The organism is Mycobacterium persicum (assembly GCF_002086915.1).
Lineage (GTDB): Bacteria > Actinomycetota > Actinomycetes > Mycobacteriales > Mycobacteriaceae > Mycobacterium > Mycobacterium persicum.
In genome coordinates this window covers 6,056,844-6,142,829 of record NZ_MWQA01000001.1, presented here as the reverse complement: position 1 = coordinate 6,142,829, position 85,986 = coordinate 6,056,844, and the positions used below count along the sequence as shown (strand labels likewise).

The 85,986-nt window shown below is 66.3% G+C and carries 57 protein-coding genes and 6 pseudogenes; 18 read left to right on the top strand and 45 right to left on the bottom strand.

Going from position 1 to position 85,986, the window contains the following annotated elements:
• The 3 genes from B4U45_RS29660 to B4U45_RS27760 all read left to right on the top strand — a co-directional run.
• Positions 1-333: PPE family protein, SVP subgroup (locus B4U45_RS29660; RefSeq protein ID WP_423734692.1), on the top strand; the 333-nt coding region annotated here is incomplete at its 5' end.
• A gap of 52 nt (positions 334-385) precedes the next feature.
• Positions 386-1,558 (top strand): PPE family protein, encoded by a 1,173-nt coding sequence (locus B4U45_RS27765; protein ID WP_075549546.1) that lies wholly within the window; start codon positions 386-388, stop codon positions 1,556-1,558.
• A 51-nt stretch (positions 1,559-1,609) separates the two neighbouring features.
• A complete protein-coding gene (locus tag B4U45_RS27760; RefSeq protein ID WP_075549547.1) occupies positions 1,610-3,010 on the top strand; it encodes an amino acid permease in 1,401 nt (466 codons plus the stop codon).
• On the opposite strand, the gene B4U45_RS27755 is transcribed toward B4U45_RS27760, so the two are convergent.
• The 6 genes from B4U45_RS27755 to B4U45_RS27730 are packed head-to-tail and all read right to left on the bottom strand — an operon-like array spanning position 2,922 to position 9,798.
• Positions 2,922-4,346: an alkaline phosphatase family protein gene (locus tag B4U45_RS27755; RefSeq protein ID WP_082275668.1), complete on the bottom strand. Its 1,425-nt coding sequence runs from the start codon at positions 4,344-4,346 to the stop codon at positions 2,922-2,924. The two genes, B4U45_RS27760 and B4U45_RS27755, sit on opposite strands and share 89 nt — an antisense overlap.
• The gene (eboE, locus tag B4U45_RS27750) at positions 4,343-5,461 is read right to left on the bottom strand and encodes a metabolite traffic protein EboE (RefSeq protein WP_075549550.1); all 1,119 of its coding nucleotides are present in this window, start codon (positions 5,459-5,461) and stop codon (positions 4,343-4,345) included. The genes B4U45_RS27755 and eboE overlap by 4 nt, the downstream gene beginning before the upstream one ends.
• Positions 5,461-6,312 carry a TatD family hydrolase gene (locus B4U45_RS27745; protein ID WP_075549551.1) on the bottom strand — a complete coding sequence of 284 codons (852 nt, stop codon included), beginning with the start codon at positions 6,310-6,312 and terminating at the stop codon, positions 5,461-5,463. Before B4U45_RS27745 ends, eboE begins: the two co-directional genes overlap by 1 nt.
• Entirely contained in the window at positions 6,309-7,730 is a 1,422-nt protein-coding gene (locus tag B4U45_RS27740) for a TIM barrel protein (RefSeq protein WP_075549552.1), read from the bottom strand. Before B4U45_RS27740 ends, B4U45_RS27745 begins: the two co-directional genes overlap by 4 nt.
• Positions 7,730-8,575, bottom strand: a complete 846-nt coding sequence (locus B4U45_RS27735) for an SCO3242 family prenyltransferase (RefSeq protein ID WP_082275669.1) — start codon at positions 8,573-8,575, stop codon at positions 7,730-7,732. Before B4U45_RS27735 ends, B4U45_RS27740 begins: the two co-directional genes overlap by 1 nt.
• A complete protein-coding gene (locus B4U45_RS27730) occupies positions 8,572-9,798 on the bottom strand; it encodes an inositol-3-phosphate synthase (RefSeq protein ID WP_075549583.1) in 1,227 nt (408 codons plus the stop codon). The genes B4U45_RS27735 and B4U45_RS27730 overlap by 4 nt, the downstream gene beginning before the upstream one ends.
• A gap of 133 nt (positions 9,799-9,931) precedes the next feature.
• Between B4U45_RS27730 and B4U45_RS27725 the strand changes: the two genes are divergently transcribed.
• From B4U45_RS27725 to B4U45_RS27715, 3 genes are all read left to right on the top strand, one after another.
• Positions 9,932-10,684 (top strand): O-methyltransferase, encoded by a 753-nt coding sequence (locus B4U45_RS27725; RefSeq protein ID WP_075549553.1) that lies wholly within the window; start codon positions 9,932-9,934, stop codon positions 10,682-10,684.
• Positions 10,685-10,810: 126 nt separating this feature from the next.
• Entirely contained in the window at positions 10,811-14,035 is a 3,225-nt protein-coding gene (locus tag B4U45_RS27720; protein WP_075549584.1) for a DEAD/DEAH box helicase, read from the top strand.
• Positions 14,036-14,621: 586 nt separating this feature from the next.
• Positions 14,622-15,878: an ATP-binding protein gene (locus B4U45_RS27715; protein WP_082275670.1), complete on the top strand. Its 1,257-nt coding sequence runs from the start codon at positions 14,622-14,624 to the stop codon at positions 15,876-15,878.
• A 106-nt stretch (positions 15,879-15,984) separates the two neighbouring features.
• Here B4U45_RS27715 and xerD read toward each other — a convergent pair whose 3' ends face one another.
• The 12 genes from xerD to B4U45_RS27655 all read right to left on the bottom strand — a co-directional run bounded on the left by xerD (position 15,985) and on the right by B4U45_RS27655 (position 27,744).
• A complete protein-coding gene (gene xerD, locus B4U45_RS27710; RefSeq protein WP_075549554.1) occupies positions 15,985-16,926 on the bottom strand; it encodes a site-specific tyrosine recombinase XerD in 942 nt (313 codons plus the stop codon).
• Positions 16,923-17,546 carry an NUDIX domain-containing protein gene (locus B4U45_RS27705; protein WP_075549555.1) on the bottom strand — a complete coding sequence of 208 codons (624 nt, stop codon included), beginning with the start codon at positions 17,544-17,546 and terminating at the stop codon, positions 16,923-16,925. Before B4U45_RS27705 ends, xerD begins: the two co-directional genes overlap by 4 nt.
• Positions 17,539-19,311, bottom strand: a complete 1,773-nt coding sequence (locus B4U45_RS27700; RefSeq protein WP_075549556.1) for a CTP synthase — start codon at positions 19,309-19,311, stop codon at positions 17,539-17,541. Before B4U45_RS27700 ends, B4U45_RS27705 begins: the two co-directional genes overlap by 8 nt.
• A gap of 147 nt (positions 19,312-19,458) precedes the next feature.
• A complete protein-coding gene (locus B4U45_RS27695) occupies positions 19,459-20,412 on the bottom strand; it encodes a copper transporter (RefSeq protein WP_075549557.1) in 954 nt (317 codons plus the stop codon).
• Positions 20,413-20,434: 22 nt separating this feature from the next.
• Positions 20,435-21,616 (bottom strand): putative cytokinetic ring protein SteA, encoded by a 1,182-nt coding sequence (gene steA, locus B4U45_RS27690; RefSeq protein ID WP_075549558.1) that lies wholly within the window; start codon positions 21,614-21,616, stop codon positions 20,435-20,437.
• A gap of 161 nt (positions 21,617-21,777) precedes the next feature.
• Positions 21,778-23,535 (bottom strand): DNA repair protein RecN, encoded by a 1,758-nt coding sequence (gene recN, locus B4U45_RS27685; RefSeq protein ID WP_122526444.1) that lies wholly within the window; start codon positions 23,533-23,535, stop codon positions 21,778-21,780.
• Positions 23,536-23,538: 3 nt separating this feature from the next.
• Positions 23,539-24,474: an NAD kinase gene (locus B4U45_RS27680; RefSeq protein ID WP_075549560.1), complete on the bottom strand. Its 936-nt coding sequence runs from the start codon at positions 24,472-24,474 to the stop codon at positions 23,539-23,541.
• Complete coding sequence (locus B4U45_RS27675; protein WP_083154612.1) at positions 24,471-25,280, bottom strand: TlyA family RNA methyltransferase; 810 nt, start codon at positions 25,278-25,280, stop codon at positions 24,471-24,473. Before B4U45_RS27675 ends, B4U45_RS27680 begins: the two co-directional genes overlap by 4 nt.
• An 8-nt stretch (positions 25,281-25,288) precedes the next feature.
• Positions 25,289-25,465 (bottom strand): hypothetical protein, encoded by a 177-nt coding sequence (locus tag B4U45_RS27670; protein ID WP_089025165.1) that lies wholly within the window; start codon positions 25,463-25,465, stop codon positions 25,289-25,291.
• A 24-nt stretch (positions 25,466-25,489) separates the two neighbouring features.
• Positions 25,490-26,500, bottom strand: coding sequence for an HAD-IIA family hydrolase (locus B4U45_RS27665; RefSeq protein WP_075549562.1), 1,011 nt, complete (start codon positions 26,498-26,500; stop codon positions 25,490-25,492).
• Between the two features lie 7 nt (positions 26,501-26,507).
• On the bottom strand, positions 26,508-27,338 hold the full coding sequence (locus B4U45_RS27660) for a tetratricopeptide repeat protein (RefSeq protein WP_089025166.1): 831 nt from the start codon (positions 27,336-27,338) through the stop codon (positions 26,508-26,510).
• A 55-nt stretch (positions 27,339-27,393) separates the two neighbouring features.
• A complete protein-coding gene (locus B4U45_RS27655; protein WP_089025167.1) occupies positions 27,394-27,744 on the bottom strand; it encodes a DUF732 domain-containing protein in 351 nt (116 codons plus the stop codon).
• 594 nt (positions 27,745-28,338) lie between these two features.
• On the opposite strand from B4U45_RS27655, the gene B4U45_RS27650 reads away from it, so the two are divergent.
• The 5 genes and pseudogenes from B4U45_RS27650 to B4U45_RS29655 form a co-directional block, all read left to right on the top strand.
• On the top strand, positions 28,339-29,595 hold the full coding sequence (locus B4U45_RS27650; RefSeq protein ID WP_075545207.1) for a YcaO-like family protein: 1,257 nt from the start codon (positions 28,339-28,341) through the stop codon (positions 29,593-29,595).
• Entirely contained in the window at positions 29,592-31,058 is a 1,467-nt protein-coding gene (locus B4U45_RS27645; protein ID WP_075545206.1) for a TfuA-like protein, read from the top strand. The genes B4U45_RS27650 and B4U45_RS27645 overlap by 4 nt, the downstream gene beginning before the upstream one ends.
• Before the next feature lie 111 nt (positions 31,059-31,169).
• On the top strand, positions 31,170-31,385 hold the full coding sequence (locus B4U45_RS27640) for a hypothetical protein (RefSeq protein ID WP_131808239.1): 216 nt from the start codon (positions 31,170-31,172) through the stop codon (positions 31,383-31,385).
• 11 nt (positions 31,386-31,396) lie between these two features.
• Complete coding sequence (locus B4U45_RS27635; protein WP_241780124.1) at positions 31,397-31,951, top strand: hypothetical protein; 555 nt, start codon at positions 31,397-31,399, stop codon at positions 31,949-31,951.
• Between the two features lie 99 nt (positions 31,952-32,050).
• A pseudogene (locus B4U45_RS29655) lies at positions 32,051-32,189 on the top strand (LLM class flavin-dependent oxidoreductase); the annotation flags it as partial.
• Between the two features lie 87 nt (positions 32,190-32,276).
• On the opposite strand, the pseudogene B4U45_RS27630 reads toward B4U45_RS29655, so the two are convergent.
• Both B4U45_RS27630 and B4U45_RS27625 read right to left on the bottom strand, forming a co-directional pair.
• Positions 32,277-32,659, bottom strand: a pseudogene (locus B4U45_RS27630) (transposase); the annotation flags it as partial.
• Positions 32,660-33,185: 526 nt separating this feature from the next.
• Positions 33,186-33,920 (bottom strand): annotated as a pseudogene (locus B4U45_RS27625) (IS701 family transposase); the annotation flags it as partial.
• A 327-nt stretch (positions 33,921-34,247) separates the two neighbouring features.
• Here B4U45_RS27625 and B4U45_RS27620 point away from each other — a divergent pair.
• On the top strand, positions 34,248-35,861 hold the full coding sequence (locus B4U45_RS27620) for a hypothetical protein (protein ID WP_083156273.1): 1,614 nt from the start codon (positions 34,248-34,250) through the stop codon (positions 35,859-35,861).
• Positions 35,862-35,928: 67 nt separating this feature from the next.
• On the opposite strand, the gene B4U45_RS27615 is transcribed toward B4U45_RS27620, so the two are convergent.
• Positions 35,929-37,731: a PE family protein gene (locus tag B4U45_RS27615; protein WP_259643923.1), complete on the bottom strand. Its 1,803-nt coding sequence runs from the start codon at positions 37,729-37,731 to the stop codon at positions 35,929-35,931.
• Between the two features lie 639 nt (positions 37,732-38,370).
• The gene (gene tyrS / locus B4U45_RS27610; protein ID WP_075547278.1) at positions 38,371-39,648 is read right to left on the bottom strand and encodes a tyrosine--tRNA ligase; all 1,278 of its coding nucleotides are present in this window, start codon (positions 39,646-39,648) and stop codon (positions 38,371-38,373) included.
• Between the two features lie 159 nt (positions 39,649-39,807).
• Here tyrS and B4U45_RS27605 point away from each other — a divergent pair, with 159 nt between their 5' ends.
• Positions 39,808-41,070, top strand: a complete 1,263-nt coding sequence (locus B4U45_RS27605) for a cytochrome P450 (RefSeq protein ID WP_075547277.1) — start codon at positions 39,808-39,810, stop codon at positions 41,068-41,070.
• Here B4U45_RS27605 and B4U45_RS27600 read toward each other — a convergent pair.
• Positions 41,067-41,678, bottom strand: coding sequence for a DNA-3-methyladenine glycosylase (locus tag B4U45_RS27600; RefSeq protein WP_089025115.1), 612 nt, complete (start codon positions 41,676-41,678; stop codon positions 41,067-41,069). The two genes, B4U45_RS27605 and B4U45_RS27600, sit on opposite strands and share 4 nt — an antisense overlap.
• A 57-nt stretch (positions 41,679-41,735) precedes the next feature.
• On the opposite strand from B4U45_RS27600, the gene B4U45_RS27595 reads away from it, so the two are divergent.
• The 3 genes from B4U45_RS27595 to B4U45_RS27585 are packed head-to-tail and all read left to right on the top strand — an operon-like array spanning position 41,736 to position 43,866.
• Complete coding sequence (locus B4U45_RS27595; RefSeq protein ID WP_075547275.1) at positions 41,736-42,503, top strand: ABC transporter ATP-binding protein; 768 nt, start codon at positions 41,736-41,738, stop codon at positions 42,501-42,503.
• 2 nt (positions 42,504-42,505) lie between these two features.
• Positions 42,506-43,255, top strand: coding sequence for an ABC transporter permease (locus B4U45_RS27590; RefSeq protein WP_240316764.1), 750 nt, complete (start codon positions 42,506-42,508; stop codon positions 43,253-43,255).
• 5 nt (positions 43,256-43,260) lie between these two features.
• Positions 43,261-43,866 carry a TetR/AcrR family transcriptional regulator gene (locus B4U45_RS27585; protein ID WP_075547286.1) on the top strand — a complete coding sequence of 202 codons (606 nt, stop codon included), beginning with the start codon at positions 43,261-43,263 and terminating at the stop codon, positions 43,864-43,866.
• Here the strand turns inward: B4U45_RS27585 and B4U45_RS27580 are convergent.
• The 6 genes from B4U45_RS27580 to B4U45_RS27555 form a co-directional block, all read right to left on the bottom strand.
• Positions 43,832-44,056 (bottom strand): Trm112 family protein, encoded by a 225-nt coding sequence (locus tag B4U45_RS27580; protein WP_075547273.1) that lies wholly within the window; start codon positions 44,054-44,056, stop codon positions 43,832-43,834. The two genes, B4U45_RS27585 and B4U45_RS27580, sit on opposite strands and share 35 nt — an antisense overlap.
• Positions 44,049-47,033, bottom strand: a complete 2,985-nt coding sequence (locus tag B4U45_RS27575; RefSeq protein ID WP_089025113.1) for an acyl-CoA synthetase — start codon at positions 47,031-47,033, stop codon at positions 44,049-44,051. Before B4U45_RS27575 ends, B4U45_RS27580 begins: the two co-directional genes overlap by 8 nt.
• 182 nt (positions 47,034-47,215) lie before the next feature.
• Positions 47,216-47,527, bottom strand: coding sequence for an ESX-1 secretion-associated protein (locus tag B4U45_RS27570; RefSeq protein WP_075547272.1), 312 nt, complete (start codon positions 47,525-47,527; stop codon positions 47,216-47,218).
• A gap of 44 nt (positions 47,528-47,571) precedes the next feature.
• Positions 47,572-48,699, bottom strand: coding sequence for an EspA/EspE family type VII secretion system effector (locus tag B4U45_RS27565; RefSeq protein WP_075547271.1), 1,128 nt, complete (start codon positions 48,697-48,699; stop codon positions 47,572-47,574).
• Positions 48,700-49,353: 654 nt separating this feature from the next.
• Positions 49,354-50,202 (bottom strand): hypothetical protein, encoded by an 849-nt coding sequence (locus B4U45_RS27560; RefSeq protein WP_183154997.1) that lies wholly within the window; start codon positions 50,200-50,202, stop codon positions 49,354-49,356.
• A 316-nt stretch (positions 50,203-50,518) separates the two neighbouring features.
• A complete protein-coding gene (locus B4U45_RS27555; protein WP_131808295.1) occupies positions 50,519-51,025 on the bottom strand; it encodes a hypothetical protein in 507 nt (168 codons plus the stop codon).
• Between the two features lie 298 nt (positions 51,026-51,323).
• On the opposite strand from B4U45_RS27555, the gene B4U45_RS27550 reads away from it, so the two are divergent.
• A complete protein-coding gene (locus B4U45_RS27550; protein ID WP_075547284.1) occupies positions 51,324-53,090 on the top strand; it encodes an ABC-F family ATP-binding cassette domain-containing protein in 1,767 nt (588 codons plus the stop codon).
• A 14-nt stretch (positions 53,091-53,104) separates the two neighbouring features.
• Positions 53,105-54,367 (top strand): cytochrome P450, encoded by a 1,263-nt coding sequence (locus B4U45_RS27545; protein ID WP_089025116.1) that lies wholly within the window; start codon positions 53,105-53,107, stop codon positions 54,365-54,367.
• On the opposite strand, the gene B4U45_RS27540 is transcribed toward B4U45_RS27545, so the two are convergent.
• The 16 genes and pseudogenes from B4U45_RS27540 to B4U45_RS27465 form a co-directional block, all read right to left on the bottom strand.
• Positions 54,350-55,411, bottom strand: a complete 1,062-nt coding sequence (locus B4U45_RS27540; RefSeq protein WP_075547267.1) for a type III polyketide synthase — start codon at positions 55,409-55,411, stop codon at positions 54,350-54,352. The two genes, B4U45_RS27545 and B4U45_RS27540, sit on opposite strands and share 18 nt — an antisense overlap.
• A gap of 161 nt (positions 55,412-55,572) precedes the next feature.
• Positions 55,573-58,617 carry a type I polyketide synthase gene (locus B4U45_RS27535; RefSeq protein ID WP_219859564.1) on the bottom strand — a complete coding sequence of 1,015 codons (3,045 nt, stop codon included), beginning with the start codon at positions 58,615-58,617 and terminating at the stop codon, positions 55,573-55,575.
• On the bottom strand, positions 58,614-64,940 hold the full coding sequence (locus tag B4U45_RS27530) for a type I polyketide synthase (RefSeq protein ID WP_219859563.1): 6,327 nt from the start codon (positions 64,938-64,940) through the stop codon (positions 58,614-58,616). Before B4U45_RS27530 ends, B4U45_RS27535 begins: the two co-directional genes overlap by 4 nt.
• Before the next feature lie 21 nt (positions 64,941-64,961).
• Positions 64,962-71,345: a type I polyketide synthase gene (locus B4U45_RS27525; protein ID WP_083154405.1), complete on the bottom strand. Its 6,384-nt coding sequence runs from the start codon at positions 71,343-71,345 to the stop codon at positions 64,962-64,964.
• 89 nt (positions 71,346-71,434) lie between these two features.
• A complete protein-coding gene (locus B4U45_RS27520) occupies positions 71,435-72,496 on the bottom strand; it encodes a type III polyketide synthase (protein WP_075547264.1) in 1,062 nt (353 codons plus the stop codon).
• Between the two features lie 66 nt (positions 72,497-72,562).
• Positions 72,563-74,011, bottom strand: a complete 1,449-nt coding sequence (gene argH, locus B4U45_RS27515; RefSeq protein WP_075547263.1) for an argininosuccinate lyase — start codon at positions 74,009-74,011, stop codon at positions 72,563-72,565.
• A 79-nt stretch (positions 74,012-74,090) separates the two neighbouring features.
• Positions 74,091-75,287 (bottom strand): argininosuccinate synthase, encoded by a 1,197-nt coding sequence (locus B4U45_RS27510; RefSeq protein WP_075547262.1) that lies wholly within the window; start codon positions 75,285-75,287, stop codon positions 74,091-74,093.
• A 17-nt stretch (positions 75,288-75,304) separates the two neighbouring features.
• Positions 75,305-75,814 carry an arginine repressor gene (locus B4U45_RS27505; protein ID WP_075547261.1) on the bottom strand — a complete coding sequence of 170 codons (510 nt, stop codon included), beginning with the start codon at positions 75,812-75,814 and terminating at the stop codon, positions 75,305-75,307.
• A complete protein-coding gene (gene argF / locus B4U45_RS27500; RefSeq protein WP_075547260.1) occupies positions 75,811-76,737 on the bottom strand; it encodes an ornithine carbamoyltransferase in 927 nt (308 codons plus the stop codon). Before argF ends, B4U45_RS27505 begins: the two co-directional genes overlap by 4 nt.
• Positions 76,734-77,924 carry an acetylornithine transaminase gene (locus B4U45_RS27495; protein ID WP_075547259.1) on the bottom strand — a complete coding sequence of 397 codons (1,191 nt, stop codon included), beginning with the start codon at positions 77,922-77,924 and terminating at the stop codon, positions 76,734-76,736. Before B4U45_RS27495 ends, argF begins: the two co-directional genes overlap by 4 nt.
• Complete coding sequence (gene argB, locus B4U45_RS27490) at positions 77,921-78,802, bottom strand: acetylglutamate kinase (protein WP_075547258.1); 882 nt, start codon at positions 78,800-78,802, stop codon at positions 77,921-77,923. The genes B4U45_RS27495 and argB overlap by 4 nt, the downstream gene beginning before the upstream one ends.
• Positions 78,803-78,828: 26 nt before the next feature.
• A pseudogene (locus B4U45_RS30620) lies at positions 78,829-78,903 on the bottom strand (hypothetical protein); the annotation flags it as partial.
• A complete protein-coding gene (gene argJ / locus B4U45_RS27485; protein ID WP_075547257.1) occupies positions 78,900-80,111 on the bottom strand; it encodes a bifunctional glutamate N-acetyltransferase/amino-acid acetyltransferase ArgJ in 1,212 nt (403 codons plus the stop codon). The gene argJ and the pseudogene B4U45_RS30620, both read right to left, overlap by 4 nt.
• A pseudogene (argC, locus tag B4U45_RS27480) lies at positions 80,108-81,167 on the bottom strand (N-acetyl-gamma-glutamyl-phosphate reductase). Before argC ends, argJ begins: the two are co-directional and overlap by 4 nt.
• Before the next feature lie 93 nt (positions 81,168-81,260).
• Positions 81,261-83,441, bottom strand: coding sequence for a PE domain-containing protein (locus tag B4U45_RS29995; protein WP_158006340.1), 2,181 nt, complete (start codon positions 83,439-83,441; stop codon positions 81,261-81,263).
• 1,189 nt (positions 83,442-84,630) lie between these two features.
• Positions 84,631-85,986 (bottom strand): annotated as a pseudogene (locus tag B4U45_RS27465) (PE family protein); the annotation flags it as partial.

The window sequence follows — 85,986 nt, the reverse complement described above, 5'->3', positions numbered from 1 at the left end:
GCCGCAGCGGCGGCCGGCGTGCCCGGCGCCGCCGCGGCGTGGAGCTTGTCGCAAGTGGGCGCCGGACCGGCGGCGATCAGTGCCGGTCTGGCCGTCAAGATCGGACCGATGTCGGTGCCACCGGGGTGGGACCCCGTGCCCTCGGCCGCAGGCGCCAAGGTGACGACGGTGTCGCCCCGTGGCGTCCGCGCCGCCGTCCGGGCCGGTGAAATGTCGGGCCTGCTGCCGGGCGTATCACCGTCACGGTCGCGAGCGGCTGAGGCCGGCGGCAACTTCGGCCGCCGGTATGGATCACGAATCCGGGTGACATGTCGCCCGCCGAACGCCGGATAACCGGTTCAGTGATCGACATGGCGAGCCGCCATTACGTAAGGAGCTCATAGCGATGGATTTCGGGGCGCTGCCACCGGAGGTCAACTCCGGACGCTTGTACGCCGGACCGGGATCAGCCCCGCTGGTCGCGGCGGCGTCGGCCTGGAGCGGGCTGGCTTCCGAGCTGAGTTTGGCCGCCGACGGCTACGAGCGGGTGGTGATGACGCTACACGCCGAAGAATGGCTGGGGCCGGCGTCGACGCTGATGATGGAGGCGGTCCTACCGTACCTGGGGTGGATGCGAGCCGCCGCCGCGCAGGCCGAGCAGGCCGCAACTCAGGCACGGGCGGCGGCGGCGGCATTCGAGACGGCGTTTGCCGCCGTCGTGCCCCCACCGCTCATCGCGGCCAATCGCGCTCAGCTGGCATCGCTGATCGCGAAAAACGTGTACGGACAATACGGCGCCGCGATCGCGGCCCTGGAAGCTCAATATGCCGAGATGTGGGCGCAGGACTCCAGGGCGATGTACAGCTATGCGGGTTCCTCGGCGAGCGCGGCGCAGCTGACCCCGTACACCCCGCCGCCGCACATCACCAGCCCCGCCGCGGCCGCAACCCAGTCCGCCGCGGTCACCCAAGCCGTCGCAACCTCGGCCGGGGCGGCGCAGAACACGTTGGCGGGGCTGATTTCTGAGCTGCCGAGCATGCTGCTGGGACTCGCATCACCCGTCTCATCGGTCCTGACCGCTGGGGGTTTGACCTCGAATCCGGGATGGCTGCAGTGGCTCATCGACTGGTATATGCCGATATCGCAACTCCTCTACAACACCGTGGGTCTGCCATATTTCGCCATCGGTATCGGCAACAGCCTGATCACGTCGTGGCGGGCGCTCGGTTGGATCGGACCGCAGGCCGCCGATGCCGCCGCCGGAGCGGCGTCAGCAGCGGCAACCGCCGCGCCAGCGGCTCTCGGCGGCGCCGGACCGGTAACCGCCGGTTTGGGCAACGCATCCGCCCTCGGCAAGTTGTCGGTGCCGCCCACCTGGTCCGCCAATCCGGGCCCGGGCCCGGCGGTCGCGGACGCCGCGCCATTGGCCAGCGACATCGTCAACCCGCCGGAGGCCGGTGCGCCGGGAAGTCTGCTGGGCGGATTGCCACTGGCCGGCCCGGGCGCTGCCGCCGCCGGCGCGGGACCCAAGTACGGGTTTCGAGTCACCGTGATGTCCCGGCCGCCATTTGCGGGATGACCGCCGCTGCGGTGGTGCACAATTCAATCCACCACGTGATGAGGACCCCACATGCCGCACCTGCAGCGCAGGCTTTCCAACCGTCACATCCAGCTGATCGCCATCGGGGGTGCGATCGGCACCGGCCTGTTCATGGGCTCCGGACGCACCATTTCCCTTGCCGGACCCGCCGTCCTGGTGGTGTACGCAATCATCGGGTTCTTCGTGTTTTTCGTGCTGCGGGCGATGGGTGAATTGCTGCTGTCGAACCTGAGCTACAAGTCGTTCGTCGATTTCACTGCCGACCTGTTGGGGCCTGCCGCGGCGTTTTATCTGGGGTGGTCGTACTGGTTCGCCTGGGTCGTCACCGGCATCGCAGACCTGGTCGCGATCACCGGCTACGCCAGGTTCTGGTGGCCCGCCTCGCCGATGTGGTTACCGGCGCTGCTCACCGTTGGCCTCATCCTGACGGTCAACTTGTTCAGCGTCGGCCATTTCGGCGAGATGGAATTTTGGCTGGCGTTGATCAAGGTCGTGGCGATACTGAGCCTGATCCTCTTGGGCGCATTCCTGGTGGTGACCAACTTCGTTTCCCCGCAAGGGGATCGGGCGACGATCGAAAACCTGTGGAACGACGGCGGATTGTTCCCTCAGGGCTTCATGGGCTTGGCCAGTGGCTTCCAAATCGCGTTCTTCGCCTACATCGGTGTCGAACTCGTCGGCACCGCCGCCGGCGAAACGGCCAACCCGCCCCGCACCATTCCCCGGGCGATCAATGCCGTTCCGGTGCGGGTGGCGATCTTCTACGTCGGCGCGCTGGTGGCAATCCTGGCCGTGGTGCCCTGGCGGCGCTTCGCCAGCGGCCAATCCCCGTTCGTGACAATGTTCTCGCTGGCGGGTCTTGCGGCAGCAGCATCAGTGGTCAACTTCGTGGTGACCACCGCGGCCGCCTCGTCAGCGAACTCCGGGGTGTTTTCCACCGGCCGGATGCTGTTCGGTCTGGCCGACGAGGGCAGCGCGCCGGCAGTGTTCCAACGGCTCAACCGCGGGGGGGTGCCCGCGTCGGCCATCGTGTTCACGGCTCCGCTGCTGCTGACCTCCATACCGCTGCTCTACGCGGGCGGTTCGGTGATCGGCGCCTTCACCCTGATCACCACCGTCGCCTCGCTGCTCTTCATGTTCGTGTGGACGACGATCGTCGTCAGCTACCTCGTATACCGTCGCCGGCACCCACAGCGGCACGCCGGCTCCCTCTACAAGATGCCCGGCGGCGTCAGCATGTGTTGGGCGGTCCTGGCTTTCTTTGTATTCGTGATCTGGACCCTCACCACCAAGACCGAAACCGCGGTCGCGTTGGCGTTGGTCCCGCTCTGGTTCATGACCCTCACCGGGGGTTGGCTGATGGTCCGGCGGCGCGCCCCGAGCGTGCCCGCCTGCCGTGAGCCTTCAGCACCACATCACGCACCGCGGTGACCGGCAGGGGCGCGGCCTGATCCGGCAGCAGATCTGGTGACGAGGTGATGATCAGCGGCGTGTCCTCGTCGCCATCCGGCAGCCTGCCGTGCGTGCCGCCGACATGCCTGCCGTTCAGAGCGATCACACCCATGGTGTATCGAAGGCCCAACGCCTTCTTGGCCAGTGCCGCGGCGGCTTTGGCTTTGACGGTCCGATCGTCGGGGTTCATCAGCAACTCGGCGGGGTCGTATCCCGGCTTGCGATGGATGTCCACGCACGGCGCGAACTCCGGAGCCCGGGCGTCGTCGAGCCAGTAGTAGTAGGTGAACCAGGCGCCCGGTTCGGCGACCGCCACCAGCTCACCTGCCCGCGGATGATCAATTGCCAAGCGCTGCTGCGCGTTTCGGTCCATGACCTGGTCCACCCCGTCAAGCGCTGCGACCAGGCCCGCTACCCGGGCGATATCGGACGGGTCGCGCACATAGACATGGGCGGCCTGATGGTCGGCGACGGCGAACGCCCGCGATGTCCACGGGTCCAGGTATTCCCGGCCCTGCTGGGTGTAGACATTCAGATACCCTTCCCGCCGGAGTTGACGGTTGATATCCACCGGGCGCTCAGCCGGTGCGATCCCGTACTCGGAGACGACGATGGTCGTCATGTCGTGCTCGGCGACCGCCGCCAGCAAGGGCGCCAGCGCCGCGTCGACGTCGGCGGCGGCGGTGATTGCCTGCGGTGACCGGGGACCGTAGCGCTGAAAGTCGTAGTCCAGGTGCGGGATATACGCGGTGAGCAGGGTGGGCGAATACCGTTGCAGGATTTCCAGAGAGGCGTCCACCAGCCAGCGCGACGACGTGATGTCGGCCGTCGGGCCCCAGTACTGAAAGAGCGGGAACACGCCCAGCTTGTCGGTCAGGATGTCGTGCAGATCCGACGGCACGACGTAGCAGTCCGGCGATTTGCGTCCGTCTTGGTGATACACCGGCCGCGGCGTGACGATCACGTCGTTGCTCGCGTTCATCGCATACCACCAGCCGACGTTCGCCGAGGTGTATCCGTCGAAGCGCCCGGCGGCGGTCTCCCAAACCTTCTCCCCCGCAACCAGCTTGTTGCTCTGGCGCCACAGCAGCACCTCGCCCAGGTCACGGAAATACCAGCCGTTGCCGACGATTCCGTGCTGGTTGGGCATCAGGCCGGTGACCATCGACGACTGCACCGAGCAGGTGACCGCCGGGAACACCGGTGCCAGTTGTCGCATCGCTCCCTGGGCGGCGAGCGCGGCGAGATTCGGCATCTGCCGCAGCAGCGGTTGGGTAAGCCCGACCACGTTGACCAGCAGAACTCGTCGGGTCATGCCGCGTCCCGTTCGCGCAACAGGTCTTTCAGCCAACGGATTTCGGCCGCGATATCCTCGGCCAGGCTGCCCTTCCGCAGCGACGACGGAAGAACTTCCCAGGTGTAGGTTTCGATTTCGACGTCGATGGGTTGAGGTAACGCCCCTTCGCCCAGCATTGCCATCACGTCGGCCAGTACGTGCGACGTGTTGCCCAATGGTGCGGGCGGAGCGAGGTGCAGCGGGACGTGGTAGTGCACCCGGGCGCTGCCGGTTCGCGGTGTCGACGGGTCCGCAAAGGACAGGTCGTCGCGGAACCACTGGCGCCCGTCGGCGTCGATGCCGTTGACCTGATGCAGATACGGGGAGCCCGCGAACTCGGCGAAGGCTTCGGCAACCCCGTCGGCGGCCAGGTCGTCGATCGCAATTGCGTTGGAGGCCTGGATCTTCACCACGTCGATGCCGATGTCGGCCAGGCCGGCCACCACCTCGGCCGGGTTCTCATCCATCACGGCCAGGTGGCAGGTGTCCAGGCACAGCCCGATGTAGCGGGTATCGACGCTGCCGCGGCCGAACCAACCGATGGCGTCACGGCATGATCCGATCACGCAGCCGGGCTCGGGTTCGATGGCCATCCTGATTCGATGCCCGGACTCTTCTTCGATGCGCCGCAGATCGTCACTGAGCGCCGCCAGCGTCTGCCGGGCCCGGGCATCGGCCGAGTCGTCCCATGGGGTGCTCCAGCCCAGCGGCAGTGTCGAGATGGTGCCGTGTTCGGCGCCGGCCAGCAGGTCACTGAGCACCTCGGCGCAGTGGCGGGTATATTCCAGCCGGGCCGGCGACGTCCAATCGGGTTGGTATACTTTATGTTTCACCGAGTCGCCGTGAAAGACCCCGTAGGGGAAAGCGTTCATGGTCACCACGGCAAGCCCGTTGTCGGCCAGCATCGCGGCCAGCCGGCTGCGCGCTGCTCGATCAGCGGCCAACCGGGCCATGGTGGCGGCCGGCAACCACAGGCCGACGCCGAGGCGTTCCAGACCCGCGCGTTGCCGAGCCGGCGCGAACACCGACAGCAGTCGGTGCTCCAGCGCCTGCACACTGTCGGCAGCGACGACGTTGCTGCAGTAGGACAGCATCAGCGCTTTTCGCCGCGGTTGATGGTGTTGCCGGCAAAGGCCGCCTGCTGCTCTTCGCTCAACAGGCGAAGTTGCCCGCTTTGGCCGTAGAACTCGACCGGGTTGCGCCACATTACCCGGTCGACGTCGTCGTCGCTGAACGAGGCCGCCAGCATCACCTTGGCGGTCTTGACCGTCTTGAGCGGATCGGATCGTCCCCAATCGGCGGCCGAGTTGACGATGATGCGTTCGAGGCCGAAACGCTGCATCAAGACGACCATTCGCGCTTCGTCCATCTTGGTGTCCGGATAGATGGAGAAGCCCATCCAGCATCCGCTGTCTCGGGCGGGCTCAATGGTCACCTCGTTGAGGTGGTCGAGCAGCACCATTCCCGGATCGATTCCGACCCGCTTCACCAGCTCGATACTGGCCAGTGTGCCCCCGAGCTTGTCCCGGTGCGGGGTGTGCACCAACGCGGGCAGGCCGTGCTCGGCGGCCATCTCCAATTGCGTGTGGAACACCGAGGTTTCCTCCGGTGTCATGGAGTCGTAGCCGATCTCACCGACGGCGACCACACCGCTCTTCGACAGATACCGCGGGATCTGCTCGAGCACGGCCCGGCAGCGGCTGTCGTTGGCCTCCTTAGGATTCAGCGCGATCGTGCAGTTGTGGGCGATACCGAACTGGGACGCGCGGTAACGCTCCCAGCCGATGAGACTGTCGAAGTAGTCGACGAACGATCCCGCGCAGGTGCGGGGCTGGCCCATCCAGAAGGCCGGCTCCACGACGGCACGCACGCCCGCGGCATACATCGCCTGGTAATCGTCGGTGGTCCGTGACGTCATGTGAATGTGCGGGTCGAAGATCCTCACTCCGGCACCTCCGTCATCGTGGCGGCCAGCTGCTGCAGCATCCGCACGTCGGCCGACACCGGCCGTCCGGCGGCAGTCCGTTCGCTGATGTAATCGGTTGCCATCCGGCTTAATTCCGCATCGGCCCGGATGCGCAGGCCGGGTACGGCACGCAACGGCACCTCCATGAAGATCAGCTTCATCACGCCATGACGCCAGGTGGGCTGGGCCAGGAACCGGGTTCCGAATCCGCCGAGCGCCGCGCCGACCAGCCGTGGATCGTTGCACCGCAACGCATCCTCGGCCAGCGTCACGCCGGCCGCTGTGGTAACCGGTCCGAAGTTGCCGTCCAGCGCCGCCGTCTCCAGGCCGCGCAGCACCGCCAGGCGTTCGTCGCTATCCCCCCACTGGTACAGCCTTTCGACGAGCGGACCCGCTGTCTCGTCGGGAATTTCGGCCACCAGCGTGGTCAGCAGTTGCACCCGGGCCATCAGGGTCGCGTCACCGGAAATCTGCGACATCCAGCGCTGCGCCTTGGGGAAGATTTCCAGGATCTTGTCCGGGCCGCTGCGGATCACGGCCGCGGCGTTGTAGATCCAGGAGCGTGCCGCGTTCGGCAGCCTGGCGCGATTGATGGCGGACATGCTGCGCCGCAGCACATTCGGTGCGTCGTGGGAATGACGTGGCAATTCGACCGAGGCGACACCGGCGAAGCCGCTGGTCTGCAGGGCATCCATCACCGCCCCGAGATCGAGGGCGCCATGGCCGAACTCGAGGTGTTCATGTTTGAGCGGTGTCATGTCGTCGAGGTGGACATTGACGAGCTTGTCGCCCAGGTCGGCGATGGCCGCGTGCGCACCGCCCGGCTCGGTCATCACGCAGTGACCGACGTCGAGCGTGATCCCCAGTCGCGGCGGATCGCCCAGTGCCCGGCACACCTCGAGGGCGTGTTCTACCGTCTCGACGAACATGCCGGGTTCGGGCTCGAATCCGAGCGTGACCGACTTGCGGTCCGCATAGTCGACCACCTGCGCCAGCCTGCCGACCAGCAGCTCCCGGGTGGTGTCGGGGTCGCTGTAGTCAACGGCATAGCCCGACCACAGCGACACGCAGGTGGCCCCGAGGTCCGCGGCAATATCGATTGCCCGCCGCAGGAATTCGACGCGGGGTTCGGCGGCGATATCGACCAGCGCAGGTTTGTGCTTGAGCCGCGGATCCAGCAGATAGCGTGCCCCCGTTTCGATCGCCACCTGCAATCCGTGAGTGTCCAGCAGCGCGCGCAACGCGCCCAGCTGCGCACCGAGATCGGAGTCGAACGGTCGGACATGCGGGTAGCCGATGGTCAGCGCGACGGCGGTATACCCGTGATCGGCGATCAGCGCGAGCGCGTCGGCAAGCGGGTGATCGGTCAAGCCATTCGTGTTGTAGCCAACGTGCATCAGGTCACCTCAGTGGGTCGGGGCGCAGAAACTTTGAACCGCAATCCAATTGCCAGCCCACACAACGCCAGCATGGTGCGCGGCGCCCGGGCGGCCAACATCGCCTGTACCGCGATCGTCGACGCGATGCCACTGCGCACCGCGCTGCGAAGAACCTCGGCGGTCGGTTGCTGCCACGCCTTCCACAAACCGGGGCCAAACGACCACGCGTACACCGCCGCGGCCGGTGCGGCGCGAAACCCCGGCGTGCTCACCATCGCCGCGGCGGCCACCGCCGTCGCCATACCACCGACGATCGCCGGCAATCTCGGTTCCGAACCCGTGACCTCACTGCGGGACAGCACCGTGATCGCCGTGGTGTGCCCGCCGATCACCGACGCCGGCACTAGCGCGCGCCGATAATTCGGGCCGGCGCCGAGCATCACATCGAGGAACCGGCAGCCCGCCATCACCAAGGGCCCCGCGGCGGTGTCCTTGGCAACCAGGTCATAAGCGGCGACGCACAACGTGATTCGGCCCGCGGCGGCCAGGCCGTGGCGGCCGCCGACCGCCGTTGCGGTCGCCAGCCCAGCCCCGGCCAGGCCGGCTGCGACCGACAGCGCCGTAGCGGCCGACACTTCACCCGACGGAATCGGCCGCTCCGGGCGTTCGACGACGTCGCGCTCCCGGTCGGCCCAGTCGTTGAGCACCATGCCGCTCCAATACAGCAGCGCCGACGCCAGCGGTAGCGCGAGCCGGCGTCCGGTCAGCGGATACCCCGCCCAGATGGCGCCCACCGCAGTGTCACCCAGCACGGTGAGCGCAGCAGGCGCCCGCATCAGGTCCAGGTATGCCTTGATCTTCACTGCCCGGCCGAAACCGGGTTCGCAAAGGACTTGGCCCAATGCACCAGTGCCTCGTATTGCGCCGCAAGTGAATGCGTCGACGAGCCCCATGGTTCCTTGAAGAAGAAGCCGAGTTGCCCGACGACACCGTGCGCACCGCGCATCCGGGCCATCGCGAGCAGCCGCGCCACGTCGAGAACCAACGGCGCGGCCAAAGCGGAATCCGGCGCGGACCAGATGGTTTGCAGGGTGATCTGACCGCCCAGAAATCCGGTGGCGTGGATGTGGTCCCACGCAACCTTCGTTTCCCCGAGATCGGGCACGTAGTCGATATGCAGCGGAGCATTGACGGCGCCGCCGAGCATTTGCTGGATGCCACGCTGCTTGCTGGCGAGCTTGGACTGCACGGCGACCGGGTCGGCGAGCGTGGCTCCGTCGCCGCCGCCGAGCAGATTCGTTCCCGCCCAGGAGTGCACCGTCATCGCCCGGCTGGCGAACATCGGCGCCAGCACGGTGCGCAGCAAGGTCTGGCCGGTCTTGGCGTCCTGGCCGGCGTAGAGAATGTCGGCCTCATCGGCCAAGCTGCGCAATGCGGGAACGCCCATGCTGGGCGACGGGGTGAAGCAGGAGTAGGCGGCGCCATTGCGGATCGCCGCCAGGGCGGTCAGCGCGCTCGCCGGCAGCACCATGCGGTCCTTTTCACACAGCGCGGCCCGCAAGAGGTCAGGGTCGTGGTACTCGGGGCGGTCCGGCACCGGCGGCTGCGTCGATGCCACGTCGATAACCACGAAGACGTCAAGTGCGTTGCGCGAGATGAACGAGCCCATCGCGTCGCTGAGCCGGTCGATCAGCTCGGCTTGGGTGCTGGCACCGACGGTGGACGGATCCGGCGTGGCCACGCAGGACGGACCGACGATCTCGTCTTCGGTGGCCGCCAGGCGATCTGACACCGCCGCGACCACTCGGTGCGGCAGCAGTCCCGCCTCGACCAGAGCCTCGGCGCGTTTGGCCAACGGAGCGGTCGAAAGGTCACGTCCGGCGACCACGAAGTCGGCATATTTCGGCAATGGGACGCCGGCGAAGTCGGCAGTCGCCGTCACGCAGCCGGTTTCGGGGATCAGACCGGCGCTGAGCGCATACAGACCCACGATCGACGTGGTCGCCACTGACCCCCGCGCGCCACTGAGCCACAGGCCGCAGCGGGGCTGCGCGGTCACCCGGGATGTGGTGTCGTCGTGGTCCATCGCGCCGTCCTCGATCGCCGAACGCTGCAAAAATCTGATGTCTCGCGCGTGACAAATTGGTTTTTCTAAGCAAAGGATGCTAACACCGCGCATTGGTCTCGGCTGATCAATGACTGTACGTAAGCTGGCAACGATGAGCTTCAGAGCACGCATGGCCCCGTTGCGGTGGTCGGTCTGGCGCATGGCACCCGGGATCCGCAACCTCACCAGGACGGGTCAGATCGGTGACGGTCGCGAAGCGGCCGCTGTCGACTACGTACTCCGGCACGCCCGTGCCGGCGACATCGACGACGTGCTGGCCACCATCGACAAGTTCGCCTATGAAAAGTCGATGCTGATCAATATCGGCGACGAAAAGGGGCCGATGCTCGACGCGGCGGTGCGGCGGGCCAACCCGGCGCTGGCGCTGGAGCTGGGCACCTACTGCGGCTACGGCGCACTGCGGATCGCCCGGGCGGCGCCGACGGCCCGGGTGTACTCCGTCGAACTGGCCGAAGCCAACGCCGCCAATGCCCGGCAGATCTGGGCTCATGCCGGCGTCGCCGACCGGGTGACCTGTGTGGTCGGCACCATCGGCGACGGCGGACGCACCCTGGACGTGCTGGCGCACGAACACGGATTCTCTTCTGGCACTTTAGATTTCGTGTTCATCGACCATGACAAGAAGGTCTACCTGGACGACCTGCAGGCCATCCTGGACCGCGACTGGCTGCATCCGGGTGCGATCGTGGTAGCCGACAACGTCCTGGTGCCCGGCGCGCCGAAGTACCGCGCCTACATGCGGCGCGAGCAGGGCAGGCTGTGGAACACCGTGGAACACAAGGCTCACCTGGAATACCAGACCCTGGTGCCCGACCTGGTGCTGGAATCGGAGTACCTGAGTTAGTCGCCCGGCGAGCAGTGTCGCCACACCCGAAACCTGAGCCTCATCCGCACCACTTTGCCTAGTGGGCGGGCGTGGCTATCGGTTTTTGTCGGACCGGGTCGTTACGGTGCGGGCGTGCAGTCACTGATGTATCCCTCGATCGACCTCGACGACGCCGAATCGCATCTGGGCGCCGACACCTACCGTCGCGGCCTGGCCTACGCCCGCGAAGGACGAGTGGTGCGTTGTCTGTGGAACCCCGGCGACGACAATCTCACGGGGAGCGTTCGTGGTAATCGGGGCCGCACCTATACCACCACCGCGCAACTGTCGATCGATTACGCCGACTCCTGGTGTCTCGAGATCGGGTTGTGCACCTGCCCCATGCAGGTGGATTGCAAGCATGTGGCCGCGATCCTCATCGCGGCCAGCGGGACGACGAAGACACGATCGCAACGCCCATCGGCCTTGCCCCCGGCTCCATCGCCGTGGCGCACGTCGCTGGACGCATTGTTCCCGACATCGTCGCCGGGCAGCGTCGTCGGCACGCCGCTGGCTATCGAGCTGAACCTGTCGGCGAGCGGCTTGGACGCGCGGGTGGTGCGCCCGGGTAAGCGCGGTGGCTGGGTCGCCGCCGACCTGAGCTGGGGCCGCTTGGCCGCGCTGCGGCACTACGGTTATCCCGACGCGCACATCCAGGTGCTACAAGAGTTCTATGCCGCCTACCGGACGTCAGCCCCGAATTCGACTGGCTACCACAGCTATTCGTATACCTCGTACGGGGACGTGAAGACAATCTCGCTGCTGAAGTTCGAATCGCCCCAGTTGTGGCCGCTACTGGACGAGGTGCGCCGAGTCGGCGTGCGGTTAGTGCAGGCGCAGGACCACCACGACGTGCTGCCGTATGCTTCGGCACGCCTGTCCTTGGATGTCACCGCCGACCCATCGGGCAACCTCACGGTCATGCCGTTGCTTGAAGTCGACGGAGCGGCCGCGCAAGCGGTGGCTTTCATCGGGTCGTCGGGCCATGGCGTGGTCTGCTCCGACGGCGGGCTGCGGCTGGCACGGATGGACCAGCCGGTCTCGGTGACGTTGCAGCGGATGACCCTTGGCGATCAGATCCTGACCATCCCCGCAGCTGAGGCGGCGCAGTTCACCGCCGAGTACTACCCGAAGCTGCGGCACATCGCGGCCATCACATCGTCGGACAGCTCGTTCACGCCGCCGACAATCACCGGGCCGACGCTGGTGCTACGTGCCGACTATCGCGGCGAGCACGAGGTCGAGCTGACGCTGCAGTGGGCGTACCGGGTGGGCGACAGCGAGTTTCGCGTCGGTGTGGACGCGTCTGGTGATCGAGGCTACCGCGACCCGGACACGGAGAATGGGCTTGCGCGCGGCATCGACGCCCCGCTGGAGCGGTTCGGGCTCCGCGCCCCCGACGGCAGGCTGATTGCCCGAGCCCAATTGTGCGGCTTGGAGACGATGCGGTTCACCACCGAACTCCAACCGCTGCTCACCGGGCTGTCCGACGTCATGCTGGAGGTGACCGGCGACCCCGTCGACTATCGGGAGGCCGGCGAGTCCCTGGTCATCGGCGTGGCCACGAATGCGGTGCCTGGACAGACGGACTGGTTCGACCTGAACATCACAATCAGCCTTGAAGGCAAGCAGATTCCGTTCGTCAGCGTGTTCACCGCGCTGGCCTCCGGCCAGTCACATGTGCTACTGGCCGACGGCGCCTACTTTGCGGTGGACAAGCCGGAGCTGGTGAAGCTGCGCCGGCTGATCGAGGAGGCTCGCGCGCTCACCGATGCCGACGAGGGTCCACCCCGGATCAGCCGGTTCCAGGCCGGGCTGTTCGACGAACTCGCCGCACTGGGAGTGGTCACCCAACAGGCCGACGAGTGGCGTCGGCAGGTTCGCGGACTGCGCGCACTACAGGGAGTTGAACCGGTGCCGATGCCCAGCGGCTTGCGCGCCGAGCTGCGGCCCTACCAGGCCGACGGCTTCTCGTGGCTTGCCACGCTCCACGCGCACGGGCTGGGCGGGATCCTCGCCGACGACATGGGCCTGGGCAAGACGCTCCAGTCGCTTGCATTGATCTGCCATGTCCGGCAAGAGGATCCGAGTCCGGCCCCGTTCTTGGTGGTGGCGCCCTCGAGTGTGGTTTCAAACTGGGCCGCGGAGGCCGCGCGGTTCGCACCGGAACTGTCGGTGGCTGCGATCAGCGATACCCTGCGCCGTGGCGGCATCGACCTTGACGAGTTGGTCGCCGGCGCCGACGTCGTCGTTACCTCCTATACCTTGTTTCGCCTCGACTTCGACGCCTACGCCGCCCAAATCTGGTCCGGCCTCATTCTGGACGAAGCCCAGTACGTAAAGAATCGGCACGCCAAGACCTACCAGTGCGCGCGCCGGCTACCCGCCCCCATCAAGGTGGCAATCACGGGTACGCCGATGGAAAACAACGTGATGGAACTGTGGTCGCTGCTATCGATCACCGCCCCGGGACTGTTTCCCAGCCCGACGAAGTTCGCCGACTACTACGCCAAACCCATCGAGAAGACCGGCGATCCGGAACTGCTCGCACTGTTTCGCCGCCGCATCAAGCCCCTGGTGAAGCGCCGCACCAAGGGACTGGTGGCGGCCGAATTGCCAGCCAAGCAAGAGCAATCGCTCGATATCGAGCTGCCGCCCAGACACCGCTCGCTCTATGACAAGCGACTGCACCGCGAACGCCAGAAGGTGCTCGGCTTGCTCGACGACATGCAGCGCAACCGATTCACGATCCTGAAATCTCTGACCGTGCTGCGCCAGATGGCGCTGCACCCTGGCCTTGTCGACGCTACGCATGACGCGATGACCTGCGCGAAAATCGATGTCTTGGTGGAGCAACTGCGCGACGTCGCCGACGGCGGCCACCGCGCGCTGGTGTTCAGCCAGTTCACTCGCTTCCTTGGCCGGGTGCGTGATCGCCTCGGCGCCGAGGGCATCGATTACTGCTACCTGGATGGGCGAACCCGCAACCGCCCCAAGGTGATTCAGCAGTTCAAGGAAGGGACTGCGCCGGTTTTCCTGATCAGTCTCAAGGCCGGCGGTTTCGGGTTGAACCTTACCGAGGCCGACTACTGCTTCCTGCTCGACCCGTGGTGGAATCCGGCCACCGAAACCCAGGCTGTCGATCGCACCCACCGCATCGGGCAGAAGCGCAATGTCATGGTGTATCGCCTTATCGCCCGCGACACTATCGAGGACAAGGTCGTCGCGCTCAATGCGCGCAAAGCCAAGCTCTTCGCCAGCGTGATCGATGACGGCAACGCCTTCGCCTCCGCGCTGACCGCCGACGACATCCGCGGACTGCTGAGCTGAGGTCCGGGCGTTGTCTTGCCGTACCCGCGCGCCATGACCGAATGCATGCGGCGCTCCAGGGTTTTCGTGCTGTTCAGGGCGGTTTGATTGGCTAATGCGTGTCAGCGCTTTATCGGTGAAGTGAGGGACGCGCACGCGGTGCGGCTCTAGGTTTCGGGGTTACCACACCAACCTCAATCCCGAGGACGCCCGCCCGGTACGCGTCAACACCGCATTTGACCGTCTGCCGCAGTTCTCGGGGCATGCGGCACTGGCTGATCGGCGGGATCCTCCAGATGGACTGTCCCGACTGCTGGATCCGCACCGAGTAACTGCCCTGGGCGCCCGCCCGGCGCGCGGCACACCCGCGACTTCGACATGCCTGACGTCAACCGGCTGCTGAACATGAGATCACGTGCTGCCGCGCAATGGTCCAAGCTGTCGTGCGACCGCCGCCGGTCCGCCCCGACATCCCTGGCTCCGAGAGACCACCGGTCCCGTCAGATATCGCGAATCGGCGAGCACGTATCCGCGAATCAGCGAAAGTACAGGCGCATATCGGCGACAATATGCTCGCAAATCGGCGAAAATCGGATACACGGTTGAGGTGAATCCGCCGTCTCGCATTGCCCGGAACCTGCTTCCGCGGGTTGACGAGGCACTCAGCGACACACGGATCGTCGTCGTTCAGGGCGCCCGTCAGGTTGGCAAGTCAACCCTTGCGGCCGAGATCACGCGCCGGCTCGACGGACGATTGGTCACACTTGACGATGACGTGACCCGAACAACAGCGGCCACAGATCCCTACAGTTTCGTTCGCCAATTCCCAGACGGACTACTCACGATCGACGAAGTGCAGCGGGTTCCGGAACTGGTTCTTGCGCTCAAGACCAGCGTTGACGCCAACGATCGGCCGGGTCAATATCTGCTCACCGGGTCCGCCAATCTCTTACAGCTCCTGGCGACCGAGGACAGCCTCGCCGGCAGGGCTGAGAGCCTTGAACCCTTCGGATTCAGCCAAGGCGAACTCGAAGGAGTCACTGAAACCTTCATCGACCGGCTATTAGCCGGCGACCTCTTCCTCGGTCACGAGAGTAACCTGGCACGTCACGACTATCTCGCCCGCGCTTGTACCGGCAGCTACCCCGAGGCTGTCAGCCGAAAGTCAACCAAACGCCGAAATGCGTGGCTGGATAATTACATCGACCGCATCGTCAAGCGCGACGCGATGGACGTCTCCAATCTGCAGCGCATCGCCGACCTGCCGCGCCTCATCCGACTCTTAGCCGCACGCAGTGCATCCGAACTCAACCTGAGCTCCCTAGCTGCCGACGCCGAGATCCCCGTGCGTACCCTGCCACCATATCTCGACCTTCTCGAGATCCTGTATCTCATCGACCGCATACCCTCATGGTCGACTAACCTTTCGAAGCGTGTCGTCGATCGACCGAAAGTCCTCCTCCTCGACTCTGGACTGGCCGCTCGCCTTGTCAACGTCTCACCTGCCGGAGTCGGACCAAATGCCAACCCAGACGCGGCAGGAGCCATCGTCGAAACTTTCGTAATCTCAGAACTCCGGCGACAACTCGGATGGTCGCAACAGTCGCCTCGAATGTTCCACTACCGCGATCGAGACGGCGCAGAAGTAGACCTCATACTGGAAACCGCAGATGGCCTCATTGCCGCGATCGAGATCAAGTCGGCAGCAACCCTCCGTGGCCGAGACACCCGCTGGATCACAAAACTCCGCGACAAACTCGGCAAACGCTTCGCCGCCGGCCTCATCCTCCACACCGGCCCACAAGCCCAGCCATTCGGCGATCGCTTCGCCGCCGTCCCTATCGACGTCCTCTGGTCCGCTTGAGGGTGGACATATGACTTGCAACAAATTTCAAGTGTTATTGCCGCAGCCAGCATCGCGCCAACGCTTTTGGGCGCCGGCGCGCACAGCAGTTGCCCGACGGCACCCGTCACGTCGCGCGGGGATGCGCCCCGGCCCACACCTCCCGCAATGCATGAACGGTGACCAGCGTGTAGATCTGTGTCGTCGTCACCGAGGCATGGCCCAACAATTCCTGCACCACCCGGACGTCGGCGCCGCCCTCGAGCAGGTGGGTGGCAAACGAATGCCGCAGCATGTGCGGCGACACACCCGCGGTGATGCCGGCACGCTCGGCCGCATCCTGCAGCACTTGCCAGGCGCTTTGCCGTGACAACCGGCCGCCGCGGGCATTGAGAAAAATGGCCGCGGTGCCGCGGCCCCGCCGGGCCAGGTCGGGGCGCCCGCGCACCAGGTAGGCGTCCAGCGCGTGCACGGCCGGGCGCCCCACTGGCACCAGCCGTTGTTTACCGCCCTTGCCGCGCAACAACACCGACCTGGCGTGCGTGTCCACGTCATCGACGTCGAGACCCACGGCTTCGGAGATTCGCGACCCGGTGGAATACAACAGCTCCAGCAGAGCCCGGTTGCGCAAGGTCAACGGTCCGTCGGCCGGGTTGTCGCCGCCGGCACCTTCCAGCAGAGCCAGCACCTGGTCGACCGTCAGACTCTTGGGCAGCCGCCGGCCCGGTGTCGGCGGCCGGACCGCGCGCGCCACATCCAGCTCGGCCAGGCCTTCGGCGGCGGCGAACCGATGCAGGCCGCGCACCGCGATCAGCGCGCGGGCCGCTGACACCGCGGACAGCGCCGTCGCCCCCGATTCAGGATCACCGCGCCGCAGTGCCACCAGAAACTCGCTGACGTCGTCCTCGCCGACGGCGGCCAGGTCGGTGATTCCCCGGTCTTCGAGGTGCTTGGTGTAGCGGCGCAGGTCGCGCCGGTAAGAACTCAGGGTGTTGGCCGCCACGCCCCGTTCGATCGCCAGATGGTCAAGGTAGCCCTGCAGTTGTGTGCCCAGGGGCAGCGTCGTCAACGCGCGTTCTTTCGCGCCATGAAGGCCGTCGGCTTGTCGATCCAGGGGCTGTCCACCGGACGCGGTTGAGCCAGCCCACCGGTCACGGCCTGCGCGGCCAAAATCCCGGCCACCGCAATGGCATTGACAATCTCGCCGCTGAACACCTTCCGCGCCGCCTCCGCGAGGGGAAACCACTGCACCGTCATGTCGGCTTCTTCGTGGTGCGCCTCGGGTTGCTCCGCCTCGCTGAGCCCGGTGGCCAGATAGACCCGCACCGATTCGTCGCTGAAGCCCGGCGTGGAGTCCAGGTCGACGAGCACCTGCCAGATAGCGGCCCGCAAACCCGCCTCCTCCCGCAATTCACGGGCGGCGGTGAGATGCGCCGGCTCCCCCGACGCATCCAGCAATCCGGCCGGCAGCTCCCACAGCCGCCGACCGAACGGGTGGCGGTACTGATAGACCAACGGGATGTTGCCGCCATCGTCGACCGCGACGACACCGACGGCACCGTAATGCTCGACGACCTCTCGCACGGCGATGGTGTCACCCGGCATTCGCACCCGGTCCCGGCGCAGCGCGAAAATCGCTCCGGTATGCAAGATTTCGGACGATATCGTCTCGAAGTCGTGCTCAGCCACGAGTCGCGGGCTCAGGTAGCGGCGGCGCGACGCCGTCTCGATGCTCGTTCCGCCGCTCGTTTCCGTTTGACACGGGCTCGGCCATCTCGGGGATGTCGACGGGCAGCAGCTCGCCTCCCTTATAGTCGATGGCCGCTCGGACGAATGCGACAAACAGCGGATGCGGGCGGGTGGGCCGGCTCTTCAACTCGGGGTGAGCCTGGGTGCCGACCAGGAACGGATGCTGGTCACGCGGGTACTCGACGAACTCGACCAACCGGCCGTCGGGTGAGGTCCCGGAAAACCGCAGGCCGCTTCGGGCGATCTGATCCCGGTAGGCATTGTTGACCTCGTAGCGGTGCCGGTGCCGCTCCGACACCTTCGTCGATTGATACGCTTGCGCCACAATGGAATCCGGCTCCAGCACCGCGGGGTAGGCACCCAGGCGCATGGTGCCGCCCAGATCCGCCTCGCCGGCCACGATGCGCTGCTGGTCGGCCATCGTGGAAATGACCGGATCAGGGGTGTCGGGTTCGAATTCCGCCGAATTGGCCTGGCTCAGACCGACCGAACGGGCGGCCTCGATCACGATGCACTGCAGACCCAGGCATAGTCCCAGCACCGGCAGGCCCCGAGCCCGGGCGTATGAGATGGCAGCGATCTTGCCCTCGATGCCGCGGATGCCGAACCCTCCTGGAATCAGCACCCCATGGACATCGCCCAGCGCCGCCGCGACACCGCCGTCAGTCTGGCAATCGTCGGAACCCACCCAGAGGATCTCGACTTTGGCCCGATGCTTAAACCCGCCGGCCCGCAACGCCTCGATCACCGACAGGTAAGCGTCGGATAACTCAACGTACTTACCCACCAAGGCGATTCGGACCGATTCGTGCGGTTCGTGCACCCTGCGCAACAAGTCGTCCCATTCGGTCCAGTCGACGTCGCGGAACGGCAGGTTGAGCCGGCGGACCACGAACGCGTCCAGTTCCTCGCGGTGCAACACCTTGGGGATGTCGTAGATCGAGGGCGCGTCGGGAGTGGAGATCACGCCGTCGATGTCGACGTCACACATCAGGGCGATCTTGTTCTTCAGCGCTTCGGGGACGTTGCGGTCGCTGCGCAGGATCAGCGCGTCCGGGGTGATACCGATGCTGCGCAGTGCGGCCACCGAGTGCTGGGTCGGCTTGGTCTTGAGCTCGCCCGACGGGGCCAGGTAGGGCACCAGCGACACGTGCAGAAAGAAGACGTTCTCCCGGCCGAGGTCGTGGCGCACCTGGCGCGCCGCCTCCAGAAAGGGCTGTGACTCGATATCGCCCACGGTGCCGCCGATTTCGGTGATGACGACGTCGGGGCGGTGTCCGTCCGGGTTGGGTTGGGCCATCGCCATGATGCGACGCTTGATCTCGTCGGTGATATGCGGGATCACCTGGACGGTGTCACCGAGGTATTCGCCTCGGCGCTCTTTGGCGATCACCGTCGAATACACTTGTCCGGTCGTTACATTCGCGGAGCCGGACAGGTCGCGATCGAGAAAGCGTTCGTAGTGGCCGACGTCGAGATCGGTCTCGGCGCCATCCTCGGTGACAAAAACCTCGCCATGCTGGAACGGGTTCATGGTGCCCGGGTCGACGTTGAGGTACGGATCGAGTTTCTGCATCGTGACCTGCAACCCGCGGGCGGTCAACAGCTGGCCGAGGCTACTCGCGGTCAATCCCTTGCCGAGCGAGGATGCGACCCCGCCGCTGACGAAGAGGTGCTTGGTGACAGTTTGCGGATGCTTGCGCACCTGGGCGACCTCCGTGAAGACGGGCAGGGCTTGCCTTTCTAGCCTGACCTAGCTGGGCCTGCCGACCCACGGAATCCCACCCTAACACCCGCGACGCCCGCTCGCGGCGAACACGCCCGACCGGTCGTAGCCGGTGACTATCGGGGACTACTGGGGAACCGTCACCGAGGTGGCCCCGTGGCCCGTGCCGTAGTTGGCCGGGTGACCCCCATTGATCAGGTCGTGTAGGGCCAGGATCGCCGTGATGCGGCCGGGCGCGGCGTCGACGTCGTCGACGGTGCTGATGGTGGCGGCCATGCCGGCATCTGCACGGGTGACCGCGACCGCCGCGCTGCCGGTCGACGAACCATCCCGGCCGGCGAGCACGGTGCCGGAACCGTGCGGCGCCAGCGCGGCGGCGAACCGCGCCACGCTGGCCCCCTGGTTGCCGGCGTCCGCGGGCAAGCCCCCGCCGGTGATGACGATCGCGGCGTTTGCCACATCGATGTGATCCGCGGGCTGATAGGTGATGAAGCCGGTCTCGCGCAGCGCCGCCAGCACGGTGCCGCGCTGGGCGTCGTCCACCGGCGGGGCCTGCGGATTGGTGGAGTTGGCGGGGGTCAGCATGGCGATCCCCAGCAGGTCACCGGCCTGTGAACCCTGGTCGACGAGCTTGGTGCTCAGCTGGGTACCGGCGGGCAGGATCGACGAATTCACCACCGACCGCAGCTTTTCCGCCGAGTTGGCTTCAACGAACTCCTGGGTCAGCGACACAGTGCCGACGACCGACCCTCCGGCCTGCCCCACAATTTTCGACACCATGGCGACGTCGTCGTCGTTGGCATCCGGGGTCCGAAAGATCACCACCGACTTGCCCGCCAACGCGTCGTGCACAATCCGCCCAAGCACCTGGTTATCGAAACTATTTGCCGCGCTGAGCTTTTCGTTGAGCGCGTTGCGCTGGTCGTTGAGTCCGGTGATCTGGGCGGCCAGGTCCCGCTTCTCGTTACGCAAGCTGGACAGCAGCGTGTCGGAGAAGAAGCCCGAACCGAGCACCACTCCAATCGCCAACGCCAGGAAGACGGCAGCCAGCGAAATCGCATGTTGACGTAACGAGATCATGAAGGCACCGTCCTCGAAGGGGTCAGGTCACCAGGTTCTGCACCCAGAGGGAGAAGCGGTTCCAGTAGTCAATGATCCAGTGCAGCACCACACCATCGGTGCGTGACACCCACAAGACGACGATGATGGCAATCAGCATCGTCAACGCCAACAGCGCAATGGCTCCAGCCGAAATGTGGTTGCGGTACAACGTCGCGACCGCCTTGGCGTCCACCAGCTTCTCCCCCACCCGCAGCCTGGTGAGGAAGGTCGACGGGTTGCTTTGCGCCCGCGTCCGGTCGAAGAACGTCTCGATGTTGGCGGTGTGGCCGGCGGTGACCAGCAGTGCGGCGCCGTGGTGATCGGCAAGCAGCAACGCCAGGTCGATCGCCGAGCCGGCGGCCGGGAACGTCATCGCCCCGACACCGAGATCCTGAATGCGCTCCAGGCCGGGCGCGTGGCCGTCGGCGTCGGCGGGCAACACCACCTGGGCGCCGCACTTGAGCACCTCGGTGCTGATCTGGTCGGGGTCGCCGACGATCAGCTGCGGACGGTACCCGGCCTTGCGCAACACGTCCGCGCCGGTACCGACGCCGACCAGCACCGGTTGGTACTCCTTGATGAACGGCTTGAGCGCTTTGACGTCGTCGGTGGCCCTAGGCTCTTCCCCGACGATCACCACGTGCCGGCGGCGCATGTCGACGTCGATGTCGGGGATGCCGATTCCGTCGATCAGCAGCGGGCTCTCGCTCTTGATGAACTCGATCGTGTTGCCGGCGAACGCCTCCAGATGGGCGGCCAGCCCGCTCTTGGCCTCCCGCATCAGGTCGGCGATGTCGTGGTCGCTGCGCTCGGTACCGCGGACCAGCCGGCGATCGCCCGAATACAGGCCGCCTTCGTACAACCGGATCTTCGAACCGTCTTTGACCTTCTTGAAGACCTCGGGCCCGGTCTCGTCGATCAGGGTGACCCCGTTGTTGACCAATACCTCGGGGCCCAGGTTCGGATAGCGACCCGAAACCGACGACGATGCGTTGACGACGGCGGCGACGTCAGCTTCCACCAGTGCGTCCGCGGTGATCCGGTCCAGATCCAAGATGTCGAGGACCACGATGTCACCGGGACAGACCCGCCGCAGCAGGCGGTCGATGTTCCGGTCGACGCGGGCGGTGCCGACCAGACCTGGCCGGGCGGTGTTACGAGACAGAAGTGCGGACATCTTCATGGGGGCGATTCTGTCGGGGATGCACGGCCGGAGCCGGGAGGCGCGCCGTAACATCAGCCCCATAAGTTATATAGAGTCACAACTGTCACACACGACGCCGCGCGGCGCCGAGTTGTTGGCCGATCGCGACCAGATGGCAACACGACGTCGACGTTGGGAGGCTAGATCTGGTCGTTCTGCGCGGCGTCGAGCAGCTCACGAGCGTGGGCGCGGCCGCTGTCCGACTCACCCAGTCCGGCCAGCATCCTGGCCAGCTCGGCGACGCGCTCCTGGTCGTTCAGCCGGCGTACCCCGCTGGCGCCGCCGCGTCCGGTGCTGTGCACCGTCAAATGCACGTCGGCATACGCAGCCACCTGGGGCAGATGCGTGACCACGATGACCTGATGGGTGCGCGCCAGCTTCGCCAGGCGTCGCCCGATCTGGACGGCCGCTCTGCCGCCGACCCCGGCGTCGACCTCGTCGAACACCATCGTGGTGCCGACTGTTTGTTTCCGCGAGGTCGCCAGCACCACTTCCAGCGCCAGCATCACCCGGGACAACTCACCGCCGGATGCGCTTTTGGCCAGCGGCAGCACGGTCATACCGCGGTGTGCGGCGAAGCCGAACTCGACGTTGTCGATGCCATCGGCACCGGCGCGGGCCGGCTCGCCCGAAGGCAACGTCAACGCGACGGGATCGTCGTGCTCGGCCAGGTCGGTGTTCACGCCGATGGTGAATTCGGCGTCTGCCATCGCCAGGGCGGACAGCTCTGCCGTGACCTCGGTGGCCAACTTCTTGGCCGCTTTGCGCCGAATCTTGCTCAGATCGACTGCCGCTTGGGCTAATTCGCGCTCCAGCTGCTCGGCGCGGCGTTCCAGCGCCGCCAAGCCCTCTTCGGAGACGTCGAGTTGGCCCAGCCGGTCCCGGGACTCCCGAGCCCACCGCAGCACCCCGTCGATATCGGCGGCATACTTGCGTGTCAGAGTACGCAATTGGGCTTGGCGGGCCAGTTTGGCGTCCAGGGTGCTGGCATCGGCCGGCAGCTCGTCGACATAGTTGCCAAGCTCCCCGGCCGCATCGACAATCACCGTCAGCGCCTCGCCGATTTGCTCGGCCAGCGCCCGCAGCATGGCATCGTCGGTCGATTCCAGAGCCGCCCGGGCACGCCCGAGGCATTCGGTGGCACCGACGCCGTACGTGTCGTCGGGCCCGCCGGCCAACGCCGCGCGCGCCCCCGACGCGGCTTCGCGCAGCGTATCCAGCTCGGAGAGCCGCACGATGTCGGCGACCAGCGCCTCGTCCTCGCCCGGCTGCGGGTCCACCGCGTCGATCTCGTTGAGGGCGAACTGCAAACGGTCCGCCTCCTGGGCCAGCTCGCGCGCCCGGTTACGCCGGTCAGACAGGTCCCGCCGCGCCGACAGCCACGCGTCGCGCAGCTTGCGGTAGCGCTCGCACGCGTGGCCGCTGGCCGCGAAGCGGTCCAGCGCGCCGCGTTGTTCCTCCGGTCGCAGCAACCGCAACTGGTCGTTTTGGCCATGCAGCGCCAGAAGTTGGTTGGTGAAACCGCTGAGCGACTTGGCGGGCACGCTGCGACCGCCGAGGTAAGCACGCGACGGGCCGTTACCGCTGACCGAGCGCAATGCGATCACGCTGTCGTCCTCGTCGCGCTGCGCCCCGGAGGCGTCCAGGATCTCGTCGAGCTTGGCGACCGTGGCATCGTCGAGATCGGTTGTGACGAAACGGCCTTCGACAACGGCGCGATCAGCCCCGGACCGCACCCGGGTCGGGTCGGCCCGCGCACCGCCCAGCAACTGCAACCCGGTGACCACCATGGTCTTACCGGCACCGGTCTCGCCGGTGAGCACGGTCAGCCCGCGATCGAACTCGGCGGTGGCGGTGCTGATGGCGCCCAGCGACTCGATTCGGATCTCAGTGAGCACCGGTTACTTCCCGCGCCAACCGGTCACCGGCAACTGGAACTTGGTCACCAGACGGTCGGTGAACGGCGCGCTGTCTAATCGTGCCCATCTGACCGGCGTGTCACAACGGGTCACCTCGAGCCGCCCGCCGGCGGGTATCAGCATTTCGCGGCGGCCATCGCAGAACACCAGGGCGTCGTGACCGTCAGCCTCGATCTCGATCGCGATCCGGGCATCCGGACTGGTGACCATCGGCCGGCCGAACAACGCGTGAGCGTTGTTGGGCACCACCAAGATCGCCTCGAGATCCGGCCACAACACCGGGCCGCCCGCCGAGAACGCATAGGCGGTGGACCCGGTCGGCGTCGACACCAGCACCCCGTCGCAGCCGAAAGCCGACACCGGACGGCCGTCGATTTCGACGACCACCCCCAGCACGCCCAGCCGGGGGCCCTTTTCCAGGCTCGCTTCGTTGAGCGCCCAGCCCTGGTCGATGACGCGGCCGCCGTGGCGCACCGCGACATCGAGGGTCAGCCGATCTTCCACCCGGTAGTCCCGTGCCACCACATGTTCGAGCACCAGGTCGATAGCCTCAGCCTCGGCTTCGGCCAGGAATCCGATCCGGCCCAGGTTGACACCCAACACCGGAATGCTGGCGTTGCGGGCCAGCTCGGCTGCCCGCAGGAAGGTGCCGTCACCGCCGAGCACCAGCACCAACTCGCAGCCATCGGCAGCGTGCGGGTCGGCGTTGACCACCTCGATCTGCACGCCCCGGGCTCGCATGTCGTCGGGAGCCAGCCGCAGCGATCCGCGGTTGACCGCCTCGGCGGACAGCACTCGAAGCCCAATATTGTTGTCGCCCAATACTTTCTCGACGCGACGCGCGGTTTCGGTCGCCTCGTCGCGTCCGGTGTGGACCACCAGTAGGACGGTGCGTTCGGTGCTCGTCTGTGAAGTCACTGCGGCCCCATGCTCATCGTCCGGCGCACCGCGGCCACCAGTTCGTCGCCGGCCAACCATCGATCGGTCTGTGCGCGCAACCACAGGAAGTATTCGACGTTGCCCGCCGGACCCCGAAGCGGGCTGGCCGCGACATCGACGGTGTGCCAACCCAGCTCGTCCGCACGCCGCGAGACAGCCAGCACCGCGTCCGCGCGCAACTGCGGGTCCGAAACCACCCCGCCCGGACCGACCTGCCCCTTGCCCACCTCGAACTGTGGCTTCACCATGGGAACAATATCTGCGCCCGGCGACGCACAGTCGATCAGCGCGGGCAACACCGTGCCCAGCGAGATGAACGAGAGGTCGGCCACGATGAGGTCGACGCAGCCGCCGACCGCCCCGGGCGACACGTCGCGCACATTGGTCCGCTCGACGACCACCACTCGCGGATCGCTACGCAGCGACCAGGCCAGCTGGCCGTAGCCGACATCGACGGCAACCACTTCGGCGGCACCCCGGTCCAGCAGCACCTCGGTGAACCCGCCGGTCGACGCGCCCGCATCGAGGCAGCGCCGGCCTTGAACGGGAACCGCGAAGGCATCCAGCGCGCCGATGAGTTTGTGGGCACCCCGCGAAACCCAGCCGCGGGCGCCATCCGCCGCGACGGTCAACGCCGCGCTGACGGCCACGGCGGTCGCCGGCTTGACCACCGGCAGGCCGTCGATGCGCACCTTGCCGGCTTCGATCAATTCCGCAGCCTGGTGACGAGATCGCGCCAGGCCGCGCCGCACCAGCTCGACGTCAACGCGGGCACGCCGGGCCACCGTTGCCCTCAGCCCTTCTCCGCCGACTCCAGGGCCCGCAACAGCACGTCGTGAGCCTCCGACAGACGGCGCGCGATGACCTCGAGCTCGGCAAGAGACGGCCCGTTTTCGGCGTCGTCGACATCGGGCAGCTGGGCTACCAGGGCTTCGATTTCCGAGCGAATCTGATCAGGGTCAATAGTCATTGCGCTCCCTACGCTAGTTGCCGCCTAGTCACCGCGCTCCAGGGACCAGCGGCGCAATGCGTCGCGGGCCACCTCGTCGCCGGCCCCGATACTGACGGGCCGTCCGTCCGGATGCGCGTCCCAGATCGCGCTCGCGACCGCACGTACCACCGAGAGATCATCCCCGTCCTGGTCACCGGTGGCGCTGACCGTTACCGTCGCGTCGGCGACGTCGACCCGCCAGCCCGGCTGTGACCCTATCGCCAGCAGCTCGCCATCATGGTGCAGGCAGCGCAGATCGTGGCCAAGATACGTGGGACGCTGCCGCGGTGGCGCGAACACCGCGTCCCGCGCGCTGTTGACCCCACTGAGCACCATCAGGCTCGGCAGCCCCGCGGCGTGGGCACCTTCGATGTCGGTGTCGAGCCGATCGCCGATCACCAACGGCGCACGGCAATCGCCGCGGGCCACGGCGTCGGCCATCAATTGCGGACCCGGCTTGCCGGCCACTTGCGGCTCGGCGCCGGTGGCCGTGCGCAGCGCCGCGACCAGTGACCCGTTGCCCGGCAGCAGGCCGCGTTCGGTGGGCAAGGTGGGGTCGACGTTGGCCGCCACCCACAGGGCGCCGGCCCGGATGGCCAGCGCGGCCTCGGCAAGCTCAGGCCAGCCGGTGGTCATCGAGAGACCCTGAACCACGGCAACCGGTCCGTCGTCCCAGCGACGCACCGGACGCAGCCCCACCGCGGCGACCTCGGCCCCCAGCGCGTCTGTGCCCACGATCAGCACGGGTGAACCTGCAGGGAGCTGATCGGCCAGCACCCGGGCGGCGCTCTGCGCGCTGGTGACCACGTCACTGCCGGCGGCGTCGAAGCCGAGCTCGCGCAGATGCGCCGCGACCTCGTCGGCGCTGCGCGACGCGTTGTTGGTGATGAACAGTTTGCGGCTGCTCACCTCCGCCAGCGATTGGACCGCGCCCTCGGTGGCCCGCCGACCGCGAAATACCGTCCCATCCAGGTCGATCAGCAGGCAATCATACTGCTGCGCAAGACTTTTCACCTGATGCTCAACCCAGCTCGGCGACCCGGTCTTCGGCGTCGGTGACGCCTTCCAGGTCAGCGTCGGCGGCGCGCAAGAACCATCGCATCGCCTCGTCGCGACGCCCGAGCGCCAACAGCGTCTCGGCATAGGCGTAAAACAGTCGCGCCGCCGTCGAGCCGGTGCGGGCCGGGTCGAGCTGGGGCGTCGACAACACGGTCAGCGCCTGCTCCAGCTGCCCGAGATCGGCACGCGCGCCGGCGGCGACAATCCGCAACTCGTCGGCGTCATCGCCGCTCAGCTGGGCCGCCTCGGGGCCGCGCGCAAGTTCGATAGCTCGCAGCGGGCGGCCGAGACCGCGTTCGCAATCGGCGATCAGCGCCAGCAGCGGGGATCTGCTGCCCATTCGCCGCGCCGCGCGCAACTCGGCCAGCGCCTGAGCCCACTCGCCGCAGCGGTAGGCGGCGATCCCGACAGCCTCGCGAACGACGGCGATCCTGCCCGAGCGGGCCCGGGCCGCACGCGCGTGGCTCAGGGCGGCTTCGGGATCCTCGTCGAGTAGCTCCCCGGCGGCCACCAGGTGCCGCGCCACCGCATCGGCGGTGGCCCGGTCCAGGGTGCTCAGCTCGCGCCGGATCTCCGGCGCCAGTTGCTTGGCATCCACTCCCGGCGGGATCGCCGGCCCGTCCCGAGACTCGCGGGTTACCTCGGAAGGTGCCGATCGCGGGTGAGCCGGGCGAGCCCGGCCCGGACCCGACCAGGGAACGTCACGCTTTCGCTGTGGACCACGCCGCGGTACACCACCCGATGCCGGTCGCGGCCTGCGTTCGCCGCTGCGGTCATGCCTGTCGTCGACCACCCGCTAGAGGTTACGGGCACATCCGATCAGCTCACAATCGGTCCTCACAATCGGTCTATGCCTGTAGCCGATTGGGCAACAGCGGGTAGATCACCGCCGGGCAATACGTCGCGATGGCGACAATGGTGAATGCGGCTGCCACATCGTGCGACATCCCGTTGTCTTCGGCCATTTTCGCGACGACGGATTCGAACGTCCCGTCCGGTTGGACTGCCATCGGGCATACCGACCGGCCGATCGCCATCGCCGCCGCCGGCTGCCCATATGAAATGCCGGCGTTGTTCAAGGCCGTCAGGAAGGCATTACCCATCATGTCGGCGTGCGTGGGTGCCGCCATGGTCGCGGACATGCCAAGCACCCCGGCAGCCGAGGCCAAGAGTCGAAGGGCCATCATCGATGCCGTCATCTCCGCCTTCTCATCTGTCGGTTCTTGGACACGTGCCACATAAATCGCTGAATACACTGCTGGGCGGCGGTCACATTCACAACACGGTGCGGTAAAGGTTTGCCCACTAACCCGTTTCGCAATCGATCTGCGTAGCCGCGAACGTCTAGAGACGGCGATTTCATGCGCACGTTCGCGCCGAGCACCCTGTCCCCCAATCGGGGGACACGCGGACCCCGCTACTGGGGGACCCAAATTTTCCCCCGGCTATTAGCCAGTTGTGGGATAGCAGCGGAGTGCCAAGCCTCGGAAGATTGGTCTCGGAGCGGGAACTGAAGCATCACGAACCCGCTCCGGAGGCCAAGGAAGCGAGGAGTTCTCCCAGATGTCCCAAGAACTCCTGCACCGCGCGACCGAGGCCGCCAACCACTAGAACTTCGGCGGGGGTCCCATCGCCTCCCACCCCCCAAGTCTGGGATCCCCGCCGAATCACCCGCCCAGCGGGGTCTCATCGCCGCCCCCCTCCCCCTCCGCGATGAGATCCCGCTGGGATTTTCTCTTGCACCCGTCGCAATGTCCCGCCGCAAACCCGGCAACTAAGTAGCGTGAAAAGCCATGTCGGAACTGTCCGGGCTCGGCACCCAGCCACTGATGAAAGCTGGACCCGACTGGTCACATTGGCCGCCACGAGTGTTGGGTCACGCCGACCCCACCACAATCGGATATCGGGCGGGCACTCACCGGGTCATCTCGCCCGATCAAACTTGGCAAGCCGTTCAGCCTGCGCTGGAGCGGGCCGGGATCACCCGCGTCGCCGACCTGACCTGGCTGGACGATCTCGGAATTCCCACCGTCCAGGCCGTGCGGCCCGCCTCGCTGACCTTGTCGGTCAGTCAGGGGAAGGCCACCACGTACCGCGCCGCCCAGGTCTCGGCCGTCATGGAATCGCTGGAGAACTGGCACGTGGAGAGCATCACTGCCGACCTTTTATCCAGGAGCACAACAGATCTCGCCCGTGAACTGACCTATGACCCGGCCGACCTCCACCGGCCCGCCGGAAGCTTCTACCATCCCGGCGCCAAGCTCGACTGGATGATCGCGACGACATTGCTGACCGGCCGCCGAACCTTTGTGCCGTGGCTGGCCACCGTCGTCAACGTGGCGATCAGCGACTCCTGGGGACCGCCGATGTTCGGGATGGACACCACGGGATTGGCTTCCGGCAACAGTTACCACGAGGCCACCCTGCACGGGCTCTACGAGATCATGGAGCGCCATGGCATGGCCACGGCCGCGCCGGGATCGACCTTGTTCGAGGTACCTCTGGACGACGTCGCCCGCTCGGAGTGCGCCCAACTGGTCGAGATGATTCAGCGGGCCGGAAGCGAACTGCGCGTTGCCCGGATCGGCAGCTGGGACGGGTTCTACTGCTTCGCCGCCGAGATCACCTCGCCCATGGCCGAGATTCCGTTCAGTGGCAGCGGGCTTCACCACGACCCCAACGTGGCGCTGTCCCGGGCGATCACCGAGGCCGCGCAATCGCGCCTGACGGCCATCAGCGGGGCTCGCGAGGATCTCCCTTCGGCGATCTACCACAGGTTCGCCCGGGTGCACACGTATGCCCCGGCTCGTCGATCGATGCAGTCGATGCCCGCCGCGCCCGCCACGCCCTGGCACATCGACCACAGCAACTCGCTGACCGAGCTGCTCGCCACGGCGGCGACCGCCGTGACCGTCCGGTCGGGCGTCGAGCCCCTCGCCGTCGTCTGCGACTTCGACGACGCCTGCGTCCCCGTGGTCAAGGTCGTCGCCCCCGGACTGTCGGCTTCCATACATTCGCCGATGCGAACCCCCCTACAGGAGCACGGATGACAACCAACGGCCGGGTCGTCGTCACCGCGGGACCAACGATCGGCGCCGACGATATCCATGCCGTGTTGCCCACTGCCGAAGTGGTGGCGCCGATCGCGTTCGGTCAGGCGCTCGGATACGGGTTGCGGCCGGGCGACACCCTGCTGATCGTCGACGGACTCTTCTTCCAGCAGGCGTCGGTCCGGCACAAGGAATTGCTGACCCTCATCGACGATGGGGTGCGGGTGGTCGGTTCATCGAGCATGGGAGCGTTGCGCGCCGCAGAGCTGCACCCGTTCGGCATGGAAGGCTACGGCTGGGTCTTCGAGGGCTATCGCGACGGGCTGCTCGAAGCCGATGACGAAGTGGGGATGGTGCACGGCGACCCCGAAGACGGTTATCCGGTGTTTGTGGACGCCCTGGTCAACATTCGCCATACCGTCGCGCGGGCCGTCGAATCCGGGCTGATATCAGCAATTTTGGCTGACCAGTTGATCGAAACCGCACGCAGCACCCCGTTTACCCAGCGTACCTGGAATCGATTGCTGGAGGCTGTCGGCGCTCCGGAAAGCCGCATTTTGGCAACACAATTGAGGTCACTGCGGGTCGACATCAAACACGCCGACGCACTCTTGGCGCTGCGCGAGGTGGTCCGCGGCAAAGGCGGCCGTTCCGTGCGGCCGGGCCCACCTCCGACGATATGGTCGGAGCGCTGGCGGCAGCGGTGGGCGCCTGCGACACCCGTTCCCGTCACCACCGACAGCGGAGCCCAGTCGGCCGTCGATGTCGGTGACCTTGACGTCCTTTCGCTGCTGAGCGTGTGCGCGATCGATCGATGGGCATATGTCCCGGCGCTGGAGCAGGTCGCCGCCTGGTACTGGAATCTGACGCACCCCGACGATGGCGGCGCGGTGTGCGAGCGGGCCGCCCGGGCCGTCGCCGAAGTAGCGGCCGACAGCTATTTGCGCTCGCTGGAGACCGTCGCCCACCGCTATGCGCAAGCCACCGGCATCATCGACGAGTCCGGCTTTCCCGAGCACGTCAGGGCACACTGGCTCACCGCCGAGGAGAACGATAGCCTGCGCGACGATCCGATTGCGGTCTCGGCGCGACTGACCACCCGCACCCTTTTTTTCGCCCGGTCGCTCCCGGCGATCCAGCACTTCCTCGAACTGCTGCGGGCAGACCCTCGGCTGCCCGAATGGCGCGCCATGGCCGCCCGCGCCCTCGCGCAGCGGGACGAATTAGCCCGTCAGAAGCCACATTTGAACGTGCGCCGCCCGGATCCTGGACAACTCAAGCGTCTATTCGGCAACCGATGGCGCACCGAGGTGAACCGAATCGAGCTGGCGCAGCGAGGATTGATGACCGAGGACGCGTTCTATACCGCCGCTACCCCCTTCGCGGTGGCGGCCGCCGACGACGAGTTGCCGTCCCTCGAGGTCGGCAGGCTCGGTTCTGGCCGCAGTATGGGAACCGGGTAACGCTTCGCCGTATAGAAGGCGGCCGAACCTCTTGGTAGGCAGCGACATCGATGCCCCGCGGCACTGCCCAAGGTCACCCCGGCAGCTACGCTGGCGCACGAGGTGACCAGCTTGCACCTGGATCAGCAACAAGCTGTGGAGGCAACCGATATTGCTGCAAAAGCAGCTTTTGGTGATACCGGCGGAATCGCCAACCTCCCCGATGGAACAAAGGTTGTACTGCCGGTGGCCCTACCTCAGCGAGTGGCAATGATGGTACATCCTGACGGATCGGTCACAGTCTTCAAAGGTGACCTTACCCAATTTATGCCCTACCTAGGTAAGTGAACGGATAAGTGGTGAATACAGCCTCGGTTGTCGCAATCTTCGAGTTCGAAGTGTACCTGCTCATGACGATGAAGATAAGAATGGTCAACAAAAAAGCTACAGTACTAGAAGCCAAACTAGCTGAATACGGGTTCTCGGTGAGCGACGCGGAGCGCATACATGCCCAGATGACCGAAACTCTTGGCGACAAGACGTCGCGATTTGAAACCTTGAAGAAGCTCCTGGGGGCGGGTCAGGACTCCACGTCACTGACATATAGCAGCGTATTGTGGCCTGAATTCGACTTCAACGCCACTGGCGAAGGCGGACTGCTTGCCTCGGCGCGGTATTGGCACGTTAGAGGTCATTCGCCAACAGTCCATTTGCCAACTGAGCTTCCCGCATGGAGCATCGACATAACAGAGTTCACGCAATATTTTGGCCCCATGACAGACGGCGATCAATGGTCCCTGTTCGATAAACTTCTCCCCGGATATGAGGAGTACCAATTCGAATGGCAGGGAACACGTTACGGTGCCGCATTTAGTTGGGGCTTATTCTTATTTGCGGCAGAGTTCTGGGAGTAAGCTAGGCAGTTGCGAGCTTCTCATGAAACCGTAAAGTATCGTAACTCTCGAGGTCCCATCGCATACGGTGCTGCGGCTGCCCATGTCGCTTGAGCGGTTCCGCGGTTGGAGTTGGAGAAGGCGATGGCGACCATTCGGGCGTTGTGGAACTCCGACGGCGAACCGGATTCATGGCATTTCCCGCTGCGCGATGCCGTGTTTGACCTTCCGCGCCTACAGGGGCACATGGCCGGAGATCTGAGTCGCCGCTCACCGCCCGCGCATTTTGTCGATAGCGTCCCGCGGAATGATGGACTTCGGATCTGACGTGGCTCACGCATGGTGATCAACGAGTCATGTTGAACACCAAGTGATTTGGTGTTGTTTGGCAAGTGCTGCAGCGGCGTGTTTGTTTAGCAATGACGGCGCGTAGTTCGTCCATGGAGACATCGGAGAGGTAGCGGCGGGTGACTTGCCATTCATCGTGGCCTTCGATGACCACCGCGGTGGACAGGCGCAAAAACGCTGCGGGGTTCGGGAAGATCTCCACGACATCGGCACGGCGCTCGATTTCCTTGTTGAGTCGTTCGATATGCGGTTGTTCGACCAGATCTTCTGCCGATGCGCTTTCGGGAACGCGGTGCACGCCAACACATCGGTCTTGGCCTGGCTCATCATGTCGGCCGCCTTCGGGAAGCTGCCCGCCAGGGTGTCGGTGACCCGGTCCCATAGCCAACCACTCCGGGGTGGTCAACGCGTCACAGTCCAGATCCGCCACCACATCTAGCGCCGCATCCAACCCGTCGAAGGCTGCCGTGATCGCTTCGCGCTCCGCCATAATGCCCAACCTATCGGCGGGCACCGACAAACCCCTGACAGAAAATGACTGCCCAACAACCGATTTCACGTTTCGCCCAGAGCGAACAGCAGCGCTTTCCGACGCGCGGCCACCCAGCTACCTATGCACGACGAAGCAGGGCACATCCAGCAGATCTCTCGCGCACGCGCAGCGATAGGCACTTGGCACATGTTGGCGTCACAGCGAGTAACTGACGGAAAGATCTTCTGCCAAAATGCAGGCTAGTACTGCAGCCGTAGATCGAGATCATTGGTGTTCGCGTTGTCGGTACTGGGATTGTCGGGCTCGGTATTGGTGTCGTCTTCGCCATCGTGACCAGGCCAGCAGGCTTGCCAGGGTGCGGTGGGTGACGAGCAGCAGTGCGTCGAAGAGGCGTCGAAACTCGTTGACGGTCAAGGCGCCGGCGCCGGCGGAGTGTGTCTGCCAGGCATGTGCCGGGATCAGCGCGGGCAGCGCATCGACGCGGATCGGGCCGGCATGGGTGGGCACGCGCCGGTTGGCCGCAACCGCCATCACGTAGCCCAGCCCGTGGCCTCGAATAGCGGCGCGCAGTCGTGGGTCGGCTCCATAGACTTCGTCGCCGGCCACCCACCCCGCGGGTACTCGGGCGGCCACAGCGCGGTCGATCAGTGTTACCGCCAACGTTGGTTTGGTCGCGAAACCCCGCTTGTCGGCAGGGATTCCGGCGTCGGCGCAGCGGTCATGGTCGTCGGCCCAGCTGCGCGGAAGGTACAGAGCCCGGTCGATCAGCGCGTGCCCACGCGGGGCCGCATACGTCAGATACACCGCCATCTGGGAGTTCTCGACACGGCCCGCGGTACCGCTGTACTGGCGCTGCACCCCGACGCTGTGCACACCCTTCTTGACGTCACCGGTCTCGTCGACCACCAAGATCGCACCCGGGTCACCGAACGCATCGACGATGTAATCACGCGGATCGTCACGGACCGCGTCGGCGTCCCAGCTCGCCCGTGCCAACAGATGCTGCAACCCATCGGGGGTGGTATCACCGCGGTGCTCGGCGATAGTCCAGCAATTCTTGCGGTCCAAGCCCGAGACCATCCCGGCCATGAGTTCACCGGCATGCCGCAACGGCTCGTAACGGGCAAAACGCGGCGCGATCCGATCCAGCACCGCCGAGTACTCCGCCTGCCACCGATCAGGGTCTGCGCTATGAGCCGCGGCGACCGCGGCATATTGAGAAGTTGTCACAAACTGAAACAATGCCGCGGTCACCGCTCTGACCAGCGCAGACACGCCAGCATCAGCAATCCCTATCTACGGCTGCAGTACTAACGGGGCTTCGCCCCAGCCCGACGAGGCATGTCGTGATCAGCTTGGGGTGTGGGGCTCCGGTCGGACGGGGTTGAGACCGTGACCGGCGGACCGATCCGGTGTATGAACCGCATAGCGCGGTTGGTTGGCCTGACTGGCCGCCCGTCCGATCGGAGCCTTGTGATGACCGTAGCGCGCGCGGTTGATGATGTCTTGTCCGAACATGTGGTTTTCGACGTCGAGTGCATCGACCGCATGTTCTGCAATGTCTATGTGCCGGGATTGCAATACCCAGCTGGCCTGGTGGGCTATGTGCATCGACGACTGGGGTTGCCCATCGCCTCGACCGCGCCACTGGTCAAGATCACCGACGCGTTCTGCACAGCGGTGCACCGGTTTGCTCGCGACAACGCCATCCCGTGGGTGAATTTCGCCAAGGGACAACGCAAAGACGACATCGCCCACGAGCACCTGGCCCGGTTCACCGGCACCGAAGGGGTGCTGTTCGTGGGTCGCGCGCAGGAAAAGACCAAGCTGTTTCGCACCGAGAAACGCCGCGACACCAACGGCGATTCCTACCCGTGGATCGTGCCAGCCAGCGGGCTGATCAACCACTTCTACTTTTATTGCTACGACGAGGACTTCGGCCCGTTTTTTATCAAGTTCTGCTCCTATTTCCCCTACAACGCGAAGTTGTGCCTCAACGGAAACCATTGGGCCCAGCGCCAAGCCGCCAAGGCCGGCATCGGGTTCACCCCGCTCGATAACGGGTTCGCCGCGGTCGAGGACCCCGCCGCGCTGCAAGCCATCTGCGACAGTCTGGGGCCCGAACACATCGAAGCGCTGCTGGACAAGTGGCTGGCGGTCCTGCCGCACCCATTTTCCGCAGCCGACCACGCCGCGGGCTACCGCTACGAGCTGTCGATCCTGCAGGCCGAATTCTCGCTGACCCAGATGCTCGACAAACCCGTGGCGGGCCGGATGTTCTTCGAACAGGTCATCCGCGACAACCTCGACATCGGCCGCCCCGACCAGGTCGCGTTGATCTTCGACCGCCGCCTGATGCGCCGCGGACCGCGCTGCACACCCGGGTCATTTCGCACCCGGGTGATCACCGCCGGTGTCACCCCCAGCCTGCACGTGGATTACAAGCACACCCGAATCAAGCAGTACCACAAGGAAGGAAAAGCCCTGCGCACCGAAACCACGATCAATGACACCACCGACTTTTCGATCGGCAAACGACTGACTAATCTGCCCGCCCTGCGGGAGATCGGCTTCTCGGCCAACCGACGTCTGCTGCACGTCCAACGACTCAGCCACGACCCGATCACCGGCGCCGAAGCGCTTGACACCATCACCGCCGCGGTCACTACCGCCACAGGCACTCGTATCCCCGGACTACGGCTGGCCCAGCGGCGCAGCCACGCCCTGCTGCAGGCATTGCTGACGTTCGGCTGCCAAACCAACGGCTTCACCAACCGCGATCTGCGCATCCTCACCGCCGAATTACGCGGACTGCCACCCGATGAGGTCACCGCCGGACAAACAACCTACGACCTGCGCCGACTCAAATCCCGGGGCATGATCACCCGCATCCCGCACAGCAACCGCTACACCGTCACCGACCGTGGCCTGCACACCGCCCACTTCTTGACCTGCGTGCATGACCGCTTCCTACTCACCGGCCTGGCCCACCTCTCCGACCACACCACGGCCCCTCCGCTACAGCAAGCTTCTCGCGCCTACAACGCAGCTCTCCAAACCCTCAGCCACACAACACTACTCGCCGCCTAGCACCAAACGCGCAGCGTTATGACGTCAAACTTGACTCGAAATTCCGGCTGCGCCGGATCCAGCCAAACTAGGTCAATTGAGCATATTCAAATACATTCAATTGACCTGATCCGAGGTTTGTATCCAACCCATCTGATCCCGAGTTGCCGTATAAGAGGCCGCCGATACCGCCTTTACCACCTGTCCCGCCACCTTGCCCACCGGCCCCGCCGGCACCACCATCGCCGACCCACCCTGCGGCGCCGCCGTTACCGCCGCTCCCGCCAACTATAGAAGTGCCACCAGCCCCGCCATCGCCGCCATTACCGCCGTTGCCGAACGTTCCAGCTTGCCCACCGTTACCGCCACTCCCACTGTCGCCTCCGCTACCGCCACTGCCCGTCACCGTTCCGCCTTCCCCGCCGTTACCGCCGTTGCCATACAACACTCCACCCTTACCGCCGTTACCGCCGTGACCACCGAAACCGGTTCCATTTTCGATTCCGCCGGCTCCGCCGTTACCGCCGTTTCCAAAAAGTCCGGCCGAGCCGCCGTTACCACCGGAACCGCTTCCGCCGTCTTCGCCACACCCGGTTCCGCCGGCTCCGCCGTCGCCGCCGTTTCCGAAAAGCCCGCCCTCGCCGCCGTTGCCGCCATGGCCGCCCGCTCCGTCATTACCTCCATCGCCACCTGCTCCGCCATGGCCGCCGTTGCCAAACAACCCTCGACTGTTACCACCGGAACCGCCACTGCCGCTGAAACCGGTTACGGAGTTTCCGCCTCGTCCACCGTCGCCGCCGTCACCGATAAGTCCGGCAGCTCCGCCATTGCCGCCGTTGCCACCTGTCGCGCCGCCGGCGGTGTTGCCGCCCGCTGCGCCGTTGCCGCCGTTGCCAATCAACAATCCGCCAACTCCGCCATTGCCACCGGCCCCACCGCCTCCGCCGGTTAGGGAATTTCCGCCCAGTCCACCGTTACCGCCGTCACCGATAAGTCCGGCAGCTCCGCCGTTACCTCCGGCGCCGCCGCCGTCTGGGCCAGCTCCGCCGTTGCCGCCTACGCCTCCGTTGCCGATCAGTCCGGCAGCTCCACCATTACCCCCGTAGCCGCCATTGCCCTGGGCGATGGTCGCGGTTCCGCCGGTGCCGCCTGCGCCACCATTACCAATGAGCAGCCCGCCGTGGCCGCCATTACCTCCGCCAGCCGCGGCCCCGCCGGTGCCGCCGGCGCCGCCGGTGCCGAACAGTCCGGCGTTGCCGCCGTTTCCGGCGGTGCCGCCGTTTGCGCCGGTTGTGGGGGCGGTGCCGCCGTTGCCGCCGGTGCCGCCGTTACCGATCAGGAGTCCTCCCTGGCCGCCGGTGCCGCCGTTTGCGCCGGTTCCGCCGGCTCCGCCGTTACCGCCGTGGCCGAACAGTCCGGCTGCCCCGCCGTTGCCGCCGTTTTGGCCTGCTGCGCCTGATCCACCGTTGCCGCCGTTGCCCCACAGCCATCCGCCGGCGCCGCCGTTTTGTCCCGTGCCGTTGAGCCCGTTGGCGCCGTTGCCGATCATCTGGCGCCCGACCAGCCATTCGCTGTCGGCGTTGGCTGTGTTGATCGCGTTGCGGGCGGCGTTGTCGATCTCGGTGGCCCAGTATTTCTCGGTGGTGCCGTTGAGCAGGTCAACAAACTGCTGATGCAGCCACTGGTAGTCACGGCTTAATGCCTGCCAGGTTTGGCCGTGAGCGCTCAGCAGGGCCGTCATTGCCATCGAGACTTGATCGCTGCCAGCGGCCAGTAGCCCAGTGGTGGAGATTGCCGCAGCAGCAGTTGCTTCGTTAAACACCGATCCGATAGCCGCTAAATCGGTTGCCGCGCATTCCAACGCGTTCGGCATGAGAGTCACATATGACACAGCGGGTCCTCCTATGATCTACCAATATCGTTGCTTGACAAGCGTTATGGGATTGACGCGGTGTCAACCGCTCCTACCGTGGGCGATCACGCTGGGTGGGGTGGCCAATGGCGGACTCAAACGACAGCAAAGTCTCCTGCAAATTCCGGGCCAATCGCTGCCACGCCAATCCCACCCCGGCCAACCCCCCAAGCCCGCACCAGAGTAAATCAGCGCCGAATTAACTTCCGGCGACATGCTCAAGAATTCCAATATTTCGCTCCTCAAAGCACCACTCAAGCGCCAGGCGTATAATCACAAAGCAGTCATCAAGAACATATGCAAGTCGAAAAGACGAGTCGTCGATCGGGCCTGATCCGAGCGACGACCATTGCACTGCTAATGGCCTTTCCTCGCGCCATCGATGATTACGGCAAAGTTGCTCATTTCAATTGCGCACTGAACTTATATCGAAACAATTATCCATGAAGAAATTACAAAGATTCAAATCCAAGTGTTTATCTAGCATTAAACAAAGTTTATCAACATCAGGACAAGAGCGCGGGTGAGCAACCAGCGCACTGCCTTGTGGATCAAGGCCCTAGCCGCGCTGACCCTGCTGCACTTCGGCGCTCACCCGCAGCTCGGCTGCCAGCGAATCTAAGACCCGACCCGTTCGACACCTGCGACATTGCGCTTGCCACGGCGCAGGACCAGCCAGCGGCCGTGCAGGAAATCCGTGCCCTGCGGCGTCCATTCGTCGGTTTCGACGCGAATGTTGTTGACCGAGACCCCGCCCTCGTTGACGGTGCGCCGCGCCGCCTTCCTGCTGTCGGCAAGGCCGGTGGCCACCAACAGGTCCACGATCCCGTCGGGAGTACCCGGTTTGAGTTCGGCGACCGTGGTTTCGCGCAGTGCGGCGGCCAGCGTCGGCTCGTCGAGCCGGCCCAGTTCGCCCTGCCCGAAAAGCGCCCGGCTGGCGTGCTCGACGGCCGCGGTCGCTGCTTCGCCGTGCACCAAGGAGGTGAGTTCGGTGGCCAGCCGTCGTTGGGCCGCACGTTGTTGCGGGCGCTCAACGGTCGCCTGCTCCAGTTCGGCCAGTTCGTCGGCCGACAGGAAGGTGAACCACCGCAGGTAGCGGATCACGTCAGCGTCGGCGGTGTTGACGAAGTACTGGTACCAGGCGTAGGGGCTGGTCAGCTGCGGGTCCAGCCACAAGCTGCCGCCGCCGGTGGATTTGCCGAACTTGGTGCCGTCGGCGGCGGTCACCAACGGAACGGTGAGCGCATGCACTGCGGCACCGAGCTTTTGGCGCACCAGCCGGACCCCGGCAATGATGTTGCCCCACTGATCGGAACCGCCGATCTGCAGAGCACAGCCGTGGCGCCGGTGCAATTCGACGTAGTCGTTGGCCTGCAGCAGCATGTAACTGAACTCGGTGTAGGAGATGCCCTCACCTTCCAGACGGCGCCGGATCGTGTCGCGGTCCAGCATCACGTTAACCGAGAAGTGCTTGCCGACATCACGCAGGAATTCGATGGTCGACATCGCGGCAGTCCAGTCGATGTTGTTCTCGACGATGGCGCCCGTCGGCGAACCCCCAGAATCCGAGAAATCGACGAAACGTTCCAGCTGCCCGCGGATCCGGTCGGTCCATTCGGCGACGGTGTCGGCGTCGTTGAGGGTGCGCTCGCCGACGTCGCGCGGGTCGCCGATCATGCCGGTGGCCCCGCCCGCCAGCACGATGGGCCGATGCCCGGCGCGCTGGAAGCGGCGCAACGTCAGCAGCGGCACCAGATGTCCGGCATGCAGGCTCGCGGCGGTGGGGTCGAAGCCGGCGTACAGCGTCGTCGGGCCACGTTGCAACTCGGCGGCCAGCGCGTCGAGGTCGGTGGACTGCGCGATCAGCCCCCGCCACCTCAGCTCGTCGAGGATCATGGTGCAAGAGTCTTCCAGGGTAAGGCGCTGCCGACCCAGCCGGGCTCCGGCCTGACGGGCCCTGATATTTCGGCGAAGATGTGGATCCTCGGCGTTGAGGTTGCGCCACAGAATGGGTAGCGGCGTACCAGGCTGCGGCGAGGCAAAACGGAGACGGGAATGCTCAACTCCGACGACGACCACTCGGCATTCGGTTACGATGGCGAAACCCTGATGCCCGAACGCGAAGTGAATGCCGGCTATGCGGTGGCGGCGCGCCCGTTACGGCAATGCGTAGACAATAGAGCCGACAGCACCGAAATTCGCTCTTCGGAAAGGACCGCAGCGACCGAGTTCGATGCCGTCGATCAAAATTTCCAGGTCGACCCTTATCCGGTGTACGCCCAATTGAGGGAGCATACGCCGATTTTTTACAACGAGGAGACCAGAAGTCGGGTGGTGACCCGGTACCACGACATCGTGGAGTGCTTGAAGAGGTCCGATTTGATCAGCCATGACCAGTTCTGGGACGAACCGGTCAGCCGCCATGATCGATCGGATCGCCGGCAAGCCTACGTCGTCAATGCCTTTTCCCACATGATGATGTACAAGGACGGCCGGCCACACGCGCGTATGCGCAAGCAAAGCAACCGGACATTTACCCCACCGCAGGTGAAAGCGCGCCAGCCGGAAATAGAGCGAATTTGTCGCACATTATTGGAGGAATGCCGCGAACGCGGAAGGTTCGACGACGCACACGACTTCGCTCAACCGCTGCCGAGCATTGTGATCGCAGACTATCTTGGGCTACCACAACAAGACCGGCAATGGATCCGCGCACTCGCCGATCGGTTTGCGGTCGTGTTCGAGCCGCTGCTGTCCGACCCGGAGCGAACCGAGATCCTGACCAGCACCGTGCCATTGGTCGACTATCTCTTCGAGCTCATTGACACGCGACGACGTCAGCCGGGAGACGACTTTGTGTCGTTACTGGTGGCAATCCGCCAGGAGGATGGCGGTATGACGGACGTCGAACTATGCGCAAACCTCATGCACCTGTTGGTGGCCGGCAATGAGACAACCACAAATCTGTTGGAGCACATGATCGTACAGCTGACACGGTTCCCCGAGATGCGCGCTGACATCGAAAGTGACCCCGAAAAGATCAGGGCGTTCATGGAAGAGACGCTTCGCTACGAGGCACCGATCCAGATAATCGCCCGCAAGACCACCGACGAGGTCACGCTCTATGACCAGCAGATCTTGCCGGGATCGTTGGTCGCCTTCGTGCTGGGATCGGGCAACCGCGATGAAGCCAGGTTCCCGGATCCGGACACCTTTGACCCGACCCGAGCCGACAAGGCGCATCTGTCGTTCGCCAGCGGGGCGCATTTTTGCCTCGGCGCCCCACTGGCGCGACTTCAGGGGAACCTTAGCGTCTAGTCGCTGGCGCCCGGGACCGGCGCTCGGGGGCTGCGCCGATAGGCCGACACCTCCGGTCGCCCCGCAAGCCACAATCGCCATGGCCGGTCGGCGGCCTGGCTGACGCCGACCCGGGGACCGGACAGCCCACGGTGCGTTTCGTTGAGGCTCAACGTCACCGGACTGTCCGGGTCGAACAGGTCAATCCCATTGTCCGCCATGGTGATTCCCAATGCTGAGCAGAGATTTCCCGGGCCACGCGCCAGCGCGGCGGTACGAACCAGTTCGCCGCGACGGGACCGGGCGACATCGATGCCGTCCTCGACGACGCAAGCTCGCAGCAAGACGGCGGCAGCCGTGCCGTCGGGGCCGCACGAGACGTTGGCGCAGACATGGATTCCGTGGCTGCGGTAGGTGTAGAGGTGGCCGGGCGGCCCGAACATCACCGCGTTTCGGCCACTGAGCCCGCGGTAGGAATGCGCCGCGGCGTCCGGCCACGGGCCGTGGGGCACCCCGCCGTAGGCCTCGACCTCGACGACGATGCCGCGCACCCCTCGTCCCGCGAGAGTGGCGCCCAGTAATCGATGCGCGGCAGCGACCGGGTCCACCAGGAGTTGCTCAGCGCTCACCGGAGAGATTGTGCCGTGCCTCTTGACAAGCACCGGCGACAGGTCGATATTCATCGTATGATGAGTTCATCGAGTGATGAATTACCTCGAGGCGGCGCCGAACCCGCGGTCGTCATCGAAAGCTTGACCGTCATCCGTGGCAAACACACAGCGGTTCAAGATGTTTCACTAGGAGTCGGGTGCGGAACCATCACCGGGCTGCTGGGCCCGTCCGGCTCGGGCAAGACCACGTTGATGCGCTGCATCGTCGGCTCCCAGATCATCACCTCCGGATCGGTGCGGGTTCTGGGGCTGCCGGCCGGATCGCTCCCCTTACGCCACCGCGTCGGATACATGCCTCAGGACCCGACCATCTACAACGACCTGCGGGTGATCGACAACGTGCGCTACTTCGCCGAACTCTGCGGAATCGACGGTCAAGCCGCCGACGAGGTGATCGACGCGGTGGACCTGAACAGCCACCGGACGGCGCGCTGCGCCAACCTCTCCGGCGGCCAGCGGGCCCGCGTTTCGCTGGCCTGTGCCCTGGTCGGCCGGCCGGATCTGCTGGTGCTCGACGAGCCGACGATCGGCCTGGACCCGGTGCTGCGGGTCGAACTGTGGGATCAGTTCACCGCACTGGCGCGGCGTGGCACCACGCTGGTGGTGTCCAGCCACGTGATGGACGAGGCCGACCGCTGCGGCGATCTGCTGCTGATGCGCGAGGGACGGCTGCTGGCCCACACCACGCCGGACGAACTACGGAAGGAAACGGGATGCACATCACTGGAGGACGCGTTTCTGTCCATCATCCGACGCACCACCACCGCGCCCGTAGCCGGCTGAGCCTGCAGAACTATACGGCCACTACCGCGAGGATTCTGCGCCAGCTGACTGCCGACCACCGCAGCATCGCGATGATCCTGCTGGTGCCGGTTCTGGTCCTCACGCTGATGTATTTCATGTTCGACAAGGTTCCGACCCGCCCCGGCGCTCCTTCCGGATTCGACACGGCGTGCATGGTCTTGTTGGGCCTTTTCCCGCTTTTCGTGATGTTCGTCATCACCGCGATCACCATGCAACGCGAACGGGCTTCGGGAACGCTGGAGCGCATCTTGACCACACCGCTGCGCAGAATTGATCTGCTCGCCGGCTACGGGACGGCGTTTTCGATCGCCGCGGCCGCCCAGGCCACGCTGGCCTGCATGGTGGCGTTCTGGTTCCTCGGCTTCGACACCGCGGGCAGTCCCGCGTGGGTTTTCGTGATCGCGATCGTCAACGCCATCTTGGGTGTCGGGCTGGGGCTGCTCTGTAGTGCCTTCGCCCGCACCGAATTTCAGGCCGTGCAGTTCATCCCGCTGGTGATGGTGCCGCAACTGCTGCTGGCGGGCATCATCGTCCCGCGGGCGCTGATGCCGACCTGGCTGCAGTGGCTCAGCAATGCCATGCCGGCCAGCTACGCCCTGGAGGCCCTGCAACAGGTGGGGGCACATTCCGAGTTGACGTACACCACGGTGCGCGACATCGTCGTCGTGCTGGCTTTCGCGGTCGCGTCCATGGCTCTGGCCGCGGCGACACTGCGACGCCGGACGCCATAGTGACGATGCGTCGACGCCCCGGCCGGCCGGCCGGCAACTCCGACACCCGCGAGCGCATCCTCGCGTGTGCGCGGGAACTGTTTGCGCACAATGGTATTGACCGAACCTCGATCCGTGCCGTGGCCGCGGCCGCCGGAGTGGATGCCGCCCTGGTGCATCACTACTTCGGCACCAAACAACAGCTCTTCGCCGCCGCCATTCACGTCCCGGTGGATCCACTGGACATCATCGCCCCGATGCGGCAAACCCCGGTCGAGGAGCTCGGCGTGAAACTGCCGACCGCACTGCTTGCGCTGTGGGATTCCGAACTAGGCCCACGGTTGATCGCGGCGGTGCGCTCGCTGCTGTCGGGCGACGGGGTCACCTTTGTGCGCTCCTTCTTCGAGGACATGGTGACCGCGGAGCTGGGTTCACGCGTCGACAGTCCCCCCGGGACGGGACGGATCCGCGCTCAATTCGTCGCCTCCCAGTTGATCGGTGTGGCCATGGCGCGCTACATCATCAAGGTGGAGCCTTTCGCGTCGCTGCCGGCCGAACAGATCGTGCGGACGATCGCACCGAACCTGCAGCGCTACCTCACCGGGGATCTGCCGGAGGGCCTGGCGCCGTGAAGCGGGCGTGCTCGTCGTCGCCGACGTCGCGGGCCTGCTCGACCAGCAGGACGGGGATGCCATCCTCGATGCGATAGGCGCGCCGCAGCCGCGGGTTGTAGAGCAACGGGCCGTCCGGGCTGGAGGCGAGCAGCAGCGGACCCTGGTCGGCCGGGCATACCAGGATGTCGAGCAGCTTGTCGTCAATCATCGGCGGATTGCTGGCCGCCCAACTCGGTGCGCGCCGCCGGGGTCAGCCGGCGAAACTCGCTGGCGGCAGGATCGAAATACCATGCCTGACGTCCCGGTTTGGGAATTCCGGCGGCCCGCAGCGCGCTGACGGTGGGCCGATAGGTGGCGCTGAGCGACAGCTTCGGCACCACGTGGACGATGTCGGGTCCCAGGCCGACCGGCATACCGGCGACGGCATCGGTCAGGTCGGCCGCGGTGATGGTCGCTCCCGGTCGCAATGTCACCGCGGCGACCGCGAGCTGACGACCGTTGGCCGAGACGTCGTAGGTGACCGCGAGATCGACGCCGTTGATGCAGCCCAGCGCATCGGTGACCGGCTCGGCATACACCATTCCCCGCGCGGTGCGCACCACCGAACCGCGCCGGCCCGCCAGCCAGTAGTCCCCGTCCGGGTCGCGGAAGAACAGGTATTCGGTGGAGATCCAGGTGTCGGCGGGGGCGAAAACGCCCCGCTTGATCGACGCGCTCGGGTCGATGGGTCCGCTGGCGTGCGCCAGCAGCACTCCGACCTGGTTGGCCGCGGCGACCTGGACGAACCCGCGGTCGTCTTCCAGGATCAGGTCCTGTTCGGCGTCGTAGGCGCCGAGTTCGACGCGTCCGGCGCCCGGCAACGGGCGGCCCTTGCTGCCGATCTTGGCGCCGGACACGTTGGCCAGCACCGCCTGTCCGTCGGTGGTGGCGAAGAACTCGACGACATGTGCCGGCGCGAACGTGTCGACGACTCGCCCCCACAATCCGGTCGGCATCCCCGAGCCGATGAACAGCCGCACGGGGTGGTTGCCGTACAGGGCAAAAGCCGGATCGTCGACCACGTCACGCAGCATCGCCCAGGTGTAGGACACGACGGTGACGCCGTAGCGGCGTACCTCGGCGACGAACCGGTCGGCACACAGTCCGCGCGACAGTGCGATGCGCGCGCCGCCGACGACCGCACCGCCCAAGCTCACCAGCAGCGCGGATTCGTGGTGCAGCGGCGTCAGGCAGTAGACGGTGTCCCGGCGGTCTAGGGCGGCCGTCGATGCGGTGCCGAAGGCCGACACCGCCCAGCGGTAGTTGGTGATCTGCTTGGCGACCAGCTCGCCGCCGACCGCGCTGAATGCAATGAACGCCAAATCCCTTGCCAAGCCCGGGTTTTGCCGATACCAGGCGGGCAACTGGACGGCATCGGGGTCGATCTTCTCCATGTCGATCACATCGGCGTCTTCGGGCAGATGCAGATCTCGTGACTCGCCGCCGCCCAGCACCAGCACCTGTCCGGGCAATTGGCGTGCCGCGGCGAGGTTGGTGGGATCGGTGATGATCTCGGTCGCTCCCCCGAGCCGGACCTGTGCGGCCAGGTCGACGTCTTGGCGCATCAGCACCACGATCGCCCCCAACCGGGACAGCGCCGCGATCGCGACCAGGGCGCTGGGCCGCGTCTCCATCAGCACGCCCACCCGGTCACCCTGGCGCACCCCGACGTCGATCAGGCCACGGACCACGTTGTTGATGCGCCGATTCACGGCCTCATAGGTGTGCACCCGATCGTCGAACAGCAGGAATTCGCCCTGCGGCGCGTCGTGGGCCTGTTCGTCGATGATCCGGCCCAGCGAAATCCGGGTGTGATCGTTGAGCTGCCCCAGCCGGGCCAGTCGCGGCAGCGTGCGGACGGTTTCGACAGCCAGGGTGCGCATGGACTTGTTGGCGGCGACCACCGCCTCGGCCGCACCGCGAGCCATCGCCAGGGCCGCCTCGGACATCTCTCCGATACCGTGCGCGACCCGGGAGCTGAATGCGACTCCGCTGTCGGTGTGTTCGGCCGGCTGCTCGACCATCAAGCTGATGTTGGCCGGCTTGTCACCGTCGCTGGAAATCCAGCGCACCCATTCGGCGACGGTGGGCCAGCTCTGGTGCGCCGCCCTGGATCCGACGACGAGACCGAAATGGCCGGTGCGGATGAGGCATTCGTAGACGTCGGTGTTGGGCGCGGCGCGCCGGATGCCGCGCACCGAAGCCGGCTGGCCGATGTCGTCGACCTCGCCGACGAAAGCCAGTATCGGACAGGTGATGTCGGTGAGTGTCACCATTTGGCCGCTGATGGCGAAGCCGCCGGTCATCATTCGGTTGTGGGCGATGAACTGCTTGAGCAGTTCTGAGATCGCCGGACCGGACCAGGCGATCCAGCCTTCGGATTCGAGGAATCGGCGCTGTTGCTCCCGCGGCAGCAGGGCCTCGCGGTCGTGGAGCTGCCGCAGGAAGTCGATGCGGGCCTTGGCCGTCTTGAGCGGATCCATCATCTGGAAACCGGTGCGTGCCATCCAGCTGGGGATGGCCAGCCGATTGAACACGTGATCTGCCATAAAGCTGGCGGCGGCCGCACCGAAGTTCGCCGGAATACCCATCGGCAAGGCTGCCAGGGTATCCACCGGCGAGCCGAACGCGACGACGCTGGCGACGTTCTTGGAACGCCGGTATGCCGCGGCCTGATAGCAGAACATGCCGCCCTGCGAATAGCCGACGATGTGCACGTCCTGGCCGGTGGTGTCATGCACCGTGTCGATGGCCTGACTGAGCGCGACGATGTGGTCGGCCAGATTGCGGCGCATACCGCCCTCGACCTTGTCGGGCGAGCCGAAGTCGATGACCCATGGATCCAGCCCGCGGGCGTGCAGGATGCCCACCGCGCCGTCCTCACGAGTGACGTCCCACATGTCGGCCGACATCATCATCGGGTGCACCATCAACACCGGCGGACCCACGGGCGCGTGTCCGGGCCGGGTGTCCGGCGGGAAGTAGCGTCGCAGCTTGTACATCGGTACGCTCTCGACGATCTGGGACGGAGACGGCACGCTACCGGTTTCGAGACCGCCCAGCCGCAGGACTTCAAGCCCATTCTGGGCCGTGGCCACCAGACGCTCGACCGGGCGTGTGACCATCGACAAATTGAGATCCACCACTGCTCCTGGGTGCCTGAGTGCTCCTGAATGCTGCTGAGTTGGCCTTGACCAGCGTGGACATCATTCCACATCGGAGCGGGGCGCAGGTCACGCCGTCGCAGACGACGCCGCCGGCGCCGCCGGGGTGCTGCGGCCCGGATGACGTTGCCCGGGCCGCAGGCCACCCCTATCCCGGGCGGCGATCAGCGAAAGAACTTGCCCAGCACGCTGGCCGCCCCCTCGTCGGCGTCGAGATAAGCACCGGCGGCTTTACGAAGACTGTCTGCTAGCTGTCCGTCGACCTGTTGAACGCACGCGCCGGTGGCACTGCGGATGGTCTCGAACCCTGCCAGGGTCTGATTGAACAGCGAGCAGAACGAACCGTGAGTGGTAGAGACCGACTGACTGATTCCGCTGACCATGTCGACCGCGGATTTCACATCGGCCGACACGTTGCCTTGAATCCGCTCCAGCACGCCCAGGAACTCCGGCACGACGTACAGAAAATGTCCCATGACTACTCCCCTCTGGTGAAAAATCTGGCTAACAGGTTGGCTCGCTAGGCTTTTGACACCCCGGCATTGACGAATATCGGCAGTTTCCCGGTCTTCTCAGCACTCGTTGGCGGGCCGTCGACGGGAGCCCGCTCGGCATCCGCTCCGCCCGAAGCCCCGCCACTTCCGCCGTCGCTCTGCGGTCGGCGCGAAGGGGCATGCGGTACAGATCCTGGCAACCCCGGCGTACCCGACGAGGATTGCGCGCCGGTGGCCAGCGCCGGGTTGCCGGCCTGACCAATACTGCCGATAGGGCCTACTTCCATTGGGAGCGAACGCATCTGAGTCATCGCTCCGCCGAGTCGACCCATCGCCGGCAAGCCGGCACCGCCGAGAGCGCGTACTGGATCGGACAACTGAGCAAGATCAGCCAAGTGGGTCAAGTCGGGCATGGCGGCCGCGCCGGCTGACGCCGACCTTCCCGACATCCCGGCGACGCCCGACAACGACGACAAGCTGGACAACATGGTTCCCAAGCCCATGTCGGAAAATATGCTGGCGATCTCTGACCATGCCGCGTAGAGAGCGGACTCCAATTTCGAGATGAATTGTCGTATATCGAACTCGATGTCCGACACGACGGCAATCACTTCCTCCTCGATCAGGGCTTCCAGCAGCTCGACCAATTTCCACAGCGCGGCAATCAATTTGGCGGTGTCTTCGGCCGTCTTGTACGCCAGGTATGCGAGCGCACCGGTGACCATACTCATCATCAGCGAGGTGATCGGAAGTTGAAACCCGTCCGAAAGCCATTGCCCGACGAGGGGTATATAGGAAATCACGACGGCGACCGGACGCGCGATCTCGAGAACTCGCTTTGCGAATGCCAGGACATCGCGGGTTTTCCGTACCGCATCCGCTTGATCCGTTACCAGCGTCCCGGTCATGTAGTCAAGGTCCGCCAAGATTTCTTCGCGCAGCTTCTGCAGCTCATTCTTTGCGGAGTATGCGTCCGCCGCGGTACCCATCCAGCGGTCGCCTGGGGCGGCGGAGGCCTGATCCTGGGCAGTTCGGGTGAACCATGACGAACTGGTGTTGAAAGCGTCTCCGGAAACAGGCAATCCGATTCCAAGCAACGCTTCGAAGCCATCGATGGTGCCGATCGCCGAATCGATGATCCATGCTCTGTCCATTGTGATTCGTCCTCTCGCAGGCTAATTCGTTTAGCGGTTGGCTACGGGCGCGCGAAAGGCGCTACCCGGTTATGCATGATCACCGGCTGATTGCCGGGATTTGAATACGGCACGCGCGCTCGCCGCGCCGCTTGGAAATCACTCCGCCAGATACGTGCTAGGCGCCATTCATAGCGCGGGCACGCCAAGTGAAAAGATGAAGCTGATCAGTGTTTTCGTCTAGCTGCCATGGACCGCTCCTAGGGCAAGGAACCAACAATGACGAACTGCCGCAACGTATCGCACCAAACAACACCGCTTTCGGTGCGCAAGTCAGCTGACAAACTGTTTCCCAGCCCGCTGGCCGGGGTTTACTTCCTGTCAACCTTTGCATGCGACACAAAAGCATTGCCATACAGTTGTATTACGCAAGCCACAGTAGGGCCCGACAGCCGTAAGCGCAAGAGCCAATTGAGATTTGCTCGTGACCAGTCTGTGACCAATCGCGCGCGACGGCCACCCACGCGTCGCCGGTGTGGCTTCGGCGGTCGGACTCGAGGAACTGCCGGGTTCAACCGATCGGTCGCGCGCCGGACACGACCGCAACAACCATGCATGCGGTCCGGCACTGAACTGAACCCTTTTGGCGCCCGGGCTTTTAGCCCGTCGCGTGCATCAGATGGCGCGCAGCTCCGAGAACACGCCTCTCATCGACTGAAGCATGTTGGTTTCGGCGCATCGGGCCGACTCCAGGATCGCGGGGACGTCCTCGAGTTTGGCGTGTATTCGCGCCAGCTGCTCAAGCACACCGAGCCTTCGTTGATTGACGTCGTCCAACATCCGCCGCGCCTCGGCCATGCGCTGCTCGACCTGCTCGTCGGCGAGGCGGACGCGCCGTTCGGCCTCGGCCTTGGCTTCGCTGAGCCGTTTGTCGCACTCCTGCTGCGTGGTTCGCAGCTGATCATCGATCTGGAATTGGGCGTCGGAGCGGAGCCTGATCAGTTCAGCATCGAGTTGCTGTTCCGCCTTCTCGCGGCGCCGGGCATCGGCAATGCGCATCTGGTCGATCTCTCGAACAGCTTGTGCCCTAAGCTCTTCGGCTTCTTCTCGCCCACGACGGAGCATCTCGGCATGCTCGAGATCGAGTGCACGTTGCCGCGCCTCCATCTGGGCCAGCATGTCTCTCTTAGTCGCGCGAGCCGCTTCGGCGTCATTCTTGGCCGCGGTGATCAACGCCGACGCCTCGGCACGCGCCTCGGACTGCATCTGAAATACCTCGTCGACAGCGAACCGAAGCATTTTCGCCAACCGGTCGGTGACCGCCGGCGCCGACGGCGAGGTGTCGCGCAGGACCGCGTTTTCGTCCCGCAGGGCGGCAATCTCCACCCTGAGTCTCTCGGTCTCGTAGTGTTGCGCCTGCCGCTGAACCATCAGTTCCGCGAGGTACTGGTTGACGGCAGCCGGATCGTATCCATTGCGCGTGCGTTCGAATTTCGGAGCGGGATCGTTAACGAAGGTTGTCACCTGGTACCCCTCGGACACGCCTCGCGATGGGCTGACGGCGGTTGGCCACGGCCCGCTTTCCGGTCGCTGACTGACGTGCGGATCCCCCGGGATGGCCGGACAACGATGCCAACACAGCCGCCGGTGCAAGGACAGACGTGACTGCGTGACTCACCGAAACTCCTTTACATCAGCGTGCGACTCGCCAGTTTGGTAAGCGAGGCAGACTATAGTGCACGTCGGCAATAATTGTTATCAGCAGTATTTTTTGGGGCTGGACGACGACGTCTCCAAGCCGCGTCCCACGGCTGGCGGAGCCATGCCATCGCGATGGCTGTCACCCAATCCGCTGCTCAAGAGGTAGCTGGCGTGGCAGCAGCAGCAGCCAGACGGCCACAGCGGCGGCTAGCGGCACCAGCGCCATCAACAGGCTGGTGGTACGCAACGCGGAAACGACGACTTCCTGAGTGGTCGCCATGACACGACGGGCTGACTCCGGATCAAGGACGCCGACGCCGCCCAGCTTGCCCCCGCCGTAGGAACGCGTCGCCTCCAACGCTTTGGCGGCCTGAGTGGGAGAGACGCCGCTGCCTGCGAACCGCTCCTGAGCTCGCGCCGTGTAGAAAGTCATGGCCAGCAGGGTGACCATGGTGGGCCCGAGTGAGTAAGCGGACTGGCCGACGCCGGGTTTGGCCGCGGCCACCGAGCCCTCCAAACCCGGTGGGGCAAAGCTCATCATGACGCTGGCCTGCGGTGGCTCGATGAAGCCCAGGCCCGCGGGCAGGATGGTTGGTCGGCACCGGTGACGGCGAATCCCAGTCCCATGGCAAGCACCGTCATCCATTGAGCGAGCGTCAGCTTGTCGTCGCCGGGTTGCGTTTCGATGCTGAGCGCGTCCATACCGGTGTGCCTCTGGTGGTGATGCGCGGTCGAGTCTAGGGATTGACGTTGGGTAGATGTTGTCCCGGAATGGTCCTGAACGGCCGAAAGTATTGGGTCCGCCGCCGCCCGAATCTCACCTTTGCCGCGGGCCAACGACAGCGCCCTCCCGCGCCGGTGCCACCGGTCGAGGACCGCGGCGCCGGGCGGCACCGCCGGCGCCGTTGACGCCAAAGGGTGTGGGTGCCGGTAGCCTCGGCCCGGTGGCACACCTGCTCGGAGCCGAGGCCGTGCACCTTGCGTACCCGGCCCAGGTGGTATTCGAATCGGTCACGCTCGGCGTCAACGACGGCGCACGCATCGGCATCGTCGGGCGAAACGGGGACGGCAAATCCAGCCTGCTGGGCCTGCTCACCGGCCAGATACCGCCGGACTCCGGACGGGTCACCCAGCGCAGCGGTTTGCGCGTCGGGGCGCTGAGCCAGGCCGACACCCTGGACCCCGCTCACACCGTCGGCTGGACGCTGGTCGGCGACCAACCCGAACACCATTGGGCCGGCGACCCGCGCGTGCGCGACGTGGTGGCCGGACTGGTATCCGACATCGCCTGGCGTGCAAAGGTTTCCGCCCTCAGCGGCGGCCAGCGGCGCCGCGTCCAGTTGGCTCGGTTGCTGGTCGGCGACTGGGACGTGATCGCTCTCGACGAGCCCACCAACCATCTCGACATCGAAGGCATCACCTGGCTGGCCGGCCACCTCCAGCAACGCTGGGCCCGCAACAGCGGCGGGCTGCTGCTGGTCACCCACGACCGGTGGTTTCTCGACGAGATCGCCACCACCACCTGGGAAGTCCACGACGGCGTCGTCGAGCCCTTCGAAGGCGGATACGCGGCCTACGTGCTGCAACGCGTCGAACGTGATCGGCTCGCCGCTGCAGCCGAGGCCAAGCGACAGAACCTGATGCGCAAGGAGCTGGCCTGGCTGCGCCGGGGTCCCCCGGCGCGAACCTCCAAACCCAAGTTCCGCATCGAGGCCGCCAATCAGCTGATCGCCGACGTGCCGCCGTTGCGCAACACCGTCGAGCTGGCCAAGCTGGCCACCGCCCGGCTGGGCAAGGACGTCATCGACCTGCTCGACGTGTCGGTCTGCTTTGACGGACGCCCGGTGCTTCGCGACATCGAATGGCGGATCGGCCCGGGCGAACGCACCGGAATCGTCGGAGCCAATGGCGCCGGGAAATCCACCCTGCTGGGGCTGATCGCCGGCACCATCGAGCCCGACTTCGGTCGGGTCAAGCGCGGCAAGACCGTCCGGCTGGCGGTGCTCGACCAGCAAGGTGATGCGCTGAACCCGTTCACGCAGGACCGGATCGCCGATGTGCTGACCAGGCTGCGCGGCGGCTACGAGGTCGACGGGCGCGAGGTGACCCCGGCCCAGCTGCTGGAACGTCTCGGCTTCGGTCGGGGCCAGCTGTCGGCGCGGGTCGGCGAGCTTTCCGGCGGTCAGCGGCGCCGGCTGCAGCTCATGCTGACGCTGTTATCCGAACCCAATGTGCTGCTGCTCGACGAGCCCACCAACGACGTGGATACCGACATGCTGACGGCCACCGAGGACCTGCTGGACTCGTGGGCGGGCACCTTGATCGTCGTCTCCCACGATCGCTATCTGCTGGAACGGGTCACCGATCAGCAGTACGCGATTCTGGACGGACGACTGCGGCATCTGCCCGGCGGCATCGAGGAATATCTGCGGCTGGCCACCAAACCGTCACCAGCACCGCCCGCCAAACCGGCTGAGCCCCAGGAGATCTCGGGCGCACAGCGCCGTGCCGCGGAGAAGGAGCTGGCCGCCGCCGAGCGTCGGCTTGCCCGGCTGGCCGACCGGATTGCCGCCAAGCACACCGAACTCGCCGAGCATGACCAGGCCGACCACGTCGGCCTGGCCCGGTTGACCCGGGAACTGCACGCCCTCGAAGACGAGGTTGGCGCGACGGAGGAGCTCTGGCTGCAGACTTCGGAGATGCTGGAATGAACGCCTACCGGACGGTGCCGTACCTGCCCGGGGAAGCGCTGCTGGCGCTCTATCGGCACCGCGGTGCGGTGGTCGACGCCGGCGTCGGGCGGCATGGCTTCGTGTATCTGTTGGGCGCCGAGGCCAACAAGTTCGTGTTCGCCAACGCCGACGCGTTTAGCTGGCGTGAGACGTTCGAGAGCCTGGTTCCCGTCGACGGGCCGACCGCGCTGATCGTCAGCGACGGCGAAGACCACCGGCGCCGCCGCAGCGTGGTGGCGCCGGGGCTGCGCCACCGGCAGGTTCAGGACTACGTGCAGACCATGGTGTGCACCATCGACGCCGTCATCGACACCTGGCGTCCGGGACAGCGGCTCGACCTCTACCAGGAGTTCCGTTCGGCAGTACGGCGCAGCACCGCCGAGAGTCTCTTCGGCCCGCGGCTGGCCGCCCATTCGGACTTCCTCGGTGCGCAATTGCAGCCGCTGCTGGACCTGACCCACCGGCCGCCGCAGCTGATGCGGCTGCAGCGACGGTTGAACTCCGCGGCCTGGCGACGCGCGATGGCGGCCCGCCGCCGTATCGACGACCTGGTCGACGCGGTGATCGCCGACGCGCGCGCCCGGCCCGGGCCCGACGACCATATGTTGACCACGCTGATCGACACGTTGAGCGACAACGAGATTCGCGATGCGATCGTCTCGCTCATCACCGCCGGCTACGAAACCACCAGCGGGGCGCTGGCCTGGGCGGCCCATGCGTTGCTCACGTTGCCGGGCGCCTGGGAGACCGTCGCCCGAGAGGTTGATCGCGAGCTCGGCGGCAACCCGCCCGCCGCCGACGACATCGGCTCACTGACCTACCTCAACGGCCTTGTGCAGGAAACACTTCGGCTGTACTCCCCCGGTGTGATCTCGGCTCGCAGGGTGATGCGCGACCTGGTGTTCGACGGCCACCGGATCAGGTCCGGACGGCTGCTGATCTTCAGTGCGTACGTCACCCATCGGTTGCCCGAAATATGGCCGGCGCCAAGGGAATTCCGTCCACAGCGGTGGGACCCCGACTCACCGGACTACCGCAAGCCCGCGCCACACGAGTTCATCCCGTTCAGCGGCGGGCTGCACCGATGCATCGGGGCGGTCATGGCTACCACCGAGATGACGGTGATGCTGGCTCGACTGGTCGCCCGAACGACGCTGCGCCTACCTGCCCAGCGGATCCGCGCGGCCAACTTCGCCGCGCTGTCCCCAAAACCCGGACTGACCGTCGAGGTCGCCGGCTCAGTGCCAGCGCAGTAATACCAGCTCGGCACAGAACCCCGGCCCCATGGCCAGCATCAGTCCGGGACTTCCGCTCGGCGGCCGTTTGGCGATGGTGTCGCGCAGGATGTGCAGCACCGACGCCGATGAGAGGTTGCCGATTTCGCCGAGCGAACGCCAGGTCAGCTCGAGCGCGTCGGAGGCCAGTTCGAGGCTGTTGGTGATGGCGTCGATCACCTTAGGACCGCCCGGATGGCTCACCCATGCGCCGACGTCATCCTTGGCCAGTCCATGCGTGGCGAGGAATCCAGTCACGTCGCCGGGCAGGTAGTGCTCGATCAGGTTGGGGAGGTCGGGAGAAAGCCGCAGCTGCAGGCCGTCAGAACCGACGTCCCAGCCCATGATGTGCAGCGATTCGGGGTACAGCCGGCTGCGGGAGTCGACGATGGTGGGCCCGCTGGTGCGCAGCTGCTCGGCGCGGCGGTCGCCGACGGCGACCACAGCGGCGGCGCCGTCGCCGAACAGCGCGGTCCCGATAAGTCCGGACACCGTCGGCTTGACCGCGGGGTAGGTGAGCGAACAGAGCTCGACCGCGATCAGCACGGCGACGTCGTCGGGTGCACCGCGCAGGTAGTCGTGTAGCCGGGCCACTCCAGCCGCGCCGGCCACACACCCCAGACCGAACAGCGGCACCCTGCGCACGTCGGGGCGCAGGCCCAGGCGGCCGGCGACCCGGGCATCCAGTGCCGGCACCGAGATACCGGTCACCGTCGTGGTGAGGATCATGTCGATGTCCTGCGGTTCCAGCCCCGCCTCGTGGAGCGCACCCATGAGCGCTTCGACGGCCAGATCGACGGCCTTGTCGATAAAGATCTCGTTCGCCTCGCCGAAGTCGGTCAGCCCCGGATATTGGTCCAGCGGAAGGACGAATTGGCGACTGTCGACGCGGGCGGCGGCGTGCAAGCGCCGGACGACATCTTCGTGTTCCTTCAGACCGGGAAATTCGACGAACGAGTCGGTGATCTGACTCTGGCTATAGCGATGCGGCGGCAATGCACCGCACACGCCAGCAACAACGCTCATGGCCCCCTGCCCTTGCTTGCTCACCTGCCGGCCAGCCCACCCGAAGGGAACTCAAATTTTAGGCGGCTTGGCGCGGTCTCGCAAAGTCCTGCGTATTCAACACATGTCGTATGTGGACATGGTCGGTGTTGCGGTAATTCGGCGTGCCCGGCAGGATTTCGTCATTGCAGGCTGTTGTCGTCGGACGGCTCGAGCGCCATCGCGACCAGGGCATCGGGGCTCAGCGAGTCGATGACGTCCTCGGTGACGGTCGATTCAGGCGCCGCGTCTTCGGCCCGGCCGGCCAACACCAGGAGTTTGCCCAGTAATCCGGTTCGCCGAAGCTCGCGCACTGGAATGCTTCTCAACAGCGGCCAAACCTGCTCATCGCCGGATTCGTCCAGATCGCTCGACGACAGTCGTTGACCCAGGTGACGGGCGACCGCTGTGGGAGTGGGATAGTCGAATATCAGCGTGCGCGACAACGTCAAATCGGTGGCTGCGGCCAGGCGGTTACGCAGCTCGATCCCCGTCACCGACTCGAACCCGAGATCTTCAAAAGGACGGCCCGCGTCGATGTCGCGGCTGCTCGAGTCACCCAACACCGCGGCCGCGTTTCGGCACACCAAATCGACTAGCTGACGGTGCTGTTCCGCCGGATCGAGCTCGTTCCAGCGGTGCCAGAGCATGGACCCGTCGGCGTGTTCGATGCCGTGACGGGCGCCCTCGCCAAGCCAAAAACGCTGCCGCGCAAAGCCGTAGGTGGGAAGCTCGACCGGCTGGGCACCCAGGCCGGCAAATGCCTTGGGCCAGTCTATGCTCACGCCTTCGGTGAACAGCTGACCCATTGCGGTGAGCAGGGATTCGGCTTCAGGATGGTCCTTGGCCAACAACGCCGGCGAGGTTGTCAAGCCGGCGCTGGGGCCGATCTCGAGAAACGTTGTGGCGCCTGATGACTCGGCCAACGAGATACCTTCGGCCAACCGCACCGGTTTACGCACATGCTCAACCCAATACGCCGCCGAGCCATAGTCGGCACCAGCCAATTGGCCGGTGACATTGGACACCAACGCGATCCGCGGCCGACTCACCGGTAGCCCCGCCAAGGCCGCGGCGAACTCCGCAAGCATCGGCTCCATCAATGCCGAATGAAACGCGTGCGACACCGGCAACCGGTGCATCCGCCGTCCCGTACCCGCCAGCCGGTCCGCGACCGCGTTCACCGCAGGCTCGGGGCCGGAAATCACCACCGAATCAGGCGCATTGACCGCCGCGATCTCAACTCCGGACGCCAGCAGCGGCGCCACCTCGTCTTCGCAAGCAGCCACCGCCACCATCGCGCCGCCCGCCGGCAATCCCGCCATCAGCCCGGCGCGGACCGCAACCACCCGCGCGGCGTCGGATAGCGACAACACCCCGGCCACCTGCGCAGCCGCGATCTCGCCCACCGAGTGACCCAGCACGATGTCGGGTACCGCACCCATCTCAGCCAGCAGCGCCGTCAACGCCACCTCCACGGCGAACAACGCCGGTTGGGCAAACTCGGTATTTTGCAACGCCGCCGCATCCGTACCCCACAGCACCCGTCGCAGCGGCAGCCTCAGGTATTCATCCAACGCCTCGGCGGCCGCATCGAAAGCCTTGCGGAAAACCGGGAACCGCTCGCACAGTCCGCGGCCCATGCCCAGGTATTGCACCCCTTGGCCGGGGAACACGAATGCGGTCTTGCCGACCGGCTGGGCCCGGCCGACCGCGACGCCGGTGCCCGGCTCGCCGGCGGCAAGTCCGGCAAGCCCGCTCAGCAGCTGCGCCCGACCGGTGCCCACCATTACGGCCCGGTGCTCGAACACCGACCGGGTGGACACCAGCGACCAGCCCACATCCGCCGCGCCCAGATCGGGGCGCTCGTCCATCCGGGCCAGCAGTCGCTGCACCTGGTTGGCGAGCGCCGGCGCCGTCCGGGCCGACAGCACCCACGGTATGCCGGCGGTCTGGTTGACACGTGGCATTGCCGCGCTGTCGGCGGCCGGGGCCTGCTGGAGCAACAGGTGAGCGTTGGTGCCGCCCATTCCGAACGACGACCCCCCGGCCCGCCGTGGCCGCCCCCGGTCCGGCCACCCCGTCGGCGTGATGTTGACTTGCAGCCCAAGGCTTTCCACATCGATAGCGGAGCTGGCGCTGACATAGTTGAGGCTCGGCGGAATCGACGCGTTTTCGATGGCCAACACCGTCTTGATCAGGCCGGCGATTCCCGCGGCGGCGCCGGCGTGGCCGATGTTCGTCTTCACCGAGCCAACCCTGACCGGATCATGCCGGCGCTGCGCGAATATCTGACCCAGCGCCGCGGCCTCGGCCGGGTCACCGATTCTGGTGCCGGTACCGTGCGCCTCGACGTAGTCCACCCCGGTGCAGTCCACGCCGGCCTGGGCCAGCGCGCACCGGATCACGTCGGCTTGCGCCGACGTCGAGGGCGCGGTCAGGCCGGCGGAGCTGTGCCCGGCGTTGCCCACGGCGCTACCCACAATGACTGCTCGAATTCGGTTTCCGTCAGCCAGGGCCGCGCGCAGCGGCTTCAGCAGAACCAGGCCACCGCCCTCCCCGCGAACGTAGCCGTCGGCGCGGGCGTCGAACGCGTAGGTGTGTCCGGAGGTCGACACGGCACCAAACTCGTGCTCCAGCAGGGCGGTTTCGCTTGCCACGTTGAGATGTACGCCGCCGGCGATCGCCTGCTCGGAGGTCCCGGCACGCAGGCTCTCACAGGCGAGCTGAACCGCCACCAGCGACGACGATTGACCGGAATCGACAGTAATGCTCGGACCGTGCAGGGCCAAGGCATATGAGATCCGGTTGGCGATCATCGCCCTACTCACGCCGGCAAAGGAGTAGTGATCGACGTTTTCGGAGCCGTCGCGCAGCGTCAAGAACGAATAGTCGTCGTTCATTGCTCCGAGGTACACCGAGACCTGCCGTGCCCGAACCGTTTCGGGAACGATGAAGGCGTCTTCGAAAAGCTCCCAGGTCAATTCCAGCGCCAGTCGTTGCCGCGGGTCCATCGCGGCGGCCTCGCGGGGCGAGATATCGAAGAACTCCGCGTCGAAATCGGCGCTACCGACCATGGGTCCGGCGGCTTCGCGGCCTTCGGAGAGCACTCGCCAGAATTCGCCGGGGCCGGCAGCAGCGGGAAACCGGCAGGCCAGTCCGATAATTGCGATGTCGCCCGGGTTCACGGGCCCAGTTCCTCGTCGAGAATGGCGAACAGTTCGCTTTCGCTGGCGGTGCTGATGTCGGCGTCGTGGCTGACGATCGCGGCGCTGGGCGTGGCGAGGCCGGCCAGCATGGCGCGCAGCCGGTCGGACACCTGGTCCCGCTCTTCTGAGGTCCAGTCGGGCCGGTTGACCAGGGAATCGAGTTCGCGCGCAACGGCGTCGAAGCGCGCCAACCGGTCAGGTTGCTCGTCGGCGAACACGGGGACGGTGGAATCGAGTTGCTGGGCAAGGTGTTCGGCCAGCGCGGCCGGGGTCGGGTAATCGAAGATCAGCGTGGGCGACAGGGTCATCCCGGTTGCGGCCTTGATGCGGTTGCGCAGTTCCACGGCGGTCAGCGAGTCGAACCCGAGATCCTGGAAGGGCTTATGGGCATCGATGTCGACGGCGCTGGAATGTCCGAGAACGGTCGCGGCGTTGGTGATGATCACGTCGACGAGTTCGCGGTGGCGTTGCTCGGGGCTCAGCGATTGCAGACGCGAAATCAGGTCTGGCATCGACGCGGCGGTGCCGGTGCTGTCGATGACGCGCCGCGACGGGCGGCTGACCAATTCCCGCCAGAGCGGCAGCACCTCGGCATTGGCGGTCATCACCGCGGTGTTGAGCTGGGCGGCGACGACGACCGGCCGGTCGCTGAGCAGCGCGGTGTCCAGCAGTTGCAGCGCGTGCTCGGTGGTCAGCCGATCCAGTCCGGCCTGCCTCATCCGGGCGAAATCTCGTTCCCCCAAGTGCCGTGTCATGGTGCTGGGCTGTTCCCACAATCCCCAGGCAACCGACAGCCCGGCCAACCCGTGCTCGCGCCGATGGGCGGCCAACCCGTCCAGGAACGCGTTGGCTGCCGCGTAGCTGCCCTGCCCCGGGGCTCCCGCGATCCCGGCCATCGACGAAAACATCACGAACGCCGCCAGATCCACATCCTGAGTCAGCTGGTGCAGGTTCCAGGCCCCGTCAACCTTGGCCTTCAGCACCGCCTCGACCCGGCTCGGCGTCAGCGACGCGATCACCGCGTCGTCGAGCACCCCGGCGGCATGGAACACTCCCTTGAGCGGAAACGTGTCCGGTAACCCGGTCAGCACTGCTTCGAGCGCATCTCGATCGGCGACATCGCAGGCGGCCACCGAAACCTGAGCTCCACCCTGCCGCAATTGGGCCACCAACTCCGCAACGCCCGGGGCGTGCTCACCGGTGCGGCTGACCAACACCACATACCCGACCCCGTAACGGTCCACCAGATGCCGCGCCACCGCCGCCCCGGCCATTCCGGTGCCGCCGGTGATCACCACGCTGCCCCCATGGAGAACCGACCGCGCCGCCCGCCCTTGGGGGATGGTCAGCACCACCTTGCCGACGTGGCGGGCCTGGCTGACATACCGGTACGCCTGCCGAGCGCAGCGCACGTCAAAAGCCCTGACCGGCAACGGTTCCAAGGTTCGGGTGGACAGTAACTCGAGGACCTCGGAAAGCATCTGCGCAATGAGATCAGGGCCGGCCTCCATCAAGTCGAATGCCCGATAGCCCACTCCTCGATGCTGTTCGGTCACGGCCCGCGGGTCACGCAGGTCGGTCTTGCCCATCTCGATGAAACACCCACCCGGCACCAACAGCCGTAACGACGCGTCGACGAACTCCCCCGCCAGCGAGTTGAGCACCACGTCGACCCCGCCGCCGCCGGTGGCCTTGCGGAACTTCTCCTCGAAGTCGAGCGTCCGCGAATCGGCGATATGCTCGTCGTCAAAGCCCATGGCCCGCAAGGTATCCCATTTGCCGACACTTGCGGTGGCGAAGACTTCCGCACCCCAATACCGCGCCAATGCCACCGCCGCCATGCCGACGCCGCCAGTGGCGGCATGCACCAGGACCTTCTGGCCGGCTCGCACACCACCCAACACCGACAACCCGTACCACGCGGTCAGGAACGCCACCGGCATGCCCGCGGCCGCAACCAGCGACCAACCCGCCGGAACCGCCGTGACCAACCGCTCGTCCACCACCGCTTCGGGGCTCACCACCCCCAGCAAGCCCATCACCGGGTCACCGACGGACAGCCCCGTGACCCCCGGGCCGACCTCGACCACCACCCCGGCGCCCTCGGCGCCCAGCTCGCCACCGCCCGGGTACATCCCCAAGGCCACCAACACATCCCGGAAGTTCACCCCGACCGCGCCCACGGCAACCCGCACCTGGCGGGCCGCCAGGTCTACCCGCGGACACGGCCGCGCCGCCACCTCCTCGAATGTTCCGCCGCCGCCAACACCCAACCGCCACAACCGATCCGGCAACGTCAAGCCCGAATTCACCACCGCCAGCCGGGCGCCGTACACCACGCCGGAGCGCACCACCAACTGCGGCTCACCGGCACCGACGACCGCGTCGGCGGCCACGGATCCGTCCGAATCCAGCAGGACCACCCGGCCCGGGTACTCCGCCTGGGCAGACCGCACCAGCCCCCACACCGCCGCACCCGCCAGGTCGCGGACGCCTTCACCGCCCAACCCCACCGCGCCGCAGGTCAACACCACCAGGACTTCGCGACGATCATCGGCCAACCAGCGCTGCAGCGTCTGCAGCGCCGCAATCACGCGTTCGGCGACACCACCGGCACTCGCGTCGGACGCCCACACGACCACCCCGGAGTCGGCGCCGCCGGGCGCCAACGTCATCGGCGACCATGCCAGTTCGAGCAACCGGTCACCGGCCACCCCACCGGCAGCCAATGCCGCCGCTGACAACGCGTCACCCGATACCGGACGAATCGCCAACTCGCGCACCGACAACACCGGCAGGCCCGCCGAATCGGCCAGCGCCACCGACACCGAACCGGCGTCTGCCGGTGTGATCCGCACCCGGACCCGGGACGCACCGGCTGCCTGCAACGACACCCCCTGCCAGGAGAACGGCAGCGTCAACTGGTCGGCAGCCGCGGCGAATCCCCACGCATGCAGCGCGGCATCCAGCACCGCCGGGTGGATGCCAAACCCCGCCACCTTGACGTCCTCGGAAGCCGCCACCTCCGCATAGATTTCGCGCCCGCGCCGCCACACTGCCCGCAAGCCGCGAAATGCCGGCCCGTAACCGTAGCCACGTTGCGCCAACCGCTCGTAGACACCGGTCATATCCACGACGGACGCACCCACCGGCGGCCACACCGACAAGTCCACTCCGTGACCGGGACCGCCGGCCCGTAGTACCCCGTCGGCATGTAGCACCCACGAATCGCCGCCTGCCCGTGTCGAATACACCGAGAGCGTCCGGCTCCCCGCCCCGTCGGCGTCACCGACCACGACCTGTATCCGCGTCGCTTCGCCCACCGGCAATGCCAGCGGTGACAGTAAGGTCAGCTCCTGCACCACCGGACAGCCGACCTCGTCACCGGCGCGCAGCGCCAACTCCACGAATCCGGCTCCCGGGAACAGGGTTACGCCGCCCACGACGTGATCGCCCAACCATCCCTGCAGTTCGGGCGACAGCACTCCGGTCAACACCACGCCACCGGCGTCGGGGCGTTCCACCACCGCCCCCAGCAACGGATGGCCGAGTCCCCGCAAGCCGACACCGCTCAGTGTGGTCTGGTCGACTCCCAGGTCCTTCAACCAATACCCGCGCCGCATGAAGGCATAGGTGGGCAACTCGACTCGCTGGGCGCCCAGGCCGGTGAATACCGTGCGCCAGTCCATGGACATGCCCTGGGCGAACAATTCGCCAAGCCCGGTGAGCAGGGATCGGGCCTCGGGCCGGTCCTTGACCAACAGCGGCGGCGACGCCGTCAGCCCGGCCCGCGGGCCCACCTCCACGAATGTCACCGCGCCCAAGGACTCGATCACGGCCACACTGTCGGCGAACCGCACCGGCTTGCGCACATGCTCTACCCAATACGACGCCGAGCCGTACCCCGAGCCGGCCAATTGCCCGGTGACGTTGGACATCAACCCGATCTGCGGCGGATCCGCTGTCAGATCGGCCAGGACCGTGCCGAAGTCCGGCAGCATCGGCTCCATCAATACCGAATGAAACGCGTGCGATACCGCCAACCGGTGCACTCGGCGCCCCAGCGGCACCAACCGATCGACGACGACGTCCACGGCGGCCGCGGGACCCGAAACCACCACCGAATCAGCCGCATTGACCGCCGCGATCTCGACGCCGGGTGCCAGCAGCGGTGCCACCTCGTCTTCGGAAGCCGCCACCGCCACCATCGCCCCACCGGCCGGCAACCCGGCCATCAACCGACCGCGCGCTACCACCACGCGCACGGCATCGGTCAGCGACAACACCCCGGCCAGATGGGCCGCCGTGATCTCGCCCACCGAATGACCCAGCACCACGTCCGGCACCACGCCCATGTCCGCTAACAGCGCCGCCAATGCCACCTCCACGGCGAACAACGCCGGCTGGGCGAATTCGGTGCTTTCCAGCAGCGCCGCATCGGTGCCCCACAGCACCTGCCGCAACGGCAATCTCAGGTGCCGATCGAGCTCGTCGGCGACGGCGTCAAATGCTGTGGCGTATAACGGGAACCGCTCATACAGTCCTCGGCCCATGCCCAGGTATTGCGCCCCTTGCCCGGGGAAGACGAACACGGTTTGGCCGGTCGGCCGGGCGCGGCCGGCCACCACCGCAGCACCGGGCTCACCGGCGGCCAGACCGGCCAAACCCGACAGCAACTGCGCCCGCTCGGCGCCCACCACCACCGCCCGATGCTCGAACACCGACCGGGTGGACACCAACGACCACCCCACATCCGCCGGTGCCAAATCCCGACGCTGCTCCACCCACGCCAACAACCGCCGCGCCTGATTGGCCAACGCCGGCCCCGAACGCGCCGACACCACCCACGGCACCACCCCGGCAACCGGCTCGGCCAGCTCACTGGCCGCGGCACCATCCAACGAGGGCGCCTGCTCGAGAATCACATGCGCATTAGTGCCACTGATCCCAAACGACGACACCGCGGCCCGACGCGGCCGGCCCTGCCCCCGACCCGCCGCCGGCTCAGCCGGCTCAGCCGGCCAGGGCCGCGACTCGGTCAACAACGACACCGCCCCCGCCGACCAATCCACATGCGGCGTCGGCACATCCACATGCAACGTCTTGGGCAACACCCCATGCTGCATCGCCAACACCATCTTCATCACCCCGGCCACCCCCGCCGCCGCCGACGTGTGGCCCATGTTGGATTTGATCGACCCCAACCACAGCGGCTCGCTGCGCCCCTGCCCGTAAGTGGCCACAATCGCCTGCGCCTCAATCGGATCCCCCAGCATGGTCCCGGTCCCATGCCCCTCCACCACATCCACCTCGGCCACCCCAAGACGCGCGCTGGCCAACGCCGCCCGAATCACCCGCTGCTGCGCCGGCCCATTCGGTGTCGCCAGCCCGTTGGAGGCGCCATCCTGATTGACCGCCGAACCCCGCACCAACGCCAACACCGGATGCCCCCACCGCCGCGCATCGGCGAGCCGCTCCACCACCAACACCCCGGCACCCTCCGACCATGCGGTGCCGTCCGCGGCCCCCGCATACGCCTTGCACCGACCGTCGGGCGCCAGCGCCCGTTGCCGACTGAACTCCACGAACGCCGCCGGGGTGGCCATCACCGTCACCCCACCCACCAACGCCAGATCACACTCGCGCGAGCGCAACGACTGCACCGCCAGATGCAACGCCACCAACGACGACGAACACGCCGTATCCACCGACACCGCCGGGCCCTCCAACCCCAGCACATACGCCACCCGACCCGACGCCACACTCAACGTCGAACCCGTCAGGCCGTACCCCTCCAGCTCACCCTTGACCTCGCCGCCGTAACCGGCATGAATGACGCCGACGAACACGCCGGTCGCCGAGCCGCGCAGCGTGGTCGGGTCAATCCCGGTGCGTTCCAATGCTTCCCACGACACCTCCAGCATCAACCGCTGCTGCGGATCCATCGCCAACGCCTCGTTCGGCCCGATACCGAAGAACCCGGCGTCGAAGTCGCCCGCGTCGGCGAGGAATCCACCCCGCCGCGTGTAGGTCTTCCCGGGCGCATCCGGATCCGGATCGAACATCCCCTCGATGTCCCAGCCGCGATCGGAAGGGAATTCCGAGATGACGTCGCGTCCGTCGATCAGCATCTGCCACAACGACTCCGGCGAGTCGGCGCCACCCGGATAGCGGCAGCCCATCCCCACGATCGCCACCGGCTCCGACAGCCGGTCCTCCAATTCGGCAAGCCGGCGCCGGGCGCGCCGCAGATCTGCGGTCAACCGTTTGAGGTAATCAACATGCTTTGCAGTGCCCGTCAAAGTCGCTCCTTGGTGGCTGGCTCAGGAGCCGAGTTCTTCATCGAGCATGGCGAAGAGCTGGCTTTCGCTGGCGGTGGCGATGTCGTCGTCGGCGGTGAGATGGGCCAGGATTGCGTGCAGCCGGTCGGCCAGCCGTGCCTTGTCCTGCGGTGCCCAGTCGCCGCGGTCGATCAGCCTGTCGAGCTCGCCGGCCATGTCGTTGCAGCGGGCCAGGAGATCGGGTTGGTCCGGGGTGGCGGCGGCCAGACGGCTGTCGAGATGTTCGGCGAGGGCGGCGGGGGTGGGGTAATCGAAGATCAGCGTGGGCGAAAGTGCCAGGCCGGTCGCCGTTTTCAGCCGGTTGCGCAGTTCGACGGCCGTCAGCGAGTCGAAGCCCAGATCCTGGAACGCGAGGCGGGCGTTGATGTCAGCGGTGCTGGAACGTCCCAGCACGGTGGCGGCGTTGCTACAGACCACGTCGACGAGTTCGCGGTGTCGCTGCTCGGGACCGAGTGAACGCAGCCTGGATACCAATCCCGTTGCCGAGACGGCGGTGTCGGTGTCGTCGACGACGCGTCGGGTCGGGCGGGCGGCTAACTCGCTGAGCAACGGTGATGGCGCGGTGCCGTCGGCGCCGAGCACCCGGGTGTCGAGCCGGGTGGCCACCACGACGGCGCGGTCCGCGACCATTGCGGCATCGAGCAACTCCAGCGCCTGCGCGGTTGACAGGGTTGCCAGCCCCGCCCGACTCATCCGGGCCTTGTCGCGGTCCCCCAGATGCCGGGTCATCGCACTGGCCTGTTCCCACAACCCCCAGGCCACCGACAATCCCGGCAACCCATGCGCGCGCCGATACGCCGCCAGCCCGTCGAGGAAGCTGTTGGCCGCCGCGTAATTGCCTTGGCCCGGGGTACCCATCACGCCGGCCATCGACGAAAAGAGCACGAACGCCGAGACATCCAGATCTCGGGTCAACTCGTGCAAATTCCACGCCCCGTCGACCTTGGCGCGCAGCACGGCATCCATCCGGTCGGGCGTCAGCGAGGCGATCAGCCCGTCGTCGAGGACCCCGGCGGCATGAAACACCCCCCGAAGCGGATACCGCGGCGGCACCTGCGCGAGCAGCGCCGCAACCGCGTCACGGTCAGCCACGTCACACGCCGCTACCCAAACCTGGGCACCGGCATCCCGCACCTCGGCGGCCAGCTCCGAAATCCCTTGCGCCCGGGTCCCGGATCGACTGACGAGCATCACGTGGGCCACCCGGTGGCGCGACACGACGTGGCGAGCCAGCGCCGCACCAGCCATCCCGGTCCCGCCGGTGATCACGACCGTGCCCCCGGCAAGCCCGGCGGCGCTGTCGGAAACCGTCAACACCACCTTGCCGATATGGCGGGCCTGGCTGACGAAGCGATACGCCCGCCGGGCCAGCATCATGTCGAAGGCCTTGGTCGGCAACGGCTTCAACTCTCCGGCGGCGAACATCTCCATCAGTTCGGCCAACATCTGCGCGATCCGGTCCGGCCCGGCTTCGATCAGATCGAACGCACGGTAACCGGCGCCCCGATACCGCCCGGCGATCGTCTCCGGGTCGCGAATATCGGTCTTGCCCATTTCGATGAAGCGTCCGCCCGGGCTCAGCAGCCGCAGCGACGCGTCGACAAACTCGCCGGCCAGCGAGTTGAGCACCACGTCGACTCCGGCGCCGCCGGTGGTGTGGCGGAACTTCTCCTCGAATTCCAGGGTGCGGGAGTCGCCGATATGGTCGTCGTCAAAACCAAGCTCCCGCAAGGTATCCCACTTGCCGCGACCGGCGGTGGCGAAAACCTCCAGGCCCCAGCGCCGGGCCAGCTGCACCGCGGCCATACCCACCCCGCCGGCAGCCGCGTGCACCAACACCTTCTGCCCGGCCCGCACCCCCGCCAAGTCCGACAGACCGTAGAACGCCGTCAGGAACACCACCGGGACACCGGCAGCCGTATCCAGCGGCCAGCCCGCCGGAACCGTGGTCACCAGCCGCTGATCCACCACCGCCTCGGGTCCCGCCACGCCGAGCAGCCCCATCACCGCGTCGCCGACGGCCACCCCGGAAACACCCGGCCCTATCTCGACGACCACCCCGGCGCCCTCGATGCCGAGCTCGCCCCCGCCCGGATACATGCCCAGCGCCACCAGCACGTCGCGGAAGTTCACCCCGACCGCGCCCACCGCTACTCGTACCTGCCCGGCGGTGAGCTCGCTTCGCTCACACGGGCCCACCTGCACGTCGTCGAGTGTGCCCGCGCCTCCGGGGACCAAGCGCCACCCCGACGGGACCGCGGGCGGCCGAAGCGTCGGGTCGGCCGGCCGCAGCCGAGCCTGATAGGCCACACCGCCGCGCGCCACCAGTTGCGGCTCACCAGAACGGGTTACCGCGCTGACATCCACCGACCCGTCCGAATCCAGCAGCACCACCCGGCCGGGATGCTCCGCCTGCGCCGAACGCACCAGCCCCCACACCGCCGCACCGGCCAAGTCCGTGACGTCCTCGTCCGCCAGACCCACCGCGCCATGGGTCAGCACCACCAGAACGCCGTCCTCGTCGCCGGACAACCACGACTGCAACACCGCCAGCACCGCATGGCTGGCCGCGCGCACCGATTCCACCACGTCCGCCTGCCGTGGCACCTGGGCAGCCAACTCCCACACCGTCGTGGGTGCCTCGGCAATACGGTTGTGCGCCAGCGTTATCGGCGACCAACCGACCTGGAACAAGCCGCCGTCACCACGCGCGACCGCGGACAGCGCCCGGTCGGGCAACGGACGAAACGCCACGGTCCGTACGGTCAAGACGGGCAAGCCCGCCGTATCAGCCAATTCCAGCGACACCGCGTCGGCACCCGCAGGAGCCAGGCGGACCCGCACCTGGGATGCCCCCGCGGCATGCAGCGACACGCCCTGCCACGAGAACGGCAGCACCGTTTTGTCCTGCGCGCCGGCGACGCCCACCGCATGCAGTGCCGCATCAAGCACTACCGGATGGATGCCGAATCCGCCGACGTCCAGGCCGGCGTGCTCGGGCAGCGACACCTCGGCGAAGATCGCCTCCCCCAGCTGCCACATCGCCCGTAGACCGCGAAACGCCGGACCATACGTGTAGCCCCGTACGGCCAGCCGCTCGTAGGCGTCGGCCACATCCAACCGGGCTGCGCCCGCCGGTGGCCATACCGATAGGTCTGTTCCCGGAGCGAGGACCCCGGGCGCCAACACCGCCTCAGCGTGTAACGTCCAGGCCGAATCCGGTTGGGCAGCACGCGAATACATCGATGCGCTGCGGCGGCCCGACGCATCTTCGTCACTGACCACGAGCTGCACCTGCGCCGCGCCGGCCGTCGGCAACAGCAGCGGGGCGATCACCGTCAGCTCCGCCACGGTGGCGCAGCCGACCTCGTCGCCGGCCCGGATAGCCAGCTCCGCGAATCCCGCACCCGGGAACAACGCCACCCCCGCCACCGCGTGGTCGGCCAACCATGGCTGGCTGGCCACCGATAGCTGGCCTGTCAGCACGACTCCGCCGGAGTCGGGCCGCTCGACTACCGCACCCAGCAAGCCGTGCGCGGCGCCGGTCAACCCCAGACGCCCCGCATCCAATCGCCCGGCATCGGTTTGGGGTAGCCAGAATCGGCGATGGACGAAGCCGTACGTCGGCAGCTCCACCCGGCGAGCGTGCAGACCGGCGAACGCCGCGGCCCAATCCAGCCCGACGCCCGCCACGTGGGCCTGTGCTGCCGACAGCCAGAATCTGTCCAGTCCGCCGTCATCGCGGCCCAGTGACGGGATGACGATCGGTTGGTCGGCGCCGGCGGAGTCGTGGTCGGTCAACGTCTCTTCAATGGCGGCGGTCAGGACGGGGTGCGGGCTCGACTCGATGAAGACCTGGTATCCGGCGTCGAAGGCGGTGCGGATGGCCCGGTCGAATTGCACCGTCTGGCGGATGTTTTGATACCAATAGTCGGCGTTGAGGCCGGCGGTATCCGTGAATTGACCTGTCACGGTGGAGAGGAAGGCGATGGACGCCGATCGGGGCTCGATGCCGGCCAGGGCGGCGGTGAGTTCGGTCCGGATCTCGTCGACGTGGGCGGAGTGCGACGCGTAGTCGACGTCGACCCGGCGGGCCCGGATGTCGGCCGCGTCGCAACGCCGGATCAGTTCCTCGACGGCGGGCACTTCTCCGGAGACCACGATCGTCGAAACACCGTTGACCGCAGCGATATTCAGACGGCTGCCGCAGTGAGACAGCAGCTCCCGGGCGCGGCTCAGTGGACAGGAGATCGACGCCATACCGCCGGCACCAGCCAACCGCACCAACAGCCGGCTGCGCAGCGCCACCACCCGAGCCGCGTCGTTCACCGACAGTGCTCCGGCCACACAGGCCGCCGCGATCTCGCCCTGCGAATGCCCGATCACCGCGTCGGGCACCACCCCGACCGATCGCCACAATTCGGCCAGCGACACCATGATCGCCCACAGCGCCGGCTGGACGACATCCACCCGGTCCAGCCCGGGCGCTCCCGGGGCGCCGCGCACCACGTCGAGCAACGACCAGGGTAGGTACTCACCAAGGGCTTTGTCGCAGCGACGCAGGTGCTCGGCGAAAACCGGTGCGGCGTCGAGTAACTGGGCCCCCATGCCGACCCACTGCGACCCCTGGCCGGGGAAGACGAACACGGTTTGGCCGGTCGGCCGGGCGCGGCCGGCCACCACCGCAGCACCGGGCTCACCGGCGGCCAGACCGGCCAAACCCGACAGCAACTGCGCCCGCTCGGCGCCCACCACCACCGCCCGATGCTCGAACACCGACCGGGTGGACACCAACGACCACCCCACATCCGCCGGTGCCAAATCCCGACGCTGCTCCACCCACGCCAACAACCGCCGCGCCTGATTGGCCAACGCCGGCCCCGAACGCGCCGACACCACCCACGGCACCACCCCGGCAACCGGCTCGGCCAGCTCACTGGCCGCGGCACCATCCAACGAGGGCGCCTGCTCGAGAATCACATGCGCATTAGTGCCACTGATCCCAAACGACGACACCGCGGCCCGACGCGGCCGGCCCTGCCCCCGACCCGCCGCCGGCTCAGCCGGCTCAGCCGGCCAGGGCCGCGACTCGGTCAACAACGACACCGCCCCCGCCGACCAATCCACATGCGGCGTCGGCACATCCACATGCAACGTCTTGGGCAACACCCCATGCTGCATCGCCAACACCATCTTCATCACCCCGGCCACCCCCGCCGCCGCCGACGTGTGGCCCATGTTGGATTTGATCGACCCCAACCACAGCGGCTCGCTGCGCCCCTGCCCGTAAGTGGCCACAATCGCCTGCGCCTCAATCGGATCCCCCAGCATGGTCCCGGTCCCATGCCCCTCCACCACATCCACCTCGGCCACCCCAAGACGCGCGCTGGCCAACGCCGCCCGAATCACCCGCTGCTGCGCCGGCCCATTCGGTGTCGCCAGCCCGTTGGAGGCGCCATCCTGATTGACCGCCGAACCCCGCACCAACGCCAACACCGGATGCCCCCACCGCCGCGCATCGGCGAGCCGCTCCACCACCAACACCCCGGCGCCCTCGGAAAAGCCGGTGCCGTCGGCAGCCCCCGCATACGCCTTGCACCGACCGTCGGGCGCCAGCGCCCGTTGCCGACTGAACTCCACGAACATCGCCGGGGTGGCCATCACCGTCACCCCACCCACCAACGCCAGATCACACTCGCGCGAGCGCAACGACTGCACCGCCAGATGCAACGCCACCAACGACGACGAACACGCCGTATCCACCGACACCGCCGGGCCCTCCAACCCCAGCACATACGCCACCCGACCCGACGCCACACTCAACGTCGAACCGCGCAGGCCGTACCTCTCGAGGTCGCCGGGCACCCGGCCCTGCCCGCCGTAGGAGCCGTGGAACACGCCGACGAACACGCCGGTCGCCGAGCCGCGCAGCGTGGTCGGGTCAATCCCGGTGCGTTCCAAGGCTTCCCAGGACACCTCCAGCAGCAACCGCTGCTGCGGATCCATCGCCAACGCCTCGCTGGGCGCTATCCCGAAGAACTCGGCGTCGAAACCGGCGACGTCGCTGAGGAATCCGCCGCTGCGGGTGTACGAGGTGCCCACCGCGTCGGGGTCGGGGTCAAACAGATTCGTCAGGTCCCAGCCACGATCACCCGGAAAGTCCGACACCACGTCCCGGCCGGCGGCCACCATCTCCCACAGGCTTTCGGGGCTGTCGATACCGCCCGGATACCGGCAGCCGATCCCCACCACGGCCACCGGCTCCGTCGTCTGGGCCAGAAAGTCGCGGTTGTCCCGCTTCAGCCGCTCGTTTTCCTTGAGTGTTTTGCGCAGGGCCGTGATGAGCTGTTCTCGGGTGCTGTCCATACCACGCGGTCTTTCGTACTACTCCAGGAATCGGCGCGACCGGCACGCCGCCTCCGTAACCCCCAGACCGAGCAGACAGTCCACGTCGACTAGTGCCAGCGCAGCAGTACTAGTTCGGAGCAGAATCCGGGGCCCATCGCCATCATCAGACCCGGACTTCCACTGGGCGGCGGTTTGGCGATGGTGTCGCGCAGCACGTGCAGCACCGACGCCGAGGAGAGGTTGCCGATCTCGCCCAACGAGCGCCAGGTCAGCTCCAACGCCTCCGGGGGCAGGTTGAGACTCTCGGTGATCGCATTGATGATCTTGGGGCCACCGGGGTGGGTCACCCAGGCGCCGATGTCGGTAGTGCTCAAGTCGTGCGCGGCCAGGAAAGTGCTGACGTCCTCGGCCATGTACTCCTCGACAACGGCCGCCAGATCCTTGGACAGGACGAGCTCGAATCCGGCGGAGCCGACGTCGTATCCCATGGTGCGCAGTGAGTCGGGGTAGAGATGGCTGCGCGAGTCGAGGATGTCCGGTCCGTCGGCACCGACGTGGTCGGCGCGACGGTCCCCCACCGCCACCACTGCGGCGGCGCCGTCAGCAAACAATGCACTGCCCACCAGACCGGCCAGCGAGGGTTTGTATCCGGGATAGGTGAGCGAGCACAACTCGACCGAAACCAGGGCCGCGATGCCGTCCGGCGCTCCGCGCAGGTAGTCGTGCAGCCGCGCGACACCCGCCGCTCCGGCCACGCAGCCCAGGCCGAACAGCGGCAACCGCCGCACATCCGGGCGCAACCCGACCCGGCCGGCGATGCGCGCGTCCAGCGACGGCACCGCCACACCGGTGACCGTGGTGGTGATGATGAGATCGAGGTCCTCGGGCTGCAGCCCGGCCACATCGAGCGCCCCCATCAGGGCTTCGACGCCAAGGTCTACGGCTTTGTCGATGAAAATTTCGTTGGCCTCGCCGAAGTCGTTCAGCTTCGGGTACATCTCCAACGGCAGGACCAGGTGACGGCTGTCGACCTTCGAATTGGCATGCAACTGCCGGACGACGTCTTCGTAGCCCCGGAAATCCGGGATGTTGACGAATGTTTCGGTGAGTTCCTGCTGGCTATAGCGATATGGCGGCAGAGCACCGAACACACCGGCGATGACGCTCACTGGTCCCACCCCTTTAACACGAACATCAACGCCGAAACGTTCGATTGGCTACCTAGGAGTCAAAGTCTAGTCTGCCGGGAACGGACCGGCGCGCGATTTCGCCAAGGGCGTCAATTTCTGGCGCAGCCGGTCGACGGCGTTGTTCACGGCGTTGAGCTGATCGGCAACCCGGCGCGGGGCGGTACCGCCCCGCGCGTCGCGCGAGGCCACCGAACCCTCCACGGTCAAGACGTCACGAACCCGCGGCGTCAGATCGGGGCTGATGGCGGCCAGCTCGTCGTCGGTGAGCTCCGGCAGCCCGACGCCACGCGCTTCTGCGGCGCGCACCGCCGCGCCGGCGGTCTCGTGCGCGGTGCGAAACGGAATTCCTTGGCGCACAAGCCATTCAGCAATATCGGTGGCCAGGGTGTAGCCGGCGGGCGCCAGTGCCGCCATCCGCTCGACGTGAAAGGTCAGGGTGCCCACCAGGCCGGCCATCGCCGGCAGCAGCAGCTCCAGCTGAGCGACCGAGTCGAACACCGGCTCCTTGTCTTCCTGCAGGTCGCGGTTGTAGGCCAATGGCTGGGCCTTCAGCGTCGCCAGCAGACCGGTGAGGTTGCCGATCAACCGCCCGGACTTGCCGCGGGCCAGTTCGGCAATGTCCGGGTTCTTCTTCTGCGGCATGATCGAGCTACCGGTGGACCAGGAGTCGTGCAACGTCACATAACCGAACTCCGTCGTGCTCCAGATGATGATGTCCTCGGCCAGCCGCGACAGGTCGACCGCGATCATGGCCAGCACGAACGCCGCCTCGGCGGCGAAATCACGGGCGGCGGTCGCGTCGACCGAATTGTCGGCGGCAGCCGTAAAGCCCAGCTCCGCGGCGATCGCGTCCGGGTCCAGGCCGAGCGACGAGCCGGCCAATGCGCCCGAGCCGTACGGGGACACGGCCGCGCGCTTGTCGAAGTCGACGATTCTTTCCACGTCCCGCAGCAACGGATGAGCGTGTGCCAGCAGGTGGTGGGCCAGCAGGATCGGCTGGGCCGACTGCAGGTGTGTCTTGCCGGGCATGATCGCACTCGGATGCGCGGCGGCCTGAACGGCCAGGGCTTGCACGACGTCGAGCACACCGGCGCCGACCCGGCGCACCGCGTCGCGCAGCCACATCCGGAACAGCGTGGCGATTTGGTCGTTGCGGGAGCGGCCGGCCCGCAGCCGGCCGCCCAGCTCGCGACCCACTCGTTCGATCAGTCCGCGTTCCAGCGCGGCATGCACGTCCTCGTCGGTGAGCAGTGGGCCAAAGCTGCCGTCGGCGACGTCGGCTGCGAGGCGGTCGAGGCCGGCCAGCAAGTCGTCACGCTGCTCTTCGGTGAGCAGGCCCGCTCCGAAGAGCACCTTGGTGTGGGCCTGGGAGGCTTTGATGTCGTAGGGGGCCAGTACCCAGTCGAACTGAGTGGACTTGCTCAGCGCGGCCAGTGCGTCGGAGGGGCCGCCGGCGAACCGCCCGCCCCACAGCGACCCCTCGTTGGTGCTCACTTTTTCTCCGCGAGCAGACACAGAATCGCACGCGGGCGGGCGTATCGGTGCGATTCTGTGTCTGCTCGGCGGGAACCCGTCACTGCAGGTCCCGGCGGGCGGACAGTTTTGACGACAGCCCGTGCACGTAGACGAATCCGCGGGCGGCCGACTGGTCGAAGGTGTCGCCCTCGTCGTAGGTGGCCAGGTTGAAGTCGTAGAGGGATTCGGCGCTGCGCCGCCCGTTGACCGCGATGTGGCCGCCGTGCAACACCATCCGGATCTCGCCGGACACGTGCTCCTGGGTCGTGGCGACGAAGCTTTCCAGCGCGATCTTCAGCGGCGAATACCACAGCCCGTCGTACACCAACTCGGCCCAGCGCTGGTCGGTCTGACGCTTGAACCGGCCCAACTCGCGCTCCAATGTCACATGTTCGAGTTCGGTGTGGGCGGTGATGAGCACCATCGCTCCCGGCGCCTCGTAGATCTCGCGGCTCTTGATGCCGACCAACCGGTCTTCGACCACATCGAGCCGGCCGACACCTTGCGCACCGCCGCGGCGGTTGAGTTCCTCGATGGCCTGCAGCACCGACACCGATCGGCCATCGATCGATACCGGAACGCCCCTCTCGAATCCGACGATCACCTCGTCGGGAGTGTTCCAGTTGACCGTCGGGTCTTCGGTATAGGCGTAGATGTCCTTGGTGGGGGCGTTCCACAGGTGCTCCAGGAAGCCGGTCTCCACCGCACGGCCCCAGACGTTCTGGTCGATGGAAAATGGTGAGCGTTTGGTGACGTTGATCGGGATGGCGTTTTCCTCGGCGAACGCGATCGCCTTCTCCCGGGTCCAGGCGTAGTCACGGACCGGCGCTAGCACCTCCAAATCCGGTGCCAGCGAAGCGAATCCGACTTCAAACCGAACCTGGTCGTTACCCTTGCCGGTGCAGCCGTGCGCCACGATCCCGCCGCCGTGCTCGCGTGCGGCCGCAACCAGGTGCTTGACGATCAACGGTCGGCTGATCGCCGACACCAGCGGGTAGCGGTCCATGTACAGGGCGTTGTTCAGGATGGTGGGCAGGCAGTAGCCCTGGGCGAACTCGTCGCGGGCATCGACCACAACAGCTTCGACGGCGCCGCAATCCAGTGCGCGCTGCCGCACCACCTCCATGTCCTCGCCGCCCTGGCCGAGGTCAATCGCCACCGCCACGACCTCGCGGCCGGTCTCCTTGCCGATCCAGCTGATGGCCACCGAGGTGTCCAGGCCGCCCGAATACGCCAGGATGACGCGTTCTGACATGAACCAACTCCTTTATTTCAGGTTTTCCAAAGCTTTTCCAACGCCGACGCCAGCTCAGCGCCGGTCATCGGCTCGCGGGCGGCCACGAACACGGTGTCATCGCCGGCGATAGTGCCGACGACGTAGGGTAGCGCCGCGCGATCGATGGCGCTGGCCAGGTAGTGTGCGCCGCCCGGTGGAGTGCGCAGCACGGCCAGGTTGGCGCTGGCGTCGGTGGACACCAGCAACTCACCCAGCAGTCGGGACAACCGTCCGGTGCCCCCGGTGACCCCGCGCACCGGGCTGCCGTCTTCGGGCACGACATAGACCCCGACCCCGCCGTCGGCGCCGCGCAGCTTGACCGCGCCAAGCTCTTCGAGGTCACGCGACAGCGTGGCCTGGGTTACTTCGATGCCGTCGCCGGCCAGCAACCCCGCCAGTTCGCTTTGGCTGCTGACCGGTTGCGTCGACAGGATCGCCACGATGCGGGCCTGCCGACCGGCGCGAGTGACTTCGGGTGTGGCCTTGGATCCGCCGTCGCGCGTCATCGCGACCGCTCCAACAGCCACACCAGCAGCGCTTTCTGAGCATGCAACCGGTTTTCGGCCTCGTCCCAAACCGCGCTGGCTGGGCCGTCTATCACGTCGTCGGTGATCTCGTCGCCGCGATGTGCCGGAAGGCAATGCAGCACAACGGCTTCCGAGTCGGCCAGACCCAGTAGTCGCTCGTTGACCTGGAACGGGCGGAACGGTTTGACGCGATCCACCCCGTCGTTCTCCTGTCCCATCGACGTCCAGGTATCGGTCACCAGGACGTCGGCGGCGGCGGCTGCGGCCTTGGCGTCGGCGGTCACCGTCACCGAGGCGCCGGTCGACTGGGCGCGCTTTTCGGCTGCGGCCAGCACGTTGCGATCCGGCAGGAAGCCTTCGGGTGCCGCGACGGTGACGTGAATACCTGCGGTGACCCCGCCGAGCAGCAACGAGTGAGCCATGTTGTTGGCGCCGTCGCCGAAATACGACAGCCGCAGGCCACGCAGTGACCCTTTGCGCTCGGCGATGGTCTGCAGATCCGCGAGCACCTGGCAGGGGTGGAACTCGTCGGACAGCCCATTGATCACCGGCACCGTCGCGGCACCGGCCATGGCGTCCAGGCGGTCTTGGCCGAACGTCCGCCAGACGATGGCATTAACGAAGCGGGACAACACTTTTGCGGTGTCCTGCAGAGTTTCGTCGCGGCCCAGCTGGGTGCTCTTGGCGTCGACGACGACGGCGTGGCCGCCAAGTTGCGCGATGCCCATTTCGAAGGAAAACCGGGTGCGGGTGGAGTTCTTGTCGAAGATCACCGCTACCCCGTGCGGCCCCTCTAGCGGGCGGCGGCTGAACGGGTCCTTCTTGAGCGCGGCGGCAAGCTCGAGGACCTCGGCCTGCTCGGCGGGCGACAGGTCGTCGTCGCGCAGGAAATGTCTGGTCATGTCTGTGCTCCGGCGGTGTCGAGGATGCCCGGCAGCGCGTGCACGAAGCCGTCGAGCTGAGCTTCGGTGATGATCAGCGGCGGCGCCAGCCGGATGACGTCGCGCGCGGCGGCGTTGACCAGGTAACCGGCGTCGCGGGCGGCCGCCTCCGCGGTTTTGGCCTGCTGGGCCGTCAACACGATGCCCAGCAGTAGTCCCCGGCCGCGGACGTGGTCGACCAGCGGGTGTCCCAGTGATTCGATGCCCTGGCGCAGCGTTTTGCCCAACACATCGGCGCGGCGGACCAGGCCCTCGGTCGCCAGCGTTCGCAGCACTGCCAGAGCCGCCGCGGTGCACACCGGGTTACCGCCGAAGGTGCTGCCGTGCAGCCCGGGGGTCATCAGTTCCGCGGCCGGCCCGACGGCCAGGCACGCCCCGATCGGCAGCCCGCCCCCGAGCCCCTTGGCCAGGGTCACCACGTCCGGGGTGATGCCGTCGTGCTGGTGGGCGTAAAAGGCGCCGGTGCGGCCCATTCCGGTTTGCACCTCGTCGAGCACCAGTAACGCGCCGTGTCGCGAAGTGATGTCGCGGGCGGCCGCCAGGTAGCCCTCAGGCGGCACGACCACACCGCTCTCCCCCATGATCGGCTCGAGAAATACTGCGGCGGTGCCGTCGTCGACCGCGGCGGCCAACGCGTCGACGTCGCCGTAGCGAACGTGGGTGACGTAGCCCGGCAACGGCTCAAACGGCGCCTGCTTGGCCGGCTGCCCGGTCAGCGCCAACGAACCCATCGTCCTGCCGTGGAAAGCTTCTTGGGCGGCAACCAGTTTCGTGCGGCCGGTGAGCCGGGACAGCTTGAATGCCAACTCGTTGGCCTCGGTCCCGGAGTTGCAGAAGAACACTCGTGCTCGGGTTTCAGCGCCCAGCAGCGCCACCAACTCTTCGGCCAGAGCGACCCCGGGTTCGGTGGCATACAGGTTGGAGGTGTGGCCCAGCGTTGAAAGCTGGTGCGTCACAGCCTCGATGACCGCCGGGTGGCGATGGCCCAGCACGTTGACCGCGATGCCGCCGAGCAGGTCGACGTAGGTTTTGCCGTCCACGTCGGTCACTACGGCGCCGTCCCCGCTGGCCAGCGCTATCGGTGGGGTGCCGTAGTTGTTCAGCATCACGGCCTGCCACCGTTGTTGCATGCTTTCGGTTTGTGTCACCCGCCCACCACCTTGGTGCCGGTGCCCTCGTTGGTGAACAGCTCCACCAACACACAGTGTTTGACCCGGCCGTCGATGACGTGCGCACTGGGCACGCCGCCGTCGACAGCTCGCAGACACGCCTCGACCTTGGGGATCATTCCCGCTTCCAGGGTGGGCAGCAGTTGCGCCAGTGTGGCCGTGTCGATTTCGCTGACCAAGGAATTACGGTCCGGCCAGCTGGTGTACAGGCCCTCGACATCGGTGAGCATCAGCAACTTTTCGGCTCCCAGGGCTTCTGCGAGTGCTGCCGCGGCCGTGTCGGCATTGATGTTGTGCACCACACCGTCGGCGTCCGGCGCCAGCGTCGAGACCACCGGAATCCGGCGTGCGCCAATGAGATCCACCACCGCATCGGTGTTTACCTTGTCGACGTCGCCGACCAGGCCGATGTCGGTGGCCACGCCGTCGACGGTGACGCTGCGCCGCACCGCGGTGAATAGTTGGGCATCCTCACCGGTGATCCCGACGGCATAGGGACCGTGCGCGTTGATCAGGTTCACCAGCTCGCGGCCCACCTGGCCGAACAGCACCATGCGCGCCACGTCGAGCACTTCCGGTGTGGTGACCCGGAATCCGCCCTTGAAGTCACCTTCGATGCCCAGCCGCCGTAGCATCGCGGTGATCTGCGGTCCCCCGCCGTGCACCACGACCGGATGGATCCCGCAATTGCGCAGAAATGCCATGTCCGCGGCGAATGCCTGCCGCAGCGTGTCGTCGATCATCGCGTTGCCGCCGTACTTGATCACAATGATCTTGCCGTGCAACTGCTTCAGCCAGGGCAGGGCTTCGGCCAGCACCTGCGCCTTGACCTGAGTGGTCAGTGCCTCGATGCTCATGAGCGCCGCTCTCCCCCGCATGCGGGTGGGGCCCCCACCTCATCGCTTCGTCCCCCGCACGCGGGCGGTGCCCCCACTGCATCGTCGCCGGCGCGGGTCATGAGCTGTAGGCCGAGTTCTCTTCGACGTAGGCGTGCGACAGATCGGTGGTCCGGATGGTGGCCTGCCTATCGCCGATATTCAAGTCCACGGTGATGTCGATGTCTTTTGCCGACAGGTCGACCTCGCGTGCCCCCGGAACACCCACTCCGTCGACGCAGACGGCTGCGCCGTTGAACGCCACGCTGATTCGATTGGGGTCAAGGGTGATCGGCGCCATCCCGACGGCGGCCAACACCCGGCCCCAGTTCGGGTCGGATCCGAACAGCGCCGTCTTGACCAGGCTGTCGCGAGCGATTACCCGAGCGGCGGTCAACGCGTCGTCGTCGCTGGTTGCTCCTCGTACCGTTACGGTGACGCGTTTGGTGACGCCTTCGGCGTCGGCTTGCAGTTGAGCGCACAGGTCGTCGCACACCTGCAGCACCGCGTCGTCGAGGTCGGCTTGCGACGGCGCGAATTCGCTTGCCCCCGAAGCCAGTAACAGCACCGTGTCGTTGGTGGAACAGCTGCCGTCGATGTCGAGCCGGTCAAAGGTGCGGGCGGTGGCTCGGCGCAGCGCGTGATCGAGTGCCGCAGGCTCGGCGACCGCGTCGGTGGTCAGCACACACAGCATGGTGGCCAGCGACGGCGCCAGCATGCCCGCACCCTTGGCCATCCCGCCGACCGTCCACTTCTGATGGTGCAGCGCAACCTGTTTGGGAACGGTATCGGTGGTCATGATGGCGTGTGCGGCGTCGTCGCCGCCGGTCAGCCCGCCGTGCATTTCATGCACAATGTCCCGAACGCCGTTGAGCACCTTGTCCATCGGCAGCCGGTCGCCGATCAGGCCCGTCGAGCAAACGGCGACCTCGATGGCCCCAGTCTCGGTTCCCCAGTCCGACAGCGCGGCGGCGACCGCTTCGGCGGTGGCGTGGGTGTCCTGAAAGCCGCCCGGACCGGTACAGGCGTTGGCGCCGCCGGAGTTGAGGATCACCGCGCGCAACTGGCCGGTGGTCAGCACCTGCTGGGTCCACAACACCGGCGCGGCCTTGACCTTGTTTCGGGTGAGGACCCCGGCGGCGGCATAGTCGGGGCCTTCGTTGAAGACCAGCGCGAGGTCGGGGGCGCCGGATGATTTGATACCAGCGGCGATGCCGGCAGCCCGGAAGCCGGCCGGTGCGGTGACGCCTTGAGCACGCAGCAACCTTGTGGCGGTTGGTGTTTCGGTCACGGTGCCACTCCCACGACTGACAGGCCGTCGGTTTCCGGCCAGCCCAGCGCCAGGTTCATCGATTGGATCGCGGCGCCGGCTGTCCCTTTGACCAGGTTGTCGATCGCGGCCAGGGCCACCAGCGTCTGGGCGTCCTCGTCCACGGCGACGGCAATATGCGCGGCGTTGCTGCCGATCACCGCGCCCGTGCGGGGCAACTGGCCCTCAGGCAGCAGATGGATGAATGGCTCAGCGTCGTAGGCCTTTTCGTACGCCGCCCGCAATTGGGCAATCGGCGAGCGGGTGCGCGCGGTACAGGTGGCCAAAATGCCGCGCGAGGTGGGAATCAGAACGGGGGTGAACGACACCGTGACGTCGCGGCCGGTGACCGCGCGCAGCCCCTGCGCGATTTCCGGGGTGTGCCGATGGGCACCGGCAATGTTGTAGGCCCGAGCCGACCCGATGACTTCCGATCCGAGTAGGTCCGTCTTGGCCGCGCGGCCCGCCCCTGATGTTCCACTGACGGCAACGACGGTCACCGCCGGCTCGATGAGATCGTCGGCCATGGCAGGCAGCAGGGCCAGCAACGCGGCGGTCGGATAACACCCGGGCACCGCGATGCGGCGCGCACCGCTGAGCTGCTCCCGCGCACCCGGCAACTCCGGTAGACCGTAGGGCCAGCTGCCGGCGTGCGGGGATCCGTAGAACCGCTCCCAGGCCGCCGCGTCCGTAAGCCGGAAGTCCGCCCCGCAGTCGACGATTAGGGTCTCCGGCTCGAGCTGCGCGGCCAGCGCCGCCGAATATCCGTGTGGCAGAGCGAGGAACACCACGTCGTGGTTGTCGAGCACGTTGCGCTCCGTGGGTTCGAGAATTCGCTCGGCCAACGGCACCAGGTGCGGGTGGTGTTCACCCAGCGCGCTACCCGCGCTGCCCGCCGCGGTCAACGCGCCGATCGTCAACCGGCCCGCGATGTGGGCTGGATGCCCGAGCAATAGGCGTAGGATCTCACCGCCCGCGTAGCCGCTGGCACCGGCAACCGCCACCCTCGTCACATCGGCCATTCGGCCGATTCTGCATGGTTATGCAGATCTTTGCAAATCCATTCCGGGGTGTGTCGGCCGGGCGCTGGTGCCGCCACGGTTGGGGGCGCACCACGACGCCGTCGGGCTACTAGGCACCGACCTGAACACCGAGGCTCGCGTTCAACGCCGCTTGGATGGCGAGTTGGAGGTTGGCCAGGGCAGCGCCGATATTGGCAGCGAGTCCAAGAGATGCATTGTCCAACGCCGTCAGGATGACCCATCCGGTCTGGGCGAGTCCGACGGTGGCGTTGGCGATACCTGTGGCAAGCGTCAGACCGACCTGGGACAGCCCCGGAAACCCGACGCCGAGGCTTGCCTCGACGGCGCCGCCGAGCGCACCGCCGATCTGAGCCGCGGCATTCTCCCAAATGGCCGCGAGGGCTTCGCCCGTCCGCAATAGTCCGGAAGCGGTTGCACCGAAGCTGCCGGCGAGCACTTGGCCCGTGCCGATGAGACCCGAGAGCCCAGCACCCAGACCGCCCGCCAGCATTCCACCGGTCTGTACCAGCCCCGACCCCAATGCGGACAAGGCGCCGCTGACGCTCGTCGCCAGGGCCGCACTGAGTTCCGCCGACAGGCTGCCGCTCAGGCCCGCCGACAAGGCCGCGGATAGCCTCGCCGCCAGCTCCGGCAAGCTTCCACCGAACGCTGCTCCCAGGCTGCCGACCAGATTCTGACCGGTTTGAATCACTTCGTTGAGCCCACCGTTGAGCGCGGCCACTACTTGCGGGAACGATCCGCCCAGGCTGGCCTGCAACATCGCAGTGAGCTGTGTGGCCAACGCCGGAGCATTGAAGCTGCCCGCCAAGCTGGCCACGAACGTCTGTCCGGTCTGAATCAGGGCATTTAACCCCCCACCGAAATTGCCGACCAAGCTGGTCGCCAACGACTGGCCGGTCTGGATCAGCCCGTTGAGGCCACCATTGAGCGCGGCCACCAGCTGTGGGAATGATCCGCCCAGGCTGGCCTGCAACATCGCCGACAGTTGTGCGGCTAGCGCGGGAGCACTCAACCCACCGGTCAGGGTCGCCACGAACGTCTGGCCCAGCTCAACGAGGCCGTGCAGCCCGCCGTTGAGCGCGGCCACCACCGCCGGGGCATTGAGCACCGCGCTCAACGCGGCCGTGAAGTTTTGCCCCACCTCGACCAGCCCATGCAACCCACCACTGACCGCGGCCACCAGCTGCGGCAACGACCCACCCAGGCTGGCCTGCAACATCGCCGACAACTGCGCGGCCAACGCCGGCAGACTCAACCCACCGGCCAAGCTGGCAACAAGACTCTCACCCGTTTGAATCAGCCCACTGAGGCCACCACCGAAGCCGCCCGCCAAGCTGGTCGCCAGCGACTGACCCGTCTGAAGCAACCCCGTCACACCACCGTTGACCGCCGCCACCAACGTCGGCAACGCCCCACCTAAAGTCGCCGAGAAGGCAGCATTGAGGTGGGCGGCAATCTCAGGCAAGCTGCCACCGAAGTTTGCCAATAGTGTTCCGCCCGTTTGGATGAGCTCACTAAGCCCGCTGCTGAAGCCTATGAGCACGTTCCCAGTCAGGGTTTGACCCGTGTGGATCAGTCCGGTCAAGCCACCGTTGAATGCCGCGATCAGCTCCGGTAGGCCAAGGTCGAGGCTGCCTGACAGCGACGCGCCGAGTTGAGCACTCAACGAACCGCCCAACGCCAATGCCTGTGTCAGGGCGGCACGTGCCTGGGCGCTCAGCCCAGCGCCGACGCCCGACATGAGAACGCCGAAATTCTGCAGGGAGTGGCCGGCCGCCACGATGACTTCGCCCGTCTGAACCAACCCCGTGCCGACACCGGACACGATGGCTCCTCCGGTCTGCAGGGCGAGACCGGAAGCTCCGGCACCAAACGCGGTCGCGAACGAGTTGGCAGCCTGGAGAGCCAGTTCACCATTGAAAGCGGCGGTCAGACCTCCGTTGAGCCCGCCGCCCACTGCAGCAGCGGCATTTTGGCCGGTGAGGACTGAAACAGCATTCGCTACCTCGGCTTCGACGTATGAAGACGCAGCGCCGTTCAACAGCTTGACGAAGTCTGCATGAAACGCCGACGCCTGGGCACTGATGGCTTGGTACTCCTGACCGAAAGTGCCGAATAGTGCTGCGATTGCAGCTGATACCTCATCTTCGCCCGCCACCGCCAACGCAGTCGTGGGAGCCGCCGCTGCTGCGGTGGCCTCTTCCAGCGCCAGGCGAATACCTGCGAGATCCTGGGCTGCCGCCTGGACAACCGCAGGCACAGCGTTCACAAATGACATGCTCATCGCCCCCACAACATGAACGGTTTGACCCGATGAGACCCGACCTCATCGGCAAAAAGAAACGTAATCCGCTGGGGCACACCAACAACGGAAAACGATCGTTTTCAGTTGATTGGGTCGAACGTATCTACGTGATTAGCAGCGAGGTAACACTTGACCGAAGGAGTTCAACTCCACTCAGGGCAGCGATCCGGCTGGGTCCGGTGCGGGACTGTAGTACGCGACGCTATTGCAAACAGCGAACTTGTTGCGCCATAGCAAATTTCGATTGGCTTGTCAGGAGACTTGCCGCCACGCGACGACAGCAATCGCCCGCGCCCTCGATGCACACCTACCAGCAGCCTTACCCAGCTAAACCGACTCAAGTTATTGTCCTGTTGTATAACAACGCATTTGAGCGCTACGACAGCGCTCGCCATGCATTCAAAAGCCAGTCGTTGTCGGATCGCTCATCATCGTCGCAATCCCGACCGACGAAAGGCGCTCGGCGGGAACCGCTTCCAGCGAGTGAGCACTTGAGGCGGTGATGACACCATCTCGTTAGCTGCAGTGAGGACCGGCGCCGAATGTTCAGATTGGAAGGCCACTGGCCTTACCCGGTGTTATGCCACCGCAAGCACCAGGCAATTACGTCGCCGGAGACATGCCAAGCGGTTAGTGTGGTTTGCCAAATCAGCCTAACCGCCGTCATTAGCATGCGAATTGGTCAAGGCAAATCACCTACGCCGTGGCACGATATGGCGCAGGCCGGCGCGTCCGTGGTCGAAAGTCGCACAAACCCGTGGGAAGCCACACATATATCCCCGCCGAGAGATTTGGTGATTATGAATTCATACTTGGTGAGCGGACGCACCCACCGACATGAACCGAATACGGACAACCTCGTCGGCGAAAACGCCGGCCACCGCGAGGTTGACACCCACGGCGGTCCGCTCACCAGGACAACGCCGGACGTCTCGACGTGGGCCGAACCATCCGCGACCCGATCGAGCGGGATCCCGCGACCGGCAGCCCGGACCCGACAGCGCCATCACCACCGCCACCACGCGCGGCAGCGAGCAGATGATGCTGAAACGGCTGCCCGGCCGGCACCAGCGTGTGACGCTTCAGCGCGGGCTTGCGGGACTAGCTGGCGAAATAGTCGCTATAGCTCTTCGCGCGACGCACAGCTCAGCAACTACGCCCCGATGGCGTTCGCGAGCTGTTGGGGCCAATAGTTCAGCAAAGCGGGAACGATGCCGCCGATCTGCGTGCCGTTGGTTGTGACGTTGAGCATGCCGCCGCTGAGCGGGTTTGGCGCAATAGCCGTGATGCGCTCGAGGGGGTGCAGGATCCCGTTGAAGGGGACGTTGTTCTGCAGCGTGATCGTTTCTGGCACGACGCCGATCAGGGGGACCACAAACGGAACCGTCAACGTCAGCGGCGTGGGCAGCACGTATTGGCCATTGAGGAAGCCATCTGCGATGACGGCGGGTGCGTCTACCAATGCGGTCAAAGCCAGCGGTATGTTGCCGGCCTGCACGGCTTGGGAAAATGCCGTGGCACTTTTTCCGGCCGCGGCGGCTGTGGAGAACGCCGGACCGACCAGCTCCAGACCCAATGCCACCGGGAACCCGAGCGTCTGGGTGGGAGCCAAGAAATTCGTGACATCCACCGATATGGTCGGGTCGGTAAGCAGCTTGACCACGTTGGCGAAGTTCTGCGCCGAGTCTCCGGGGATGGTCAGGATCGGCAGCAGGTCTCCAAGGGCACCGTTGACGACCGCGGTGAGTTGCGGGAAGTTGCCGGTCACGGTGAACAGGCTGGAGGTATCGACAAAGAGGCCGAACACGCCGGTCGCCACCTGCTGCACGGCACCGCTGACGTTGCCCGCCATAAGGTCGGAGAAAGCCGCCATCAGGTGTTGGGGCAAGTTAGACAAATTGCCAGTGAAGTCGGTGACGGCGGCACTGAGCGATTGGCCAGTCAGCTGGATGTAGCCCTCCAGGTTATCGGCGATCTGGTTCAGGAAAGGCGCCGGGCTGCCGGCAGAGGCAGCGCTCGTGCTGGCGAGATTCACAGCCGTATTCGCTACCAAGGCTTCATACGCGTTGGTGGTGCTCGGCGGCGGGGCCACCCCCCCGGCTAGGCCGGGACTGCCCAGCTGCCCGGGCGTGCCGCCGGTACCGTTGGTGCCGCCGTTGATGCCGCTGCCGCCATTGCCGCCATTGCCGATCACGGTGGTGGCGGCGTTGCCACCATTGCCGCCGCTGGCAGGCGTAATCAAGTTGAGAGGGGAATTGCCGGAATTGCCGCCGTTGCCGCCGGCGCCGACAAGACCCATGGCATTGCCCCCGTTCCCGCCGCTGCCGGCACCCGCGAGCGCGGCAAAGGTTGACCCGCCGAGGCCGCCGTTGCCGCCGCTGCCGATGGATGTGGCGTTGCCACCGTTACCGCCGGCCCCGCCGGCGCCGGTGCCGTTGACGCTGCCGCCGTCGCCGCCGGTCCCACCGTTGCCGAACCATCCGGCGGTGCCGCCGTTGCCGCCGGCCCC

What these genes read in the sequence shown, in the direction of transcription:
- B4U45_RS27765 (WP_075549546.1), top strand. Translation starts at nt 386, where the DNA reads ATGGATTTCGGGGCGCTGCCACCGGAGGTCAACTCCGGACGCTTGTAC.
- B4U45_RS27760 (WP_075549547.1), top strand. Translation starts at nt 1,610, where the DNA reads ATGCCGCACCTGCAGCGCAGGCTTTCCAACCGTCACATCCAGCTGATC.
- B4U45_RS27755 (WP_082275668.1), bottom strand. Translation starts at nt 4,346, where the DNA reads ATGACCCGACGAGTTCTGCTGGTCAACGTGGTCGGGCTTACCCAACCG.
- eboE (WP_075549550.1), bottom strand. Translation starts at nt 5,461, where the DNA reads ATGCTGTCCTACTGCAGCAACGTCGTCGCTGCCGACAGTGTGCAGGCG.
- B4U45_RS27740 (WP_075549552.1), bottom strand. Translation starts at nt 7,730, where the DNA reads ATGCACGTTGGCTACAACACGAATGGCTTGACCGATCACCCGCTTGCC.
- B4U45_RS27730 (WP_075549583.1), bottom strand. Translation starts at nt 9,798, where the DNA reads ATGGACCACGACGACACCACATCCCGGGTGACCGCGCAGCCCCGCTGC.
- B4U45_RS27725 (WP_075549553.1), top strand. Translation starts at nt 9,932, where the DNA reads ATGAGCTTCAGAGCACGCATGGCCCCGTTGCGGTGGTCGGTCTGGCGC.
- B4U45_RS27720 (WP_075549584.1), top strand. Translation starts at nt 10,811, where the DNA reads ATGTATCCCTCGATCGACCTCGACGACGCCGAATCGCATCTGGGCGCC.
- B4U45_RS27695 (WP_075549557.1), bottom strand. Translation starts at nt 20,412, where the DNA reads ATGATCTCGTTACGTCAACATGCGATTTCGCTGGCTGCCGTCTTCCTG.
- steA (WP_075549558.1), bottom strand. Translation starts at nt 21,616, where the DNA reads ATGAAGATGTCCGCACTTCTGTCTCGTAACACCGCCCGGCCAGGTCTG.
- B4U45_RS27670 (WP_089025165.1), bottom strand. Translation starts at nt 25,465, where the DNA reads ATGACTATTGACCCTGATCAGATTCGCTCGGAAATCGAAGCCCTGGTA.
- B4U45_RS27655 (WP_089025167.1), bottom strand. Translation starts at nt 27,744, where the DNA reads ATGACGGCATCGATGATGGCCCTTCGACTCTTGGCCTCGGCTGCCGGG.
- B4U45_RS27650 (WP_075545207.1), top strand. Translation starts at nt 28,339, where the DNA reads ATGTCGGAACTGTCCGGGCTCGGCACCCAGCCACTGATGAAAGCTGGA.
- B4U45_RS27645 (WP_075545206.1), top strand. Translation starts at nt 29,592, where the DNA reads ATGACAACCAACGGCCGGGTCGTCGTCACCGCGGGACCAACGATCGGC.
- B4U45_RS27620 (WP_083156273.1), top strand. Translation starts at nt 34,248, where the DNA reads ATGACCGTAGCGCGCGCGGTTGATGATGTCTTGTCCGAACATGTGGTT.
- tyrS (WP_075547278.1), bottom strand. Translation starts at nt 39,648, where the DNA reads ATGATCCTCGACGAGCTGAGGTGGCGGGGGCTGATCGCGCAGTCCACC.
- B4U45_RS27605 (WP_075547277.1), top strand. Translation starts at nt 39,808, where the DNA reads ATGCTCAACTCCGACGACGACCACTCGGCATTCGGTTACGATGGCGAA.
- B4U45_RS27595 (WP_075547275.1), top strand. Translation starts at nt 41,736, where the DNA reads ATGATGAGTTCATCGAGTGATGAATTACCTCGAGGCGGCGCCGAACCC.
- B4U45_RS27585 (WP_075547286.1), top strand. Translation starts at nt 43,261, where the DNA reads ATGCGTCGACGCCCCGGCCGGCCGGCCGGCAACTCCGACACCCGCGAG.
- B4U45_RS27580 (WP_075547273.1), bottom strand. Translation starts at nt 44,056, where the DNA reads ATGATTGACGACAAGCTGCTCGACATCCTGGTATGCCCGGCCGACCAG.
- B4U45_RS27570 (WP_075547272.1), bottom strand. Translation starts at nt 47,527, where the DNA reads ATGGGACATTTTCTGTACGTCGTGCCGGAGTTCCTGGGCGTGCTGGAG.
- B4U45_RS27565 (WP_075547271.1), bottom strand. Translation starts at nt 48,699, where the DNA reads ATGGACAGAGCATGGATCATCGATTCGGCGATCGGCACCATCGATGGC.
- B4U45_RS27555 (WP_131808295.1), bottom strand. Translation starts at nt 51,025, where the DNA reads ATGGATGACGGTGCTTGCCATGGGACTGGGATTCGCCGTCACCGGTGC.
- B4U45_RS27540 (WP_075547267.1), bottom strand. Translation starts at nt 55,411, where the DNA reads ATGAGCGTTGTTGCTGGCGTGTGCGGTGCATTGCCGCCGCATCGCTAT.
- B4U45_RS27525 (WP_083154405.1), bottom strand. Translation starts at nt 71,345, where the DNA reads ATGGACAGCACCCGAGAACAGCTCATCACGGCCCTGCGCAAAACACTC.
- B4U45_RS27510 (WP_075547262.1), bottom strand. Translation starts at nt 75,287, where the DNA reads ATGTCAGAACGCGTCATCCTGGCGTATTCGGGCGGCCTGGACACCTCG.
- B4U45_RS27505 (WP_075547261.1), bottom strand. Translation starts at nt 75,814, where the DNA reads ATGACGCGCGACGGCGGATCCAAGGCCACACCCGAAGTCACTCGCGCC.
- argF (WP_075547260.1), bottom strand. Translation starts at nt 76,737, where the DNA reads ATGACCAGACATTTCCTGCGCGACGACGACCTGTCGCCCGCCGAGCAG.
- argB (WP_075547258.1), bottom strand. Translation starts at nt 78,802, where the DNA reads ATGAGCATCGAGGCACTGACCACTCAGGTCAAGGCGCAGGTGCTGGCC.